The sequence below is a fragment of the Halorussus vallis genome, assembly GCF_024138165.1.
Taxonomy (GTDB): domain Archaea; phylum Halobacteriota; class Halobacteria; order Halobacteriales; family Haladaptataceae; genus Halorussus; species Halorussus vallis.
The window spans coordinates 56,297-168,230 of the sequence record NZ_CP100001.1 but is presented as its reverse complement, the minus strand read 5'-3'; the positions used below and the strand labels follow the sequence as shown (position 1 = coordinate 168,230).

110 protein-coding genes (2 of these 110 cut by a window edge) are annotated in these 111,934 nt (G+C 68.3%); 62 read left to right on the top strand and 48 right to left on the bottom strand.

From position 1 onward, the window contains the following. Positions 1–344: the 5' portion of an FAD-dependent oxidoreductase gene (locus NGM07_RS20955; RefSeq protein ID WP_253520992.1), read on the bottom strand. Its footprint begins 208 nt before the window's first position; 344 of the gene's 552 nt are visible here — the first part of the coding sequence; its start codon is at positions 342–344; the stop codon falls past the left edge of the window. Between the two features lie 169 nt (positions 345–513). Here NGM07_RS20955 and NGM07_RS20950 point away from each other — a divergent pair, with 169 nt between their 5' ends. Beyond that, entirely contained in the window at positions 514–2,493 is a 1,980-nt protein-coding gene (locus tag NGM07_RS20950) for an ABC transporter ATP-binding protein (protein ID WP_253520991.1), read from the top strand. A gap of 3 nt (positions 2,494–2,496) precedes the next feature. Here the strand turns inward: NGM07_RS20950 and NGM07_RS20945 are convergent, their stop codons facing one another. The 3 genes from NGM07_RS20945 to NGM07_RS20935 all read right to left on the bottom strand — a co-directional run bounded on the left by NGM07_RS20945 (position 2,497) and on the right by NGM07_RS20935 (position 4,429). After that, a complete protein-coding gene (locus NGM07_RS20945; protein ID WP_253520989.1) occupies positions 2,497–2,712 on the bottom strand; it encodes a hypothetical protein in 216 nt (71 codons plus the stop codon). Positions 2,713–2,786: 74 nt separating this feature from the next. Beyond that, entirely contained in the window at positions 2,787–3,299 is a 513-nt protein-coding gene (locus NGM07_RS20940) for a hypothetical protein (protein WP_253520988.1), read from the bottom strand. Positions 3,300–3,412: 113 nt separating this feature from the next. Further along, positions 3,413–4,429: an MBL fold metallo-hydrolase gene (locus NGM07_RS20935; RefSeq protein ID WP_253520986.1), complete on the bottom strand. Its 1,017-nt coding sequence runs from the start codon at positions 4,427–4,429 to the stop codon at positions 3,413–3,415. A gap of 598 nt (positions 4,430–5,027) precedes the next feature. On the opposite strand from NGM07_RS20935, the gene NGM07_RS20930 reads away from it, so the two are divergent. Next, the gene (locus NGM07_RS20930) at positions 5,028–6,512 is read left to right on the top strand and encodes a hypothetical protein (protein WP_253520985.1); all 1,485 of its coding nucleotides are present in this window, start codon (positions 5,028–5,030) and stop codon (positions 6,510–6,512) included. 51 nt (positions 6,513–6,563) lie between these two features. Here the strand turns inward: NGM07_RS20930 and NGM07_RS20925 are convergent, their stop codons facing one another. Beyond that, positions 6,564–7,628, bottom strand: a complete 1,065-nt coding sequence (locus tag NGM07_RS20925) for a DUF7972 family membrane protein (RefSeq protein WP_253520983.1) — start codon at positions 7,626–7,628, stop codon at positions 6,564–6,566. Between the two features lie 153 nt (positions 7,629–7,781). On the opposite strand from NGM07_RS20925, the gene NGM07_RS20920 reads away from it, so the two are divergent. The 9 genes from NGM07_RS20920 (at position 7,782) to NGM07_RS20880 (ending at position 14,463) form a co-directional block, all read left to right on the top strand. Continuing rightward, entirely contained in the window at positions 7,782–8,243 is a 462-nt protein-coding gene (locus NGM07_RS20920; RefSeq protein ID WP_253520981.1) for a cytidine/deoxycytidylate deaminase family protein, read from the top strand. Positions 8,244–8,282: 39 nt separating this feature from the next. Then, on the top strand, positions 8,283–8,636 hold the full coding sequence (locus NGM07_RS20915; RefSeq protein ID WP_253520979.1) for a DUF7471 family protein: 354 nt from the start codon (positions 8,283–8,285) through the stop codon (positions 8,634–8,636). Then, the gene (locus NGM07_RS20910; RefSeq protein ID WP_253520977.1) at positions 8,633–9,145 is read left to right on the top strand and encodes a winged helix-turn-helix transcriptional regulator; all 513 of its coding nucleotides are present in this window, start codon (positions 8,633–8,635) and stop codon (positions 9,143–9,145) included. Before NGM07_RS20915 ends, NGM07_RS20910 begins: the two co-directional genes overlap by 4 nt. A 169-nt stretch (positions 9,146–9,314) precedes the next feature. Continuing rightward, entirely contained in the window at positions 9,315–9,953 is a 639-nt protein-coding gene (locus NGM07_RS20905) for an ester cyclase (RefSeq protein ID WP_253520975.1), read from the top strand. Positions 9,954–10,056: 103 nt separating this feature from the next. Further along, entirely contained in the window at positions 10,057–10,746 is a 690-nt protein-coding gene (locus NGM07_RS20900; protein ID WP_253520974.1) for a TIGR00266 family protein, read from the top strand. Positions 10,747–10,989: 243 nt separating this feature from the next. Beyond that, positions 10,990–11,586, top strand: coding sequence for an HdeD family acid-resistance protein (locus NGM07_RS20895; RefSeq protein ID WP_253520972.1), 597 nt, complete (start codon positions 10,990–10,992; stop codon positions 11,584–11,586). A gap of 80 nt (positions 11,587–11,666) precedes the next feature. Then, positions 11,667–12,989, top strand: a complete 1,323-nt coding sequence (locus NGM07_RS20890; protein ID WP_253520970.1) for a DUF7405 family protein — start codon at positions 11,667–11,669, stop codon at positions 12,987–12,989. Positions 12,990–13,152: 163 nt separating this feature from the next. Next, the gene (locus tag NGM07_RS20885; RefSeq protein WP_253520968.1) at positions 13,153–13,521 is read left to right on the top strand and encodes a DUF7522 family protein; all 369 of its coding nucleotides are present in this window, start codon (positions 13,153–13,155) and stop codon (positions 13,519–13,521) included. A 231-nt stretch (positions 13,522–13,752) separates the two neighbouring features. Beyond that, a complete protein-coding gene (locus NGM07_RS20880) occupies positions 13,753–14,463 on the top strand; it encodes a class I SAM-dependent methyltransferase (protein ID WP_253520965.1) in 711 nt (236 codons plus the stop codon). Between the two features lie 198 nt (positions 14,464–14,661). Here the strand turns inward: NGM07_RS20880 and NGM07_RS20875 are convergent, their stop codons facing one another. Then, positions 14,662–15,576, bottom strand: a complete 915-nt coding sequence (locus tag NGM07_RS20875) for an ArsR/SmtB family transcription factor (RefSeq protein WP_253520962.1) — start codon at positions 15,574–15,576, stop codon at positions 14,662–14,664. A 101-nt stretch (positions 15,577–15,677) separates the two neighbouring features. On the opposite strand from NGM07_RS20875, the gene NGM07_RS20870 reads away from it, so the two are divergent. The 4 genes from NGM07_RS20870 (at position 15,678) to NGM07_RS20855 (ending at position 19,583) form a co-directional block, all read left to right on the top strand. Beyond that, on the top strand, positions 15,678–16,319 hold the full coding sequence (locus NGM07_RS20870) for a class I SAM-dependent DNA methyltransferase (protein WP_253520960.1): 642 nt from the start codon (positions 15,678–15,680) through the stop codon (positions 16,317–16,319). A gap of 71 nt (positions 16,320–16,390) precedes the next feature. After that, positions 16,391–17,122, top strand: coding sequence for a fumarylacetoacetate hydrolase family protein (locus NGM07_RS20865; protein ID WP_253520957.1), 732 nt, complete (start codon positions 16,391–16,393; stop codon positions 17,120–17,122). An 81-nt stretch (positions 17,123–17,203) separates the two neighbouring features. Then, positions 17,204–18,277: an iron transporter gene (locus NGM07_RS20860; protein ID WP_253520953.1), complete on the top strand. Its 1,074-nt coding sequence runs from the start codon at positions 17,204–17,206 to the stop codon at positions 18,275–18,277. Between the two features lie 178 nt (positions 18,278–18,455). Further along, positions 18,456–19,583: a DUF7350 domain-containing protein gene (locus tag NGM07_RS20855; protein WP_253520950.1), complete on the top strand. Its 1,128-nt coding sequence runs from the start codon at positions 18,456–18,458 to the stop codon at positions 19,581–19,583. A gap of 13 nt (positions 19,584–19,596) precedes the next feature. On the opposite strand, the gene NGM07_RS20850 is transcribed toward NGM07_RS20855, so the two are convergent. Then, on the bottom strand, positions 19,597–20,673 hold the full coding sequence (locus tag NGM07_RS20850) for a complex I subunit 1/NuoH family protein (RefSeq protein ID WP_253520947.1): 1,077 nt from the start codon (positions 20,671–20,673) through the stop codon (positions 19,597–19,599). 85 nt (positions 20,674–20,758) lie between these two features. Here NGM07_RS20850 and NGM07_RS20845 point away from each other — a divergent pair, with 85 nt between their 5' ends. The 3 genes from NGM07_RS20845 (at position 20,759) to NGM07_RS20835 (ending at position 23,312) form a co-directional block, all read left to right on the top strand. After that, on the top strand, positions 20,759–21,412 hold the full coding sequence (locus NGM07_RS20845) for a helix-turn-helix domain-containing protein (RefSeq protein ID WP_253520944.1): 654 nt from the start codon (positions 20,759–20,761) through the stop codon (positions 21,410–21,412). 52 nt (positions 21,413–21,464) lie between these two features. Beyond that, positions 21,465–22,799, top strand: coding sequence for an MFS transporter (locus NGM07_RS20840; protein ID WP_253520941.1), 1,335 nt, complete (start codon positions 21,465–21,467; stop codon positions 22,797–22,799). A 63-nt stretch (positions 22,800–22,862) separates the two neighbouring features. Then, on the top strand, positions 22,863–23,312 hold the full coding sequence (locus NGM07_RS20835) for a universal stress protein (protein WP_253520937.1): 450 nt from the start codon (positions 22,863–22,865) through the stop codon (positions 23,310–23,312). Between the two features lie 288 nt (positions 23,313–23,600). Here NGM07_RS20835 and NGM07_RS20830 read toward each other — a convergent pair whose 3' ends face one another. Next, complete coding sequence (locus NGM07_RS20830) at positions 23,601–23,996, bottom strand: DUF2267 domain-containing protein (protein ID WP_253520934.1); 396 nt, start codon at positions 23,994–23,996, stop codon at positions 23,601–23,603. Positions 23,997–24,154: 158 nt separating this feature from the next. On the opposite strand from NGM07_RS20830, the gene NGM07_RS20825 reads away from it, so the two are divergent. Then, positions 24,155–25,207, top strand: coding sequence for a phosphotransferase family protein (locus NGM07_RS20825; RefSeq protein WP_253520932.1), 1,053 nt, complete (start codon positions 24,155–24,157; stop codon positions 25,205–25,207). A 71-nt stretch (positions 25,208–25,278) separates the two neighbouring features. After that, positions 25,279–25,998, top strand: a complete 720-nt coding sequence (locus NGM07_RS20820; protein WP_253520930.1) for a metallophosphoesterase family protein — start codon at positions 25,279–25,281, stop codon at positions 25,996–25,998. A gap of 34 nt (positions 25,999–26,032) precedes the next feature. On the opposite strand, the gene NGM07_RS20815 is transcribed toward NGM07_RS20820, so the two are convergent. The 3 genes from NGM07_RS20815 to NGM07_RS20805 form a co-directional block, all read right to left on the bottom strand. Then, the gene (locus tag NGM07_RS20815; protein WP_253520927.1) at positions 26,033–26,644 is read right to left on the bottom strand and encodes a DJ-1/PfpI family protein; all 612 of its coding nucleotides are present in this window, start codon (positions 26,642–26,644) and stop codon (positions 26,033–26,035) included. Positions 26,645–26,903: 259 nt separating this feature from the next. Continuing rightward, positions 26,904–27,902, bottom strand: a complete 999-nt coding sequence (locus NGM07_RS20810) for a transcription initiation factor IIB (protein ID WP_253520925.1) — start codon at positions 27,900–27,902, stop codon at positions 26,904–26,906. A 353-nt stretch (positions 27,903–28,255) separates the two neighbouring features. Beyond that, on the bottom strand, positions 28,256–28,879 hold the full coding sequence (locus tag NGM07_RS20805) for a phosphoribosyltransferase (RefSeq protein WP_253520922.1): 624 nt from the start codon (positions 28,877–28,879) through the stop codon (positions 28,256–28,258). Between the two features lie 207 nt (positions 28,880–29,086). On the opposite strand from NGM07_RS20805, the gene NGM07_RS20800 reads away from it, so the two are divergent. Next, positions 29,087–30,505, top strand: coding sequence for an arylsulfotransferase family protein (locus NGM07_RS20800; RefSeq protein ID WP_253520919.1), 1,419 nt, complete (start codon positions 29,087–29,089; stop codon positions 30,503–30,505). A gap of 58 nt (positions 30,506–30,563) precedes the next feature. On the opposite strand, the gene NGM07_RS20795 is transcribed toward NGM07_RS20800, so the two are convergent. After that, the gene (locus NGM07_RS20795; protein ID WP_253520917.1) at positions 30,564–30,779 is read right to left on the bottom strand and encodes a DUF7576 family protein; all 216 of its coding nucleotides are present in this window, start codon (positions 30,777–30,779) and stop codon (positions 30,564–30,566) included. 397 nt (positions 30,780–31,176) lie between these two features. On the opposite strand from NGM07_RS20795, the gene NGM07_RS20790 reads away from it, so the two are divergent. From NGM07_RS20790 to NGM07_RS20755, 8 genes are all read left to right on the top strand, one after another. Next, complete coding sequence (locus NGM07_RS20790; protein ID WP_253520915.1) at positions 31,177–32,538, top strand: diaminobutyrate--2-oxoglutarate transaminase; 1,362 nt, start codon at positions 31,177–31,179, stop codon at positions 32,536–32,538. After that, positions 32,535–34,028 carry a pyridoxal phosphate-dependent decarboxylase family protein gene (locus NGM07_RS20785; RefSeq protein ID WP_253520912.1) on the top strand — a complete coding sequence of 498 codons (1,494 nt, stop codon included), beginning with the start codon at positions 32,535–32,537 and terminating at the stop codon, positions 34,026–34,028. Before NGM07_RS20790 ends, NGM07_RS20785 begins: the two co-directional genes overlap by 4 nt. Next, positions 34,025–35,854: an IucA/IucC family protein gene (locus NGM07_RS20780; protein WP_253520910.1), complete on the top strand. Its 1,830-nt coding sequence runs from the start codon at positions 34,025–34,027 to the stop codon at positions 35,852–35,854. Before NGM07_RS20785 ends, NGM07_RS20780 begins: the two co-directional genes overlap by 4 nt. Next, complete coding sequence (locus NGM07_RS20775) at positions 35,851–36,438, top strand: GNAT family N-acetyltransferase (protein WP_253520907.1); 588 nt, start codon at positions 35,851–35,853, stop codon at positions 36,436–36,438. The genes NGM07_RS20780 and NGM07_RS20775 overlap by 4 nt, the downstream gene beginning before the upstream one ends. Positions 36,439–36,509: 71 nt before the next feature. Continuing rightward, positions 36,510–37,931: a lysine N(6)-hydroxylase/L-ornithine N(5)-oxygenase family protein gene (locus NGM07_RS20770; protein WP_253521191.1), complete on the top strand. Its 1,422-nt coding sequence runs from the start codon at positions 36,510–36,512 to the stop codon at positions 37,929–37,931. Then, complete coding sequence (locus tag NGM07_RS20765; RefSeq protein ID WP_253520905.1) at positions 37,928–39,775, top strand: IucA/IucC family protein; 1,848 nt, start codon at positions 37,928–37,930, stop codon at positions 39,773–39,775. The genes NGM07_RS20770 and NGM07_RS20765 overlap by 4 nt, the downstream gene beginning before the upstream one ends. Positions 39,776–39,973: 198 nt before the next feature. Continuing rightward, positions 39,974–41,179: an ABC transporter substrate-binding protein gene (locus tag NGM07_RS20760; protein WP_253520903.1), complete on the top strand. Its 1,206-nt coding sequence runs from the start codon at positions 39,974–39,976 to the stop codon at positions 41,177–41,179. Positions 41,180–41,183: 4 nt separating this feature from the next. Next, positions 41,184–42,284 carry a FecCD family ABC transporter permease gene (locus NGM07_RS20755; protein ID WP_253520900.1) on the top strand — a complete coding sequence of 367 codons (1,101 nt, stop codon included), beginning with the start codon at positions 41,184–41,186 and terminating at the stop codon, positions 42,282–42,284. Positions 42,285–42,469: 185 nt separating this feature from the next. Here the strand turns inward: NGM07_RS20755 and NGM07_RS20750 are convergent, their stop codons facing one another. The 3 genes from NGM07_RS20750 to NGM07_RS20740 all read right to left on the bottom strand — a co-directional run bounded on the left by NGM07_RS20750 (position 42,470) and on the right by NGM07_RS20740 (position 44,792). After that, positions 42,470–42,679: a hypothetical protein gene (locus NGM07_RS20750; protein WP_253520897.1), complete on the bottom strand. Its 210-nt coding sequence runs from the start codon at positions 42,677–42,679 to the stop codon at positions 42,470–42,472. 138 nt (positions 42,680–42,817) lie between these two features. After that, positions 42,818–43,639, bottom strand: a complete 822-nt coding sequence (locus NGM07_RS20745; protein ID WP_253521190.1) for an ABC transporter ATP-binding protein — start codon at positions 43,637–43,639, stop codon at positions 42,818–42,820. Between the two features lie 208 nt (positions 43,640–43,847). Next, positions 43,848–44,792 (bottom strand): M48 family metallopeptidase, encoded by a 945-nt coding sequence (locus NGM07_RS20740; protein WP_253520894.1) that lies wholly within the window; start codon positions 44,790–44,792, stop codon positions 43,848–43,850. A 137-nt stretch (positions 44,793–44,929) separates the two neighbouring features. On the opposite strand from NGM07_RS20740, the gene NGM07_RS20735 reads away from it, so the two are divergent. Both NGM07_RS20735 and NGM07_RS20730 read left to right on the top strand, forming a co-directional pair. Next, positions 44,930–45,274, top strand: coding sequence for a KTSC domain-containing protein (locus NGM07_RS20735; RefSeq protein ID WP_253520892.1), 345 nt, complete (start codon positions 44,930–44,932; stop codon positions 45,272–45,274). 127 nt (positions 45,275–45,401) lie between these two features. Then, entirely contained in the window at positions 45,402–45,902 is a 501-nt protein-coding gene (locus NGM07_RS20730) for a hypothetical protein (protein ID WP_253520890.1), read from the top strand. Positions 45,903–45,914: 12 nt separating this feature from the next. Here NGM07_RS20730 and NGM07_RS20725 read toward each other — a convergent pair whose 3' ends face one another. The 4 genes from NGM07_RS20725 to NGM07_RS20710 all read right to left on the bottom strand — a co-directional run bounded on the left by NGM07_RS20725 (position 45,915) and on the right by NGM07_RS20710 (position 48,449). Continuing rightward, positions 45,915–46,538, bottom strand: coding sequence for a plastocyanin/azurin family copper-binding protein (locus NGM07_RS20725; RefSeq protein ID WP_253520887.1), 624 nt, complete (start codon positions 46,536–46,538; stop codon positions 45,915–45,917). A gap of 61 nt (positions 46,539–46,599) precedes the next feature. Next, entirely contained in the window at positions 46,600–46,839 is a 240-nt protein-coding gene (locus tag NGM07_RS20720) for a HalOD1 output domain-containing protein (protein ID WP_253520884.1), read from the bottom strand. A 129-nt stretch (positions 46,840–46,968) separates the two neighbouring features. Beyond that, positions 46,969–48,015: an RNA 3'-terminal phosphate cyclase gene (rtcA, locus tag NGM07_RS20715; protein WP_253520882.1), complete on the bottom strand. Its 1,047-nt coding sequence runs from the start codon at positions 48,013–48,015 to the stop codon at positions 46,969–46,971. Between the two features lie 2 nt (positions 48,016–48,017). Beyond that, complete coding sequence (locus tag NGM07_RS20710) at positions 48,018–48,449, bottom strand: thiamine-binding protein (RefSeq protein WP_382195496.1); 432 nt, start codon at positions 48,447–48,449, stop codon at positions 48,018–48,020. A gap of 176 nt (positions 48,450–48,625) precedes the next feature. Here NGM07_RS20710 and NGM07_RS20705 point away from each other — a divergent pair, with 176 nt between their 5' ends. Together NGM07_RS20705 and NGM07_RS20700 are read left to right on the top strand one after the other, a co-directional pair. Then, positions 48,626–48,868 carry a hypothetical protein gene (locus NGM07_RS20705; protein WP_253520879.1) on the top strand — a complete coding sequence of 81 codons (243 nt, stop codon included), beginning with the start codon at positions 48,626–48,628 and terminating at the stop codon, positions 48,866–48,868. Between the two features lie 88 nt (positions 48,869–48,956). After that, complete coding sequence (locus NGM07_RS20700) at positions 48,957–50,339, top strand: glycerate kinase type-2 family protein (protein ID WP_253520877.1); 1,383 nt, start codon at positions 48,957–48,959, stop codon at positions 50,337–50,339. 40 nt (positions 50,340–50,379) lie between these two features. Here the strand turns inward: NGM07_RS20700 and hflX are convergent, their stop codons facing one another. Continuing rightward, positions 50,380–51,666, bottom strand: coding sequence for a GTPase HflX (gene hflX / locus NGM07_RS20695; RefSeq protein WP_253520875.1), 1,287 nt, complete (start codon positions 51,664–51,666; stop codon positions 50,380–50,382). A gap of 523 nt (positions 51,667–52,189) precedes the next feature. Here hflX and NGM07_RS20690 point away from each other — a divergent pair. Then, positions 52,190–53,014 carry a phosphosulfolactate synthase gene (locus NGM07_RS20690; protein WP_253520872.1) on the top strand — a complete coding sequence of 275 codons (825 nt, stop codon included), beginning with the start codon at positions 52,190–52,192 and terminating at the stop codon, positions 53,012–53,014. Positions 53,015–53,240: 226 nt separating this feature from the next. After that, entirely contained in the window at positions 53,241–54,989 is a 1,749-nt protein-coding gene (locus NGM07_RS20685) for an MBL fold metallo-hydrolase (RefSeq protein ID WP_253520870.1), read from the top strand. Between the two features lie 208 nt (positions 54,990–55,197). On the opposite strand, the gene NGM07_RS20680 is transcribed toward NGM07_RS20685, so the two are convergent. Next, a complete protein-coding gene (locus tag NGM07_RS20680) occupies positions 55,198–55,491 on the bottom strand; it encodes a PadR family transcriptional regulator (protein ID WP_253520867.1) in 294 nt (97 codons plus the stop codon). A 281-nt stretch (positions 55,492–55,772) separates the two neighbouring features. Between NGM07_RS20680 and NGM07_RS20675 the strand changes: the two genes are divergently transcribed. From NGM07_RS20675 to NGM07_RS20655, 5 genes are all read left to right on the top strand, one after another. After that, positions 55,773–56,909, top strand: a complete 1,137-nt coding sequence (locus NGM07_RS20675) for a DUF354 domain-containing protein (RefSeq protein WP_253521188.1) — start codon at positions 55,773–55,775, stop codon at positions 56,907–56,909. A 2-nt stretch (positions 56,910–56,911) separates the two neighbouring features. Further along, positions 56,912–57,835 carry a glycosyltransferase gene (locus tag NGM07_RS20670; RefSeq protein ID WP_253521186.1) on the top strand — a complete coding sequence of 308 codons (924 nt, stop codon included), beginning with the start codon at positions 56,912–56,914 and terminating at the stop codon, positions 57,833–57,835. A 776-nt stretch (positions 57,836–58,611) separates the two neighbouring features. After that, positions 58,612–59,382, top strand: a complete 771-nt coding sequence (locus NGM07_RS20665) for a glycosyltransferase family 2 protein (protein WP_253520865.1) — start codon at positions 58,612–58,614, stop codon at positions 59,380–59,382. Position 59,383: 1 nt separating this feature from the next. Continuing rightward, a complete protein-coding gene (locus NGM07_RS20660) occupies positions 59,384–59,614 on the top strand; it encodes a hypothetical protein (RefSeq protein ID WP_253520862.1) in 231 nt (76 codons plus the stop codon). Beyond that, positions 59,611–61,272 (top strand): alkaline phosphatase family protein, encoded by a 1,662-nt coding sequence (locus NGM07_RS20655; RefSeq protein WP_253520859.1) that lies wholly within the window; start codon positions 59,611–59,613, stop codon positions 61,270–61,272. Before NGM07_RS20660 ends, NGM07_RS20655 begins: the two co-directional genes overlap by 4 nt. 332 nt (positions 61,273–61,604) lie before the next feature. On the opposite strand, the gene NGM07_RS20650 is transcribed toward NGM07_RS20655, so the two are convergent. Further along, positions 61,605–62,006, bottom strand: a complete 402-nt coding sequence (locus NGM07_RS20650; protein ID WP_253520857.1) for a CBS domain-containing protein — start codon at positions 62,004–62,006, stop codon at positions 61,605–61,607. 124 nt (positions 62,007–62,130) lie between these two features. Beyond that, the gene (locus NGM07_RS20645) at positions 62,131–63,141 is read right to left on the bottom strand and encodes a Gfo/Idh/MocA family protein (RefSeq protein WP_253520854.1); all 1,011 of its coding nucleotides are present in this window, start codon (positions 63,139–63,141) and stop codon (positions 62,131–62,133) included. Between the two features lie 147 nt (positions 63,142–63,288). On the opposite strand from NGM07_RS20645, the gene NGM07_RS20640 reads away from it, so the two are divergent. Continuing rightward, positions 63,289–63,594, top strand: a complete 306-nt coding sequence (locus NGM07_RS20640; protein ID WP_253520851.1) for a hypothetical protein — start codon at positions 63,289–63,291, stop codon at positions 63,592–63,594. Between the two features lie 89 nt (positions 63,595–63,683). Beyond that, positions 63,684–64,013 carry a YbjQ family protein gene (locus tag NGM07_RS20635; RefSeq protein ID WP_253520849.1) on the top strand — a complete coding sequence of 110 codons (330 nt, stop codon included), beginning with the start codon at positions 63,684–63,686 and terminating at the stop codon, positions 64,011–64,013. 106 nt (positions 64,014–64,119) lie between these two features. Here the strand turns inward: NGM07_RS20635 and NGM07_RS20630 are convergent, their stop codons facing one another. After that, a complete protein-coding gene (locus tag NGM07_RS20630) occupies positions 64,120–65,373 on the bottom strand; it encodes an outer membrane protein assembly factor BamB family protein (RefSeq protein ID WP_253520846.1) in 1,254 nt (417 codons plus the stop codon). A 457-nt stretch (positions 65,374–65,830) separates the two neighbouring features. Here NGM07_RS20630 and NGM07_RS20625 point away from each other — a divergent pair, with 457 nt between their 5' ends. Further along, complete coding sequence (locus tag NGM07_RS20625; RefSeq protein ID WP_253520844.1) at positions 65,831–66,862, top strand: PepSY domain-containing protein; 1,032 nt, start codon at positions 65,831–65,833, stop codon at positions 66,860–66,862. 568 nt (positions 66,863–67,430) lie between these two features. Here the strand turns inward: NGM07_RS20625 and NGM07_RS20620 are convergent. From NGM07_RS20620 to NGM07_RS20610, 3 genes are all read right to left on the bottom strand, one after another. Beyond that, on the bottom strand, positions 67,431–68,123 hold the full coding sequence (locus tag NGM07_RS20620; RefSeq protein ID WP_253520841.1) for a twin-arginine translocation signal domain-containing protein: 693 nt from the start codon (positions 68,121–68,123) through the stop codon (positions 67,431–67,433). Between the two features lie 58 nt (positions 68,124–68,181). Further along, the gene (locus NGM07_RS20615; protein ID WP_253520839.1) at positions 68,182–68,583 is read right to left on the bottom strand and encodes a hypothetical protein; all 402 of its coding nucleotides are present in this window, start codon (positions 68,581–68,583) and stop codon (positions 68,182–68,184) included. Positions 68,584–68,817: 234 nt separating this feature from the next. Next, entirely contained in the window at positions 68,818–69,357 is a 540-nt protein-coding gene (locus tag NGM07_RS20610; RefSeq protein WP_253520837.1) for a metal-dependent hydrolase, read from the bottom strand. A 119-nt stretch (positions 69,358–69,476) separates the two neighbouring features. Between NGM07_RS20610 and NGM07_RS20605 the strand changes: the two genes are divergently transcribed. The 5 genes from NGM07_RS20605 to NGM07_RS20585 all read left to right on the top strand — a co-directional run bounded on the left by NGM07_RS20605 (position 69,477) and on the right by NGM07_RS20585 (position 73,274). Continuing rightward, the gene (locus NGM07_RS20605; RefSeq protein WP_253520836.1) at positions 69,477–69,728 is read left to right on the top strand and encodes a hypothetical protein; all 252 of its coding nucleotides are present in this window, start codon (positions 69,477–69,479) and stop codon (positions 69,726–69,728) included. A gap of 205 nt (positions 69,729–69,933) precedes the next feature. Beyond that, the gene (locus tag NGM07_RS20600; RefSeq protein ID WP_253520834.1) at positions 69,934–70,476 is read left to right on the top strand and encodes an Ntn hydrolase family protein; all 543 of its coding nucleotides are present in this window, start codon (positions 69,934–69,936) and stop codon (positions 70,474–70,476) included. Positions 70,477–70,647: 171 nt separating this feature from the next. Next, positions 70,648–71,028: a DUF1428 domain-containing protein gene (locus NGM07_RS20595; protein WP_253520832.1), complete on the top strand. Its 381-nt coding sequence runs from the start codon at positions 70,648–70,650 to the stop codon at positions 71,026–71,028. Positions 71,029–71,404: 376 nt separating this feature from the next. Further along, a complete protein-coding gene (locus tag NGM07_RS20590; protein ID WP_253520830.1) occupies positions 71,405–71,689 on the top strand; it encodes a hypothetical protein in 285 nt (94 codons plus the stop codon). A gap of 418 nt (positions 71,690–72,107) precedes the next feature. Beyond that, complete coding sequence (locus NGM07_RS20585) at positions 72,108–73,274, top strand: tubulin/FtsZ family protein (protein WP_253521184.1); 1,167 nt, start codon at positions 72,108–72,110, stop codon at positions 73,272–73,274. A 376-nt stretch (positions 73,275–73,650) separates the two neighbouring features. Here NGM07_RS20585 and NGM07_RS20580 read toward each other — a convergent pair whose 3' ends face one another. Both NGM07_RS20580 and NGM07_RS20575 read right to left on the bottom strand, forming a co-directional pair. Beyond that, a complete protein-coding gene (locus NGM07_RS20580) occupies positions 73,651–75,327 on the bottom strand; it encodes a putative glycosyltransferase family protein (RefSeq protein ID WP_253520827.1) in 1,677 nt (558 codons plus the stop codon). A 196-nt stretch (positions 75,328–75,523) separates the two neighbouring features. Next, positions 75,524–76,783: an ABC transporter permease gene (locus NGM07_RS20575; protein ID WP_253520825.1), complete on the bottom strand. Its 1,260-nt coding sequence runs from the start codon at positions 76,781–76,783 to the stop codon at positions 75,524–75,526. A gap of 336 nt (positions 76,784–77,119) precedes the next feature. Here NGM07_RS20575 and NGM07_RS20570 point away from each other — a divergent pair, with 336 nt between their 5' ends. Further along, on the top strand, positions 77,120–78,523 hold the full coding sequence (locus NGM07_RS20570; protein ID WP_253520822.1) for an NAD-dependent succinate-semialdehyde dehydrogenase: 1,404 nt from the start codon (positions 77,120–77,122) through the stop codon (positions 78,521–78,523). Between the two features lie 248 nt (positions 78,524–78,771). Then, entirely contained in the window at positions 78,772–79,926 is a 1,155-nt protein-coding gene (locus tag NGM07_RS20565) for a hypothetical protein (protein ID WP_253520820.1), read from the top strand. Between the two features lie 44 nt (positions 79,927–79,970). Here NGM07_RS20565 and NGM07_RS20560 read toward each other — a convergent pair whose 3' ends face one another. The 7 genes from NGM07_RS20560 to NGM07_RS20530 all read right to left on the bottom strand — a co-directional run bounded on the left by NGM07_RS20560 (position 79,971) and on the right by NGM07_RS20530 (position 92,103). Then, on the bottom strand, positions 79,971–83,093 hold the full coding sequence (locus NGM07_RS20560; protein ID WP_253520818.1) for a PAS domain S-box protein: 3,123 nt from the start codon (positions 83,091–83,093) through the stop codon (positions 79,971–79,973). Between the two features lie 87 nt (positions 83,094–83,180). After that, positions 83,181–84,773, bottom strand: a complete 1,593-nt coding sequence (locus NGM07_RS20555) for an acetolactate synthase large subunit (RefSeq protein WP_253520816.1) — start codon at positions 84,771–84,773, stop codon at positions 83,181–83,183. Between the two features lie 52 nt (positions 84,774–84,825). After that, entirely contained in the window at positions 84,826–86,154 is a 1,329-nt protein-coding gene (locus tag NGM07_RS20550) for a carboxylate--amine ligase (RefSeq protein ID WP_253520813.1), read from the bottom strand. A gap of 246 nt (positions 86,155–86,400) precedes the next feature. Beyond that, positions 86,401–86,583, bottom strand: coding sequence for a DUF8147 domain-containing protein (locus NGM07_RS20545; protein WP_253520810.1), 183 nt, complete (start codon positions 86,581–86,583; stop codon positions 86,401–86,403). A 141-nt stretch (positions 86,584–86,724) separates the two neighbouring features. After that, positions 86,725–88,068, bottom strand: coding sequence for an MmgE/PrpD family protein (locus tag NGM07_RS20540; protein WP_253520807.1), 1,344 nt, complete (start codon positions 88,066–88,068; stop codon positions 86,725–86,727). A gap of 186 nt (positions 88,069–88,254) precedes the next feature. Next, positions 88,255–90,291, bottom strand: a complete 2,037-nt coding sequence (locus NGM07_RS20535) for a DUF7827 domain-containing protein (RefSeq protein WP_253520805.1) — start codon at positions 90,289–90,291, stop codon at positions 88,255–88,257. 180 nt (positions 90,292–90,471) lie between these two features. Continuing rightward, entirely contained in the window at positions 90,472–92,103 is a 1,632-nt protein-coding gene (locus tag NGM07_RS20530) for a potassium channel family protein (protein ID WP_253520803.1), read from the bottom strand. Positions 92,104–92,572: 469 nt separating this feature from the next. Here NGM07_RS20530 and thiC point away from each other — a divergent pair, with 469 nt between their 5' ends. Then, a complete protein-coding gene (thiC, locus tag NGM07_RS20525) occupies positions 92,573–94,012 on the top strand; it encodes a phosphomethylpyrimidine synthase ThiC (RefSeq protein ID WP_253520801.1) in 1,440 nt (479 codons plus the stop codon). Positions 94,013–94,116: 104 nt separating this feature from the next. Here the strand turns inward: thiC and NGM07_RS20520 are convergent, their stop codons facing one another. The 3 genes from NGM07_RS20520 to NGM07_RS20510 form a co-directional block, all read right to left on the bottom strand. After that, complete coding sequence (locus NGM07_RS20520; RefSeq protein WP_253520799.1) at positions 94,117–94,782, bottom strand: HD domain-containing protein; 666 nt, start codon at positions 94,780–94,782, stop codon at positions 94,117–94,119. Positions 94,783–94,873: 91 nt separating this feature from the next. Then, complete coding sequence (locus NGM07_RS20515; protein WP_253520797.1) at positions 94,874–95,188, bottom strand: nucleoside triphosphate pyrophosphohydrolase; 315 nt, start codon at positions 95,186–95,188, stop codon at positions 94,874–94,876. A gap of 84 nt (positions 95,189–95,272) precedes the next feature. After that, complete coding sequence (locus NGM07_RS20510) at positions 95,273–95,551, bottom strand: winged helix-turn-helix domain-containing protein (RefSeq protein WP_253520795.1); 279 nt, start codon at positions 95,549–95,551, stop codon at positions 95,273–95,275. A gap of 195 nt (positions 95,552–95,746) precedes the next feature. Here NGM07_RS20510 and NGM07_RS20505 point away from each other — a divergent pair, with 195 nt between their 5' ends. The 4 genes from NGM07_RS20505 (at position 95,747) to NGM07_RS20490 (ending at position 98,277) form a co-directional block, all read left to right on the top strand. Then, positions 95,747–96,541 (top strand): creatininase family protein, encoded by a 795-nt coding sequence (locus tag NGM07_RS20505; RefSeq protein WP_253520792.1) that lies wholly within the window; start codon positions 95,747–95,749, stop codon positions 96,539–96,541. Positions 96,542–96,652: 111 nt separating this feature from the next. Then, complete coding sequence (locus NGM07_RS20500; protein WP_253520789.1) at positions 96,653–96,916, top strand: hypothetical protein; 264 nt, start codon at positions 96,653–96,655, stop codon at positions 96,914–96,916. A 51-nt stretch (positions 96,917–96,967) separates the two neighbouring features. Next, positions 96,968–97,387: a hypothetical protein gene (locus NGM07_RS20495; RefSeq protein ID WP_253520786.1), complete on the top strand. Its 420-nt coding sequence runs from the start codon at positions 96,968–96,970 to the stop codon at positions 97,385–97,387. 107 nt (positions 97,388–97,494) lie between these two features. Next, the gene (locus NGM07_RS20490) at positions 97,495–98,277 is read left to right on the top strand and encodes an SDR family NAD(P)-dependent oxidoreductase (protein ID WP_253520783.1); all 783 of its coding nucleotides are present in this window, start codon (positions 97,495–97,497) and stop codon (positions 98,275–98,277) included. A 42-nt stretch (positions 98,278–98,319) separates the two neighbouring features. Here NGM07_RS20490 and NGM07_RS20485 read toward each other — a convergent pair whose 3' ends face one another. After that, positions 98,320–99,099: a phytanoyl-CoA dioxygenase family protein gene (locus NGM07_RS20485; protein WP_253520780.1), complete on the bottom strand. Its 780-nt coding sequence runs from the start codon at positions 99,097–99,099 to the stop codon at positions 98,320–98,322. Between the two features lie 443 nt (positions 99,100–99,542). Here NGM07_RS20485 and NGM07_RS20480 point away from each other — a divergent pair, with 443 nt between their 5' ends. The 3 genes from NGM07_RS20480 (at position 99,543) to NGM07_RS20470 (ending at position 102,074) form a co-directional block, all read left to right on the top strand. Beyond that, positions 99,543–99,953 (top strand): hypothetical protein, encoded by a 411-nt coding sequence (locus NGM07_RS20480; protein ID WP_253520777.1) that lies wholly within the window; start codon positions 99,543–99,545, stop codon positions 99,951–99,953. Positions 99,954–100,150: 197 nt separating this feature from the next. Then, positions 100,151–101,140: a DMT family transporter gene (locus tag NGM07_RS20475; RefSeq protein WP_253520774.1), complete on the top strand. Its 990-nt coding sequence runs from the start codon at positions 100,151–100,153 to the stop codon at positions 101,138–101,140. 109 nt (positions 101,141–101,249) lie between these two features. After that, positions 101,250–102,074 (top strand): HFX_2341 family transcriptional regulator domain-containing protein, encoded by an 825-nt coding sequence (locus tag NGM07_RS20470; RefSeq protein WP_253520771.1) that lies wholly within the window; start codon positions 101,250–101,252, stop codon positions 102,072–102,074. A 7-nt stretch (positions 102,075–102,081) separates the two neighbouring features. On the opposite strand, the gene NGM07_RS20465 is transcribed toward NGM07_RS20470, so the two are convergent. Together NGM07_RS20465 and NGM07_RS20460 are read right to left on the bottom strand one after the other, a co-directional pair. Beyond that, positions 102,082–102,747, bottom strand: coding sequence for an O-methyltransferase (locus NGM07_RS20465; protein WP_253520768.1), 666 nt, complete (start codon positions 102,745–102,747; stop codon positions 102,082–102,084). Between the two features lie 181 nt (positions 102,748–102,928). Beyond that, on the bottom strand, positions 102,929–103,528 hold the full coding sequence (locus NGM07_RS20460; protein ID WP_253520766.1) for a DUF7282 domain-containing protein: 600 nt from the start codon (positions 103,526–103,528) through the stop codon (positions 102,929–102,931). A 228-nt stretch (positions 103,529–103,756) separates the two neighbouring features. Between NGM07_RS20460 and NGM07_RS20455 the strand changes: the two genes are divergently transcribed. After that, complete coding sequence (locus NGM07_RS20455) at positions 103,757–104,899, top strand: hypothetical protein (RefSeq protein ID WP_253520763.1); 1,143 nt, start codon at positions 103,757–103,759, stop codon at positions 104,897–104,899. Between the two features lie 181 nt (positions 104,900–105,080). Here the strand turns inward: NGM07_RS20455 and NGM07_RS20450 are convergent, their stop codons facing one another. The 4 genes from NGM07_RS20450 to NGM07_RS20435 all read right to left on the bottom strand — a co-directional run bounded on the left by NGM07_RS20450 (position 105,081) and on the right by NGM07_RS20435 (position 108,130). Continuing rightward, on the bottom strand, positions 105,081–105,389 hold the full coding sequence (locus NGM07_RS20450) for a HalOD1 output domain-containing protein (protein WP_253520760.1): 309 nt from the start codon (positions 105,387–105,389) through the stop codon (positions 105,081–105,083). A gap of 335 nt (positions 105,390–105,724) precedes the next feature. Beyond that, entirely contained in the window at positions 105,725–106,486 is a 762-nt protein-coding gene (locus tag NGM07_RS20445; protein ID WP_253520759.1) for a helix-turn-helix transcriptional regulator, read from the bottom strand. Position 106,487: 1 nt separating this feature from the next. Beyond that, the gene (locus NGM07_RS20440) at positions 106,488–107,504 is read right to left on the bottom strand and encodes a hypothetical protein (RefSeq protein ID WP_253520757.1); all 1,017 of its coding nucleotides are present in this window, start codon (positions 107,502–107,504) and stop codon (positions 106,488–106,490) included. Between the two features lie 182 nt (positions 107,505–107,686). Then, positions 107,687–108,130: a DUF7344 domain-containing protein gene (locus tag NGM07_RS20435; RefSeq protein WP_253520755.1), complete on the bottom strand. Its 444-nt coding sequence runs from the start codon at positions 108,128–108,130 to the stop codon at positions 107,687–107,689. A gap of 192 nt (positions 108,131–108,322) precedes the next feature. Here NGM07_RS20435 and NGM07_RS20430 point away from each other — a divergent pair, with 192 nt between their 5' ends. Further along, positions 108,323–109,681: a tryptophanase gene (locus tag NGM07_RS20430; protein ID WP_253520753.1), complete on the top strand. Its 1,359-nt coding sequence runs from the start codon at positions 108,323–108,325 to the stop codon at positions 109,679–109,681. A gap of 67 nt (positions 109,682–109,748) precedes the next feature. Here NGM07_RS20430 and NGM07_RS20425 read toward each other — a convergent pair whose 3' ends face one another. After that, a complete protein-coding gene (locus NGM07_RS20425; protein ID WP_253520752.1) occupies positions 109,749–110,042 on the bottom strand; it encodes a DUF7553 family protein in 294 nt (97 codons plus the stop codon). 94 nt (positions 110,043–110,136) lie between these two features. Next, on the bottom strand, positions 110,137–110,679 hold the full coding sequence (locus tag NGM07_RS20420; RefSeq protein ID WP_253520750.1) for a hypothetical protein: 543 nt from the start codon (positions 110,677–110,679) through the stop codon (positions 110,137–110,139). Positions 110,680–110,910: 231 nt separating this feature from the next. On the opposite strand from NGM07_RS20420, the gene NGM07_RS20415 reads away from it, so the two are divergent. Both NGM07_RS20415 and NGM07_RS20410 read left to right on the top strand, forming a co-directional pair. Next, positions 110,911–111,312 (top strand): DUF8048 family protein, encoded by a 402-nt coding sequence (locus NGM07_RS20415; RefSeq protein ID WP_253520749.1) that lies wholly within the window; start codon positions 110,911–110,913, stop codon positions 111,310–111,312. Positions 111,313–111,472: 160 nt separating this feature from the next. Continuing rightward, positions 111,473–111,934 carry the beginning of an O-acetylhomoserine aminocarboxypropyltransferase/cysteine synthase family protein gene (locus NGM07_RS20410; protein ID WP_253520747.1) on the top strand. It continues 834 nt past the right edge of the window, so only the first 462 of its 1,296 coding nucleotides appear in the window; it begins with the start codon at positions 111,473–111,475; its stop codon lies beyond the right edge, outside the window.

Here is a 111,934-nt window from a genome sequence, read left to right as displayed (position 1 = left end):
AGTTGCTCGGGGAGTTCGGTGTCGGTCCCGGTGGCGAAGATGACGTACTCGGCGTCGTACTCGTCGTCCTCGGTGGTGACGGTGAAGCCCTCGCCCGACTCCTCGACGTCGGTGACCTCCTCGCCGACCCGGAGGTCGGCGTCGAAGTTCTCGACCTGCTCGCGGGCCCGCTCCATGAACTCGCTGCCGCCGATCTCGTCGATGCCGAGGTAGTTGTAGACGTGCGCCTTGTGCATCCACGTCTCGTCGGTGTCGAAGACGACCGTGTCGAGGTCGTTCTTCGCCGTGAAGAGTCCTGCGCTCAGTCCGGCGGGACCGCCGCCGACGATTGCGACTTTCGTCATGGACGTTGGGTGTTCCGCCAGGGTTGTAAAGTTTCATGCCGCGGTGGGTTCTGCTGGAACTATCGTTCGTTCGAGTCTGCGTGATCCGTCCTGATTCGCCCGGCCCACGGCCGAAATCGGCCGCGGGCCGGGCGAGCGACACATAACCTCCGGCCCCCTATCACTACCGATGGAGAGAGACGACGACCGCGGCGCCGACTCGATGCGTCGGCTCTACGCGGAGTTCGGCCGGCCGAACGCCCGATACGGGGCGGTCGGCGTCGCCGGAACGACCCTCGCGCGGGTGCTCGGCCTGCTGCCGGCGCTCGTGGTGGGGCTGACCATCGACGCGGTGTTCCTCGGTGCGCGCCCCTACCGACTGCCGCTCGTACCAGCCGGGTGGCTCCCGAGCGACGCGACCGGCCAACTCGTGCTGTCGATAGCGATTCTCGTCGGCGCCACCGCGCTCGGCGCGGCGGCGACGTGGGTCCAGAACTGGGGGTGGAACGCGTTCGCCCAGAACGTCCAGCACGCCCTGCGGGTCGCGACCTACGAGCGCGTCCAGTCGCTCGACTTGCCGTTCTTCGAGTCGCGGCCGACCGGCGAACTCATGAGCGTGCTGAGCAACGACGTCAACCAGCTCGAATCGTTCCTGAACGACGGCGTGAGCGCGGCGCTCCGCATCGGCGTCATCGTCGTCGGCATCGGCGGCGTGATGGTCGCGCTCAACCCCCAACTCGCGCTGGTGGCGCTCCTGCCCGTCCCGGTGCTAGCGCTCTTTACCGCCCGGTTCTCCACGCGCATCCAGCCGAAGTACGGTCGGATGCGCGCGAGCGTCGGCGCGCTCAACGCCCGCCTGGAGAACAACCTCGGCGGGATGGAAACCATCCTGACCGAGAGCGCGGAAGCATACGAGATAGACCGCGTGGCTGAGGCTTCCCGGGAGTACTTCGACGCCAACTGGGACGCGATTCGGACCCGCATCACGTTCTTCCCGACCCTCTCTATCATCTCGGGGCTCGGGTTCGCGCTGACGTTCGCGGTCGGCGGCTACTGGGTGCTCGCGGGGCCGCCGCCGCTGTTCTCGGGGTCGCTGACCCCCGGCGCGTTCGTCACGTTCGTCATCTACACCCAGCAGTTCGTCTGGCCCATCGCCCAGTTCGGCCAGATCGTCAACGGCTACCAGCGGGCGACGGCGTCGAGCGAGCGGGTCTACGCCTTGCTCAACGAGCGACCGAACCTCGCCGACTCGGCCGACGCCCGCCCGCTCGACGTGACGGAGGGCGCGGTCGAGTTCGACGGCGTGACGTTCAGCTACCCGGACTTGGGCGAGGGGGAGGAAGGCGAAAAATACGAGACGGAAACCGAAGACGGCAGCGACGCCGACCCCACGCTCTCGGACGTCACCGTCCGGGCGGCGGGCGGCGAGACGGTGGGCGTGGTCGGCCCGACCGGCGCGGGTAAGTCGACCCTGCTCAAACTCCTGCTCCGGCTCTACGACCCCGACGAAGGTGCGGTTCGGGTCGACGGCACCGACGTTCGAGAGGCGACTCCGCAGAGCCTCCGGCGCGCGGTGGGCTACGTCTCCCAGGAGCCGTTCCTCTTCGACGGGATGATTCGGGAGAACATCGCCTATGGCACCTTCGAGACGACCGACGATGAGATAGAAGCGGCCGCCAGGGCGGCCGAGGCCCACGACTTCGTCCGGAATCTGCCTGAGGGATACGACACCGAGGTCGGCGAGCGCGGCGTGCGACTCTTCGGCGGCCAGCGCCAGCGCATCGCCATCGCCCGGGCGGTGCTCAAGGACCCGGCCATCCTGGTGTTCGACGAGGCGACCAGCCACGTCGACGCCGAAACCGAGGCGCTCATCCAGCGGAGCCTCGGTGCGGTGGCGGCCGACCGCACGACGTTCGTCATCGCCCACCGCCTCTCGACGGTCCGGGACGCCGACCTCATCGTGGTGTTGGACGACGGCCGCGTCGTCGAGCGGGGTACCCACGAGGAGCTACTGGCCGAGGACGGCCTCTACGCCAACCTCTGGCGGGTCCACGTCGGCGAGATGGACGCGCTCCCGCCGGCGTTTCTCGACCGGGCCGCCGACCGCGGCGCGGAGGTCGATACCGACGCGGCCGCCGACGACGCCGGCGAGTTCGAGTTCGCGCCGTGACGGCTACGCCGTACACCCGACGCGTTCGAGTGCCCGGCCGAATCCTCCGAGCGCGTTCAGCGACGTCCCTTCCGAGGCGTCGGTCGAGATTCGCAGCGCGTCGTTGGGGTTCTCGCCCGGGCACGGTCCGTACGTGGTCGAGTCTGTCGTAGCGACCGCCGTTCCGCTCACGATTGCGAGTACCACGAGCATCGCGATTCCCAGTCGAAGTACAGGCATAGGTACCATACCACATCAGGAGCGATAACTGCACGGGTCGGTCGACACCGGGGAGACAGTTCGGTTCCGACTCCTCAGAGCGAGACGCCGGGGACCGACCGACTCGCCAGCGCGTACACCGGGCCGAGGACCGCGCCGTAGACGAGGTGGGCGAATCCCATCACCAGCGTGGCGCCGAACGCGTCGACTCCGGTCGCCGGGACGAACGGCAACGGCAGGCCCGCGTCGATGCCCGCGTTCAGCCACAGCGGAAAGAGGACGCCGCCGGTCACGATGCCCAGGAACGCGCCGTACCCGACGCCGATACCGACGTAGGTCGACAGCGCGAACGACTCGCGCCGGACGACGGGACGCGAGAGAATCGCGGCGAAGAGGAGCGCGAACACGACGCTGTTCGCCAGGTGCGCGACCCACCCGCCGAGGTACGACTCCATCCCGTAGAGAGCGCCGACGAGCGGTAGCAGGTTCGTCCCGACCGAGAGCACCGCGCCCATCGCCGCCCCGGCGGCGAGTCCGGCGACGACCGCGGCCACCCACGGGTGATAGCCCGCTTCGCGAGTTTCGCCGTGGCGCACCCCCGTCGCCATAACGCCGAGGAGATACGCCGTTCGGTATCATTAGAATATCTGAAGATTTCGGACTGTGGCGGCCGCGAGACATGCCTTTTCTTCGCCACTACTTCCCCGGCGGCCTGCGGCCTCTAGAAGTCGCCCAGCGTCGTCTGGTCGCCCAGCAGCGGCCGGGCGTCCCGGTCGAAGGTGGTCCGGAGGAAGTCGGCGAACTCGGCGTCGAAGCCGTGGTGGGTGTAGACCACCTCGGGGTCGACCGCCTCGACGACCGCGGCGAGTTCGTCGAAGTCGCAGTGGTCGGTCAGCGGGAACGTCGCGTCGTAGCCCCCGCGGTAGCGGAACGACCGGTCGACCGCCCACCCCGAGAACCCCGCCTTCAGGCCGCCGTGTTTCGCGACGAGGCTCTGGACCCAATCGTGGCGGGCGAGGTGCGTGGGGAGAACCACGATCTCGTCGCCGGCGAGTTCGTCGACCTCGTCGTAGGGCGTCGCCGGAAAGGAGAGGTCGGTGGCGGACTCGATGGCGTCGTTGACGGTCCGAACCGCGCCGTGGACCACCAGCGGTCGGTTCGTCGCCTCGCGGGCGAGCGCCTGGAGCTTCTGGGCTCTGCCGAGCGAGTAGCCGAACAGGAACAGCGGCCGGTCGGGGTGGTCGGCCAGCCAGTCGCGAATCTCGGCCTGTAGCTCCGCCTCGGGCGGAAACCGGTAGGTCGGCTTGCCGTACGTCGTCTCCATCACGAGCACGTCGGCGTCTACGGGGTCGAACCCCTCTAGGTAGAGTCTGTCGCGGACCGAGAAGTCGCCGGTGTAGAGCACCCGCCGGCCCGGCGTTTCCGAATCCGGGCCGTGTTCGACCAGCGCGGCCCGCGACCCGACGACGTGGCCCGCCGGGAGGAGGGAAATCTCGTCGGTGGATTCGACGTGGTCGGGGACGCTCGTCCCGGTCCGGGCCTCGACGAGCGCGGCCGTCTCGGCCGAGCAGACGACCGTCCCGGGCGTCCGCCGGAAGGTGTGGTCGGCGTGGGCGTGGCTCAGGACGTTGACGTCGCCGACCGCGCTCCGCGCGTCGGCGACGACCCGTCGGCCGTCCCCCGCCTCGATGTGGATGCCGTCGTCGTGGTGGACCTCTCTGCTCCGTCTCTCGCCCATCCTACCGGTGTTCGGGGCCGCGAGCGTATGAGTGTCGCGCTCCGGCCCCCTGTCGGTCGCCGTCGCGCGAGCGCTTGCTCACTTCGACGTCTCGTTCCGCCGTCACGCCGACGTCTCGGCTTCACCGTCACACCGGCGTTTCCGCTGTTTCGTCCCCGCGCCGTCGCCGAACTTCACACCGGAGTTTCCGCTGTTTCCCCTCCGGGATTTCCGCTGTCTTTCGCCGGCGGGCGCGGCGGTTTCGCCGCGCCGCCGATCGGTCCGTCGTCTTCGGCGGCGGAGACGACGAACCGAATCGTCGCCGACCCGCTTTTGCTCGTTCGACCCCTACCTCCGTCGAATGCTCCGACTCCCGATTCGGCGGTGTCCGAACTGCTGGTACGTAGGGCCGACCCGGAAGTTCGCCGAGAACCGCGAAGGGGCGAACGGGGGGGACCGTGCGCGCTATCGGTGTCCGCGGTGCGGTCACGAGGTCGCCGCGCCCGACCCGAGGCTGAACTGAGTCGCTCCTGGGGGTGTGACCCGACACCGGCGTTTCCGCTGTTTTCCGGCGGCGCCGACCGACGCGCCTTTCTCCGCCGAGTCCGGACTCACGGCCATGGCGTCGCTCCGGCGGTTCCTCGTCGCGCTCGGTGTCCTCTCGCTCGCGGGCGTCGCGAGCGCCCACGACGTGACCGCGACCCGGTTCGAAGCGCCGATTCCGCTCCCGTTGCTGTTCGGCGGCGCGGGCGCGACGGTGGCGCTGACCGCGCTCTTCCTCGCGCGCTCCGAATCGGAGGGTGCGACCGACGCTCGCTCGACCGGCGCGGACGACACCCGGCGCGTTTCCGTCCCCGAATCGGCTGCGACGGTCGGCCGGACGCTCCTCCGAGTCGGGTTCCTGGCCGCGTTCGCGGGGGCGCTGTTCGTCGGCCTGACCGGTACTCGGACCTACACCGAGAACGCCGCAATCGTCTTCGTCTGGGCGCTCTGGCTGAAGGGCCTGGCCGTGCTGGCGGTGCTGGTCGGCGACCCTTGGTCGACGCTCTCGCCGTGGCGGACCCTCTACGACGCTCTCGCCCGACTCGAAGGCGAGGCGATTCGACTGCGAGCCTATCCCGACTGGCTCGGGGAGTGGCCCGCTCTGGTCGGCTTTCTCGCGGTCGTCGGCGTGCTCGAGAACCTCACGTGGGTGCCCCGGTCACCGCGCTGGACCGCGATACTGCTGGCGGGCTACGCCGCCGCGATGGTCGTGGGCGCGGTCGTGTTCGGCCGCGAGTGGCTCCGCCGGGCCGACTTCTTCGCGGTGCTCTACCGACTGTTCGGCCGGGTCGCGCCGGTGACGTGGGAGCGAACCGCTCCCGCCGGACCCGACCGCGAGGCCGCCGGAAGCGGTACTTCCATCCGCCTCACGGTCGAACTGCGACCGCCGTGGCGGGCGTGTCGCCGCCCGGTGAGCCTCCCGGTCGCGGCGTTCGTCGTCGCGGCGGTGTACACCGTCAGCTTCGACGGCTTCGCCAACACGCCCGAGTACCAGTCGCTTCTCTTCGGCGTCCGGGACGCGACCGGCCTCGGGCCGGCGGTTTCGCTGGCGCTCTACCTCGTCGGCTACGTCGGCTTTCTCGCGGCGTTCGCCGGCGTCGCCGGCGTCACTGCCCGCACCGCCGGCGGTCACGTACGGTTCGGGGACGTTGACGACCCGAACGTGGTCGAGCGCGCCGCCGACTGGCGCGGGGCGGCCCGCAACCTCGCGCCGACGCTGCTGCCCATCGCCGTCGCCTACGAACTCGCGCACAACGCCGCGTTCGTCCTGACGCGGTTCGGCGCGCTGGTCGGCCTGCTCGGCGGGCCGGAACTCGCGCCGCTATCGTGGCTCTCGCTGCCTGCGTTCTGGGCGACGCAGGTGGCGCTCATCGTCGCAGGCCACGTCGTCGCGGTCGTCGCGGCCCACGGCGTCGTGGCGGGCGAACCGGTCGAAACCGGCCGGGCGACCCTCCCGGCGATGGAACCCGGCGCGGGCGTCCGGCATGCGCCGCTGACCGTCCTGATGGTCGGCTACACCGTCCTCTCGCTGTGGATAATCTCCCGGCCGGTCGTGGCCTGAGCAGGTCGGGCGCGGCGGAATCGCCGCGCCCGACCGGCCGTTCGACGGACCTCACTGCGAATGGTCGCTGTTCGACGCGAACGGGGTGACGGTCGCCGTCTTCTGTGCGACCCAGGCGAGTCGGAGCACGAACGCGAACAGTATCGCCAGCGGGGCGAACCCGAGCGTGAACGCGACGGCGGTGACCGATGCGAGCAGCGGGTCCGAGACGCCGGTCGAGGTCGCGGCGTTGTAGATTACCAGCGCACCGCCGCTCGCGACCACGGCAGGCACGCCGACGTACAGCAGAAGCCGCGAGAGGAACGCCAGTTCCTTCTGGACGTACACCGTCTTGAAGTAGTTGCGCGCGACGTCTATCTGGAGCAGGTAGCTTTCGAGTCGGTCCAGGGTTTCGTCGACCGCGTCGTCGTCCGGCGACTCGCCGCCGGCCCGAATCGCACCGATTTCGTGGAGTTGCTCGGCGTGGTTGGTCCGGATGGTCGCGGCCACGACGGCGAATACTCCCTCTTCCGCCTCACGGTCGAGCGTGCCGTTGACGATCCGGACGTCGTCGCGGAGCGCGTCGGCGAGCGAGCGGAGGCGACTCCGCGACCCACCGTCGACGTCGTCGATTCGCTCGTCCAACCGGTCGGCCTGCTCGCCCACTTGCTCGTGGAGGAACCGGAGGAACTGGGTGGGAGCGGTCGGGCTGACGGCGGTTTCGACGGTTTCCTCCACGTCTTCGCGGTACTCGACCGACCCCTCGATTCGGTTCTGGAGGGTCCCGGGCGCTCCGAGTTCGCGCGACAGTACCAGCTGGTTTATCGAGAGCACGACGGTTATCAGCGTCAGGTCGCCGGTCAACAGCGAACTGAAGAGGAAGTAGACCGGACTCGACGGCCTCGTCGACCCGTATCCGTATCGCCAGAGGACGAGGAGGAACGCGAGGAGGACGCCTCCGACGACGACGCTCGCCACCGCCAGGCGGTCCCCTTCGAGGAGCAACCAGGACGTCGCCCCTCCGCCGGGTGCCGACGACCCGTCGGTCCCCTCGGAGTCGTCCTCCTTCTTGGAAGCGGCGTCCCTCCGGGAGTCGGCGTCCTCTGTCGGACTACCGTCTCCGGCGGTTTCGCTCATCGCTGGAGAACCGTTAGGGTACCGACGCGGAAAAGACGAACGGGCGCGGCGGTTTCGTCCGGTTCAGAGTACTTCGTCGTCGCGCCGCGATGTCGTCTCCGTCTCGTCGTCCGAAGCGGGGAAGCTATGGCCCTCCGAGCCGTATGGTAACGAATGTCTTCCTTCACCGACGCCGACCGCGAACTCGTCGAGGCGGCGACCCGAGCGATAGAGGATCGAGACGAGCGCGACCGCCACCGCGTCGGCGCGGCGGTCCGAACGGAGACGGGCGACGTGTTCGCCGGCGTCGACCTGCGGACGCCCGACGAGTCGGTCGGAGTATGCGCCGAATCCGTCGCGCTCGGGACGGCCAGACTCGCCGGCAGTGGAGCGGTCGTGGCCGTCGCGGCGGTGTCGTACCCGCGGCCGAACGAGCGACGGGAGCCCGAAATCCTCGTACCGTGCGACTCGTGTCGCGACTTACTCGTGGCGTACGGCGACAGACCCCGGGCCGTCGTCGCCGGCGACGACGGCCCGGAGGCGACGCCGATAGCCGACCTCTCGGACTCGCCGGCCGAGCGGGCCGACGGGACGGACGGCCCCGAATCCCCGGGGCGCTCGGTCGAGAACGGCTGAATCCGAACGGGTAAACCGCTCGGGCGTCTACCCGGCGGTATGCAATCGCCGGTGGAAGCGGTCGTCCTCCTCGGCGCCGGCCACGGCGCGGGCTGGGGGCCGACGATGGCGGTCCTGCTGGCGCTGGCGGGCCTGGGCTCCGCGCTCGTCCTCGCGGTGGCGCTCGCGGCGCTCCTGCGGCGGCGCTCGCGGTCGTACCTGCTGGTCACGCTCGCGCTGGCGACGCTGCTCGCCCGCACCGCCGTCGCCGCGCTCTCGTTCACCGGGACGGTCGAGGCGGGTTCGCACCACCTGTTCGAACACGGACTCGACGTGGTGATGGCTGCGCTGGTCATCGCGGCCGTCTACGACGCTCGCACGGTGCGAGCCACCGCGCGGGGTGAGCGCCCGTGAACGAGACGCGTCGCGCCATCGCCGACCACGTCAGGGAGCGCCCGGGCGTCCACTTCAGCGCGGTCGTCCGCGAAACGGACTTCGCGCCGGGTCAGGTCCAGTACCACCTCCGGCGGCTCTGCTCGGACGGCCGACTCGTCCCCGAGGAACTGTACGGCCGCACCCACTACTACCCGCCGGAGTACGACGAGTGGGAGCGCGCCGCGCTCGCGATGTTCCGCCGCGAAACCGCCCGCGACCTGCTGGCCTTCCTGCTCGACGAGGGGGAGACGGGGCCGGCGACGCTGGCCGACGAACTCGACCTCGCCCGGAGCACCGTCGAGTGGCACCTCGACAACCTCGAAGCCCAGGACCTCGTAGAGCGGCGCCGCGAGGGCAACCGCGTCCGGGTGGCACTCGCCCGACCCGAGGCCACGGCCGAACTCCTCGCGGCGGTGACGCCCTCGATGCCGGAACGGCTGGTCGACCGGTTCACGCGGCTGGTCGACGGCCTGCTGGACGAGGGCTGAACCGCGACTCGCTGGCAGAGGACGGGACCGAAGCGCACTGACGGAGGACTGAACTGCGACTCGCCTGCGCATAGTCGCCCCACGCCGGCCCGCGGTCGCGGGCCGGCGTGGGGTCGGCCGTGCGCGGGGACAAGACATTCGAGGGACCGCGCCGAACCGTCTTCCCGGAATGGGGGACCGCGAGCGACGCGACGACGGGGAGCGACGGGAGTATCGTCCGGCGGAGCCACCCTGCGACGACACAGAGCGCCGCCGGTGCGACAGGCGGACCGTCTTGGCCTCGCTGGCCGGGGCGGCGGGTGCGCTGACGTTCGGGAGTTCGTCGTCGGCGACCGCCCGCGAGTCGGCCGTGCGGCCGACTCGCGGGCAGGTGACCGCCGGACGGGCGACCGGTTCGCCGGCCTCCGACAAGCGGGTGGTCCGGCGGTTCTTCGCCGCGCTCGACGCGGGCGACTTCGACACGCTCCGCCGACTGCTCGCGCCCGACTTCGAGGCTCACTTCGTCCGCCCGCGGTTCACACTCGGGCGAGTTCGGTTCCTCCTCACGCTTTACGCGCTCCAGGAGGCCTTTCCGGACGCCCGATTCGAACTTCTTGACGTCGACGCCAGCGACGAGACGGTCGAAACCCGGTGGGTCGCGACCGGGACGTTCGAGAAACCGTTCGCCGGCCTCGACCCGACCGGCGACGTCGTGACCCTGCCCGGACGCGCCGCCTTCCGGGTCGTCGACGGGCGAATCGAGGAACTCCGGATTCGGCCGGACCTGCTCACGCTAATCGCAGAGGTCGGCCTCGGCGTGCTGACTTGACGCCTACGGACTTCGGTTCGCGCCGATTCCGGCGCCGTCGGAATCGGCGCGAGGGCGGGGGCGTCCGCGCAACCGTTTTCCGCCTCCCCGTGGTCGTCCCGGCATGCGACACGAGATCGAGTCCGGCCCCGCATACTCGCTGTTGAACGTCACGCTCGACGACGGGGAGAGCCTCCAGGCGGAGGGCGGCGCGATGGTCAGCCACGGCGAGAACGTCTCGATGGACACCAACGCCACCGGCGGTTTCCTCAAATCGCTTCGCCGGAGCGTCCTCGGCGGCGAGAGCTTCTTCCAGAACACCTTCGCGGCGTCGGGCGGCGAGGGTGAGGTGACGCTCGCGCCCGCGCTGCCCGGCGACGTGGTCCACGAGGAGCTGAGCGACGAGACGCTGTACGTCCAGTCGGGGTCGTACGTCGCTGGCGACGCCGACCTCGACGTCGACACCGAGTTCGGCGGCGCGAAGACGTTCTTCGGCAACGAAGGGCTGTTCCTCCTGCGTGTCTCGGGGAGCGGACCCCTCTTCATGTCTAGCTACGGCGCCATCAAGCCCGTCGAACTCGACGACGGCGAGCAGTACACCGTCGACACCGGCCACGTCGTCGCGTTCGAGGAGACGGCCGACTTCGCTGTGCGGCGGGTCGCCGGCCTGAAGTCGACGGTGTTCTCGGGGGAGGGCCTGGTCTGTCGGTTCACCGGCCCGGGGAAGGTCTGGCTCCAGACCCGGAGTCCGGACGCCTTCCTGGCGTGGCTCCTGCCGAAGATTCCCCGGCCGACGTACGCGAACAGTCCCTGACGAGCGTCGAACCCTCGGCCGTGTCGTAACGAATCTTCGTTTCGGGGCGGCCCGACTCGGGTCGCCCCGGCGGGTGCGTTGCGGTCGCCGTAACGAACGTTTCTGCGTCCCTCCGAACTCTGCAGTACGGTTCCGGCCGACCGCCGACGGGACGAACGGTCGATACCGCGTGAACTCGCGTGAACGACCGCGCACCGCTAAATCGCGCCGAGCGGTAGCGACCGACGAAAGAGGAGAGCAGACGTGAGCACTCAGACAGCAGACCCGACGGAGACGCGGGCGGCGTCCGTATTGGCTCGAAACTGGTGGATGCTAGCTGTTCGGGGCGTCCTCGCCATCGCGTTCGGCGCGCTGGCGTTCGTCTGGCCGGGCATCACGCTGGCGGCGCTGGTGTTGCTGTTCGGCGCGTACGCCGCGGCCGACGGCGTGTTCGCGCTCGCTGGCGCCGTCCGGGCCGCCGGGAATCGGCGGCGGTGGTGGCCGCTGTTGCTCGAGGGCCTCGCGGGCGTCGGCGCGGGCATCGTCGCGTTCGTCTGGCCCGGCATCACCGCGCTCGCGCTCCTGTACCTGGTCGCGGCGTGGGCCATCATCACCGGCGCGTTCGAACTCTACGCGGCCGTGAAGCTCCGGCGGAGCGTGAGTAACGAGTGGTTGCTCGCGCTCTCGGGCGTCGCCTCCGTCGTCTTCGGCGTGCTACTCGTGGCGCTCCCCGGCCCCGGCATCCTGACGCTCTTGTGGCTCGTGGGCGCCTACGCTATCGTGTTCGGCGTCCTGCTCGTCGCGCTCGCGTTCCGGATGCGCGGCGTCGAGTCGCCGAAGGCGACCCGAGCGCCGACGTGAGTCCGCCCGCCCGTCGTCGCGTCGACGTTTCGACGCGCGTACCAGAACCGCCTTTCACCTCCGGTCCCTAGGGTCGCGCGATGGACGACACCGGACCCAGTCGCGGCCCCGACGGACCGACCCGCGGCCGCGACCGCGGACTCACCCGGCGACAGTTCGCCAAGGCGGCGGTCGCTATCGGCGGTTCCTCGGCGCTGTCGGCGTGTCTCGACCGCACCGGCCGACCGGACGTTCCCCGCGGCCCCGAGGACCTCTCGTCGCTGCCCTCCCGCCAGCACGGCTGGAACGCCGTGCTGGCGACCGACGACCACGGCAACCACGTCGCGCCGCGCCACCACGTCCTGCTGTTGCTGAACTACGCGGGTGAGGGGACGCCGACCCGGAGCGACCGCCGGACCGCCGAGTCGGCGTTCCGGAGCCTTGAACGCGCCTACGAGCGAAGCAACGATGGCCTGCTGTTCACGGTGGGCTACTCGCCGTCGTACTTCGAGCGCTTCGACGCCGCGCTGCCCGACTCGGTCGACCTGCCGCAACCCAAGGCGCTGGCGCCGTTCGAGGACCCGAAGTTCGACCGTCAGGACGCCCTGGTTCGGCTCTCCAGCGACCACCCGTCGGTCGTGTTGGCGGCCGAGGAGGCGCTGCTGGGCAACCGGTCGAAGCTCAACGGCGTCGGGGTGGACGCCGACCTCTCGGGCGTCTTCGAGAAGGTCGGTCGCCGGACGGGGTTCGTCGGCGACGGTCTGCCGGCCGACCACCAGGGCGTGCAGGGCATCCCCGACGACAAGCCGGTTTCCGAGGAGGCGCCGCTCTACATGGGGTTCAAGTCGGGTTTCCGGAAGAACCAGGCCAGCGAGGACCGCGTGACGATTCGGGACGGGCCGTTCGCGGGTGGGACCACCCAGCACGTTTCGCGGATTCGCCTCCAACTGGAGCAGTGGTACGAACAGGACAGCAGGAGCCAGCGGGTCGGCAAGATGTTCTGTCCGGCCCACGCCGAGCAGGACCTCGTCGAGGGCGCTGGCGACAACCTCGGCGATTCGGCGAAGATGGAGGAGGAAGGCTGTATCGAAAAAGCCGAGGAGCACGCCCGGACGAGGGGAGTGGTCGGCCACTCCCAGAAGTCGGCCCGCGCCCGGAAGGACGGGTCCCCGGTCATCCTGCGCCGGGACTTCGACTCGACCGACGGTGGCGAGGCGGGCCTGCACTTCGTGGCGCTCCAGCGCGGAATCTCGGACTTCGTCGACACCCGCGAGCGGATGAACGGGACCGACCTCGCCGAGCGGTCGGCGGTCGGGCAGAAGAACAACAACGGCATCCTCCAGTACATGGACGTGCTCCGGCGGGGAAACTACCTGGTGCCGCCCCGCGAACTCCGGGCACTCCCCTCTCCGAACCCGACCTGAGCAGGTCGATTACGGACAGTGGGTCCGAATCCCGCGACCGGACCGGCGCGTGCCGGCCCGGTCGCGGGAACGGTACGGCGGCGCACCGATTTCGCTCTCCGCTCGACTAAATGCTACGTTTTCGGCGATTAGTATTTCCGTTCGCAACGAGAACGTCGGACCGATGGTTTCCGCGCCCGACGAATTGGTCGAGTTCCTTCGAGAGCGCGCCGACGAGTCGTTACGGGCGGTGCGAATCTACTCCCTCGACTCCCACCGGTCGCTGTACGCGCGGGAGGACGCCGAGCGATGGCAGTCCGAGGCCGATGTCGAATACGTCGTCTCACGGGCACGGGAGGACCTCCGGGAGCGGGCCGACGACCGGCGGTGGTTCACGGCCGGCGAACTGGAGGCGTCGGTCCGGGTGTTCCACGAGGCGGTGCTCGTCAACGTCGTGCTCGACGACGACCGGGGGGTGCTCGTCTCGCTCGACGCCGACACCGCGTCGTACCTCCACGGGTTCGTCCACGACTGCAAGGAGTGGCTGGAGTGAGCTACCGGGAGTCGGGATTACGATTTCCCGACTCCGTTGAAATCCGCCGCCGCTAACGGGATACGGAGTCGTCTGTCGGGTCCGGAACGTACGCTGAACGTACAGAAGTACAGAGTAATGACAGTCGGTAAACTTTTTCCGATAGCGACGGCTATCCTGAATTTCCACCTGGAATCCCAATCTTCCGATTCCTGATTCGTGCCGTGACCGAACGATCGAGAGTCCAAAACGATGTCCGAAGAGACGTACACTGACACCATCGACTGGGACGAGCACTGGGATGGAGCGGACGAGGACGAACGTGCGGATACGAGTCCGAGTGCGAACCTCGTACTCGAACCGTTCACCGAGTTCCTCGCCACGAAGTTACCCGACGGGCCGGACGGGGTCGCCGATGTCGGCTGTGGTTCCGGCGACCTGGTGTTCGAGATCGCCAAGCGCTACCCCGACGCGACGGCGGTCGGGTACGACGCTGCCGAGGCGGTCCTCGTGGAGAACCGTCGACGGGCACGCGAGGCCGGTGTAGACGTCACCTTCGAGCGAGCGGTCCTTCCGGAGTTCGACCCGGGTCGCCGGTTCGATATCGTCTCCTGTTTGTTCACGCTCTGCTACGTCCCGGACGTCGAGCGCGCGCTGGTGCACCTCTACGATGCGGTGAAACCCGGCGGTTACCTCGTCGTCCATTACCACAATCGGCTCGCGCAATCCCACTACAGCGCCATCGCGGAATCGCCCCACGAGTTCCTCGATGAGGACTCCGTGTGGAACCCCGAGACGTTCGCCGACCGGTTCGAACTCACAATCGAGGGCGAGAGTCTGTTGTCGTACGAACGCATCCACGCGGTGCTGGGGACCTGGCCGCAAAGCGTTTTTTCGGTGGCCGACAGAGCCGACCAGTACCGCGCCCACCGGCACGAGCCACTCGTTTATGTCCCGAAGTGAAGCCCGACCTGCTCGTCCAGTGGAGGACCCGTGAGAAACGCGGCCGAGTCGCCGCCCTGCGAGATACCTATTCCCTGTTCAGCGTGCTACTCCTGGCAACTGGCTGTCCGATTGTCGGTGACCGTAATCGGTAGACGCACCGCATTGCGAGCCGACTAGACCGGCGGTCCCCAGCGAAGAACCCGCGCTACCGTACTGCTACCGCCGGGTCACCTCGACCGCTTCCAGGTTCTCGTCGATAAGGAGTTCGAGCACCGCACCGCCCGCACCGCCTGCTCCTCCCGTCTTGGTGTCTTCCACACCCGCCTCGTCGCCGAGTTCGACCACAAGACGGACGCGGAGCGGGTCCTCGGACTCGACGGTCGCGTGGTCGTCGGTCAGCCACGCGAGGGTCCACGACGGGACGTGCCGGAGGTCCACGCCGTGTTCCCAGTGGAACGCGACGATCTCGGGGTGGTCGAGCAGCGCCGACCCGAACGAGGCCGAGACGACCTCCGGGCAGCGCCGACACCGGTAGACGACGCCGGGAATCGACTCGACGTCGACGCCGATTTCGGGGTCGGGGTCGGTCAGCACCTCGGCGTCCATCCGACCGCTGCAACTGACGCAGACGCCGAGCCGCGCCTGCGCCACGAGGCCGCGCATGAACCGGTCGAAGCGGTCGACCAACTCCTCGCGCTCGAACCCGTCGAGCACGCCGGGCGGCACGCCCGCCGACGAGTACTGCTCGTCGCAGTCGGTGCACCGGATGGTCATCCGCTCGTCCTCGTAGGTCGCGACGACGACGCCCCCGCATCGTCTGCAGGGGTGGTCGGCCTCGACCGGTTCGACGTTGCCCGACTCGGTGTAGGTCCCCGAGAGGATGGCGCCGAGGACCTGCCACCCGGCGAGACGGAGTTCGTACCCTTCCTCGGTTTTGCGGACGAACTGGCCGACCAGCTTGTTGAGGTGGTAGTTGAACTGCCCCGAGTCGGCCATCCCCACCGCCTCGCGGAGTTCCGAGAACGTCATCGGTTCGTATGGGCGCTCGAACAGGCTCCGGAGGATGGCGATGCGGGTTTCGTCGCCGAGCACGGCGAACGCCTCGTCGGGCGAGAGCGAGTCGTCGGTCATGTCGCTCCGTATGACGGTCGGCGACTTAACGACCGCGAGGCGGGCCGACGTCACGACTGTCGGGAGATGGTTTAAGGGCGGTCGCGCCGAATCGCCGACGGATGACCGACCCCGAAACCGTCGGGACCTACGAGTCCATCGCCGCGGAGTACCGCGAGCGCCACGCCGACCGCTCGCGGGTCGCCGACCTGGTCGAGCGGTTCTGCGCGGCGGTCGACGACGCGACTGCGGGAAACGACGCCCGCGTCGACGGGCCGACCGCCGGCCCGCGGGCCGGCGGTCGGCCCCGCGTCCTCGACGCCGGTTGCGGCCCCGGGTGGGAGTCGGCGACGTTCGCCGACCGCGGCTACGACCCGGTCGGCATCGACCTCACGCCGGCGTTCCTCCGAATCGCCCGCGAGGAGGCGCCCGAGGCCGCCCTCGCCCGGATGGACATGCGAACGCTGGGCTTCGCCTCCGACGCCTTCGACGGCGTCTGGGCCTGCGCGTCGTTTCTCCACGTCGCCCGCGAAGACGCTCCCGGAACCCTGGCGGAGTTTCGCCGCGTGCTTCGACCAGGCGGGGTCTGTTTCTTCTCGGTCAAGCGCGGCGAGGGCGAGATGCGGAGCGACGCTTACGAGGGTGACGAGCGGCGGTTCACGCTCTACGAACCCGACGAACTCCGCGCGCTGGTCGAGGACGCCGGGTTCGCCGTCGAGTCGACGACCGCCGACGACTGGGTGACCCTGCTCGCGCGGGTCTGAGTGAACTGGCGAAACCCGAAACGTTCGCCGGACCGCGAACCTCTTTGTACCCGACCCGCCAGCGCTTTACCATGCACCGAGTCCGATTCCGCGACCCGGCCGGGAGCGTCCGAACCGGCGCGTGGACCGACGACGGCATCGAGTTCGGCGGCGAGACGTACGACGAAGGTGAGGTGGAGGTCCTCCCGCCGGCCGACCCCTCGAAGATCGTCTGCGTGGGGCTGAACTACGCCGACCACGCCGCCGAGCGCGGCAAGGAACCGCCCGAACGACCTCTGCTGTTCCTCAAACCCCCGAACGCGCTCTCGAGCCACGGCGACACCGTGACCCTGCCCGCCGGCAAGGAGCGCGTCGACCACGAGGCCGAACTCGCGGTCGTGATGGGCGAACAGTGCCGGAACGTCGACGCCGCCGACGCGATGGACTACGTCGCGGGGTTCACCTGCATGGACGACGTCTCGAACCGCGACGACCAGGACCGCGAGCAGAACTGGGTGCGTGGGAAGGCCTTCGACAACTCCGCGCCGCTGGGTCCGGTCCTCGCCACGCCCGACGAGGTGCCCGACGACGCGTCGGTCGAACTCCGGGTGAACGGCGAAACCCGCCAGTCCTCTTCGCGCGACGAGTTCATCTGGTCGGTGCCGGAACTGATCGAGGAGATCACGACCTACATGACCCTCGAACCGGGCGACGTGATCTCGACCGGGACGCCCGCCGGGGTCGCGCCCCTCGAAGACGGCGACGAGGTCGAGGTCGAAGTCGAGGGCGTCGGCGTGCTGCGCCACGACGTTCGAGCGCCCTGAGCGCGCCGGAGACGCTTTTTCGGGCGGTTTTCGACGCCCGTACCAGACGCCTTATTCGAACGGAGTGGCTACGTTCGGCCGATGGACAGACGGACCTTCCTCCGCGCGGGCGCGGCGACGGTCGCGGCCGGGTCGCTGGCCGGGTGCACCGGCCTCTTCGAGACCACCTCCGCGACCTCTCCCCCGCCGCTCGTGGAGAACCGGCCGGACGCGGTCTACGTCCCGACTCACGTAGAAGGGATGGAGATGGCCGGGATGGCCGGGTTCGGCGAGTCGGGCCGGTACAAGGCGGGCGTGATGTACAGCTACCCCCACCGCTTCTGGACGATCACCGGCCGGGACACGAACCTGGTGAAGATCGGTCAGGACGACGACGCCCACCTGATGGCCAGTATCTGGGACGCGAAGACGAAGACGGTCGTGCCCGCCGCGAACGTCGCGGTCGACGTTCGCAAGGGCGGGAAGTCGGTCGACTCGCGGAATCTCTGGCCGATGCTCTCGCAGAACATGGGGTATCACTTCGGCGATAACGTCTCGCTCGACGGCGACGGCACCTACACCGCGAAACTGGAGATCGGCGCGATGCAGGCCCGGGGCGTGAGCGCGCTGAAGGGGGCGCTCGGCGAGCGCACGACCGTCGACGTGGAGTTCGACTACAGCGCGTCGAAGAAGAACCAACTCAAGTTCGAGCAACTCCCCAACAGACAGGGGAAGACAGGCGCGGTCGACCCGATGAAGATGAAGATGATGCCGCTCTCCCGGACCCCGAAGCGGTCGGCGTTTCCAGGGACGGTCCTCGGCGAGGCGACCACCGGCGACGCGAAACTCCTGGCCGCCACCGCCCGGACGTCTCCGCACTTCGTCGCCGACGGGAAGACCTACCTCGTCGTCTCCCCCCGCACCCCGTACAACCGCTACCCGCTACCGCTGATGGAACTTTCCGCGACCCTGAAACGCGGGAGTCAGACTGTCTTCGACGGTCGCCTCGAACCGGCGCTCGGCCCGGACCTCGGCTACCACTACGGCGCGGCCGTGGACGACACGAAGTCGGGTGATAAACTGACCGTCACCGTCGACGCGCCGCCGCAGGTCGCGCGCCACGAGGGCTACGAAACAGCGTTCGTGAAGATGGGCGAGGCGACGTTCACCGTCTGAGCGACTCGGCGATTCGACGATTCGGAAACTCGACGATTCGTTATTCGACGACTCTGCGACTCGGCGGCGCTCGCGCCGCCGAGTCGCGCACGGACGGGTCGCCCGCCGTCGGGCACACCTTCGGTTTTCGACGCGCGTACCAGAACCCGTATCTTTCCCAGTCCGGTACCGTCCCACGATGGAGCGACGGGACCTCCTCCGGGCGACCGGTGCGGCCGGTTTCGCGGGGCTGGCGGGGTGTATCGGGATGTTCGAAGCCGAGTCGAACGAGACGTCCGGGTCGTCCGACGGGGAGACCACCGCGAGCGACGGCGAGACGACCGCCGAACCGACGATCGCCCGGAACACCACGGTCGCCGACCGCGCCCAGGGCGTCTACTACCCCACTCACATCGACGGGACGAAGATGGTCGGCACCGGCGGGAGCGGCCGCTACCGGGTCGGACTGATGTACACCGTCCCGCACGCGTTCTGGACCGTCACGGGTCGAGACACCAACCGCGTCCGGTTCGGCGAGGACGCCGTCGCCCACCTGATGGCGACTATCTGGGACGCCAAGACGAGAACGGTCCTGCCCACCGCGAACGTCTCGGTGGAACTCCGGAAGGGCGGAAAGACGGTCGACTCCCGTGACCTCTGGCCGATGCTCTCGCAGAACATGGGCTATCACTTCGGCGACAACGTCCCGCTACCCGACTACGGCACCTACACCGCGAAACTCGACGTCGGCGCGATGCAGGCCCGCCGGATGGGCGACCTGCGGGGCGCGTTCGGCGGGCGGACCGCGCTCGAAGTGGAGTTCGAGCACACCCGCGAGAAGATCGCGAACATCTCCTACGAGCGACTCCCCGACAAGAAGGGCACGGCCGGCGCGATAGCGCCGATGGAGTCGAAGATGCCGCTCTCGCGGGTGCCGAAGCCGGCCGACCTCCCCGGGAGGACGCTCGGGCGGGGCGAAACCGGCGACGCGACGTTCGTCGCGTTCGTTCCGGAGAAGACGCCCCGCTTCGTCGCCGGCGGGAAGACCTACCTCGCGGTTTCTCCCCGGACGCCGTACAACCGCTACCCGCTCCCGTTCATGAGCCTCTCCGCCGCGCTTCAGCGCGGCGGAGAGTCCGTCTACGACGACATCCTCCGCCCCGCGCTCGACCCAAATCTCGGCTACCACTACGGCGCGGCGGTCGACGGGGTGAAATCGGGCGACGCGCTGACGGTGACCGTGGACGCACCCCCGCAGGTCGCGCGCCACGAGGGCTACGAAACCGCGTTCTTGGAGATGTCGAAGGTGGAGTTGACCGTCGCCTGAGTCGCGGCGCCGTTCACGCGGACGCCATCGCGCCCACCACCACCGCCGTCACCAGTAGGTTGAGGAACGACAGTACGAGCATTCCCTTCCAGCCGATTTCGATGAGTTGGTCGATGCGGACGCGCGGTATCGCCGAGCGCGCCCACTGGGTGAACAGGAAGAAGGCCCACATCTTGACGGTGAACCAGACGAAACCGGGGAGCACCGGCCCCGCCGGCCCGCCCAGGAACAGCGTCGTCGCGATGGCGCCGCCGAGGAAGATGTGGACGAACTCGCCGACGTACATCAGCACGAAGTACACCGACGAGTACTCGGTCAAGTAGCCCGCGACGATTTCGGTCGGCGCCTCCGGCACGTCGAAGGGGTTGCGGCCAACCTCCGCGAGGTTCGCCACCACGAACAGCGCGAACGCCAGCGGGTTGACGAAGGCGTACCACGACGGAATCGAGACGCCGAGGACCGTCACCAGGGCGTCCTGCTGGGCGGCGACCACCTCGCTCGTCCGAAGCGACCCCTCCAGCAGGACGACCGACGCCGCCGTCACGACCAGCGGAATCTCGTAGGCGATGTTCTGAGCGACGGCGCGCAGACCGCCCAGGAGCGAGTACTTGTTGTTCGACGCGTAGCCGGCCATCGTCAGCGCGAGCGTCGCCAGCGAGGAAACCGCGAAGACGTAGGCGACGCCGGTCGCCGGGTCGGCGAGTTGGAGGTTCACGCCGAAGAGTCGGCCCATCGGAATCACGGCGAATCCCGCTATCGCTGAGAAGGGAAGCAGAATCGGCGGCAGGTCGAAGGCGGGCCTGTCGGCCCGGCGCGGGACGATGAGTTCCTTCGAGAGGAACCGGACCGCGTCGGCGACGATGATGAGGATGCCGGCGGGACCGACTCGGTTCGGGCCGATCTTGTCCCAGAACGCGGCGGCGATCTTCCGCTTGGCCCACGGGCCGGCGACGGCGGCGTTCGTCATGAGGTAGACGCCGACGAACGCCGCGCTCAGCATCGAGGCGACCGCCTGCTCGACGACACCCATCTGGGTCCACCCGAAGGCGCGACCGACCGTCTCCGGGAGTGTGGCGAGGACAGTGTTCATGGTCGACCCTCCGGCCGCGCGGTCGGTAGCGTTACTGCCGCGTATCCGAGGTTTCTTTAAGTCGTGCTCGCTCGACGCCTTTCGTATGCGCTACGTGACAGTGGTCGCCCGGCCGCGAGACGGGGCGCTCCACCCCCTGGACCGGACTCTGGGCGACGACCCGGCGGTCGCTCGCGAGGCGATCCACCGCGTCGAACTGCTCGACGACGGCTCCGTGGTGATGTTCGCCGAGGCGAGCGGCGACGCCGACCGCCTCCGGGAGATCCTGGCCGACAGCGACTTCGTCTACGACTTCACGGTCACCGACGACGGCGACGGACGAATGTTCTCCTACAGCCACTACGAACCCAACGAGGCGATTCGGGAACTCATGACCCGGCGCCGCGAGCAGGAACTGCTGGTCAAGATGCCCGTCGAGTACACCGCCGACGGCGGGATGCGGGCGACCTACGTCGGCCGCGCCGAGGACTTCCGCGGGGCCATGGCCGACCAACCCGAGAGCGTCGACGTCGAGGTCCTCTCGACCGGCGAGTACCGCCCCGACGCCGAGGACCTCTACGCCCGACTGACCGCCCGCCAGCGCGAGATTCTCGACGCGGCGGTCGAACTGGGCTACTACGACAACCCCCGGCGAGCGACCCAGGAGGAGGTCGCCGAGCGCGTCGGCGCGTCGGCCAGCACGGTGGGCGAACACCTCCGGAAGGTGGAGGCGTCGGTGTTCGCCGAACTGGTCCGGTGACCGAGGACGCCCGACCCAACCGTTAGGAGTCTGGCCGCCGTCCTCGGGGAAAATGTCGGCTCCCCGCGCCGCCACCGCGTCCGATGCCCCTCCCGCGACGCTCGCGCACCCCCGCCGCGCGCTGGCGACCGTCGTCGCGGTCGTGTTCCTCGACCTGCTGGATTTCGGCATCATCATCCCGATTCTGCCGTTCTACGTCCGGAGCTTTGGCGTCAGCGACGTGTACATCGGCCTGCTGGCGGCGTCGTACTCGGCGATGCAGTTCCTGTTCGCGCCCTACCTGGGGGCGCTGTCCGACCGCCGCGGACGCCGGCCGGTCCTCCTGCTGTCGGTCGCGGGCAGCGCGGTGGCGTGGACCCTCTTCGGCCTCGCCGGGAGCGTCGCCGTCCTGTTCGTCTCCCGGATGCTGGCGGGCGCGATGGGCGGTAACCTCGCCGCGGCCCAGGCGTACATCGCCGACGTGACACCCCCGGAACGCCGCGCGGGCGCGTTCGGCCTCGTCGGGGCGGCGTTCGGACTGGGGTTCATCTTCGGCCCGGCGATGGGCGGATTCTTCGCCAGCGACCCGGTGGTCGCGGCCGCCCGCGACCTGCTCCCGGCCGCGGTTCCGGTCACGCGGTTCTCGCTGCCGAGTTTCGCGGCGGCGGCGCTGAGTCTGGTCAACCTCGTGTTCGCGGCGGCCTTCCTGGAGGAGTCCGGCCGGCGGACGAGCGCCCGCCGCCAGTCGTGGGTCGCCTCGTTCCGGTCGGCGCTGGCCGACGACTCTCTCCGGGGCCTCGTGGCGTCGTTCTTCCTGCTGTCGGTCGCGTTCTCGGGCGTGCAGGTGATGTTCGTCCCCTTCGCGGCCGACGTGTACGGCTACGACGCCAGCGGAACCGCCTTCCTGCTGAGTTACGTCGGCGTCCTCGGCGCGGTGTTCCAGGGCGTGCTGGTGGGTCGGCTCTCTCGGCGCTACCCGAACTCGCTTCTCGCGGTCGCGGGTGCCCTCGTCCTGGTCGCGGCGCTGGCGGCGCTCCCGTTCTCGCCCGCGCTCGGCCGGACGTTCCTGCCGCGAATCGGCGGGCCGGCGATTCTCACCCGCGAACTCCTCGCGCTCCTGGCGGTGCTCCCGCTGCTGTCGTTCGGGAACGCCCTGCTGTCGGTGTCGCTGACGACGCTCGTCTCGGCGGCCGCCGGGGCCGACGTCCAGGGGAGCGCCTTCGGCGTCGCGCAGGGCGCGGGGAGTCTCGGCCGGACGGTCGGCCCGCCGGTGATGGCGTCGCTGTACGCGCTGGCGGCGATCTGGTCCCCGTTCGTCCTCGGCGCGCTGTTGCTCGTCGCGGTGTTCGCGGTCCTCGCGCGTCGTGTCGTCGCAGTCGAGGGCGGCCAACCCGCGCCGGACGACTGAGCGAACGATGTCCCGGACGGGTCTACCCTCACGGCTTTGTCTCCGCGCGTCGCAGGCCCGTCCATGTACGACCGCATCCTCGTACCCACCGACGGCAGTCCGCAGGCGGCCCGCGCGCTCGAACACGCCCTCGACCTCGCGCGAACCTACGACGCCCAACTACACGTCCTGTTCGTGGTGGACGCCACGGCGTTCGCCTCCGAGGTCGACGCCTCGCTGGTCACCGACGAACTCGAATCGTACGGCGAACGCGCGGTCGAATCCGCCGCCGAGCGCGCGTCCGAGGCGGGCATCGAGTCGGTTTCGACCGCCGTCCTCCGGGGGACGCCCCACCGCGAGATTCTCGACTACGCGGAGGGCCACGACGTCGACCTCGTCGTCCTGGGCACGCACGGCCGGCGGGGACTCGACCGCTACTTGCTGGGGAGCGTCACGGAGCGAATCGTCAGGACCGCCGACGTCCCCGTGCTGGTGGTCCGGTCGGGCGACGAAACGGCGGAGACGACCGACTGACGGGTCAACGCGTCTCGGAACTGGTCGCGCGGACCATGTAGTAGACCGCGACGCCGAGAAAGCCGAAGAACTCCCTCGGGGACGTCCGGCGAGGCGTCCCTGACGTTCTCCATCCCGTCGGCGTACGTCAGTTCGAGGTGTCGGGCGTCGATTGCGCTCACGTCACCGTCAAGAATCCTGAGACACGTACCGCTATCGAACGAACGTTCAGTCACCGGCGCGACGCCGACACGCGCTCAACCGCGCGGCGGTCAGGGTCCGACGGAATCCGACCGCCGTCCCGACGGGTTACTCCTCGACCTCCTCGGCGTCCACCAGCGCGAACAGGTCGTCGTAGTCGGGCGGCAGTAGCGAGCGGACCTCCTCGATTTCGGCCCGCGAGATGAGTTCGCTCACCAGTCCGACCACGATCTTCCCGTAGTAGTCGGCGTCGCTGCGCTTGACCTCGGCGCGCTCCTGGACCCGTTCGACGAACTCGTCGTAGTCGAAGCGCTGGCCCGACTCGGCCGATTCGAGGTAGTAGTCGACCTCCATCGGAAGCGGGCCGGCGAGGTCCGCGGCCTCGCCCTCCTGGAGTCGCTCGCCGAGCGTGGTCAACACGGCCCGCGTGGCCCGGACCGCCCTGCCGAGGTCGGACAGTTCGAGTCGGTGCTGTACCTCTCCGACGAAATCTTTGAATTGCATCGTCTCGCGTTACAGCGGTCGGAGGAAAATACGTACCGATAGCCGTGCGGCGGGGTGACATCCAGCGGGGGACGGCGTCCGGGTCCTGCCTCGGGACCGCGTCCAGGTCCGGCGGGCCGGCCGAAACGCTCACACGCGACAGTCTCTTTCTACGGTGCGTGACGGGGACAGTCGAGCGAACGGGCGCGGAGCGAACCGACCTCGAACGAGCGACCGTCGAACGGATGGTCGACGCCGTCGAACCCGAGTGGTCGGTGGAAAACGTTCGCCCGAGCGAGGAGGGGTCCGAGTCCGTCTTCTTCCTGACGGTCGAGACGTCGGCGGGCCGCCGCGAGGCGGTCCTGAAGGCCGCGGCCGCCGGGGTCGTTCCGGACTCGGTCGCGCGCTCGGAGCCCCGCATCCTCGAACTGCTGGCGGACGAAACAGAGATTCCGGTGCCCGGTGTGGTCGGCTTCGTCGACGACCACCCCGACCTCCCCGCGCCGTTCTTCCTCGCCGAGCGACTGCCGGGTCGGAACGGCTCCGGTCGATTTTCGGACCTCTCGACCGACGCGCTCGAACGCGTGTTCGCGGCGGCGGGCGACTACCTCGGCCAACTCCACGCGGTCGAGTCGTTCGACCGGTTCGGCCGCGTCGGCGTCGCCGACGGCGAACTCGCGGTGGTCGACGACGAGTCGAGCGCCCGCGACCGCTGGGCGGAGTGGTTGCTGGCCGACGCCCAGAAGACCCTCGACGGACTGGAAGGCGGCCGGTTCGACGACCTGGTGCCCGAACTCCGGCGGTACGTCCGGGAGGCGGTCCTCGCGCTCGACGGACCGGAGACGGCCTCGCTGGTCCACTGGGACTACCGCCTGGGGAACCTCCTGGTCGACACCGACACCGGCGAGACGACCGGGGTGCTCGACTGGGCCGACCTGCTGGCGGGCGACCCGGTCTACAACCTCGCGACGGTCGAGGACCACAACGTCAACTGGCAGACCCGCGACGTGGTACTCCGCGACCGTCTCCGAGGGCGGTTCCGCGACGCCTACGACGCGCGGCGCTCGGGCGACCTACCCGACGACTCCCGGCAGCGAAAGCGGGTCTACCACCTCTGCAACCGACTGAACGCGATGGCGTGTCTCCCCGAGTGGTACGCCGGGGCCGACGAGGCGGTCCGCGACGAGCGGGCCGCCGAACACCGGATGTTCGTCCGGGAGTACATCGAGTGACGGGGTGATGGGGTGACGGGAGTGACGGAAGGACAGGAGATTCTTTACTCGCGGGCACGAACGAACCGGGCGTGCCACGAGTACTCGTCGTCGCCGACGTTCACGCGAACGGTCCCGCGCTCGAAGCGGTCCTCGCGGCCGAACCCGAGCGCGACGCGGTGCTGTTCCTGGGTGACGCCGTCGACGCGGGACCCCACCCCGAGGTCGCCTGCGAACGCCTCCGCGACCTCGACGCGCTCACCGGCGTCCGCGGCAACCACGACCGGACCGTCCTCGACGCCGCCGACCCGGACGCGCTGGACGACACGCCCCACGCCGACTGGCAGCGGTGGACCTACGACCGACTCTCCGCGGAGAGTCGGTCGTTCCTCGAATCGCTGGACCTGACGACGACCGTCTCGGTCGGAGGCGAGACGTTCCGCTTGCACCACGGCGACTTTCCGGCGCCCGACGACTACGACGGCGAGTGGCGAACTCGGACCACGCCCGACGACGACCTCGCGGTGTTCGAGGCGCTCGCCGACCGGTACGACGAGGACGTGGTCCTCCACGGCCACTCCCACTACCCGTTCGAGGCCACCGTCGACGGGACGACGTTCCTCAACCCCGGGAGCGTCGGCCTCCAGCGCGCGGGGTGGCCGCTGGACCGCGCCCGCTACGCCGTCTGGGAGGACGGAGAGTTCGACCTGCGGTCGGTCACGTACGACACGAGTTCGGTTTCGGCCGACTCGAGGACGCTGGCGAGTCCCTACCGGGACCTCTGGGGTCGCCCCGAACCGACCGGAGAGTAGGGTTGCTGCGAACAAAGAAGACGAGCGGCCTGTGTCACTCCTCGGCTGGTTCCTCCGTCATCGACTCGACCGCCTCGTCGTGCTCGATTTCGGTTCCCAGCACGTCGAGGAACTGCGAGAGCCACTCGACGTGGTCGCTCCAGTCGCGACCCGTCACGAGGTTCCCGTCGGTGGTCACCCCGTCGTAGTACTCGCCGCCGGCTTCCTCCACGTCGTGTTCGAGCGCGGAGTAGGCCGAGCAGGTCCGGCCCTCGACGACGCCGGCGGCCGCGAGAATCTGGGCCGCGTGGCAGATGGCCGCGACCGGCTTGTCCTCCTCGAAGAAGTGCCGGACCGCGTCCAACACCTCGTCGTAGCTCCGGAGGTACTCCGGGGCGCGCCCGCCGGGCAGGACGAGGCCGTCGTACTCCGTGGGATCTATCTCGTCCATCGTCGCGTTCAGCGCGAAGTTGTGGCCGCGGGACTCCACGTACGTCTGGTCGCCCCGGAAGTCGTGGACCGCGGTCTTGACGGTGTCGCCGGCCTCCTTGTCGGGACAGACGGCGTCGACCTCGTGGCCGACCGCCTGGAGCGCCTGGTACGGTACCATTATCTCGTAGTCCTCGCCGAAATCGCCGACGATCATCAGTAGCTGTTTGCCGGGCATGGTTTCCCCCGGACGGGGTACGCCGAGCGTCGGAAAATAGATGTCGCCGAAGGAGGTCGACGCCGAAAGGGACGTCGCCGAAAACGATGTCGACAGCCTCGCGGGCGGCCACGGCCGCCCGCGAGGCCGGGTCGGTACGCGAAACGGGTTCCTGCGGAACCGGCGTCGCCACTCGAAGGTACGAAAAACCGAAAAACGACGGTCACGTTCACCACCCGTCGCACGTCCAGAGTCGTCGCGAGACGGCTCGGTACCCGATTTAGGCCGGGGCGACCGCGTCGTCCTCGGCTTCGAGCAGTTCGTGGTAGCGGTTGCGGATGGTGACTTCGCTGACCTGGGCGACCTCGCTGACCTCGGCCTGCGTGACCTTCTCGTTGGTCAGGAGCGGGCCGGCGTACACCGCGGCGGCCGCCAGACCGACCGGCGACTTCCCGCTGTGGAGGCCCTTACGCTTGGCGTTGCGGAGCAGTTCGCGGGCGCGGCGCTCGGACTCGTCGGAGATGCCGAGGTCGCTGGCGAACCGCGCGACGTACTGCTCGGGGTCGGCGGGCTGGATTTCGAGGTGCAGTTCGCGGACGATGTAGCGGTAGGTCCGCTTGAACTCCATCTCGTCGATTCGGCTGACGTTGGCCACCTCGTCGATGGACCGGGGCGTCCCGGTCTGTCGGGCCGCGGCGTAGAGCGCCGCGGTCGCGACGCCCTCGATGGACCGTCCCGGCAGGAGGTCCTCGTCGAGCGCGCGGCGGTAGATGACCGACGCTGTCTCCCGGACGTCCTCCGGGAGGCCGAGCGCCGAGGCCATGCGGTCGATTTCGCCGAGCGCCTGCTTGAGGTTGCGCTCCTTGCTGTCGCGGGTGCGGAAGCGCTCGTTCCACGTGCGGAGGCGCTGCATCTTCTCGCGCTGGCGGCTGCCGAGCGACTTGCCGTAGGCGTCCTTGTTCTGCCAGCCGATGTTGGTCGACAGCCCCTTGTCGTGCATCATCTTCGTCGTGGGTGCGCCGACACGGGATTTACTGTCCTTCTCCGCGGAGTCGAACGCGCGCCACTCGGGGCCACGGTCGACCGAACCTTCCTCGACGACGAGGCCACACTCCGCACAGACGGTTTCGCCGTGCTCCTCGTCGTTGGTGAGGCGTCCGCCGCACTCGGGGCAGATATCCTCGCGCTCGTCGGCTTCGGTTCGTTCGGTTTCGTCGGTCCGTTCTCGTTCGGTTACGTTCTCCTGCTCGCTGTAGCTCTGGATTCGTGTGCTTGTCATGGTTGATGGGTGGGTGGGTCGAGACTCGCGGGAGGGGAGAAAACCTAAAGAATCCCGGAAGCCTCGCTTCCTAACCAACAGTAAGGCCGATAGGTACTTAAAGGTTTCGTTGCTGTGTGGCGGATGCGCACTCCCTCTCGCCCGAATTCGGGCACTTCAGGACTGCCAAATAGGCGCCTTCCAGGCTCATTTCGGCTGTTTCGAGCATCGAGTGTGTGTCCCAGGACGGCCCCTGTATCGAGGTGTCTACGTCCGGTGTTGTGCAAAACTGGAAATATCGGTGTGCCGAGCGGAGCGTTCTCGAATCCCGGGGCGGCCGCCCAGCGATCTGGAGATTTTTGGACGCCCTCCGATTACCGGTCGAGGTACGCCATCGCTTCCTCGTCGGATACCTGGTCGAACCGGTCGTAGAACTGCCCGACCGCGGAGAAGTTCGGTGGCGTCTCCGCGCAGATTACCTCGTCGGCCTCGGCACGCACGCGTTCGACCGAGTCGGGCGACCCGACCGGTACCGCCAGCAGGACGTGGTCGGCCCCGGCGGCCCGAACCTGCCGGAGCGCCGCGACGGTCGTCGCGCCGGTGGCCAGACCGTCGTCGACGACCACGACCCGCTTTCCGTCCAGGTCGGGCGGTTCGCGCTCGCCGCGGTAGCGTTCGAGTTTCTCGCGGGCCGCCTCGCTCTCGCGCTCGCGCTCGCGCGAGATGTACGCCTCGTCCACCCCGAGTCGGTCGACGAGGGCGTCGTTGCGCCAGAGACTCCCGTCGCTCGCCACCGCGCCGACGGCGAGTTCGGGGTTGTGCGGCGCGCCGATCTTCGACGCGACCACCACGTCCAGCGGCGCGTCGAGCGCGTCGGCGACCGGCCGCGCGACCGGGAGTCCGCCCCGCGGAATCCCGAGCACCACGTCGGCCTCGACGCCTCGTTCGACCAGCAGTTCGGCGAGTCGTCGTCCGGCGTCGGTTCTGTCTCGAAACATCGCTCCCCCGTCCGAACTCCGGGGTCGGCGCGCATAAAACTCGTCCCCGTGCCGACGGCCCGCGTCCGAGACGGACGGTCGCCGGCCGAATTCGGCCGGCGACCGTCGAGCACGGTAACTGTCACCGTTCCTCATTACTAATTTGTCCCGACGCCCTCGGGGAAAGAGGACAAAACCCATATGTTCGGGGTCGCTGTAACGGAGTGTATGCCGAAAGAGTGGAACACGCGCCTCACGCGGCCTTGGGTGGTCCGCGGCGTGGTGCTGTTGGTCATCGTCTCGCTGCTCGCGCCCTCCGCCGTCTCCGCGCTCACGTACGAACCCACGAACCTCCAGAAAGGAACGATAGAACAGCCGGCCGACGGAACGACGGTCATCTCGATTCAGGGATTCAAGTTCCGCGGGAAGGCCAACGGGAAGAAGCCCGCCCGCCTCGTCGGGGTCGGTCCCCGCGGCAACGTCGAGTGGGTGTACAACGGAACCCAGGACGACGTGACCTGGTTCTACGACGTCGACCCGCTACCGAGCAGGAACCTGCTGGTCACCGCGACCCAGCGCGGCAAGACCGTGGTCTACTCGCTGAACCCGAAGACCCAGGAGAAGGCCTGGACCGAGACGTTCGAGGGCGTCCACGACACCCACGACGTCGACCTCATCAACGGCGACCAGTTGCTCGTGGCGAACATGCGCAACTACAACGCCGAGAAGAAGGTCAACGAGGACCGCATCTTCATCTACGACCGGAGCGAGAACGAGACCGTCTGGGAGTGGCAGTTCCGCAAGCACACCAACTTCACTCGCCAGCAGGGTCACAAGTACGCCGGCGACCACGACGACTGGACCCACGTCAATGACGTCGACAAGATCGCCGAGGGCCAGTACCTCATCTCGCCGCGCAACATGGACCAGGTGATGGTCATCAACCGCTCGACCAAGAACGTCGACATGCGCCTGGGGAGCGACAACAACTACGAGGTGATGAACGAACAGCACAACCCCCAGTACATGGAGAGCCAGAACGGCACGCCCACCATCCTGGTCGCCGACAGCCACAACGACCGCGTCGTCGAGTACGCCAAGCGGAACGGCGACTGGAAACGGACCTGGCAACTCGGCTCCCAGCAGAGCCTCAACTGGCCCCGGGACGCCGACCGCCTGCCGAACGGTAACACGCTCGTCGTGGACTCGAACAACCACCGCGTGTTCGAGGTCACCCCGAAGGGCGAGATCGTCTGGGAGTTCTACGCGCCCTGGGCGCCCTACGACGTCGAGCGCATGAACCTCGCCGACGAGGCCAACGGCACCGGCCCGACCATCGCCGACCAGAACGCCGAGGGCACCTACAAGATTACGGGGAGCGCGGGCATCACGCCCGGCACCGGCCAGCGACTGACGTTCTCCCAGTGGCTCTCGGCCGCGTTCGCCGGCACGCCCCTCGACGGCCCGGCCAGCGAACTCGCCGCCCAGTGGTCGAAGATCGCGCCGTGGGTCCGTCCGGTGTGGATGGGTCCGTGGGACTTCGTGGCCGCCATCGGTGCCGGCCTACTGCTGGTCGGCTGGGTGCTCGGCGAGGGCATCTACAACCGCAGACGAATCAAGAACGGCGTCCGTCGGCGACTCGCCTGACGGTCGCCCGCGAACGCCCCTTCCCGCCCGCAAACGCTTTTCTCTCTTCGCGAACCAGCTACTCACCCGTCTCTCGCTGGCGCTTCCACCGCTGTAAGCAGTCGTCGCTGCTGAAGTGATAGACGGTCGTCGCGGCGTCCCCGACGACGTTCTCGCCGCGCTCGACGAACATCGGGTGCGGTTCGTTCAGATCGATGACGTCGCCGCAGACGATGCAGGCGACGTACTGGGTTTCGGCGTCGGCGTCGTCGTAGGTCCCGTACTCTTCGGGCATGTCGGTTCGCTACGCCCGCTGTCGGTGTATGTTCTTCGCCCGGCGGCGTCGGCGTCCGGGCCGCTGCGCCGAGTCGGCGCAAGCGCGTGGGGCTGGCCGATTTGCCGAGGCGCCTGACGCGCCGCTCCGGAGCGGCGCGTCAGGCGCCCGTGGTCCGTCTCCCGCCGGCCCGAAGTTATTTAGGCTGGCCTAAATTACACTCCACGTATCTGCTTGGAGAACTCATGCCGACCCGTGGCGTTCGCGCCCGTTTTAGGCTAGCCTAAATTACACTTCTCAGACCGTATAGAAATACTTTTCAATTTTTAGGTCGGCCTAAAACTCGTGCTCCGACGAACATCATATCACCGCGCATCGCCCGAATATCGCTCTCGAACGGTCGCGGAGGCCGATTGAGATGGCGTACTCGGACGCCTCGAACCGCCGACTGCTAGACGCGCAGGCCGCCCGCGAATCGAGCGCGCGTAGCTATCCGCGCCACCTCCCGATGGCGATTCGGGAGGCCCGCGGGGTCGAGGTCGTCGACGCCGACGGGAACACCTACTACGACTGCCTCTCGGGCGCGGGAACGCTCGCGCTCGGACACAACCACCCCGTCGTGACCGAGGCCGTCGAAGAGGTGATGGCGGCCGACCGGCCGATGCACGCGCTCGACATCACGACGCCGACCAAGGAGGCGTTCGTCGACGCGCTGTTCGACAGCCTCCCCGACGAGTTCGCCGAGTCGGCGAGAATCCAGTTCTGTAGCCCGGCTGGCACCGACGCGGTCGAGGCGGCGCTGAAACTCACCAAGACCGTGACCGGCCGCCGCTCGGTCCTGTCGTTCCGCGGGGGCTACCACGGGATGACCCATGGCGCGCTCGGACTGATGGGCGACACCGACCCGAAGGCCGACATCCCGGGCGTCGGAGGGAACGTCCGCCACCTGCCGTACCCCTACCCCTACCGCTGTCCGTTCGGCGTCGGCGAGGCGAGCCACGAGGCTTCGAGTCGGTACGTCGAGCGACTCCTGGCCGACCCCGAGCGCGGGTTCACCGACCCCGCGGCGATGGTCCTCGAACCCGTCCAGGGCGAAGGCGGCGCGGTGCCCGCGCCAGACGAGTGGCTCCGCGAGATGCGCCGCATCACCCGCGAACACGAGATTCCCCTGGTCGTCGACGAGATTCAGACCGGCCTCGGCCGCACGGGCGACCTCTACGCCTTCGAGCGCGCGGGTATCACGCCCGACGTGGTGACGCTCTCGAAGGCCGTCGGCGGCGGACTGCCGCTGGCGGTGACCCTCTACGACGAGGAACTGGACGACTGGGAGGCGGGCGCGCACGCCGGCACGTTCCGGGGCAACCAGTTGGCGATGGCCGCCGGCCGAGCGACCATCGAGTACGTGGTCGAAAACGACCTGGCGAGCCACGCCGACCGGATGGGCGAACGCCTGCGCGGCCACCTCGACGCCGCGGCCGACCGGTTCCCCGAAATCGGCGACGTGCGTGGCCGAGGGCTGATGCTCGGCGCGGAGGCGGTCGACGCCGCCGCCGATTCCGACGAACTCGGTGCGTACCCGCCCGACTCCGACCTCGCGGCGGCGATACAGACCGAGTGCTTCGAGCGCGGACTCGTCGTCGAGCGCGGCGGCCGCGAGGGCGCGACGGTTCGGTTCCTCCCGCCGCTGGTCGTCTCGAAGGACGAAATCGGGGATATCGGCCGCATCTTCCGCGAGTCGGTCGCGGCGGCGGTCGAGGCCGCGACCACGGAGGCGCGATGAGCGTCGACGAACTCTTCCTCGGCACCGAGGCGGGCACCGACGCCTACCGGCGGGCGCTCGAACGCGCCGGCGAGACGGTCGCGGCGGCGGTCGCCGACCGCGACGGGCCGTACTCGGGGGCCGACCCCGCCACCCTCGCCGAGCGGTTCGCCGAAACCGAAGTGCTCCCCGAGGAGGGCGAGGGTCTCGACGCGATCCTCGCCGACGTCGGCGAGTCGGTGCTGTCGAACTCGGTCGGCGTCTCGGACCCCCGGTGTGTCGCCCACCTCCACTGCCCGCCGACGGTGCCCGGGATAGCGGCCGAGGCGCTGATAGCCGCGACGAACCAGTCGCTCGACTCCTGGGACCAGAGCCCTGCGGCGACCCACGTCGAACGCCGACTCGTCGACCTGCTCTGCGACCTGTTCGGGTACGGTCCCGAGGGTGACGGCGTGTTCACCAGCGGCGGCACCCAGTCGAACTTCGCGGCGCTCCTGCTGGCGCGCGACCGGTTCGTCCGCGACCGCTTCGGCCGCGACGCCAAGGCGCGCGGCCTGCCGCCGGAGGCCGAGTCGATGCGACTCCTCTGCTCGACGGATGCCCACTTCACCGCCGAGCAGGCCGCCGCCCACCTCGGACTCGGCGAGAACGCGGTCGTGACGGTCCCGACCGACGACGACCAGCGACTGGACCTCGACGCACTCGACGAGACGGTCGCCGACCTCCGCGAGCGCGGCCGCCGGCCGTTCGCCGTCGTCGGAACCGCCGGGACCACCGACTTCGGGCGCATCGACCCCCTGGAGGGACTCGCCGACCGCGCCGACGAACACGGCCTGTGGTTCCACGTCGACGCGGCCTACGGCGGCGCGCTCGCTCTCAGCGAGCGCCACCGCGAGAAGCTCGCAGGCATCGAGCGCGCCGACTCGCTGTCGGTGGACTTCCACAAGTTGTTCTACCAGCCGATCAGTTGCGGTGCGTTCCTCCTGCGGGACGGCGACGACTTCGAACTGATGGCGCGGTCGGCGAAGTATCTCAACCCCGAGGACGCCGACGGTCTCGGGCCGAACCTCGTCTCGAAGTCGGTCCAGACGACCCGGCGGTTCGACGCGCTGAAACCCTACGTCACCTTCCGGGCGCTCGGCCGCGAGCGGTTGGCCGAACTGGTCGAGTCGACGCTCGACCTCGCCGACGACGTGGCCGACCTGCTGTCGGCCGCGCCGGACTTCGAACTGCTCGCCGACCCGACGCTGAACGCGGTCGTCTTCCGGTACCGCCCCGCGGGCGTCGAATCGGACGCCCGGGTCGGCCGGCTCAACGCCGCGGTCCGCGAGGCCCTGCTCCTGAACGGCGACGCGGTCGTCGGCCGGACCGAGGTCGACGGCACGACCTGCCTGAAGTTCACCCTGCTGAACCCCCGGACGACGCTCGAAGACGTCGCCGCGGTGCTCGACCGAATCCGGAATCGCGCGAAAACCGTCTCCGCGACCCAGCGATTACCCAGTAACCGATGACAGTCCACGACCCAGAATCCGACGACCGAACTCCGGCGACTCCCGCGACCGTCGCGGAGTCCGCCACGTTGCACAGCTTCCTGAACTGCTACCTCCGCGAAACCGGCGACTACGAGGTCGTCGACGCGAGCGCGGTGCCGACGCCGACGCACGGCCGCGACCGGGCGATTCGCGCGCCGCTCCCCGACCAGGACGCGACGCTGTTCGTCCCGCTCCGGTATCGCTCGCCGACCGACCGCCACCTGTTCGCGCTTCCGGGCCACTACCGGGTCGGCGAGCGGACACTCGAACTCGACTCGGCGACGCTGGTGGCGCTCATCACCGCGGAACTGGCGGCCGCCCGCGACCGACCCTGCGACCGCGGGCGACTGCTCTCGCGGGTCGTCGATAGCCGCCGGAACGTCGCGCGGTTCGTCGCGGCCCGCCGAGACGACGCCGAACGACTGTACGGCTTCGATTCGACGTTCCGCGAGGCCGAGCAGTCGCTGGTGTTCGGCCACCTGCTCCACCCGACGCCGAAGAGCCGACAGGGAATCTCGCCCCGTCGTTCGCCGACGTACGCGCCCGAACTGGAGGGGTCGTTCGCGCTCCACTACTTCCGTGCCGACCCCGAACTCGTCTGGCAGGCCTCCGCGCGCGATGCGTCGGCGGTCGAGTGGGTGAAGGATACGCTCCGCGAGGACCCCGCGGTGTCCGAGTCGTTCGTCGCCGCCCACGTCGACGGCGACGACGCGCTCGTGCCGGTCCACCCCTGGCAGGCCGAGCACCTGCTCGCCCAGCCTCGCGTCCAGGAACTGCTGGGCGACGGCCTCGAACACCTCGGCGCGGTCGGCCGCGAGTTCCACCCGACTAGCTCGGTCCGAACGCTCTACGCGGCCGACGCGCCGTTCATGGTCAAGGGGTCGCTGAACGTCGAGATTACCAACTCCGAGCGGACCAACAAGCGCCCGGAACTCGAACGCGGCGTCGCCGTCGCGGAACTCCTGGAGACCGACCTCGGCGCGGAACTCCGGTCGAAGTTCCCCGACTTCGACGTAATCCGGGACCCGGCGGCGCTCACCCTCGACCTCGGGGACGGGGCAGCCGAATCCGGCTTCGAGGTGGTCCTGCGTGAGAACGTCTTCCGAGGGCCGGACGCCGAGAACGCCGCGCCGGTCGTCGCGCTCTGCCAGGACCGCATCGACGACGACGGCTCTCGACTCGGCGAGATCGTCGAGACGCTCGCCGAGCGGGAAGGACGCTCGACCGACGCCGTCAGCGAGGACTGGTTCCGGCGCTACCTCGACATTGCAGTGCGCCCGGTGCTCTGGCTCTACCTCGCGCGCGGCCTCGGCCTCGAAGCCCACCAGCAGAACGGCGTCCTCTCGCTCTCGGAGGGCTACCCCGACCGGTTCTACTACCGGGACAACCAGGGCTACTACTTCCCCGAATCGAAGTACGAGGAGCACGACGAGCGCCTCCCGGGCGTCGGCGAGCGCGCCGACACCGTCTGCCCGGACGCGGTGGCCGACGAGCGGATTCGCTACTACGTCGTGCTCAACAACTGCTTCGGGGTGATCAACGCCTTCGGGACCGCCGGCGTCGCCGACGAGCGCCGCCTGCTTTCGATGCTCCGGGACGAACTGGAGTCGCTCCGGCGGTTCGACCGCGAGTCGTCGTCGCTGCTGGACGACCTGCTCGAAGCCGAGACGCTCCCGTGCAAGGCCAACCTCCTCACGCGGCTCCACGACATGGACGAACTGGACGGGTCGCTCGAAACCCAGTCGGTGTACGCCGACGTCGACAACCCGCTCGTGACCGAACTCCCCGCGGAGGTGGCCCGATGACCGGCCCCGGCGGCGTTGTGGCCGCGCCGTACGAGTTCCAGCGCTACGACCCCGACATCGAGAAGACCGTCTCGCTCCGGCCGGCAGAGATGGCCGACCTCGGCCGCCTCCACGCCTGGTTGAACGAAGAGCACGTCCTGCCGTACTGGCGACTCGACGACCCGCTGCCGGTCTTCCGGGACGCACTCGCCGAGAAGCTCGCGGACGACCACATGACTCCCTACGTCGGCCACCTCGACCACGTGCCGATGAGCTACTGGGAGTGCTACTGGGCGGCCGACGACTCCGTCGCCGACCACTACGACGCCGACCCCGCGGACCAGGGCGTCCACCTACTCATCGGCCCGCCGGAGTACCTCGGCGAGGGCTACGCCGCGCCGCTCCTCCGGTCGGTCGCAGAGATGCAGTTCCGCCACGGCGAGACGGACCGCATCGTCGCGGAACCCGACGTCCGCAACGACGTCGTCCACCGCGTCTTCGAGCGCTGCGGCTTCGAGCACCGTCGCGAGATAGCGATGGACGAGAAGGATGCTCTGCTGATGGTCTGCGAGCGCGAGCGGTTCGAACGGGAGGTGGTGGCGTGAGCCGACCCGACGAGGCGAGTCGCGGGGACGCCGAGAACGCGAACGCCCGAGACGCCGAGCAGGTCGTAGACCTGCTCGGCGTCGGACTCGGTCCGTTCAACCTCGGACTCGCGGCGCTGCTCGACGGCGTCGACGAGACGGCCGTCGACGGAACGGGAGGTGACGGAGCGGCAGGCGACGGAATAGCGGTCGAGGGCGACGCCGACGGGTCGGTCGACGCCCTCTTCCTCGAACAGGACGCCGAGTTCGCGTGGCACGAAGGGATGCTCATCGAGGGGACGACGCTCGAAGTGCCGTTCCTCGCCGACCTCGTCACGCTCGCCGACCCGACGAACCCCCACAGTTTCCTCAACTACCTCCGCGAGCGCGGGCGAATCTACGAGTTCTACTTCTACGAGACGTTCCAGATTCCCCGCCAGGAGTACGACGACTACCTCCGGTGGGTCGCCGAGCGGCTCGAAAGCTGTCGGTTCGGCCGGCGCGTCGAGGACGTGCGCTGGGACGGTGACGCCGACCACTTCGTCGTCACCGCGTGCGACCCCGAGACGGGCGCCGAGTACGTCCACCGCGCTCGGAACCTCGCGCTCGGCGTCGGCAGTCGTCCCCAGATTCCGGAGGCCCTCCGGGGCCACCCCGAGGAGGACGTGTTCCACACCGCCGAGTACCGGTTCCGCCGCGACCGGTGTCTCGACGCCGACTCGGTCGCCGTGGTCGGGTCGGGCCAGAGCGCCGCCGAGGTGTTCCTCGACCTGCTGGACCGCCAACCGGAGGCCGGCTACCGCCTCGACTGGCTGACCCGCTCGCCGGGGTTCTTCCCGATGGAGTACTCGAAACTCGGCCTCCAGCACTTCGCGCCCGAGTACACCCGGTACTTCTACGACCTGCCCCGCGAGCGCAAGGACGAGATTCGGGCGGGCCAGGACCTGCTCTACAAGGGCATCGACCCCGATACCAGCGCGGCGATATACGACATGCTGTACGAACGGTCCGTCGGCGACCGCGACCCCGATGTGGGTCTTTTCGCCATGACGGAAGTCGGCGACATCGAGGCGATAGCGGGACGCTACCGCCTCGACTGCGAGCAGTGGCAGACCCGCGAGTCGTTCTCGCTCGACGCCGACGCGGTCGTCCTCGGCACGGGCTACGGTCGCCCGACGCCGGCGTTCCTCTCGCCCGTCGAGGACCGCATCTCCTGGGACGAGCGGGGGCGCTACCGCGTGACCGAGGACTACCGCCTCGTGACCGACCTGGCGGGCGACGTCTTCGTCCAGAACGGCGACCTCCACAGCCACGGCGTGGGCGCGCCCGACCTCGGCCTGGGCTGTTTCCGGAACGCCCGCATCGTCAACCGCCTGCTGGGCCGCGAGGTCTACCCCGCCGACGAGGACACCGTGTTCCAGGACTTCTCGGTCGAACAGTACGTCGAGCGCGCGCCCGGGGCCTCCCGGCGCGGCGTCGACGAACCGAACTCGCTCTCCCCCGACGACCCATGAACCCGAACGACCCAGACCTGCAGGACGCACTGACACCGGACGTGTGGACCACCGTGAGCCGACGGCTGCTGACGAAGATGCTCGCGGAGTTCGCCTACGAGGAGATACTCGACCCCGTTCCCGTCGCCAGTGGCGACGGCGACGAAGACGACGAAGACGGGGACGGAAACGGAAACCGGGACCGCACCCGCTACCGCGTCGAACTCGACGGCGCGACCTACCGGTTCGAGGCGACCGAGCGACTGATGGACAGCTATCGGGTCCACGGCGAAACCGTCGAGCGCCGGCCGGCCGGCGGCGAGTGGGCGGCCGCGACCGACCCGATTCTGCTCCTCCGGGACCTCGAGCGGTCGACCGACCTCGACGGCCTGACCGCGGGCAACCTCGTCCGGGAGTACAACAAGACGTTGCTCGCCGACGCCCAGATGGAGGCGCGCTCGCGGCGCCGCGAGGACTTCGACCCGACCGACCTCGACTACGCCCACCTGGAGGGCGAGATGACCGGTCACCCGTGGCTCACCTACAACAAGGGCCGCCTCGGGTGGGGTTACGAGGACGCGAAGGCGTACGCGCCCGAGCAGAAGGAACCCGTGACGCTCTCGTGGGTCGCCGTCAGCCGCGAGCAGGCGACGTTCGTCTCCGTCGACGGACTCTCGCACGACTCGCTGATCGAAGACGAACTCGGCGAGCACTACGGGACGTTCCGCGACCGACTCGCCTCGCGGGGGCTGGACCCCGACAACTACTACCTCGTGCCGGTTCACGACTGGCAGTGGGACAACAGCGTCGTCCCGCTGTTCCCGCGCGACGTCGCCAACGACGATATCGTCCCGCTCGGCGAGGGACCCGACGAGTACCTCCCCCAACAGTCGGTCCGGACGTTCGTGAACGTCGACCACGACCGCAAGCGCCACGTCAAACTGCCGATGCGCATCCTCAACACGCTCGTCTGGCGGGGGCTCCCCGGCGAGCGGACCGAACTCGCGCCGACCGTCACCGAGTACGTCAAGGGCATCTACGAGGACGACGAGTTCCTCCAGGAGCAGGGGCTGATTCTGCCCGGAGAGGTCGCGGGCGTCAACTACGACCACGAGGACTTCGCCGCCATCGACGGCGCGCCGTACCAGTACCTCGAACTGCTCGGGGCGGTCTGGCGCGAGAGCGTCTACACCTTCCTCGAAGACGACGAGCGCGTCGTCACTCTCGCGGCGCTGACCCACGTCGACGGCGACGGCGTGGCGTACCTCACGCGACTGGTCGAGCAGTCCGGACTGACCGTCGAGGAGTGGCTCGAGGAGTTCTTCGACGTCGTGCTCCCGCCGCTGCTGCACTTCCTCTACAAGTACGGGACGGTGTTCTCCCCGCACGGCCAGAACGCGATGCTCGTCCTCGACGACGACGGCGCGCCTCGTCGCCTCGCGGTCAAGGACTTCGTCGACGACGTGAACGTCAGTGACCGGCCGCTGCCCGAACTGGAGGCGCTCCCGGACGAGGTCCACGACGTGCTCCGGAAGGAGCCGCCGGAGGGGCTGTGTCAGTTCATCTTCTCGGGGCTGTTCGTCTGCGTCCTCCGGTACGTCGCCGACGTGCTGGAAGTCCACCACGGCTACGACGAGGAGCGGTTCTGGACGCAGGCCCGCGAGACGATACTCGCCTACCAGGCGCGGTTCCCCGAACTGGAGGACCGCTTCGAACTGTTCGACCTGCTCCGGCCGGAGTTCACGAAGCTCGCGCTCAACCGGAACCGCCTGTTCGACTACGGTTACGACGACGCCGAGGGTCGGCCCCACGCGTCGGAACACGGCACCGTCCGGAACGCACTCCACGAGGTGGCAGACGAGTAGGCGCACGCTGTGGGCGCGACGGCGCGGGCACGCCCGCGCCGTCGCGTCCGTATCGGTCCGTCGTCCGTGTATTACCGTCGTCGGTCCGGCGTCCGTCGTCCGTGCGATTTATGTGCGCCGACCCCCGAGATTCGACCGCGACGATTTTGGCCGGCCTAAACCGAACCCATTATATGCTTTTAGGCTGCCCTAAACCATATGAGCAGAAAATCCGACGATAGTTCGACGCGGCGACGATTCCTCGTGGGCGGCGCTGCGGTCGGCAGCGCGCTGCTGGCTGGCTGTACCGGCGGGGAAGGGAACCAGGGGACCACCGAGTCCACCACCCAGGACTCCACGACCACCGCGAACGCGACGACCCAGGCCACGACCGAGGGGAGCGAGACGACCCAGAGCGGCGGGTCGTACTCCGTCTCGATGCCGCCGGTCGGGAAGGTCACCTTCGACTCGGTGCCGAAGAAGTGGGTGGCGAACAACGGGAGTTGGGCCGACATGGGCGTGGCGCTCGGCGTCGAACCGCCGAAGGGCGTCTGGCTCACCTCGCGGTACCACACCAAGTACTACGACGAGATTCCCGGCGTCTCCGTCGACAAGAGCAAGATGACCGACCTCTACAGCGACGGGGTGAGCAAGGAGGTGTTCTACCAACTCGACGCCGACGTCCACGTCATCGACCCCAACTTCCTGATGAACCGGTTCAAGGGCTGGGAGCAGAAAGACATCGACGAGATATCGAACAAGGTCGGCCCCTTCTTCGGCAACAGCATCTTCTCGACCGGCTACAAGTGGCACGAGGGCTACCCCTACCTCTCGCTGTATGAGGCCTTCGAGAAGCTCTCGAAGGTGTTCCAGCGCACCGACCGCTACGAGAAGTTCGCCTCGCTCCACGACGAGTTCCAGTCGAAGGTGTCCAAACTGCCCCCGAAGGCCAAGAAGGACCGGCCGCGGGTCGCCATCGTCTGGGCCTCGGGCAACCAGCCCGAGTCGTTCTCGCCGTACCTCATCGGCGAGGGTACCAGCTTCAAGCAGTGGCGCGACCTGAAGGTCCGGGACGCGTTCGCCGAAACTGACGTGAAGGACTTCCACTCCAGCCGCGGGAAGATCGACTACGAGACGCTGCTGCAGATCGACCCCGACGTGCTGCTCTGCCGGGGCCACGAGTCCCAGACCGCCAAGGAGTTCCAGAACACGGTCGTCTCGTTCATGAAGGACCACCCGACCGCGAGCGCGCTCACCGCAGTGAAGAACGGCGACGTCTACCGCGGCGGTCCGCTCTACCAAGGCCCCATCACGAACCTCGTGGTGACCGAGCGCGCGGCCAAGCAGGTCTACCCCGACGCCGCGAGCGGAAAGAAGCTCTACGACCGCAAGCGTGTCGCCGACATCGTGTCGGGCGACGCGTAGAGCCGTGTCCGAAGAAACCGCGACCGCGGCGCGACGTGAGGGTCGACTCGGCTGGCTCGACGGCTCGCTGGTCACCGTGGCGCTCGCCAGCGTTGCCATCACCGTGGTCGCCGGCCTGGTGCAGGTCAGCTTCGGCACGTACACGATGAGCCTCGCGACCGCCTGGCACGCGGTGTTCGACCCGCAGGTCGTCTTCGACCCACAGGCGTGGCGGGCGTTCCTCTTCGGCGCGGAGGTGCCCGAGATGAGCCGCGAGAGCCTGGTCGTCTGGACGATTCGGCTCCCGCGGGTGTTCGTGGCGGCGTTCGTCGGCGCGAACCTCGCGGTGTCGGGCGCGATATTCCAGGCGGTCACCCGGAACGAACTGGCGAGTCCGTACGTCCTCGGCGTGAGTTCCGGGGCGGGACTGGCCATCCTGCTCGCGCTCGTCGTGTTCACCGGGCTGACGTCGTACATCCCGCTACTGGCTGCGCTGGGCGGGACGGCGGCGTTCCTGCTCGTCTACGCCATCGCGTGGCAGGGCGGCACCAGTCCGGTGCGACTCGTGCTCGCGGGCGTCATCGTCAGCACGGTGTTCAACTCGCTCCAGACCGGCGTGTTCTACTTCGCCGAGGACCTCGGCGCGGTCCAGAGCGCCATCGCGTGGACGACCGGGTCGCTCACGGGCGTCGACTGGGAGCAGGTCCGGGTCGTCGCGCCGTGGACGGCGCTGACCATCCCCATCGCGCTGTTCTCCTCGCGGCAGTTGAACGTCCTGCTGCTCGGCGAGCGCACCGCCCAGAGCCTCGGCATGTCGGTCGAATACGTGCGATTCGGCGTCTCGGCGGTCGCCATCGTCCTCGCGGCCGCGAGCGTCGCCGTCGCAGGACTGGTCGGCTTCGTCGGCCTCGTCGTCCCCCACATGGTCCGGACCGTCGTCGGGAGCGACTACCGGCGCGTGCTCGTCGGGTGCGTGTTCGCGGGGCCGGCGCTCGTCGTCCTCGCCGACGTGGGCGCGCGACTCGCGCTCAGCACCCAGATTCCGGTCGGCATCGTCACCGGCGTCATCGGCGGGCCGTACTTCCTCTACCTGATGCGCAAGAAGGGCGCGGTCGGCAACCTCTGAGGGCGAACGAGCGCGTCGAAGACGTCGACGGGACGGCCCCGTCAACGCGAATCTTTTCGAGGCCCGAATCGAGAATTGAACGCGAGCGGAGCCTGGAGGACGAGAGCGGTCGCTTCGCGAGACGCTGTTCGAGGAGTAGCGCGGGCGTCGATTTCTGGAAAATGTGCGGCGGGTCGACTCGGTCGCTACTTCGGGAACTCGCCCTCGTGGCACTCGTGGTGGTGTTCGTTCACCGTGCTCTCGGCCGCTGTTCCGTCGGTTCGCTGGTCGGCTTCGTGGAGGCCGCCGCAATCGACGTCGGGGGTGCCCCCGTCGGCGACTGCGACTCCCCCAGTCGCACTTCCCAGGAGCGCCAGGACGACCGTCGCGGCGACGAGTACGCGTACCGTTTTCATCTAAATTTCCTCGTTCGAACGGTCTCGCCCTGACGGAAAGGCGATTCTGGTACGATTATCGAAGAACGTGTCCGAAGCGATTCTCGTTCGTGCGCCGGGAACGGATACCGAAAAACGACGGTCGCGGCGACCGCCGGCCTACAGCGAGCGCCGCGGGACGATTTCCGGGTCGGGCGTGTACTCGACCGCCGCGTCGACCGCGAACACGTCGGCGAGCAGTTCCTCGGTGACGACCTCCCGGGGCGGCCCCCAGTCGTACACCTCGCCGTCGTCGAGCGCGACGAGGTAGTCGGCGAACCGCGCGGCCTGGGCGATGTCGTGGAGGACGACCCCGACCGTGACGCCCTCGCGCTCGTTGAGCGACCGGACGACCTCCATCACGCGGAGTTGGTGGTGGAGGTCGAGGAACGTCGTCGGTTCGTCGAGCAGGAGTACGTCCGTCTCCTGGGCGAACACCATCGCGATCCAAGCGAGCTGTTTTTGCCCGCCGCTCAGTTCGCCGAGTTCGGCGTCCCGGATGTCGTCGACGCCGGCGAGTTCGATGGCGCGCTCGACCGCCTCGCGGTCGGCGTCGGTCACCGACTCGAAGAAACCGCGGTGGGGGTAGCGGCCGTGGTAGATCAGGTCCTCGACGGTGATGCTCTCCGGCGCGTCGTTCTCCTGGGACAGCAGGCCGAGCCGTCGGGCGAGTTCCTTCTCGCCGAACTCCCGAATCTCGCGTCCGTCGAGCACGACAGACCCGTCGTCGGGTTCGAGGTGGTTCGACAGCGCCTTCAGCAGGGTCGACTTGCCCGAGCCGTTCGGCCCGACCAGCGCCGTGATCTCTCCCTCGGGGAGGTCGATTCGCCCGCACTCGACCACCGGTTCGGCCGCTTCGCCGTACGAGAGCGCCAGCGACTCGCCGTGGAGCGCGGTTTCGCCGCCGTCGGCCCCGATGTCGGTCGCGCCGTGTCCGAGCACCGCCCTCTCGGTCTTGGCCTCGGCCTCGGTCTCGTGGTCGGCGTCAGTCGACACGGGACGGGAACCTCCGGTCCCGGTCGCAGTCGGTCGGTCGTTCTCCCGGCCACTCGCTCATACTCCACGGTTTAGGCAGACCTAATCTTAAGCCTTGGTGTCTTCGGTCGGTCGCGTTTATAAAGGCTCGGCGGAAGTGGGCGCGTTTCGCGTTTCACCGAATGTCTATCTTCGTCGCGTTCCGCTCCGCGCGGGCCTCCAGTCGTCGCACGCGCTCGTCGGTCGCGGGGTGCGAGGAGAGCAGTTCGGTGAGCCAGCCCTCCTCGTCGCCCCGGACGTACAGCGGCGAGAGCGGGCCGAGTCGGGGCTGGGACGCGCGTTCTATCTTCCTGAGCGCCGAAACCAGCGCACGCGGCTTGCCCGTCACCGCCGCCGCGCGGTCGTCGGCCGCGAACTCCCGGCGCCGCGAGTGGGCGAGCAACAGCAGGGTGAACGCCGACAGGCCGAGCACGACGACCTGCCCGACGCGCCGGTGGAACTCCGCCAGCGGCGCGGTCGCCCGGTCGGCCGGGCGACCGCCGAGCCACGCTCGCGCGCGGGCGACTCCGACTCCGAGCAGGACCGCCGGGAGCGAAATCAGTACCAGCGGCCAGACCAGCGACTGACCCAGGCTGTACGCCAGCGTCTGAACCAGACTGTCGTTGCTCTCGAGGTGCGAGAGTTCGTGGGCGAGGATGGTTTCGAGTTCGTCGGCGGTCAGCAGTCGGAACAGCGCCCGGTCGAGCACCACGAACCCCCGGTTCGTGCTCCCGAGCGCCATCGCGTTCGGGACCGGCATCCGGGCGACGGCGAGCGTCGGCGGCGAGACGCCCATCGACTCGCTGAGCCGGTCGAGCCGCCGGTAGACCTCCGGTGCGCGACCCCGCGGCAGTTCGGTCGCGCCGAGTCGCGCCAGCAGTTGGCCGGTCCCGAACCGGTAGCTCACGTAACTGAACGCCATCGTCAACGCGACGGTCAGGACGGCGACGGTGACCAGGTCCCGGCGGGCGCGCCAGAGCGACGCGAGAAACTCGGCGGCGAGGAGCGCGGCGACGCCGTACAGCACCAGCGACGCCGCTCCGACCACGACCATCAGGGCGCGCGCTCCGACACTGCACATGCGCTCACGTTCGGTCCCGAACCAAGAAACGGCTTCGGGTCGGTCGTTCGCGACCGACCCGAAGCCGTTTCCCGGTCGGTTTCGGCGACGCGATTCGGCCGATGGATTGAGTGGCCGGTACGTCGTCTCCGGTCGGCATGGAAGCTGTCACGGCCGACGGCGAGCGAATCGAGTGCGACGAAGTCGAAGAGGGCGGCGAGGGTCTGGTCTGCTTCTACGACGACCGAATCGTGGGCTACGTTCCCTACGACGAACTCCGGTACGTAGCCGAGACGCGCGTGCCGGTCACCTCCAGTAGCGTCCGGAGCATCGGGTACGACCGCGACGACGAGACGCTCGAAATCGAGTTCCAGAGCGGCGGCGTCTACCGCTACTTCGACGTCGCCCAGGAGACGTACGAGGAGTTCGTCGGCGCGCGCTCCCACGGCGGGTACTTCCACGAAAACCTCCGCGGGAAGTACGACTACCGTCGAGTTCGGTGACGGTGGGCGTTCCGGGGACCGTCACGGTCAGGTTAGGTCACGGTGACTACCCGAACTCCGCCGCGACGCCGGTCGGAGGGACGAGCGATTCGGAAACGCTATCGGGACCGGCCATCACGCCGGGAGTATGCTTCGCCGCCCTCCCCTCTCGCGCCGAGGTTTCGCCGGTATCGCCGTCGTCGCGTGTCTCCTCGTCGCCGGTTGCGCCGCGCCCACCGCGTCGCGACCGCCGGCGTCCGAGACGACGTACGTCGCGAACGAGACGGTCGCGCAGTACACGTCGCTCGACAATCTCGAACCGAACGAGCGCCCGCACGGACTCCGGATTCGCAACGACGAATCCGAGTCGGTCGTCGTGACGGTGCGCGTCGAGCGCGAGGGCGCGGTCGTCATCGAGCGCGCGTACGAACTCGCCCCGGGCGCGGTGGTCGCGGGACGGCTCACCTACGAGGCGAACTACACGGTGACGGTCGCGCACGCCAACCGACTGGAGATGGTCGAACTGTCGCGGTCGACGTTCGACTGTAACCACTCGGGCACCGAGGTCGCGGTTTCCGAGTGGGGCATCGACTCCGGAACGGGTTCGACGCTGGCGTACTGCCCTGAAGACCCGCCGGGCGACGACTGACGCGGCGTCGGCCTACCCGCTGAACTCCGAGTAGGAGACGGCTCCCTGCTGGACGATGGTCTGCTCCGACGGGACGTTCCCGTCGGGCGGGTTCCCCTCGACGCCGCCGGGTTCGCCGCAGACGATGCGGCCGACCATCCCCAGCGTCTTGTGCGGGATGCAGAAGTAGTCGTAGGTGCCGGTCGTCTGGAAGGTGTGGTCGAACGACGACCCCTTCCCGGTGAGAGTGCCGCTGTCCCACGGTTCGGCGCCGTCGGGAATCCGGGTCACCGACGCCGAGTCGATGCTCTGGTGGTACGCCGTCGAGGAGTGGGCTCCGCTCTCGATGACGAACGAGACGGTGGTCCCCGGTTCCACGAACAGGCCGATAGGGTCGAAGTAGTAGTTGCTCCCCTGCGAAACCATCCTGACGGTGTTCGTCGTGCCGCCTCCGCCGCCACCACCCTGAGTCGTCTGCGTCCCCGTCGCGGTTCCCGTCTCCGTTCCCCCCACGGTTTCGTTCCCGTCAGCGGTCGCGGTCGTTCCGGTTTCACCGGTCGTTCCGGTTTCGCCGGGCGACTGTCCCGGAGCGGTACAACCCGCGAGCGCCCCCACCGTCGCTACGCCGGTCGCTTCGAGAAACGTGCGTCGCTTCATACCGTCCGCTAGCGGCGGCGGCGGAATAACGGCTTTGCCCGCGTCGGGAGTTACGGTCGGCTTACGAGTCGCGAGGCGTGACGCTAACGCTCCCGTCGGCCGCCACGGCCACCTCGTATCCGGCGTAGTCGAAGGTGACCGCCGGGTCGGTCGAGTCGGGAAGCGACGCGACGAGTTCGTCCAGCGCCTCCGGGTCGAGGACGGTTCCGAGCGGCGGGGTCAGCTCTGTCGGCTCGACGCCTTCGGCCGCCGCGACGCGCTCGACGACGGTCCAACTCGCGCCTTCCAAGTAGGTTTCCATACGTGACACGACACCGCTCACGTCGGCTACTCTGCACCCGTCGACAATAAACGTTCCACGAGACACGTTCACGTAGGACTCGGGAGGCACGGCCCGATGCGCTCGAAGCAGTCGAAGCAGTCGGAGACGCTATCGCTCCCGTCGGAGTCGGGATGGGTCGCCGTCGTCCAGCGTCACCGGTCGGTCGAACGCCGCCACGAGGTCGAGGCTCGTCTCGACGTGGTCGGTGACCCGCGGAATCGTCGCGAGCCCGCCGGCCAGCGCAAGCAGGACCACGAGTTGGTCGGCCAAGTGGGCGTCGACCGCCGCCTCGGTTTCGTCCAGAAACGCCAGCGCGGCGTCGGCGGCCTCCCGGCCGACCGCCGCGGCGGGCCTTCCCCGCTCGCCGAGCGCGTCGAACCCCGCGGTCGTCTCCGCGAAGTCGAGCGCGACCGTCACGCCCGCGCCGGGCGACGCCGTCTCGACGGCTGCGGTCGTTCGCTCGCCGACTGATAGCTCCGACGACGACTCGGCTTCGAGTCGCTCGACGGCGGCGTCGGCCAGTCGGTCCGCGACGCCCCGGTCGGCGAGATCGGCCGAGGCCTTCGCGTGGACTCGCGCCCCGTCGAGCGACCCGCGCTCGGTCAGTTCGAGCGGAGGCGGCGACGACGGTGCGAGCCAGAGCGTCGCCTCGCCTCCGCCCGCGGGATAGTAGCCCGTCTCCGCCAGGTCGACCGCGGCGTGGAGGCCCCACTGCCGGAGTAGCGGGAGTTTCACCCGGCGGTAGTACGGCATCGGCGGCGACCACTTCACGTCGGTGCCCCCGCGCGCGGTCAGTCCGACCGGCGCGTCGAGGGCGAGCGCCAGCGGCACCACCGCGTCGAACACCAGCGACACGCTTCCGGCGGTGCCGACCTCGATCTCGTGGCGCCCGCCGGCGAGGCGATCCGGCCGGAACGTCAGCGTCTCGGAGCCGAGTTCGGCGCCGTCGACGGTCGCCCCGCAGACGCTCGCGACCGCGCGAACCGCCGCGAGGTGCTGGTGTCGGAGGCCGGGGTTCGGCCGCGCACCCCGAATCCCGATCATCCGGAACGGCGTGTTGGTCGCCGCCGAGAGCGTGAGTGCCGTCCGCACGAGCTGGCCGCCGCCGGCCGACCCGTCGAGTTCGAGCAGGGATTCGGTCTCGCCGTCGTCCATCCTCAGCGGTTCGACCGGCCGACCGCTTGAAGGTACCGGGACCCGCTGGTCGCGTTCGGAGCGTCGTCCGCGACCCACCGCTCGCCGCCGGTCGCCTCCCGTTGGCGCGCCGTGACGTGCGCTTCGCGCTCGCGGCGCGCGGGTCGACCGAGGCGGCGTTCGACCGCTTCGACCCGGTCGTCGCTCCGCCGTCGTCGGCTCCGGTCGTCGTCGATCTCCAGCGAGGTGACGACGCGCCGGTCGTCGACCGCCCGGTGGGCGGCCTCGGCGGCGGCGAACACTTCGCTCGCGTCGTCGGCCTCGATGACGGTGTCGGTCGCCGTGGTCTCGTAGGTCACGTCGAAGCGGTCGAGCGCCTCGACCGCTCGGGCGACGGCGTCGGACATCCCCCGCTCGCGGGTCGGAATCACTTCGAGTCGTGCGATGGCGGTCATGGTCCCTCTCCGGAAGCCGTACGCCGACGGTCGGTAAAGGGCTTTTTTCGGGGGCGCGACAGAGAGTCGGACTGACAGGCCGTCCCCCGGCCGCGAAGGTCGCGCGACCCTCTCAGCCTGGACTCCGGAGCAACGGTTACTACGACCGGACGCGTACCCCGTCCGGGGAAACCACGATGAGCAGACGGAGGGTAATCCGAAACCGCGAGGAGCGCCGCGAGAGCTACCTCCGGGAACTGGAGTCGCGAGTCGACCGCCTGGAGTCGGAGGTGGCGTGGCTCCGGCGGGCCGTCCAGATCGACGGCGAGCGGAACGACCACCTCGTGATGGGGCCGTGTCCGAGGTGCGCGGTGGGCGTGCTCGCCCGGCAGAACGATAGACTCGAGTGCAGCGACTGCGGTTACAGTCGCTTCCTGTAGCCGCGCCGACGCCGGACCGCCGCCGTGGCGGGTTCGCGGCGCCGGTCCGGCACGAGACTTTTTCGTCGCTCCGTCCGAACCGTCGACCGTGATACGAAACCGCGAGGACCTCGCGACGACGCCGGCCCGCGACCTCGCGCTGGCGTGCGTCGAGGCGGGCGTCGCCGCGGCCCGGCCCCGAACGGTCGTCGCCGCGAGCGTCTCGCTCGCGGATGAGACGCTGACCGTCGCGGGCGAGGCGTACGACCTCGGCGACTACGAGTCGGTCGTCGTTCTCGGCGGCGGCAAGGCCGCCGCCGGCGTGGCGGCCGAACTCGAAGCGCTCCTCGGCGACCGCGTCGACCGCGGCGCGGTCGCGGTCGACGACGCCGACTCGGCCGACGCTCGCGACTGCAACCGAATCGAGGTGCTGGAAGGCGACCACCCGATTCCGAGCGAGCGCGGCGTCGCGAGCGCGCGCCGCGTCCTCGAACTCGCCGACGACGCCGACGAGGAGACGCTGGTGCTGGCCGCCATCACGGGCGGCGGGAGCGCGCTGTTGCCCGCGCCCGCCGAGGGCGTCTCGCTGGCCGACCTGCGGGCGACCACCGCCGACCTGCTGGAGAGCGGTGCGACCATCGACGAGGTCAACGCGGTCCGAAAGCACCTCTCGGCACTGAAGGGCGGCCGACTCGCCGCGCGCGCCGCGCCGGCGACGGTCGTCGGTGTCGCGCTGAGCGACGTGGTGGGGAACGACCTCGGGACCATCGCCAGCGGGCCGCTCTCGCCCGACGAGACGACCTTCGCCGACGCGCTGGACGTGCTCGACCGCTACGACGTCGACGCACCCGCCGCCGCGCGCGACCGACTTCGCCGCGGGCACCGCGGCGAAGTCGCGGAAACGCCGAAGCCGGACGACCGAGCGTTCGAGCGCGTCGCGGTCCACGTTCTCGCCGACGGGAAGACGGCGCTCGACGCCGCGGCCGACGTCGCCAGCGAGCGCAGTTACGCGTCCCTAATACTCTCCTCGCGGATTCGCGGGGAGGCCCGCGAGGCCGCGAAGACCCACGTCGCCGTGGCCGAGGAGTCGCTGGCCACCGGCGACCCGGTCGAACCGCCCGCGGTCGTCCTCTCGGGCGGCGAAACCACGGTGACGGTCCGTGGCGACGGGGAGGGCGGCCCCAACCTGGAGTTCGCACTCTCTGCCGCGCTCGAACTCGGCGTCGGCGAGGTCGTCCTCGCCAGCGTCGACACCGACGGACGGGACGGCGGAACCGACGTCGCGGGCGCGATAGTCGACGCCGGAACGGTCGGCGGGCGAATCGACTCGGACGGCATGTCGTTGTCGGCGGGCGCCGCGCGCGCGGCGCTCGCCGACAACGACGCGCTCTCGGCGCTGGCCGACGCGGGGTGTCCGATTCGGACCGGCCCGACCGGGACGAACGTCGACGACCTGCGGGTGCTGGTGGTCGAGGCCGAGCACGACGGGTGACGAGCGGCACGTCCCCCGAAAGGTCGGCCGGGCGCGAGCGTCAGCGGGCCGAGGAACGGAGTCCCGCGGCTTTCGCCTCCGCTCGCTCGACCACCGACGCCTCGCCCGCGAACTCGATTCGCACGACGTCGTCGGCGTAGGTCACGTCCTCGACGTCGGCGCGGTCGTAGAGCCACGACACGAGACTCATCGCCTCGCCGTCGTTCGGCAGTTCGAGGGTCGCCTCCCGGAGGTCGGGGAGCACTGTCGCGATTCGGTCCCGGAGGGCGTCGAGTCCGTCGCCCTCGGTCGCGCTGACCGCCACGGGGTCGGGCGCGAGGTCGGCGACGGCGTCGGCCCTGGCCCGGAGTTCGTCGGCGTCGAGCAGGTCGACCTTGTTGAAGACCGTGAGGGCGTTCTCCGGAGCCGCTCCCTCGTCGCCGAGGAGGTCGAGGCAGGTTTCGAGCTTTCGGCGGAGTTCGGCCGGCGGGTCGGCGGCGTCGACGACCAGCGCGACGCAGTCGGCGTCGTGGGTCGCCGAGAGCGTCCCGTGGAACGACTCGACCAGTTCGGTGGGCACGTCGTCGACGAACCCCACGGTGTCGGTCGCCAGCGTCCGGTGGCCGCCGACGGTCGCCCGCCGGGTCGTGGTTTCGAGCGTCTTGAACAGTCGGTCCTCGATTTCGGCGGTGGCCGAGAAGTCGGCGTGGTCGGCCTCGCGTTCGGCGAAGTCGAGGTCGTCGGCGAGGCGGTGCAACAGCGTCGACTTTCCGGCGTTGGTGTAGCCGACCAGCGCGACGAACTCGAAGCCTTCCTCCCGCCTGCGCTCGCGACGGGCCGCGGCGTCGTCGGCGAGGTCGTCCAGTTTGCGGGTGAGTTCGTCGATGCGGTCCCGAACGTCGTAGTAGCGCGTCCCCGACTCGGTGAAGCGGTTCATCGCCTGCTCGTCGTCGGACTCCCGGATGCGCGGGAGGTCCCACGCCAGTTTGGCGCGCTCTGCCTGGAGCGTCGCCCGTTTGCTCCCGGCTTGCTCCTCGAAGATGTCGAGGACGAGGCGGTAGCGGTCGACGACCGCAGTGCCGTCGGGACACCGCGCGGCGAGTTCGCACGTCTGGGTCGGCGTGAGTTCGTTGTCGAACACGACCGTCGTGGCACCGGTCGCGGCGACGGTCGCCGCCAGTTCGTCGGCCTTTCCGGGTCCGAACTGGAGACCGGGGTGTTCGGCGCGGGTCTGGGTCACTTCGCCGACGACCGAGTAGCCCGCCGCCTCGGCGAGCGCCCGGATTTCGTCGGTGTCCGCCGGGCCGTCGTCGGCCCGCTTTGCGAGTACTGCGTCTGTTGATTGCATCGTGATGTGTGAGTGGTGGCGTCTGCTCGTCGCTGCCCCGACCGAATCCAAACGAAGCGAACGCGCCGTCCGCCGCGAGGTCGACGACCTCGCGGCGGACGGCGCGTTCGCGCGACCGAAACGACGACCGGACCGGATTGCGCCCGCGGGCGAGTCGTCCGAGGTGAGCGAGTCGTCGCTCGCGGGCGGGGTGCCCGCGAGCGAACGCGGCGCTTCGCCGAGTGTAGAACGCCGGCGCTGCGCGAAATACGCTCTATCGGCGGCACGGTACCGACCGACTCACGGCCGACTCGTCGCCGCGGACGCGAACCCGGTCAACGGAAGCAGAAAACGGTCTCCATACGACCTGACCCTGAATTGTTCGGTATTCATCATAAACGTTGGGGTCGTTCGGAACCGCGCTCGTCGGTCGGCGTGCGGTCCCGGGAACCCTCGACGGCCGGCTCGACTTCCGGCCGTCGAGGGTTCCCGGGACCGCCAAACGCCTTTGTACCAGTTCGTCGTAGCCCGGTCGAGGGTTTCCATGGCAGACAGAGCATTCGACTTCCTGCACCACAACGACCGACCCGAGAAACCGAGAGAGAAGGGAATCACCGAGATTCGCGGGCCGTACTACGACCCGATGGGGCCGAGGGAACTGCGCGACATCCTCGAAACGATGGGCCGGTACGTCGACATCTACAAGTTCAGCGGCGGATCGTTCGCGCTGATGCCCGAGGACGCCGTCCGCGAACTCATCGACGTCTGCCACGAACACGACGTGCGCGTGTCGACCGGCGGGTTCATCGAGAACGTCCTCGTCCGCGACCACGACAAGGTCGAGCGGTACGTCGAGGAGGCGGAGAACCTCGGTTTCGATATCGTCGAGATCTCCAGCGGGTTCCTCGCGACCGGCACCGACGACATGGTGGCGCTGACCGAGATGGTCCAGGAGTACGACGTCAAACCCAAACCCGAAATCAACGTCCAGTTCGGCGCGGGCGGCGCCTCCGACCCCGAGGAACTGGAGCGCGGCGGCCAGCAGAGCCCCGAGCAGGCCATCGAAGAGGGCAGGCGCCACCTGGAGGCGGGCGCCGACCTGCTGATGGTCGAAGCCGAGGGTATCACCGAGGAGGTCAAGGAGTGGCGCACCGACGTCGCCTACCAGATTGCAAACGAACTGGGCATCGAGAACCTGGTGTTCGAGGCGCCCGGCCCGGAGATGTTCGAGTGGTACATCAAGAACTTCGGGCCGAACGTCAACCTGTTCGTCGACAACTCCCAGATCGTCGAACTCGAGTGCATGCGCTCGGGCCTCTGGGGCAAGATCAGCAGTTGGGGCCGGACCGTCACGTACAGTCGGGAGTGACGCCGGAGGACGCCAGAGGACGCCGGCGAAGACGCCGAACCACCGACTGGTCGACCTCTCCGGCGAAGCGTTCGTCGGTCCAAATTTCGCCGTCTGACCCCGACTAGTCGGCCGCTCTGGAATATCTTTTGACAAATACTGCCAGTAATCCTTTATTCCGGAGACGCGAATCGTACGTCATGTATCATCGTCGCCGAACCGGGAGGGCGGAGGGAAGTCCCCCCCGATGAGGGTCAGCTATCAGGTGGCGAACCCGAAACACGGAAGCGAGTCCTACCTCCTCCGGTTCGAGGACGACGGCGTCGGCGGACAGACCGCGTGCGTCCTGTTCGACTCGGGAACCGGCGTCGACGTGGAGGCGCTGCTCGGCGACGACGAGTATCTCACCGCGGTCTTTCTCACCCACGCTCACCTCGACCACTACGCGACGCTGACCGAGACGCTCCGGGACGGCGCGCCGGTGTACGCCTCGCGCCCGACCGCGGAGATGCTCGGAAACGTCTTCTCGGAGGGCGAGAAGCACTACGACGTCGGCGACCACGACGACGTCCTCGACGCCCTGACGCCGCTCGACGACTGGGAGTCGTTCGCGCCGAACCTCGAAGCCCGACCCGTTCCGGCGGGCCACGCGCCCGGCGCCGCCGGGTTCGTCGTCTGCTTCGTCGACGGCGGCCAGCGCAACCACGTGCTGGTGACCGGCGACTTCACGAAGCGGGGCATCGCCGGGTACCCCGGACTGCCGACGACCTACCCCGAGGACGTCGACGTGCTGGTCGTCAACGGTTCGACGACCGACGGGTACGGCGAGACGCTGACCGACGCGCTCGCGACCACCCTCCAGCGCGCCGAATCGGGGTCGTCGGTGCTGGTCACCGCGAGCGGCCTCACCGGCGCCGCCTTCGGCTACCAGTTCGCCCACCTCTGCGACCACCTCGACGCCCGCGTCCCCGTCACGCTGGCCGGCCAGGTCGCCAAACTCTACGACGACCTCGACTACGCCGCGCCGACCGTCGAGGCGGTCCCGGTGTTCGACGACCCCGCGGCCCTCCTCGAACGCGGGGGCGTCACGGTCGCGGGACCCGAAATCCCGGTCGAGGGAAGCGCCAGACACCTCTTCGACGAAATCGAGGGCGACGCCGCCGCCACGCTGGTCCAGTTGGTCGGCGGCGCGACCGACCCGGTCGAGTCGGCGGGGTGTACGGTCTACGACTACGAACTGGTCAACCACCCCGGCGTCTCGGTCGTCGACGACCTCGTGGCCGACCTGGACCCGATTCACGTCGTGGTCGGCCACGGCACTCGGCGGTCGCTCGAACGGTACCGGGGCCGGTACGACGACGGCTTCGTCTGGTTGAGCGAGGGCACGGACGAACACGTCCTCTACGACGACGGACGGTGGACCGCCCCGCCGTGGCTCAACCAGTCGGCGGTGAAGGCCATCCGCGCCCAGGACTGGCGGCACAACGGCGCGCGCGGAAGCGCCGGCGGCGACTGGGGGTCGGTCCCGTCGGTCGAACGCCGCGATGCCCCCGACCTCGCGGCCGAGGGCGTCGCGCTCGACCGACTCGAAGAGCGGTTTCTGCGTTCCCGGGAGTCCGGTCGCGGGTCGGCGTCGGCCGGCGACGCGTCGCCGGTCGACGCTTCGGGTGCGGCCGACGACCCTGGGACTGCGAATGCGGAGACGGCGAACGCGGGGAACGCCGCCGACGCGGAGTCCGGACCCGACGGGACGACGGCCAAAGCGGACGGCGGCGCGCGCGGCGGGTCGGGCGCACCGGGAGCGCGAACCCCGGACGACGAGGAGTTCCGCGAGGAAGTGCTCGACCGCCTCGACGCCGTCGAGACGCGATTGGCGGGCGAGCGGGTCCGGGCCCGCGTCGTCGACGCGGGCCCGGACGTGACGATGCTCCGACTCCTGGATGAGTCGGACCTCGCCCACGACGAGGAGGTCGCCGTCGTCGTGCTGGACGAGTGACCGTCACCCGCCGACGGTCGACGATTCCGGCCGGTGGTCATGGTCTGCGATTACGGTTCGCGATTACAATCTACGGTCGGCGAGCGGTCGCCCGCGGCGACCGCTCGCTCGGCGATTGCGGTTCGACGGCGTCGCTCGCTGGCAAACGGTGTCACGAGAGCGAAGCCGTCGAGAAGGGCGGTGTCCCCCGACACCCGATTCGGAGAACTCAGACCGAAACCGAGGATTCCTCGTGGAGGTGACCGCTCTCCCAGTCGCGGCGGGCCTGAATCTCGCGGGTGCCGCGGTCGGTCAGCACGTAGAAGTTGGTCCGGCGGTCGCGCTGGCCCTTCTCGACCAGGCCCTTCTCGACCAACGTGTCGAGGTTCGGATACAGACGGCCGTGATGAATTTCCTTCTCGTAGTAGTTTTCGAGTTCCTCCTTGATCGCGAGTCCGTGAGGCTCGTCCCTGCCGGCGATGACGTACAGGAGATCCCGCTGGAAACCAGTCAGGTCGTGCATGGAATACGTGAGATGATAGTTACCGTCTAGTTATAAACTTGTTGGCCGTTAAGAACGGTTCCCCGATTCGACACTATCGTTAGCTACGTATTCGGGAGAAATATTCCAATTGGATGTACTTTTTGTAGGCAGAGCGGGTCGGACGGTTCGGTTCCCGGACAGTTTCGGACACCGATACGGGATTCAGGCGGCGTATAACAATGGCCGCTCGGCGGGTCGTCACCCGTAATGGCCGCCCGAGCAACGTCGAAGAGCGGACGGTCGACCACGAGGGAAAGAGCATGAAGTACCTGTTCTTCACCAACACTCCCGCGCAGGTCCACCAGTATCGACACGCCGTCGCGGCACTCGAAGAGCGGGGCCACGAGGTCCTCGTTCTCGCCCGCGATTACGGCTGCACGAAGGCGCTTCTGGACTACCACGAACTCCCCTACGAACTGTACGGCCGGGTCGAAACCAAGAAATCCTCGCTCGCCCGCGAACTCCCCAAGCACTACCTCACCATCTTCGCCAAGACGCTCCGGTTCTCGCCCGACTACATCTTCGGCATCGGGTCGTTCGCGGCGCTGGCAGGCGCGGTGTCCCGGACCCCGGTCGTCCTCGTCGACGACACGGCGCTCACCCGCCTCGACCACACCGTCTCGCTGCCGTTCATCAACCTCATCGTCACCCCGCACACGTTCGGCCGCGACCTGGGCGAGAAACACTGGGAGTTCCGGGGGTTCAAGGAGTGCGCCTACCTCCACCCCGACGCCTACGAATCCGCGACCGACATCCGCGAGAAACTCGGCGTGGCCGACGACGAGCAGTACGCCATCCTCCGGTTCAACGCCTTCGGCTCCCACCACGACGTGGGCCAGGGCGGATTCTCGCCCGCGAAGCGCCGCGAACTGGTCGAAACCCTCTCGGAGCACGCCACGGTCTTCGTCTCCGACGAGGGCGGTGACATGGTGGTCGAGGAGACGTCGGCCAGGGAGTTCGACCTCCACCCCGCGCTGTTGCACGACGCGCTGGCGGAGGCCGACCTGCTGGTCGCCGACACCCAGACGATGGTGACGGAGGCCGCGCTGCTGGGGACGCCCGCGATTCGCTCGAACTCGTTCGTCGGCGACGACGACATGGGCAACTTCGTCGACCTGGAGCAGGCCGGACTGGTACACAACCTCGCCGAGTTCGACGAGGTGCTCGAAACCGCCGACGAGGTGCTGGCCGACCCCGAGGCGGCCGACCGCTGGGCGGAGCGCCGCGAAGAGTACCTCGCCGACAAGGTGAACCTCACCGAGGTCATCCTCGACGTGGCCGAGAACGTAGAGCACCCCGAGCGCGTCGAGTCGATCACCCGGCGCGGGTCGAAAGGCGGCGGCCGGACGCTCCCGTTCGGCACCGGAACGCTCAGAAGCGACGGCGGGAAACGATGACGGTGAACGTGCTCAACCTCGCGTCGAACGCCGACGCGAGGTTCTTCGAACAGCAGACGAAGACCCTCGAAACGCTCGACGTGGACTGTTCGACCATCGCGCCACCGGGCAATCACGTCGGCTACGAGGATTCGAGTCGGTCGCCGAGCGACTACGCCAAGTTCTTCCCGCAGGTCATGCGGGAGTCGACGAACGGCTACGACCTGGTCCACGCCAACTACGGACTGACCGCGCCGATGGCGCTGGCGCAGGCCCGCCTGCCGGTCGTGCTCTCGCTGTGGGGGACCGACCTGATGGGCGAGTACGGCTGGCTCAGCAAGCTCTGCGCCAAGCAGTGCGACGCGGTCATCGTGATGTCCGACGAGATGGCCCGGGAACTCGGCGAACCCTGCCACGTCATCCCCCACGGCATCGACATGGATCGGTTCGCGCCCCGGCCCAAGGACGAGGCCCGCGCCGAGGTGGAGTGGGACCCCGACAAACGCCACGTCCTCTTCCCCTATCCCCCCGAACAGGAGGTCAAGGACCATCCGCGCGCACGGCGGGTGGTCGACCGCGCGAGCGAGCGCGTCGACGCCGACGTCGAACTCCAGACGATCTACGGCGTCCCCCACGCGAAGGTGGCGACCTACATGAACGCCGCCGACGCGCTGCTATTGACCTCCAAGCGCGAGGGGTCGCCCAACTCCGTCAAGGAGGCGATGAGCTGTAACCTCCCGGTGGTTTCGACCGACGTGGGCGACGTCAGCGACCGGCTGACCGACGCCTCGCCCTCCTACGTGGGCCGGACCGACGACGAACTCGTCGAGGGACTGGTCGACATCCTCGAGGAGCCGCGACCCTCGGACGGCCGGGAGGCGATTCAAGACATCAGCCTCGCCCGGATGGGCGAGCGCATCCGCGGGGTCTACGAGACGGTGCTGTAGCACCGCGGCGCGAACGTCTCGACGGGTCGCTGCCGACGTTCTACTTCTGGTTTCGCTTCCGTCTTACCGGTTCTTTCATCGCTTCTGCGTTCACCTCCTCCTTCATTCTCTCGTCCTCTCAGCTCCGACGTTTCCGTTGCTCTCTCCGCGCTTCCTCGTTCTTACCGCTCTCTGTACGTCCGCGTTCCCTCCGCTCTTCCCGTTCGACGTCCATTCCGCCACTCGGTTCGCCGGGTCGACGCCGCGCGCCAGCGACTCGTTCGTCTGCTGTCTCTCGTTCACCCCCGGTACCGGATAGGCCGGCCGACTTTCATCGGCCGGTCCGGCCGGGATTCCCCCTGCCGAATACCCGGTCGCGCGTCCGGCGGGCGATGCCCGCCGGACGCGCAGGCGATTCACGGCGGACGCCTGCGCGTCCTCCGTGACGCTCGCCCGACAGGTCCCGGCCCTCCGCTGGCGTCCGATACGCCTCGGACGCGGTCACGGTGCTCCCGCACTCGTGCGGGACTGAGACGCACGGTAGACGCCCTCACACCACTGGGTAGTCACCCGCTTCCGGCTGAAAAAACCGTTAGCTGGACTACGTTTTACCGGCGAGCCGAGTTAGTCGGGACGAAACGTTGCGAAACGACAACGGGACGCCGGCCCTGAATCCGGATACGCTGACCCACACGACCGCCGTACTCCCGGCCTATCTCCCGCCAAAGAGACGCTACGGCTCCTATAGGGTCTGGAGAACAAAGGGAGCGGAAACGTTCGACTAAGGTGACGGAATCATGAGCTTACAGGTTGCCGAGGGTGGGACGTCGGCCGACGCAGTCGCCGACGACCACCTCGACGGGCGGGTGGTCGTCGGCATTCCGGCCTACAACGAGGAGAACGGTATCGGAAGCACCGTGCTCGGCGTCAAGAAGTACGCCGACGAGGTCGTGGTGGTCGACGACGGTAGTACCGACCGGACGGCCGCCATCCTCGAGGAGGCCGACGTGACCGTCCTCAGCCACGAACGCAACCGCGGAAAGGGCGCCGCGGTTCGGACCCTCTTCGAGCACGTCCAGGGCGTCGAGTGCGACGCGCTGGTGCTCATCGACGCCGACGGCCAACACGCTCCCGCCGACATCCCGACGCTCGCGCGGCCGGTCGTCGACGGCGACGCCGACATGGTCATCGGGAGTCGGTACCTCGACACCGACGACGGCGACGAGACGCCCATCTACCGACGACTCGGCCAGCAGCTTCTCGACTACGCCACCTCGCAGGTGACCGGCGCCGAACTCACCGACACCCAGAGCGGCTACCGGGCGTTCTCCCCCGACGCGCTCGAACGCATCTCGCTCACGACCGACGGGATGGGCGTCGAGTCCGAGATGATAGATTCGGCCACCACAGAGGGGCTCGAGATCACCGAGCGCGCCATCGAGGCGCGCTACGAAGACCTCGAAGGACAGACGTACAACCCGATAAAGCACGGGCTGACCGTGATGCTGTTTCTGGTACGGCTCGCCAGACGACGCCAACCGCTGACCTCTCAGACCAAGGGACGATAACATGACATCGATAGAACTCCCCGCCGACCTGCGGGACCGCTACGGACGACTCGCGACCGAACTGGACGGCTTCGCCGACGCCGACGAACTGGCGCGGTACGTGCTCGCCGAGACCGCCGCCGAACTCGAACGCGGCGAGGGGAGCGCCGGCGCGACCGGCAGCACCGACGAGAGCGCCGACGACGAAGTCGTCGAGGACCGCCTCGAACAGCTGGGGTACCTCGAAAAATGAGCGAGGGAACGCAGCCGGACGACGGTCGGGTCGTCATCTTCGGTCTCGACGGCGTGCCGCCCCAACTGGTCGACCGCGGCATCGCGACCGGCCGACTCCCGAACTTCGAGCGAATGCGTGCCGAGGGCGCGGACGGCCGGACCCGCTCGACGGTGCCGCCGCTGTCGATGATCGCCTGGAGTTCGTTCGCCACGGGTCGCAACCCCGGCAATCACGGCGTCTACAACTTCATGCTCAAGGAGGAGGGCGAGTACGGCACCAACTTCGTCAACGCCGACACCCTCCGCGAGAAGTCCAAGACCGTCTGGGAATACCTCGACGCCGAGGGCAAGCGCTCGGGCGTGATGAACGTCATGCCGGGCTACCCGCCCTCGCAGACCAGCGGGTTCCACATCTCGGACAACATCACCACGCCCTCGACCGGGTCGTACGCCTTCCCCGACGAACTCCAGGCCGACATCGAGGAGCGGGTGGGCGAGTACGACGTCGACCCCTACGAGAGCTACGACGACGGCACCGACGAGGAGAACCTCGGCGAACTGCTCGACAACTTCTTCGAGATCGAGCGCAAGCGAATCGAGGTCGCGAAGCTCCTCGTCGAGGAGTACCCCTGCGAGTTCTACTCGCTGGTGTTCTCCGGCCCGGACAACGTCCTCCACGTGCTGGGCCACGTGCTCGACGAGCAACACCCCAAGCACGACCCCGAGGTCGCGTCGCGCCACGAGGACAGGCCGATGCAGTTGCTGGAGCTGTACGACGAACTGCTGGGGTGGACGATGGAGCGCCTCGACGAGGAAGAGGACACCCTGCTGGTGCTGTCGGACCACGGCCACGGCCCCGTCTACCAGACCATCAACCTCAACTCCTGGCTCTACAACGCGAACTACCTCGACCTCGAAGACCGGGCGTGGACGAGGCTCAAGCAGTTCGGCTACAACTACGTCTACGACGCGGTCGAGAAGGCGATGAGCGAACTCAACCTCTTCTCGAAGCTCAAGATGGGCGTCGCCCGCACCAGCGGCGACGGCTCCGGGCCGGACCTCGCGGAACTGCTGACCATCTCCCGCAAGGACATCGAGTGGAGCCGAACCGCGGCGTTCACGGTGGCCTCCGGCGGTCAAATCTACATCAACACCGACGACCACGAGGAGGGCGCGGTGTCGCCCGACCAGTACGAGGCCGTCCGGGAGGCCCTGCGCGAGCAACTACTCGCCATCGAGCACCCCGAGCGCGGCGACCGGGTCATCGACTCGGTGCTGTACGGCGAGGACGTCTACGACGACGGCTACGAGGGCACTCGCCCCGACCTCGTCTGCATGCCCGCGCCGGGCTACCAGATTCAGTACCCCCAGACGATGAAGACCGAGCGGGTGTTCGCCGACCCGCCCAAGACCGGGTCGCACACCTCGATGAACGAGATGCACGGCATCTTCTACGGCTGGGGCGGTCCCGTCAAGAACGACTCCGGGATGACGGTCGACCTCACCGACTTCGCGCCGACAGCGCTCTCGCTGCTCGACGTGCCGGTCCCCGAGGAGATGGACGGCGACGTCCGGACCGACGTAATCTCGAAGGACGCGACGTACGACCACTACGACGGGAAGGTCGAGACGAAGCGCGCGGTCCGCGAAGTCGTGAGCGGAATCGGCGCGGACTGACGACAGCCCCGTAAACGACGACCCGTTTCTCCGGAAGCGCTCGGTGACCCAATCCACCGAGAGCGCTCGGCCTAACAACCGACAAGGCGGGACTGAAAGGGGCCGGTCGCTGAACGAACCCCGGCGACGTAAGCACTGCAGGGAACGAGCGAAGCGAGTGACCGAAGCGCGCAGCGAGTCGCGGGAGTTCAGCGCCCGGGGCTTTCGAGCGGTTCGCGTCTGCTGTTGTCGTCAGTTCTGTAGTGGTCCTTCGAGATAGTCACTACCGCATCACTGCTGGCTATCTTCTTCAGAACGAGAAATCGGGCACTGAAACGGCGATACGACCTGTTTTACGACGGACTCGGCGTCTGGACCCGCGAGAGGTACGCCGCCAAATCAGTAGTAGTGATGATTCCGATGACGCCCTCCTCGTCGTCCACGACCGGCATGTGGTGGATACTGTGCTCTATCATCCGGTCGGCCACGTCCCGGATGTCGTCTTGGGCGCTCGCGGTGACGAGGTCGGTCGACATGTACTCCGAAACCGGTGTCTGGTCCTTGGGCTTTCGCTCGGCGACGATGCGGACGAAGTCGGTGGTGGTCAGGATGCCTTCGAGGTGGCCGTCGTCGCCCACGACGACGACCGAGCCGATACCCTCGTCGAGCATCGTACCGGCGGCTTCCTCCACGAGCGTCTCGGGGGTGACGGTTCGGACGTCCGACGACATCAGACGGGCGGCGAAAATGTCCATGTGAGGTAATGACTCTGATAGTACCTAAGCGTTTCGCGGAGACGAGACGACCGCCCGCACGAATCGTCGACGGTGAGGACCGTCGCTCGAAACCGAACGGACCGTCCCCAGGCGACTCCGCGTCCTACTCGTCGAGTCCCACCGGCACCCGCTCTTCCCTCCGGGCCGACTCGTAGGCCGCCTCGGTCAGCGCGGTCACGGCGAGGGCGTCACGGGCGGTCGCCGGCGGTTCCTCGCCGCGCTCGATGCAGTCGACGAACGTCTCGGCCTTGTTGCGCTGGTCGTCGCGGTCGATGAAGGGGATGACCGTGGTGCTGTCGGCCTGTATCTCGCTCATCTCGCGCTCCTCCCACTGGCGGCCTTCGAGGTACACCGCACCCTCCTCGTCCCAGATGTGGATGTGCTCACGCACGCAGGGCGCGTCGCTGTGGACCGAGATGGTCGCGTCGGCGCCGTTCTCGAACTCCACGGTGAGGATGGCGCGCTCGTCGACCCGCGACTCCTCGTCGGCGAACACCATCTCGGCCGACACCGAGGCGGGGGTCAGCCCGGTCGTCCACAGCACGGCGTCGATGAGGTGGCTCCCGGTGTCGTAGAGGTTCCCGCCGCCGGAGAGGTCGGGGTCGGTCCGCCATGTGTCCTCGAACCGGCGAATCCAATCCTGGGTTATCTCGGCGCTGATGAACTGCGGGTTGCCGCCGTCGCGGAACCGCTCGCGGGCCGTCTCGAACGCGGGATTGAGGTGGCGCTGGTAGCCGACCATCAGCACCTCGTCGCCCGACTCGGCGCGTTCCGCGAGGTCCCGGGCCTCTTCGAGGTCGGTCGTCAGCGGTTTGTCGCAGAGGACGTGCAGGCCCCGGTCGAGCGCCGCGGTCACGTGCTCGTGGTGGAACGTGTGGGGCGTGCCGACCAGCACCGCGTCGAGTTCCTCCGTGTCGAGCATCTCCTGGTAGTCGTCGTACCGGGAGCCCTCGCCGACGTACAACTGCTCGCCCGCCGTGTGCTGGACCTCCTCGCTGACGTCGGCCAGCGCGGTCACCGTCGCTCGCGGGTCCTGATTGAATAGCTGTCCGACCGTGGTGCCGATGTAGCCGCCACCGATGACGCCGACCTTGAGTTTGGGTCTTCCTGACATGAATGCTACTCCCAACTACAGTGGTAGTAAACCCGATTTCCACGGACGCGCCCTTAATTCGTCTGGGCGATTCGGCCGCGAACGGACTCGCCCTCGACGCCCGAACTCGACCGAACCGTTATAGGTCCGGAATCAGAAAGTGACAGCATGTCTAACGAAAACGCGGCCGGCGTCGCCCCGCTGGTCGCCGGTCTCGCGTATCTCGGCACCTCGCTCGATTCGACCGCTCGGGCTCTCCGCGGCGGTATCGGGTCGGTGTCCGACGTCGCGGCGCTCGCGGGCGTCGTCGGGTCGCTGGCCGCGATAGCCGTCGGCGTGGGCATCCTCCTCGGGTGGCGCTCGTTCGAACCCGCCGAGAGAGCGGAGAGAGCCGACGGTTCGACCGCGACCGTAGCGCTCGTCAGCATAGCGGTCGTCTCGTTCGTCCTCGGCGCGGTCGTCGCGGTGCTGTAGCCGTCGCACTTCCGATTCCCGACGCGGCGCGTCGATTCCGCGGCTTCGACCACGAACTTTTTGTTCGTTCCTGTCACACGATAAACTGCATGACGGAAGTCACCATCACGACCACGGACGGTCTCGACGGCCGGGAGGTAACGGAGTACCTCGGCGTCGTCTCGGGAGAGGCGGTCGTCGGCGCGAACGTCGTCAGCGACATCGCCGCCGGCATCAGGGACGTGGTCGGCGGTCGAAGCGGATCCTACGAGAAAAAGATCGAGACGGGGCGCACCGAGGCTCTCGAGGACCTCCGGGCGGAGGCCGAGGACCTCGGCGCCGACGCCGTCGTCGGCGCCTCGTTCGACTACGAGGAACTGGCCGAGGGCATGCTCTGGGTCAACATCTCGGGCACCGCGGTCGAGACGAAGCGCCGGTAGTCGCCCGCCGCGCTCTCCCGTGACCGTTCGTCCGCGACCGCTCGCTCGCGACCGCCCCACGTCGTCTCCGCGAGCGCTTTCCTCGTCGCCCCCGCGAACGCCTTTTCTACTCGGCGTAGTCGAGCGCCACCACGCGGCCGTCGCCGTACGTCACGACCGCCTCGTCGTCGCCGTCGTCGTCGAGGTCGGCCGTCACCGGGTACTTGAATATCGGCACGTCGCGCCGGTAGGTCGCCGTCACCTCGCCGGAGGTGGGGTCGACCACCGAAACCTTGCCGTCGTTGGTGGCGGCGACGAGTTCGGGCGACCCGTCGCCGTCGACGTCGCCGAGCGCGGGCGGCGGCGTCATCTGGACGTCCTCGGTCGTCAGCGTCGTCGTCCACTCGACGTCGCCGGTCGCGGCGTCGAGCGCCCGGAGTTTCCCGTCGGCGTCGACGGCGTACACCTCGGCGGTCCCGTCGCCGTCCCCGTCGCCGAAGGCGTGGACCGCGGCCAACCGACCGAAGGTGTGGTTCCAGACGCGAGTCCCGTCGCCCGCGTACGCCACGACGTCGCCGTCGGTGGTCGCGGCGACGATACGGGTTTCGGAGTTCGACGCTCCGCTTCCTACGTCGACCCGTCCGGTCGCCAGCCAACCGACCGACCCGTCGAGGGTCCGCCGCCAGGCGGTCGTCCCGTCGCCTTCGAGGAGCGTGACCGCGCCGCCGCCGGGCGGCGCCGACCCGACCGCGAGTTCGTCCTCGCCGTCGGCGTCGAAGTCGGCCAGCGCCGGGTTGGCCCAGGTGGTCCCGAGCGAGCGGTTCCACGCCTCGGTGCCGTTCGCGTGAATCGCGAACAGTCGGCCCTTCACGTCGGCGACGATGACTTCGCGCCCGCCGCCCGGCGCGAAGTCCTCGACCAGCGGTTGGGTGTAGCCGTAGGAGGTGAGATTGTGCCGGAAGACCGGTTCGCCCGTCTGCGGGTCGGCGGCCACGACGACCTTCTCGGTCGTGGCGGCCAGCACCTCGACCTCGCCGTCGCCGTCGAGGTCGGCGACGGCCGGGTCTGCCACCGCGTGGATGGTGCAGTTGCGCGGCGGAATCGGGTAGGTCCACCGCGTCGTCCCGTTCGCGCCGGAGAGCGCGACCAGTCCGCACTCGTGGGTGTCGCGGTTCCCGCTGATGGGCGCGAACACCCACGACTCCCCGTCGATTTCGGCCACCGCGGGCGCGTGGTGGTTCCCGTTCATGTCGCGGGCCGTGTCGCTGACCCACGCCTCGCGGAGGTGGCCGCCCGACCCCGTCTGGACGAATCCGTAGGCGGCGACCGCGCCCAGCGCGAGGACGACCGCCACGACCGCGAGCAACGTCCGAGTTCGCATTCTCGGGAGGTTGGAACCCACCGAGTAAAAGCGCGTTTATCGGCGGCCGGGATTCGGGCCGCGAACACGCTCGGCCGGTCGCATCGTCCGGGCCGGCCCTGTCCCGGCCGAACCGACGCGGCCGACTCGCCGCGTCTCACCCCTCGGAGCGCGTTCACTCGAACGGTAAATTACGTCACGGAACCCGGCCGAAGCGCCTGCAGTCGGCGGGGTCCGGCGTCCGTCCGCGCTGACCGTTCTCCTGTTCTGCGGAACGGAACTCCCGACGAGCGTGAGGGGAAGATGTCGATCTGGCGAGGGGTAAGTCCCCGTCCCCGGACGAATCGTCGGGGACGACGTTTCGCGCGGACGACGGTTCGGCCGACCGATGGAATTTCGTACAGGTACGGAAAAGGCGAAAATTGTTATCCGAATCACCGTGTTGGACACCTAGTGCGGTTTTGGGGGTTTCGTAGATATGAGCAGAACAACTTACGCGGTCGGAATGGGGCTACTGCTGATCGCCAGCGCGATAGTCGCGGGCGCTGGCTCGGCGGTGGCAGCAGACTCGACCGCTCGTAACGCGGTCGAAGGCGCACAGGACCAGGAAACTACCACCACCACTACGGCTCAGACCCAGGGCAGTCTGAACCTCTCACAGCTCAACGTGACGGCGTACGAGGCCGCCGTGCTCGCCCAGAACGAGACGAACGGCACGGTGCTCGGCGTCAGGCTCAAGACGGTCAACGGCACGCCTGGCTACGAAGTGCTCGTGGCCAACGAAACCGGGAACGTCACCGGCGTGGTCGTCAACGCCGAGCAGGCCGAGGTCATCGAGACTCAGCAGAACATCGCCCGGCTTAACCAGACCATCTTCCAGCAGCAGGGCGTCGACGTGAGCAACCTCACCGGCGCCGTCGAGACGATTCAGACGGCCCAGCAGGAAGTCGGCGACCAGTTCGTGCCGATAGAGGTCTCCATCGAGGCCCAACCCGGCTTCCTCGGCCAGCAGATCACGTTCGTCTCGCCGAACGCCACCAAGAGCGTCGTGGTCGACCTGAGCAACAACACGGTCGTCGCGGTGAGCGAGGAAGTCCCCACGCGGGGTGCGGACGGTGCGAACGCGACCACCGAAACCGCGATCGGCGAGACCACCGCCGCGGGTGAAACCCAGACCACCACCGAGATGGCGATGGTCGACGCGTCCGCCGCGAACGCGGCCCAGGACGACGGCAACCAGGGCTGCTGCGTCGGCGACGACGAACTCACCCGCGAGTTCGGCGAGGCCAGCAACTACGTCGCCACGACGGCCGACGACTACGGCGACGCGTTCGCTGACCAGGACGACGGCTTCTTCGCGTCGGACGACGAGTTCGACACGGCCGACAACTACGGCGCCTTCGCCGGCAACGAGAACGAGGAGGACGACGGCCTCTTCGGCGGCGGTGAAGAAGAGGAGGAAGCCGAAGGCGGCTTCCTCGGCGAAGAGGACGAGGACGGCTGGTTCTAACCGCCGGCCCTCGCTTCGACGCCGTCACGTTCCGCTAACGCGCGCTCTTTTTGTCCGGTATCGACGACCCGTCCCTGCGAATGCCGCGACTGCGAGACTTCTCGAGGCGGTTCCCGTGGTTTCGATAGGAGGTCCGCGAACTGCTTCTGCGACTCGCTTCGACCGTGGATGCGGAGCCGACTGTTTCACGTGGGTCACGGGTCACGGTCGAGAGTCGGACGCGAGGTGCGGCGAGAGTCGGTGAGAGCGTCTGGACGTCCGGTCACCGTGACCCGTCGGGTGGTCAGTCGACGCGAACTGGACCGGAACTCGGCCGGCTGACGCCGCCGTGAATCACGGTCGACCGGCTCTCGATTCGGACAGCGGTCGCTCGGAGACGTCCGTCGTCACGGAAGCGGTGCAGACGGACGACACGGTGGCCACGGTCGGCGCGACCGCGACAGGTGTGGGTCGACTCCCTCCGGACCCGGAGGGGTCGACCCACACAGTCCTGTCGCTGTGGCAAGCGGTCGATGGTACACGATACTGCGAAGAAAAGAGCGACAGGTGCGACGAAGTCGCGAGGCGGCTATGCGCTCTGGTTGCCGCCGGACTGGTTACCGTCGCCAGTCTGGTTGCCGTCGCCGCCACCGCCGGTGGTCTGGGTGCCGCCGCCACCGCCGCCACCGCCTCCGCCGCCGCTGACGGGCTGGAACTGGACGGTGATGAGGCCGAGTTCGTTCGTCCCCGCGTCGAGTCCCGCGCCCTCGTCCGCGCCGACGAATCGGTCGTCGGTGACGCCCGGGTCGATACCGTACTCCTCGAAGTCCTCGGTGCCGAACGTGCCGAACACCGGGCTGGTCCGGTAGGTCTGGCCCTGCTCGACGTTCACGGCGTTGGGCACGAACAGGAAGCCCCAGTTCTGGCCGGCGAACTGCCACTCGATGACGTGGGCGTTCATGTTCTGGAAGACCGCCGGGTTACTGAACAGCAGGTTCTGGTTCTCCTCGTTCAGGAAGTCGTCCTCGTTGTTGTTGTACACCGGCGCCCACGGGAGCGGCTTGGACCGGACGGTGAACTGCGCCCGCGGGTAGTAGTTCGTCTGGAACATCAGCCCGCGCATCTGCTCGCCGCCCTGGCCGCCGTCCTGCTGTGCGGCGACGGTGCCCGCGCCGGAGGCCCCCAGCGCGAGGCCGCCCGATGCGAGTGCGCTGGACTTCATGAACGTTCTGCGCGACGATTCGCCCGTGAGTTGGTCGATGATGGAGTCGTCTTCGGTCATTGTGTCTCGAATTGTGTCTCTCGATGGTGTCGAAGTCGATTGGCTCGCTGTTCGCTCCTCAGAAGTCCTCGGATGCGCCGACCTGCTGGAACGTCACGTTGACGATGTTCGACCGCGGCGTCTCGCCGCCCTCGCCGCCGCCGTTTTCGTTCCCGATGTCCGACCAGTCGCCGCCGAGGCGGTAGAGGACGCCCTGCTCGACCTCCGCACCCTTGTACGGGAAGAAGTACGCGAAGGTGTTCTGAGCGTTCGTGTACTGGATGATGCGCGTGTTGAAGCTACTCAGCAGGCCGCCCTCCCCGACGCCCGCGGGGTTCGGGACCGCCTCGAGTTCACCGGAGACGACGTGGAACTCCCCGTTGGGGAAGAACTGGTTCTGGAACATGTACGCCTCCATCTGCTCGCCATCATCCTGCACCGCGTCTTGGTTCGCCGTGATCTCGTCGTTCTCGGTTCCCATCATAGTGGAGAAGTCCCGTCTCGGGACGTTCGTATCAAGCCCGCCCACGCCGTTAACGGCGTCGGCCTTTCATCGACATAAGCCGGTCTTAGGCCGGCGAAACGCGTCTTACTGGCTCATTACGCCGAGGGAGTATCGCATCATTGATGCCGGAGGTCGCCCCCGCCCACCGCGACTTCCGACCGAGACGTTGGCGAGAAGAGAAGTTCGGCGATTTCTTCGGGCGGCGTCGCTTCAGGCGTCGGCGAGCGTCGTGCCGCCGTTGAAGGACGTCCGCCAACTGATGACCGCGTGGAGCGCGAGTCCGACCGCGATCAGGATGGCGTTCTGGACCGGCGCGCCCAGGCGGACGACGCCGAACTGGTAGGTCCGTTCGCTGATCGGCCAGAACGGACTCACCGGCTGGGTCCCGGGCAGGAGGACCAGGAAGTCCCCGACGACGTGGCTGAGGACGCCCACGAACAGTCCGAGCGCGACGAATTCGAACACCCGGACCGGGTCGAACTGGTCGAAGAATCCGCCGCGGGTCGGTCCCTTCAGGACGACCACCGTCCCGGCCGCGAGCGCTCCGCCGACGAGGCCCGCGATTACGGCGAACGTGACCGTGTGCGTTACGCCGTGGTGGGCGACGCCGGGCACGTAGAGGTCGAGGTCCGGCAGCCACGCCGCGATTATGACGTACAGCGTGAACCCCGTCTGCGTCCGCGGGTGGAGGAACGCCGCGATCGGTGCCGCGAACAACATCGCGATTCCGAAGTGGCCGATTGGATACATGGTGTGTCGATTGGAATACCGCGCGAGCGCTTCGGGAACGCCACGAAAAAGCGTGTCGGCCGGCGAAATCTCGCCGCAAGACCTACCCGGCGCGACGCCGGAGTGTAGGCGGGTTGGGGATGACAACGAAACACGCGGTGAATCACTTGGCGTCGCTCGTAGGTATCACGCTACTGACGTACGCCGTCTGGTCGATGCTCTTGGACCCCGCCAGAGGACCGCTCGGCGGGAGGACGCTCGCGCTGGTTGCAGGAATCGTTCTGGCGGCGACCGGAGGCGCCCTGCTGGCCTGGGGGACGTATCGAATCTACGGCTACGGACGACCGACAGGCGAAGCGACTCCCGAACCGTCGGACTCGGGCGTGCCGTAGCGCGGCCGGGACGTGGACGAGCGAGACGACGGGCAGGTCCGAGCGCACCGACCGACGGCGAGGACGACGGAACCGACGAACGGTCCCGACCAGCCGACCACGACCGTTCTCAGAACGTACGCGAGCACGATTATCCCGAGGGTGAATTCGCCCGCCGACCGCGCCGGCAATAACGCACTTGCCGCGCGCTCACGAGTATGGCGACATGGCTACCATCGTGGGAATCGAGGCCGACGGCGGCGCCGTGCTCGCGGGAGACCGGCGCGTAACCGAGGGCGAGACGGTTCGAAGCGACAACAAGCGACACGTCTTCGACTTCGGCGAGGTCGGCGCGGCCGCGACCGGCCCGGCTAGCGGGGTGGACGACTTCCGCCAGCGACTCGAAGCCGAGGCGCGCTCGCACGACACCGAGCAGGGTGAGCCGATGAGCCTCACCCGCCTGGCAAACGTCGCGTCGGACATCGCCGCCGACGCGGGCGTCGACGCCATCGTGGCGGCCCACGAGGACGGCCGGGCCGGAATCCGCGGCGTCGCCAGCGACGGGAGCGTACTCACCGACGCCACCGCCGCCTTCGGGTCGGGTGCCCAGCTAGCCGTGGGGGTGCTGGAGGGCGCTCCGGACGGTCAGAGCGTCGACGCGGCCGCGGACCTTGCGCGCGACGCACTCGACTCGGCGGCCGACCGCGACACCGCAACCGGCGAGGAGTACGACACCTTCCGACTCGACGACGACAAGGACATGGTCTAATCGCGGTCGTGTACGCACCCTGTCTCTCGCACGTCCTGTGATGACCTGCCGAAAAAGTAGCACGAGCGCGAGAGAAGGAGACGCGTGTAGCGAAGCGGTATCTACAGGTGAGAGATATCTCGGTCGGTGAGAAAAAAGTTCATCTCCTGTTGGGTCCTATACACGTGAGTCATGGAACAATACGTCGATGGCTTCGTCTTCCCGGTCCCGAACGAGAATCTCGATGCGTACCGCGAAATGGCCGACGAGGCCGGAAAGCTCTGGATCGAACACGGCGCGCTCGAGTACTTCGAAGGGGTCGGAGACGACATGGAGCCCGACATGGGTGGCATGCCGGTGCGGACCTTCCCAGAGCTCGCAGAAGCAGGGGACGACGAATCGGTCGTGTTCTCGTTCATCGTGTTCGAGTCCCGGGAACACCGCGACGAGGTGAACGCGAAGGTGATGGACGACCCCGCGATGGACCCCGAACAGTTCGCCGACGACATGCCGTTCGACACGGAACGCATGGCCTACGGCGGCTTCCGCTCCATCGTCAGTTACGAGGATTGACGGAGGAAACCGGTTTCGGGGTAGGTTGGCCCGTGGCGCGATACAATACTACGGCCCCTGCAGGATGCTGAACAGGGCACGGGACCTCCAGCACGCGCTGCTCAGCGAGTACGGCGAGCAACTGGACGCCGCGTCGGGGTTCGGTGCGCGGTGTCGTTCGGTCGGCCCTCCGTAGCGTTGAATAGCTATCAAGTCGACTCGCAGTCATGGGAATCGGGAGCGCGCTTCGCACACTCGGAGCGTTCGTACTCTCCTACTTTGCGGTGACGTTCGGCTTAGTGCCAGCGGTAGTGACGCTCGTCGGGGTCACGCGCTTCGCTCAGGGCGTCTACCAGTATCCGGGGACTTGTCCCCGGCGGCAAGGGTCGTCTCCCTGGTGTCCGTCTTGCTCGCAGTCGTGCTCCTGACAGAGGATGCCTCTCTCCCCCATCTCTGCGTGTTCGCGTCGGTCGCGTTCGTCTCGTTTCTACTGCAGTTGTTCTCGCTTCCGCTGGTCCTCGGCGTCTTTCCCGAGTCCGCCTTCGCCGCGTTCCCCGGTCCAACGCTCCGGATTTTCGGACCCGTCCTCCTCCTGGTCGTCTGCACGCTCTCGTATCTCGCCGCAACCTATCTCGCCTATCGCGACGAGTTCCGGCGATTCAGACGAGGCTTTCTCGCGTAGCGCGAAGTCGGTCGAAACCGGCCACGCCGAAGCTAGCGTGATTCTTCCGGGCGTCGAATCGGACGTGCGGCGACCGTCGCCGCACGTCGGACGAACGAACAGGCGCACTGTGCCGACGAGCGCGTACTCCAGGACGTAGAGTTTCCTCGCCGACACACCGACTCGGTACAGCGACCGGACTGCCCGCGTCGACGCGCCACGGCCCGAAGGTCGCGCTCGTGCGTCGGTTACGCACCCCTTGACGCGACCGACAGGTCCCTGACTCGACAAAACCGTCTGTTGGGTTTATACCGTCGGCCGTGGTGTCGAACTTCGGGGGCTACGGAATGCATACCAGACAGCACGGGGTGCCTGTGGCGGTTACAGGCAGTATCGAAGCGGACGTTTGGCATCGACTACGGCGACCGGAGGGTCGGCGATGAAACTGGCGATGGTCGGCTTCGGGCAGGCCGGCGGCAAGATCGTCGACAAGTTCCTGGAGTACGACCGGCGGACCGGCAGTCAGACGGTGCGGTCGGCGGTTGCGGTCAACACCGCGAAGGCCGACCTGATGGGCCTGGAGCACGTCCCCGAGGAGAATCAGGTGCTCATCGGTCAGTCGCGGGTCAAAGGTCACGGCGTCGGAGCCGACAACGAACTCGGCGCGGAAATCGCCGAGGAGGACATCGACGAGATCCAGGGCGCCGTCGACAACGTCCCGGTCCACGACATCGACGCGTTCCTCATCGTGGCCGGCATGGGCGGCGGAACCGGGTCGGGCGGCGCGCCGGTGATAGCGAAGTACTTGAAGCGCATCTACACCGAACCGGTGTACGGACTGGGCGTCCTGCCGGGTCGCGACGAGGGCGGCATCTACACGCTGAACGCCGCGCGGTCGTTCCAGACGTTCGTTCGCGAGGTTGACAACCTGCTGGTGTTCGACAACGACGCCTGGCGGAAGTCCAACGAGTCGGTCGAACACGGCTACGACCGCATCAACGAGGAGATCGTCCGGCGGTTCGGTCTGCTGTTCGGCGCCGGCGAGGTGAGCCCCGGCGACGCCGTGGGCGAGAGCGTCGTCGACTCCAGCGAGATCATCAACACGCTGGGTACCGGCGGCGTCTCGACCATCGGCTACGCCGCCGAAGAGGTCGAGAACAGCGGCGCGGGCCTGCTCTCGCGGTTTAAGAGCGACGACGAGGTCGACGCGACTCACGCGACAAACCGCATCACCAGCCTGGTCCGGAAGGCGGCGCTCGGCCGTCTCACCCTCCCTTGCGACATCGAGAGCGCCGACCGCTCGCTGTTCGTCGCCAGCGGACCGCCGAAGTACCTCGACCGCAAGGGCGTCGAGCGCGGGCGGAAGTGGCTCGAACGGGAGACGGGGAGCATGGAGGTCCGGGGCGGCGACTACCCCATCGGCGACGCTCAGCAGGTTTCGGGCGTCGTCCTGTTGTCGGGCGTCTCCAGCGTCCCCCGCGTCCAGGAACTCCAGGAGGTTGCGGTCGAAACCCAGGACAACATCACCGGCATCCGCGAGGAGAGCCAACAGCAGACCACGGAACTGATTCAGGACGATGACGGCGAACTCGACCCGCTGTTCTGAGTCGCCGACGCTCCGTTTCCTTCTCCGCCTCTCCGTTTTTCGCTTCTCCGTTCTCGGCGTTCGTCTAGTCACTTCCTCGTCGCTCTCGGCGTCCTCCTTCGCGGCTCATGCCACGTCGTCGCCGTCGAGCCACGCTGTCTCGGCGATGGCAGGGGTCGCAGGGGTAGTGATGCTCCACGACCATTCGACGCGACTCTTGCGGCGCTCGGCGGCTAAGGCCGAATGGACGACGCGACGAATCGGACACCCGCAACCCGCGAATGACCGAGGGCGACGCTCGTCGAGCGTCGCCCTCGGTCGAGAACGGTTATACGACGCCTCGCCGACCCGGTCGCCGGGCTGCACACGCCGCGAAGTCGGTTACGGTGGTGAGGTCCTAACTGCCGGCGGACGACCCGCTACCCGACGAACCGCCGCCGTTCCCGCCCGACGAACCCTCGGCGCCTCCGGACGACCCCGTCTTCTGGCCCTCGTCGCCCACGACTTCGAAGATAATGACGCCGTCGTTCTCGTAGACGGTCTGGTAGCGCGGCGATAGGTGCATCGACATCGCCAGTTTGCTCGTCCGCTGGTAGCCCATCCCGCGGACCGTAAACCGACCCTTCGGCAGGTAGATGTAGTCCGGTTGGACGCCCGCCTGCGAGAGCGTCCGACTCATGCAGTGGGCGCTGTTGCACGAGGACATCGCCTGGAACGTGTTCAACTGCTTCCGGTAGGGCTGGTGGCCCTCCCACTCGACGCCCCACGGACCGATCAGAATCGTGCGGTGGGTCTGCTGGGGGAACCACTCGGCGGCGTCGCCCTGGACGACGAAGGTCGCGCTCGGCTTGGTGTTGGTCTGAGCCCACTCCATCGCCTCCACGTCGTCGTGGTCGATGAACTGGGGTAGCGACTCGCTGCCGGCGTGGGCGTCGACCTGCCCGCTCGCGTACATCGCCGCGCCCGACAGGCCCACCATCGCGATCAGCACGACCGCGACCGTCACGATACCCTGGCGGCTCACCGTCACGTCGAACCGGCGTTTCACCCACGTCGCGCCCTCCATCACGAACACCGCCGAGATGAGCGCGCCGACGAGCAGGTTGAACCGCGCCTTCCCGATGACGACGACGACGGCGGCGAACCACGCCGGCAGGAAGTACCGCCGCCGCCGGATGAAGTAGACGGCGCCGATTACCGGAATGAGCGCCCACATCGTCCCGATGAAGGCGCTGTCGGGGCTGATGTGGAGGATCGCGGAGACGCTCGGGATGCCCCCGCCGATGCCGCCGTGGGTGCCCGCGGCGGCCGTAAACACGTCGGGGCCGTGCATCGACAGCACCTTGAGCCACCACGGCGCGGCCAGCAGGATGCCGCCGAAGCCGACGACCATCCCGCGGACGAGTCCCCGGAGCGTCCGGTCGAACCGGAGGTACAGCAGGAAGTACGACAGCGCGAAGAACACCGTGTACACCGGGTGGGTCAGCACCGTCATCGTGAACAGCACGAGCGACGGGACGATCCACCGCGAGTCGCCGTACTTGTACAGTCGCAGGCCGGCGTAGATGCCGGTGAGCGCGAACAGGAACGCGGGCGCCCTGACGATGCCGCCCGCCGAGATGTGCCACTGGAGTACCGGCGGACTCACCGCGACGATGAGGCTGGCGAGCGCCGCCTTCGGCCGGGACTCCAGCAGGTCCCGCGACAGCAGGTACAGCGGCACGAGATACAGTATCGTCACCAGTCCCGGGAGCCACCGCGAGATGGTGATGGGGTCGAGTCCCGTCACGTCGCGGATGACCGCCACCGTGTAGAACATCAGCGGCGGGTAGGAGAACGGCACGCCGCTCTTGGTGTAGTGGGGAATCGTCTTCGGCAGGGCGTAGCCCAGGTCGCTGATTCGCTCGGCGATGAGCAGGTACAACCCCGCCCCGAACGAGGGGTAGGGGTGCGAGCGGAGGTAGAAAAAGAGCACGCAGACGGCAGACAGCAGTGCGGGTGCGAGCCAGAGCGCTTCTCGTTTGAGTCCCAGCTCACGTACGGTCGTCTTCTGTGTGATATTCTGTTCCGACATCGTTCACTCCTCGCTCCGAACCCGGAGCGCGTTCACTCGGCGTGTCCTTTATCGAGCAGGCCCTTTGTTATCCACCGGCTATTCGAATCGCGTCTGAGAGGCTGTGACAGTCCTATTTCCGTTACGTGGGAGGGTTACCGTTCAATGCGTTGTTTCGGACGCGAACTGACTAAAACGATTCGAAACGGTGGCTCGGCTACTCGTACCGGAGCGCGTCGATGGGGTCGGTGTGCGCGGCGTCCCACGCGGGGTAGATACCGGCGAGGACGCCGACGAGGACGCCGATGACTACCGACGCGGCGAACCAGATAGGTTCGAAGGCCAGCGGCAGGCCGATGGCCTCCGCGCCGGCGTAGCCGCCGGCCAGACCGACAATCGCACCCAGCACCGACCCGAAGACCCCGAGCAGCACCGCCTCGAAGAGGAACAACTGGAGTACGTCGCGGCTCTGGGCGCCGACGGCTTTCATGATGCCTATCTCGCGGGTGCGCTCGGTCACCGACACCAGCATGATGTTGGCGATGCCGATGGAGCCGACGATGAGCGAGATGACCGCGATGCCGGTGATGTAGGCGGTGAAGGTGCTGGTCAACTGCTTTATCTGGCCGATTATCTGTTCCTGGGTGGTCACGCGGAACTTGTAGGACTGGGACTTGAGCAGGCGGGCGTCCGACTGCTCGCCGAGGTAGTTGTACACCCGGCCCTGGACCGCGTCGACCTGCCCGGGCGATTGGGCCTTGACGAGGACGCGGCCGTAGACCTTCTGGCGGGCGTGGAGGTTCGGGCTCTGGACCGTCCGCTCGTAGTAGGGTTCGGTCGGCGCGTAGATTCGCGGCTGTGGTCCCTGGCTCACCCCGAGGACGCTCCCGCCGCCGGTCGTCTCGACGATGCCGACGACCGTCGCGTTCAACCGCTCGCCGTTGGCCGCCCGCGTTATCGTGATGTTCTCGCCGACCGAGACGTTGTCGCCGAACATCCGGGCCGCCGGCCGGTTCAACACCACCTCGCGCTGTCCCATCTGATACGGTTGCCCGGAGAGGAACTTGATGTTCCGCACCTTGAAGTAACTCGGCGAGGAGACCGTCACCCACTGTCTGCCGACGGTCGAGTTGTTGTGACTCACCGACGACGCCGCGATGCCGCTCTCGGGCGCGACCACGTCGACGCCCTCTAACTGTCGCAGTTGTTCGACGTCGTACTGGGTGAACACCACCGACCCGCCGCTCGCGAGCGACGGTATCCTGCTGTCGCTGGGCGACTGAGCGGTCACGTACATCGTCGCGGCGTTGCCTCCAGCCACCGTGCTGATGATGTCGGCCTGGAGGCTCGCGCCGAGCGTGACGAACGTGATGACCGCCGCGACGCCGATGATGACCCCCAGCGTGGTCAGCGTCGAGCGGAGTTTGTGTTCGCGGATGTTGCGCCAACTGATGCGTAGACTCTCTACGAAGTTCATCGAGCACCCCCGTTCCGTCCCCAGGTCCGAAACCCCCGTCCCGGGGCGTTTCCGTACAGCCCGTTACGGAGGCCAGCGGCAAAAACCCCCGAGCCGAAATCCGGCGTTACGGCCGTGACGACCCCCGGGCGCGGCCGGTTACGGAGTGGCAAATCGTTTCGCGAAACGATTTGCCGCCGGTTAAGCGGTGAAACGGTCGGCACTGCCGGCGACGGTCGGAGCGACGGACGGTCAGACGCGATGAACGACGGCCGATTTCCGCCGATGCCGGCGGAAATCGGCCGTCGTCCGGTCGGCCCGAAACTACACCCCGCTCGACCGCGTAGGCCCTTCGTCATGGACCGAACGAATCCGGCGACCGGCGAGTCGCTCGAACCGATCGAAGACGACTCCGCCGAAGCGGTCGACGACGCGCTCTCGCGCGCCCAGGAAACCTTCGAGGAGTGGAAGGACGTCCCCATCCAGAAGCGCCAGCAGTTGCTCTCGAACGCCGGCGAGGTGTTGCGCGAGAACCAGCGCGAGTACGCCGAACTGATGACCCGCGAGATGGGTAAACCCGTCGAGGCCGGCGAGTCGGAGGTCGAGAAGTGCGCGTGGGTCTGCGACTACTACGCCGAGCGGGCCGCGGAACACCTCCAGGACGAGCACATCGGCTCCGAGGACCACGCCGAAACCTACGTCTCCTACGAACCGCTCGGACCCATCCTGGCGGTGATGCCGTGGAACTTCCCGTTCTGGCAGGTGTTCCGGTTCGCCGCGCCCCACCTCACCGCGGGCAACGTCGGCCTGCTCAAGCACGCCTCGAACGTCCCCGGGTGCGCCGAGGCCATCCAGGACGTGTTCGAAGAAGCCGGCTACCCTGAGGGCGTCTTCCAGTCGCTCATCATCCACTCCGACCAGGCCGAGGACGTCATCCGCGACGACCGCGTGCAGGCGGTGACGCTCACCGGGAGCGCCCGCGCGGGCCGGTCGGTCGCGTCGTCGGCGGGCGAGGAACTCAAGAAGACCGTCCTCGAACTCGGCGGGTCGGACCCCTTCGTGGTGCTTGACGACGCCGACGTCGACTCCGCGGCGAAGACGGGCGCGACCGCCCGGACCATCAACGCCGGCCAGTCGTGTATCGCCGCCAAGCGGTTCGTGGTCCACACCGACGTCTACGACGAGTTCGTCGAGAAGTTCACCGCCGAGATGGAGTCGCTGACGGTCGGCGACCCGATGGACGAGGACACCGACCTCGGCCCGCAGGCCCGCGAGGACCTGCTGGAGGACCTCCACGAGCAGGTCCAGCAGACCGTCGAGGAGGGCGCGACCCTCGAACTCGGCGGCGAACCGCTCGACCGCGAGGGGTTCTACTACCCGCCGACGGTGCTCACCGACGTCCCCCGCGACGCGACCGCCGCCTGCGAGGAGGTGTTCGGTCCGGCCGCGGCAGTCTTCGAGGTCGATGACGAGGACGAGGCCGTCGAGGTCGCCAACGACACCCACCTCGGTCTGGGGGCGTCGATCTGGACCGACGACCTCGAACGCGGCGACCGCCTGGCCCACCGCGTCGACGCCGGAATGACGATGGTCAACCAACTGGTGAAGTCCGACCCGCGCCTGCCGTTCGGCGGCGTGAAGGACTCGGGATACGGCCGGGAACTCGCCGAAATCGGCATCCAGGAGTTCGTTAACAAGAAGACGGTGTGGGTCCAGGAGGCCGAAGCCAGCGAGACGGACGTCGACATCGCCAACGAGTAGTCGCGGCCGAAGCGGCGAACGACCGCTGCGGTTCCGCTTCTCGGTGGCGTATTCGGTCATGGCGGGACGGACGACGGTGAACGGTCGGTCGAACCGCCGTTTCCGGCCCCGTATCGGGGAATATTTCCACCGCTATCAGTCTCGATTCGGAGTATGATAGCCTTGCTCGCGCCGTTTCGTGATAACGGTATCCGGTGTTGAAGTCGGTGGACCGCAACCAGACCGTCGAAATGAGAACGACGATTCCGATGACCGTCCTGCTCCTGGTCGCCTGCGTCTGTGCGAGTTGCGTGACGGCCGGCGTCGGCGTCGACGCGCAGTCCGGCGTCGCGTCGTCGAGCGAACGCGTCGAAGCAGATGGGAGACACACGGCGGTCGACGGGACCGCCACGCAAGGAGCGGGGGTGCGCAACGAGAGCGAACCGAACGACGACCTCCAGAACGCGAACGCGCTTCGACCGGACTCGCCGGTCGCGGGGACGGTGAGTTCGGCGAGCGACATCGATGTGTACGCGCTGAACCTCGAGGAAGGCGAGACGGTCCGAGCGAACCTCTCGCGCCTGACGGGGTCCGGACTGCTCGCCGTCGGCGTCTACGGACCCAGCGGATTCGTCTCCAGCACCGTCGCCGAACCCGGCCAGACGACTCGCTACGCCGAGCAGGCGAACCAGTCCGGGCAGTACTTCGTCATCGTCGCGCCGGCCTCCCGGTTCGGCGTCGAAGCGCCCAACGCGAGCGGCACCGGACTGTACGTGTTGCAGGCGACGAGGAAGTCGACGCCGCAACCGACGCCTCCGGGGACCACGACCGGACGAACGACAGCCCCGCAGACTGCGACACAGACCACGACGACGCAGACCCAGACGACGGAGGAGCCGACGACGCAGGCTGAGACTCCCTCTCCAACTCGGACGACCGTACCTGCGGAAACCACGACCGCCGGCGGAACGAACGTCGAGTCGGAGCCCAACGACGAGTTCACCCGACCCGACTCGCTCGCGGTCGGCGAGTCGGTCCGCGGAGCGATTTCGAGCACCACCGACCGGGACGTGTACGCGGTGCAGTTGGACGCGGGCGAGTCGATTACCGTGGACCTCGCGCGGTCGGGCGGCACCGGGCGGTTCGTCTACGGGGCCTTCCACCCCAACGGTGCCGTAATCGCCGCTGGGGGTGTCAACCCGGGCGAGACGACGACCGTCACCGTCGAAGCGAACCAGTCCGGCACCTACCTGCTTCCGGTGATCGCTTCCCCGGACGAACCCGGAACCGGACGGTATCGGCTGTCGGTGGCGCAGACGCGGGTCGGCGGCCCGTTCGGACAGCAAGTAGCGAGTGAATCCAACGGAACGACATTCGCGGTATCTCGACCAGCGACGCCCGGTCACTGGGTGCGGTCCCTCTGAGGGCCGAACTCGGCACCACGAGACGGGGCGTCGACGGGTGACCGCTACTCCGACGGCGCCTCTTCGGCGGCCGGGCTCACGTTCCGGAACTCGAAGCGCGCGCCGCCGTCGGTCCCCTCGGTGAGGCGGCGGTCCCAACCGTAGAGTTCGGCGAGTTGCGAGATGAACGTCAGCCCCAGACCGATGCCCTCCGCGCCGGTGGTGTAGCCCGCCTCGAACACGCGCTCTCTGTCCTCCGCCGGAACGCCCGGTCCGTCGTCCTCGACGTAGAAACCGCCGGGAAGGTCGCCGACGCGGACCGTCACGTCGCCGTCGACGTGCTCGACGGCGTTCCGGAACAGGTTCTCAAGCAGGTGCCGGACGTGGTGGGGTTCGGCTTCCAGCACGCGGTCCGTCTCGACTTCGAGGTCGCCGGTCGCTGAAACCTTCGACCACGCCTCGGCCGCCCGCTCTGCCAGCGACACCGGTTCTGGGTCTATCGTCGCGTCGTCGCCGCGGGTCATCACCAGCAGGACGTCGACCATCTCTTCGATGCGGCCGAGCGCGGTTTCGATCTCGTCGAACGCGTCGTCGTCGCCGGTTCTGGCTGTCTGGAGGTATATCTGGGCGATGGCGAGCGGATTGCGAACCTCGTGAGCGAGCATGCTGGCGAACGATTCGAGGCGCTCGTTCTGCTGTCTGAGCTGTTGTTCCCTGTGCTTGCGCTCGGTCACGTCCCGGAAGTACACCGACAGCCCCGACTCGGAGGGGTAGGCGTGGAACTCGAACCACGCGCCGAACGCGTCGAGGTACGCCTCGCGCGAAACCGGCTTCTGGCGGTCGACGGCCCGGCGGAACGCCTCGCTCGCGCCGGACTCGGCCACCTCGGGCAGGGTGTCCCAGAGGACCTCGCCGTACAGTTCGGTTTCGGCCGCGCCCAGGAGGCGCTCGGCGCGTTCGTTGACGTAGGTGAACCGCCACTCGTCGTCGAGCGCGAGGAAGCCGTCGTCGATGCGCTCGAACACCTCTTCGAGTTCCGCCTGCAACTGGTCGCGCTGGCGCTCGATGGTCTGTTCGCGGTCGGCGCGGTCGAGCGCCGACTCGGCGTTGGCCGCCAGAATCTTCGCGAGGTTGCGCTTGGACTCGGTAAACGTCTCGCTCCGGGTCGACCCCGAGGTGAGCACCCCGTGGTCGCCCAGCGGGAGGATCATCTCGGTCTGGATCGCCGTCTCGCGGTTGTAGGCCCCCTTCTCGTCGCGAACCGAGTCGTAGAGCCTCGCGGTCCCCGACGAGTACACCTCCCAGGCGAGCGACTCGCCGGCCTCGAACGTCGGGACGCCGTCGAACAGCGCTTCTGCCTCCGAGGTGGTCGCGGCGGGCCAGAGCACGGCCTCGGCGTCGTCGTACAGGTGGATGCCCGAGATGGGGAGGTCGAGGATGTCGCGGGCGGTCGAGACGGCGACCTCGCAGATGTCGCGCTTGGACTCGGCCGACATCAACTCCCGCGTGGCCTCCCGCAACTTCGCCAGCGTCTCCTCGCGCTGTTTGCGTTCGGAGATGTCCCGGAACACCGCCTGGTTCAGCGTCCGGTCGCCGACCTCGGTGACGCCGGCGTTGATCTCGACGGGAACCTCGGTGCCGTCGTTCCGGACGACGTAGTAATCGTCGTCGTCGCGGCGGGCGCCGCCGTCCTCGACGTGGGACTCGAAGACGCCGCGATAGCGGTCGGCCTCCTCGCTCGGGTGGAGTTCCGACTGGTGCATCCCGACGACCTCCTCGCGGGGTCTGTCGAGCAGGTCGGCCGCCGCCTCGTTCGTGTCGATTATCGTCCCGGTTTCGGCGTCGACGATGAAGATGGCGTTCGGAGCCGTCTCGACCAGTCGCTGGTACCTCTCCCGGGAGGCCTGCAGTTCGGCCTCGCGGCGCTTGCGGTCGGTCACGTCCCGGCCGATTCCCGTGATTCCCCGCGGGTTTCCGTCGTCGTCTTCGAGCAGCGCGCCGGTGAACTCGTAGGGAATCTCGCGACCGTCGGCGGTCCGGAGCGGCGCCTGCACCCGCGCCACCCCCTGGTCGAACACCCGGGCGATGGCGTCGTTGATGCGGTCGGCGTACTCGTCGGCGAACAGGTCGGTCGCCGGGCGCGACCGCAGGTCGGCGTCGTCGTAGCCCGTCACCGCGTTCGCCCTGTCGTTCCACCTGACCAGCCGACCCGACGCGTCGAGGCTGAAGAAGACGTCCGGCAGGGCGTCGAGCGCCCCATCCACGAACTCCTTCTCGCGCTCGAGTCGTCGGCGTTCGTCCGCGACCGCCCTGCGGTCGGTCGCGTCCCGCACTACGGCCGAGAAACGCCTTCGCCCGTCGCAGGAGACCTCCCGGATCGACAGCGACAGCGGCACCTCGTGGCCGTCGGCGTGACGACCGGGGAGTTCGACGCGGTCCCAGTCCATCGTCCGGGCGCCGGTTTCGACGTACCGGTCGAACGCCGCGAGGTGGGACTCGCGGAGGCGCTCGGGGACGAGCGTCGTCAGCGGTTCGCCGACGAGTTCCGCAGGGTCGTAGCCGAACACCGACTCGACCGCCTGGTTGGCGAAGGCGATTCGGCCGTCGGTGTCGATGGTGAGGACCGCGTCCGGCGCCCGGGAAACCAGCGCGTCGAAGTACGCCTCGGTCCGCTCCGCGGCGCGCTCGGCCCGGTAGCGCGCGACGGCGGCCTCGATGCGCCGGGCCGCCTGTCTGGGCTGGTGGCTCTCGCCTCGCCAGTCGACGAAGTCGGTCGCCTCGTGGTCGAGGACCGCCGACGCGAGGTCGGGGTCGGCGGTTTCGTCCACTACGACGACGGGGAGGGTCGGAAACAGCTCTCGGACGCCCTCGACGAGCGTCGGGGCGTCGACGTCCGGGAGTCGCCCGGCGCTGACGACGCACGAGACGTCGGTTCGGGAGAGGAAGTCGAGGGCCTCGGTCGCGGTTTCGACGGACGCGGCGTCGAGGGTATCGCTCCGTCCCGTTTCGCCGGCGCCGCCAGTCCCGTCGCTCGAGTCTCCGTCGGCCTCGGCGTGGGCTTCGCCCGCGTCACGTTCCGCGTCGCCGAATCCGGGGAGGCCCCACGAGGCGAACCGCTCGCGGTCTCCGACGTAGAGGACGCGCGCCGGCGCCGAAGCGCCCGTTCCTCCCGCCCCCTCTGATTGCACGGTGTCGAACGTGGATGCGGCGATACGTGAAAAACGCATTGGAACGTGGAAGTGACAGCGAGAACGGGACGAGCGGTTAATCCGCCTCTACTCCTCCTCCAAGACGACCTCGACCAGCGACATCTGGTCGCTCGGAACTGCGTCTTCGAGCGCCGACTCCAGTTCGTCCCACCCCTCGGGTCGGTAGGACTCGATACCGAAGCTCTCGGCGAAGGTCTGGAAGTCGGGGTTCGAGAAGCCGGTCCCGAAGTGCTCGTCGCGGTGTTGCTCCTGCTCTTCGGTGATCAACTGGTACTCGTCGTCGCGGAACAGCAGGACGGTGTAGCCACAGCCAATTCTGGTCGCGGTTTCTATCTCCGCGGCGTTCATCATGAAGCCGCCGTCGCCGGTGGCGGCGACCACGTTCGCGTCGGTCGAGAGGTCGGCGGCCAGTCCGCCGGGCACCGAGATGCCCATCGAGGCCAGGCCGTTCGAGACGATGCAGGTGTTGGGTTCGTAGGTCGGGAAGTTCTGGGCGATGGCCATCTTGTGGCTCCCGACGTCCGAGAGCAGCACGTCGTCGCGGGCCATCGCGTCCCGGAGGACCGGAATCACGGTTTCGAGCGTGAACGGGTCGCCCTCGTCGTGGCTCGGACTCACGTCGGCGACGATGTGCTCGCGGAGGTCGTCGTACCAGTCGGTCTCGAAGTCGGCGTCTATCTCCTCGCAGGTGGCGTCGAGTTCCCTGACCGCGGCGGCGATGTCGCTGACGACCTCCACGTCGGGGTTGTAGTGTTCGTACACCTCCGCGGGCTGACTGTCGATGTGGACGACGGTCGTCTCGGCGTTCGGGTTCCAGCCTGCGGGGTCGTGCTCGGCGATGTCGTAGCCGACCGTCACCACGAGGTCGGCCGTCTCGATGGCGTCGGAGGCCTCCTGGTGGTCGCCCGAGTCCAGCGTCATCAGCGAGTGGGGGTCGTCGTCCGACACCGCACCCTTACCCATGTAGGTCGCGGCCACCGGGAGGTCGTAGGCGTCGACGAACGACCGGAGGTCGGCGGCGGCGTCGGTCCGGACCGCGCCGTTGCCCGCGATGACGAGCGGTCGGTCGGCCGCCGCGAGGAGTTCGCGCACCCGGTCTAAGGACTCGCGGTCGGGTTCGGGTCGCCGGACCCGGTCGCGCCGCTCCATCGGTCGAACGTCGCTCTCCTCGTAGGCGACGTCCTCGGGCAGTTCGAGGTGGGTCGCGCCGGGCTTCTCGAACTCGGCGACCTTGAACGCCTTCCGGACCGACTCGTGGACGATGCCGGGGTCAGAGATCTGGGCGTTCCACTTGGTCACCGGTTCGAACATGTCCACGACGTCGAGCGTCTGGTGGCTCTCCTTGTGGAGTCGTTCGAGGCCGCCCTGGCCGGTCACCGCCACCAGCGGCGCCTTGTCGAGGTTGGCGTCGGCCACGCCGGTCAACAAGTTCGTCGCCCCCGGCCCGAGCGTGGAGAGACACACCCCCGCGTGGCCGGTCAGTCGCCCCTGGACGTCGGCCATGAAGGCCGCGCCCTGCTCGTGGCGCACCGGGACGAACGTCACGTCGGAGTCCCGGAGCGCGAACAACAGCGCCTCGGTCTCCTCGCCCGGAATCCCGAAGACGTACTCGACCCCCTCCCGTTCCATGCTCTCGACCAGTACCTCCGCGGTGTTCATGGGCCGACCTTCCACCTCGTCGTACAAAGGTGCGGTTGCCGAACCGGCCGACTCACTTTCGGGACTGCGCGGAAGCGACGCCGTCCCGAGAACGCGCGGCCGAGATGCCGTCGCTCTCTCGGGACCGGACGGCCGGGTTCGCCTCCTCGGAACTGTCGGTCGACAGGCGACCCCTCACCTGCCGGGACAGGTAGCCGGCGGCAACGCTCCGAGCGTCCGAGAGAGCGCCCACGAACGGAAGCGGGTCTTCGAGGGACATGAACTCCTCGCGGGTCGTCGCGAACGACCGGACGAACTCCGGGACGGCGTCGTACTCGCCGCGGCCGAGTTTCTGCTGGAGCCAGGCGAGGTCGTTGTAGAAGAGGCGGCGCTGGTAGAGGTCGGTCCGGTAGGTGTCCGGCGGCCGGACGTCGAGGCCCTTCAACTGGAGGTAGTGGAGCCAGGGGATGTCGACGCCGCTGTTGACGGTCAGCGCGAGCGACCCCCAGTAGCGACCGTTCACCTCGATGAGGTAGAACTCGCCGTCGGGGCGCTCGATGAATTCGACGTGGAGCGGGCCGGTCCAGCCGAGTCGGTCGACGATGCGCTCGGCGTAGGCCAGCATTCGGGGCTCGCGGATTCCGTGGCGCACCGCGCCTCGGCCGCCGTCTATCGGATAGGTACGCTCAAACTCGTGCTGGAAGTGGGCCTTCACCTCGCCGTCGTCGGCGAGCGCGACCGTCGCCTTCGACTCGCCGGGAATCACCTCCTGGACGACCGGCGGTTGGCGCTCGAACACCGGACTGTCCGCGAGCAGGTCGCGGTAGGCTTCCCGGAGCTCCGCGGGCGAATCGGCGTAGTTGGTGCTCGTGATGCGGTTGTTGTGGTACTGGCCCGACTCGTCCCACGCGCTGGTCATCCGGGGCTTGATGACCACCGGGTACGGCATGTCGTCGGCGACGGCGTCGACCTCCGACAGCGACTCGGGGACGCGGGTTTCGGGCGTCGGCACGTCGGCGTCGCCGACGGTGTCGAACAGCAGTCCGTCGTCGTTCGCGCGCCGGAACCGCTCCCAGTCCTCGACGCCGACCAGGGTGTCGGTTCGCTCCAGTCGCTCCTTGTTGCGCGACATGAGGCTGTGGTTCCGGTCGGTCAGCGGCAGGACCGCGAAGTAGTCGTTCGCGTCGAGGTGTGCGGCGAGCGCGTCGACGAACCGCTCGGGGCGCTCGTTCGGGTTCGGATGCACGAACGAGTCCGCGGCGTACTTCGAGCGCATCCCCGGAAGCCCGGACGCGTGTCCCCCCGCGACGACGGTGAGGCCCTTCCGACCGAGCGACCGCACGGTCGCCAGGCCCGGCTGCCCCTGGGCGTCGAGGACGAGGATTCGGTCACGGTCTTTCATCTAGGGGTGCTACCGGAACGACGCACTTAGTCGTAGTCCCGGAAACGGATACTGGAAGCCGAGTAATCCGTCGATAGAGCCAGAAACAGCTGCTGAATCCGTCGAAAGACGCGAACTACAAAGTGATTCATCGTCGTTCCTGGGCGCCCACGACGAGTCCGCTCGGGGTCGAAATCGAAATTCGACGGTAAATCCGGGGCGACGCGCTCCGGCGTCGCCCCGACCTCGTCGCCCGATAGCGGACGGTCACCGCTGTCGGAGGCGGTACGTCGTGACGAACGCCACGGCGGCGCCGACGAGTCCGGCCGGTATCCCGACGAACAGCGACGGCCAGACGGCCTCGCGGAGGAGTTCCGCGACGAGCGCGGTCACGACCGCGAACGAGACGACGGCGGCGGCCAGCGGGACGACTGCCTCGCGGAGGTTCATGCCGGCCGGTTTCGGCGGCGGGACGTAAGCGTGTCGAGAGCGGGCGGCCGGCGGTCGGGTTCCGCGAGAAGAGAGTCGACGCCGCGGCGGCCCGAAACGAGGCGGCCCGGCGAATCCGACGGATTCGCCGGGCCGACCGTCTCAGTCGAGGAGCGCGACCAGTTCCGAGACGTCGCGCCGTTCCAACTGGAGCACGGTTTCGAGTATCTCTTCGCGACGCTCCTCGTCGTAGCGCGTTCCGGCGGTTTCGTGGAACTTCGCCTCAACCTGCTCCCACGACATCGAGTTGTTGGGGTGACCTTCGAAGTCGTCCTTCTCGACGGTGTAGACGGTGCCGTCGTCGAGTTCCACCTCGATTCGGGCGGGCATCTCGCCGGCCTCGAACCGCTCGGTGAACTCGGGGTCCTCCTCGACGGTGACCGTCCGGAGGAGTCGCTGGACGTCGTCTCGGCGGATGCGCTCGGGTTCGTACTGGGCGTTGCCCATCTCGCGGTCGACCAGCGCGGCCGCGAGCATGTAGGGGAGCGAGTGGTCGGCCTGGGCCTTGGTCTCGACCTCGTAGCGACTCCCCTCGCCGCCGCCGATGATGAGTTTCGCGCCCGCGAAGGTGTCGAGGCGGATTTCGGCGACCTCTTCGGGGTCGACGTCCTCGCGCTCTGCGAGTTCGATGATTCCCTCGACCGCCGACTGGGCGTAGGTTTCGGCGACGTACTTCTTGGTCATCACGTCGTGGACCCGCTCGGCCGGCGTGTACTCGGCCTCGAAGTCGCCCGAGACGACCTGCCGCCAGCCCTTCTGGCCCTCGAAGAGGTTCACGGGGCCGACCATCCCGTTCTTCGCGAGGAACGCCGAGTAGACCGCGTTCCGGGCGGCGTTCGCCGACGCGATACCCTTCCACTCGGAGATGCCGCCGGTCCGGGTGACCCGCAGGGCGTTGTGGGCGGTGCCCGCGATGCCGACCGCCGACCGGAACGGTTCGCGGTCGAGGCCCAGAATCGTGCTCGCACCGGCGGCCGCCGAGATGACCGTGTGGGTCACGTGGTCCCACCCGCGCTCTCGCACCGGCGCGTTCCACGCCAGCGCGGCCTGGACCTCGTAGGCGACGCCCACCGCGGTCAGCAGGTCCTCGCCCGAGGCGTCCGCGTACTCCCCGCAGGCGACGAGGGCCGCGATGTTGTCGCTCGGGTGGGGCGTCTCACCCGGCGCGAGAAACGAGTCCATGTAATCGAGGTACCTGACGAGGGTGGTGTTGTACATCGTCGCGTCCGGCGGCGAGGCGGTCCCGCCGCCCCACAGCGAACAGCCCGAACTTCCGAACTCCTCGACGGTGTCCCGGACCACGCCCACCGGTTCCCCCTCCATCGCGGCCACCGCGATGCCCAGCGAGTCGAGCACCCGCTTTTTGAGTTCGTCGACGGTGTCGTCCGAGAGGTCCTCAAAGTCGAGTCCGAGCGCGAAGTCGGCTATCTCGCCGGTCGTCGTCATGGCTCAGAGTGCGTCGGGGCCGCGCAAAAAACGGGTCGTGCGTTCACCCGGAAACGAGGAGTGCGACCGCGGAAACCTCCGGTTACTCACGTCTCGTTCGCGCTCCGGGCGCGTCGTCGACGCGCCCGGAGCGCGAACGAGACGTGAACCGAGCGTGGGTAAGACGTAAACGGAACGTTCGCCCGGTCAGCGCCGCCGCGTGGCGAACGCCGCGCCGGCGAGCAGGGTCGCTATCGCCAGCAGGTGCGAGACGCTGAGGCCCGTCCCGGCAAGGCTCGAAAGCGCCGCGACGGTCGTCTCAGTCGTGCCGGCCGCCGTGGTCGTTGCGGCGGTAGTCGTCTCGGCGGCGGTCGTGCCTGCCGCCGTGGTCGTCGCCTGCGTCGTGCCGGCCGCGGTCGTCGTCTGCTGGGCGCCGCCCTGGCCACCGCCGACTGCACCGATCTCCGACGCGTTGGCCTCCTCTACGCGGACGGTGAAGTTCGTGCCCTGGGGCACGTCCGAGAGGTCGAAGGTCGCCTGCCACGAGCCGTTCTGGCCGACCTCGGTGGTCGTCCGCTGGAAGAACGGCGTGCCGCCGGTGCTCTCTGCGACGAGCGTCAGTTCGGTGCCGGGCGCGAGCGTGCTCGACCCCGAAACCGTCGCGTTCGCCGTCGCGGGCGGCGTCGCGTCGTCGATGGTGACGTTCCGCGGCACGACGGTGAAGTTCGTCGAGAGCGTGGTCGAGTTACCCCGTGCGACGTAGGGGTTCTCCTCGGACACCGTGAAGTTAGCACGGTAGGTGGCGTTTGGCTCCAGGGTGTTCGAGTCGACGACCAGGAAGAACTGGTTGCCCGACTCGTCGACGATCAGGTTCGCCTGGTCGAGGGGCACCTCCTGGTCGGGGACGTTGATCTCCCCGACCCGGGTGAGGTTCATCGACAGGCCCGTCGTCTCGTTGTTCAGGTCCGAGACGTTCTGTACGTAGCCGTAGAGGCCCGACGCCTGCACCTGCACGATGGCCCAGTCCTGGTAGGCCACGGTGTCGGACTGGCTCGCGACCTCGGTGATCTGACCGACGTTACCGACGCTCTCCTGATCGGGCGCGGTCCAGACCTGGATGCTGTCGGACGAGCGGTTCTGGAGTTGGAGCACGCCGACCCCGGTGGTCTGGGCGCCGACCGACAGCTGAATCGGGTAGTTGACGGCGTCGAGCCGACCCGGAATCGGGTCGGTCAGCATTCGGAAGTTCGACAGGCCGTCCTCGCCGGCCACCGAGATGCCCGAGGCGTTCGCGTCCTGGCCCGCGGTGTAGGTGTTCACCAGGACCGTGGCGGTGCCGTCGCCGTCCTGGTCGGTGACGGTGAACTGCGAGAGGTAGTTCACCTGCCGGGAGCCGAGCTTGACGGTCGCGCGGTCGGTGCCGTTGAACGTGACGTTGAACCGCGCGACGTCGCCGCGCTGTTCGACGACGGTCTGGTTCTGGAGCGACGCCGAACCTTCCGCCGGTTCCCTGACCGATATCGCGGCGGTGTCCTGGGCGGTTCCGTCGGCCGTCGCCACCGTCACCTCGTAGTCGCCCGGCGAGATGCCGGTGAAGTTTGCGTCGAACACCGCGTCGGAACTGGCGTTGCGCGTGACGACCGCCCGACCGTCCCGCACCTCGACGTCGGAGAAGACGCTCTGCAACTGCGACGGGCTCAGCTGGTCCGACGAGAGGACGACCTGGTAGCCCGCGCGGTTCGACTGGAGTCGGAGGTCGGTCCGGGCGTCCTGGCTATCGTCGTTGGTCACCGTCGAGTCGGCGAACGAGGCGTTGAGCGTCTGGGTCGCCACCTCGAAACTCGCCTCCGAAACCGAACCGGCCGTCTGGGCGGTCCCGTTCTGGAAGACCACCGGCTCGTTGTTCTGGTTCACGACGACGTACTGGCCGTCGAGGTTGGTGGTGCCGACGACCGCCGACCCCGACCCGTCGAGGAGCACCTCGGTCGCCAACTGACCGACGTTTCCGTCCTGCACCCGGCGAATCGCCCACACCTGGCCGGCGTTGTCCTGCCCGGCCGAGAACTGCAGGTACTGGCCCTGCCAGTAGACTTCGCCGGACGAGAGCGGGGCGGTTTGGACCTCGCCCTGCGCTTGGTCTTGCGCGTTCGTTCGTTGACTCTGTACCGCGCCGGTGAACCCGGCGGTAACCGTCGCGACGACGAGGAGCGTCGTCAGCAGTAGACTCGTACGTATTCGTGCCATGGATTCCCCATCCCCCAATGGGTCGGTTTCTCCATCCGTCGAACCCTCGGAGGTCCGAACGGACTCTCGTGGGTACAATCGGCGAATCTCGGTAAGTATCTTTTGACGGTAGGTGTTGCTTACGTTCGGATAGTTCGGGCCTACCGGGGGTGACGCCCCACGGCCGCACCCCGACCGGCCTCAGTTCGCCATGATCGTGAACTCGTTGACACCGTCGTCGGTTCCCGCGACTACGACCGCGTCTTCGCGCCAGAGGCGGAAATCCGGGCCGAGGTCGGTGATTACCTCGCCGTCGCGCTCGACCGCGATGACGGTGCACCCCGTCCGGGAGCGGATGTCGGCCTCCGCGAGGGTCTGGCCGGCGAGTTCGGGGGCGGTCGTCCGGACGAGTTCGACCTGCTTGTCCATCGAGATGACCTCCTCCTCTTCGAGGATGGTCGAGGCGAGCATCCGGCCGGAGACGGTCGCGAGCGCGAGCACGTAGTCGGCGCCCGCCCGGTAGATCTTCTGGACGTTCTCGGTCTCCTCCGCCCGGGCGATGACCTCGACCTCGGGGTTCAGGTCCCGGGCGACGAGCGTGCCGAACCCCGTGAGCGTGTCGTCGGCGACGGTGAACACGACCGTCCGGGCCGTCTCGATGCCGGCCTCTCGCAGGGTTTCGGGGTCGGTGGTGTCGCCGACCACGTCCACGCCGGACTTCTCCCGGAGGTCGACGACCGTGTAGGGCACGCCCGCCGACGCGAGTTCGTCGGTGACGGTCGCGCCGACCTCGCCGTACCCGACCACGACGACCTCGCCGCCGCGGGGACTCCGCACCGGCGAGCGGGTCAGTTCCTTCAGGCGTTCGAGTTGCGCCTGACGGCCCGCGACCAGCAGGACGGCCCCGGGGTCGAGTTCGGCGTCGGGCGACAGCGGCGTCTCGAACTCCCCGCGGAACCACGCCCCGATGACGTTCGCGCCCGACCGCTCGCGGATGCCGCTCTGGGCGAGCGTCCGGCCCACGAGTTCGCTTCCGCGCTGGACGGGGAGTTCGGCCACCTCGAAGTCCTCGCCGATCTCGACCGCCTCGCCGAGTTCGGTGGTGACGGCGGTCGTCACCTTCTCCGCGAGGCTCTCGCCGACGAGTTTCCGGGGCGACAGCACCCGGTCGACGCCCGCGAGTTCGTGGTAGGTGGCGAGTTCGGGTTCCTCGACCACGCTGACGACCGGCACGTCGCTGGCGGCCTCGCGGGCGGTGAGCACGATGCTCACGTCGACCTCGTCGGAGGCGTCGGCGACCAGCGCGGTCGCCGCCGGGAGGTTGGCGTCCTTCAGGGTTTCGACCGACTCGGGGTCGCCGTGGACGACCGAGTAGCCCGCCTCGTACAGTTCGGTGGCGCGCTCGCGGTCGGGTTCGACGACGACGTACTCCTTGTCCCACGAGTCGAGTTCGGCGATGAGCGACTCCGCCCGCGGCGAGTAGGTGCAGATGACGACGTGGTCAGTCATCTCCTCGACCGCGGTCGGGACCGCCGTCGAGAGCGCCTCCTCGAACAGTGGGACGACGAAGACCGGCAGCGCCATGAAGATGAGGACGACGCCGGTCACGTCCATCACCATCACCAGCACGTTCATCTGGAGGCTCTGCCACGGCGCGTCCGACCCGTACCCGGTGGTGGTGAACGTTTCGACGACGACTTGCATCGAGTGGTAGAACGGCTGAGTCTGGCCCTCGAAGGTCGTCATTCCGTAGTCGTACGCCAGCGCGTAGCCGAAGATAACCGCCAGCAGAGTACCGAGATACGCGACGGTCCGGCGCTGCCACGTGTCCATCGCGTGGTGATTTCGGGGAGAGCCGTATATCTGTTCGGGACTCTCGGGGGACGAGACAGCAGCGACGGGTGACGTGGTTCCGACATTTCCTCAGGGTTCCGATCGCTATCGCGAAACCGCGACGATTGGCGGGATGGTGTCCACTGCAAAAGCCCCCGGTCGCTGGCGGTCGTTCCGCGGGATATTCGGCGCTCGCTGTTGGCGAGCGCCGAATAGTGGCGCGTCGGAAACGACCAGGGGCCTGCGGCCCGCCAGCGACCGGCCCCTTTCAGTTCCGCCTCGTCGGTCGATTCATCGAGCGCTTCTGGTCGAAGGTGACGTCTGCCGTTTTCGGCTGAAGGTGTCACCGAGCGCTCGCAGTTCTCGCCAGTCCGGCGGTGACCGCCGGACTGGCGAGGGTGTCACTTTCGACGAAGCGATTTCCGAGAGCGACAGGATTTATTATCCCGTGGTATAACCTAGTGGTCGCATGGCGCAGTTACAGGAGGCCGAGCGCGGAACCGTCACGGACGCGATGGAGCGGGTGGCAGAGCGCGAGCGAGTGGACCCCGAGTTCGTCCGCGAACAGGTCGCGGCGGGTCGGGCGGTGATTCCTGCCAACGTCGAACACGACGCGCTGGACCCGATGATCATCGGCGAAGCGTTCGCCACGAAGGTCAACGCCAACATCGGCAACAGCGAAACCGACAGCGGCGTCGAGGAGGAGGCGGAGAAGTTGCACACCGCGGTCCACTACGGCGCGGACACGGTGATGGACCTGAGCACCGGCGGGGACCTGGACCGCATCCGGGAGGCCAACGTCGAGCGGTCGCCGGTGCCGGTCGGCACGGTCCCCATCTACGAGGCCAGAAAGCGCGTCGACGACGTGGCCGACATCACCCACGAACTCCTGTTAGAGGTCATCGAGAAGCAGGCCCGGCAGGGCGTCGACTACCAGACGATACACGCCGGCGTGCTGGCCGAACACCTCCCGCTGACCGAGGGCCGCAAGACCGGCATCGTCTCGCGCGGCGGGTCCATCCTCGCACGGTGGATGGAGGAGACGGGGATGCAGAATCCGCTGTACGCGAAGTTCGAGGAGATATGCGACGTGTTCGCCGAGTACGACGTGACGTTCAGCCTGGGCGACGGCCTCCGACCTGGGTGCCTGGCCGACGCGAGCGACGACGCCCAGTTCGCCGAACTGGAGACGCTCGGCGAACTCACCGAGGTCGCCCGAAACCGCGGCGTGCAGGTGATGGTCGAGGGACCGGGCCACGTCCCGATGGACGCAATCGCCGACAACGTCGAGCGCCAGCGGGAGGTCTGCGACGGCGCGCCCTTCTACGTGCTCGGTCCGCTGGTCACCGACATAGCGCCGGGCTACGACCACGTCACCAGCGCCATCGGCGCGACCGAGGCCGCCCGCGCCGGGGCCGCCATGCTCTGTTACGTCACCCCGAAGGAGCACCTCGGACTCCCGGAGGCCGAGGACGTCCGGGAAGGACTGGCGGCCTACCGCATCGCGGCCCACGCCGCCGACGTCGCCAACCGTCGGGAGGGCGCGCGCGACTGGGACGACGCCCTCTCGGAGGCCCGCTACGCCTTCGACTGGGAGCGCCAGTTCGAACTGGCCCTCGACCCCGAGCGCGCCCAGTCGTACCACGACCGGACGCTCCCGGGGGACAACTACAAAGACGCGCGGTTCTGCTCGATGTGCGGCGCGGAGTTCTGCTCGATGCGCATCGACCAGGACGCCCGAGCGACGGACGGAGAGATGGGCGAGATAGACGGCGAAACCGACGTCGAGGGGTCGCCGGCCGCCGAGGTCAACCGGCCGCCGGTCGGCACCCACGAGGTGGGCGACGGCCCCTCGCTCGAAGACGTAGATGTGGACCTCGCGCGCGAGTATCCGACCACGGACGACTAGGCGCGGAGATTAATCACAGACGACCGAGCGCGACCGAACAATCGCGAGCGAGGGCGCCGGAGACGGTTCGTGGCTCGGGGTGGCCGCGACCCGACGAAAACGGGCTATCTCTCGGCCTCGACGCCTATTTCGGCCTCAAATTGCGCGAAGAAGTCGTCCATGAAACGCCACCGGGACTTCCCTAGCCGTCGTCCCGGAGCCGTGTACAGTCCGTCGAGACGCTCCCTCGCCCAGTCTCGAAGCAACGTGATATCCGGCAGGTCCGACGTACCCACTTCGGAAGCCGACGAGTCGTCGATCACCGCGTACTTTTCGCCCGCCCTCCCCGACCGTTCGCCGACGATACAGGCCATCCGAACGATACCGCGTGCGCCGGCGGCTTCCAGTTTGTCGGCGTCGAAGAGGAGTTTCGCCTCGGGCGTCTCCGGTTCCGGGGAACTGGACCGAATGCTGTGGGTTCGGATGCAACGCTCGACCGCCTCGATTCGGTCGTGGGCCACCTCCTCGGCCCGGAGAAGTTCCTTCGCTTTGTCCGCGGCCCACCTGTCGTGATGTTCTATCTCCCCCGTTCTCTCCAGCGGACGGCCGATGTCGTGTAACCAGGCCGCCGCGGAGAGCACGTCTCTATCGACCCTCTCGTCCCACTGGTTCGCCAAGCGAATCGACAGATCGCGGACTCGCTCGGCGTGGAAACGGTCGTGTGCCGGGAGGGCGTCTTCGTAATACGGCACCGATAGCGTCCGAGCGAGGGGGCCCAATCGCTGCGTCATGGAGATGCGAAACGTGTCCCTCCGGACGGGATAGAGGTTGCGGAACTGTCATTCGGCGGTGCGAAACGACCGCGCCGCGCCGGTCGGCACGCTACTTCTCGACGCGTTCCAGCACGACACCCCGCTCGAAGCGCCCGCGCTCGTCGGCCTTCGTCTCGCGCAGTCGCTCGACTTCGCCCTCCTCGAACGTCTCGGCGGCGCGAATCGCGTCGAGCACCTCCAGCACGTCGGCGAACTCTTCGGGGTCGCCGTCGGACTCCAGAAATTCCGCGGCCTCCTCGCAGAGTTTCTCGCGGAGTCGACGCCGGTACGCCTCGCCCTCGACGACGCGAGTGACGGGCGTCTCGCCGTTATCCCTAACGACGCGCGGAATCTCGTCCCTGACGAGTTTGTCGTACTTTGGCACATCCGAGCGGTCGGACCCGCCGCTCGAAACGGTTACGGTGCGCCGTTGTGAGTGCTCCGGCCGAAAACCCCGTGCAGTTCTTCCCTACGCGGCCTCTTCGGCCACGTCGACCTCGTCGCCCACCGTACACTGGACCGCCTCCTCGGTGAGGACGTACAGTTGCTTGCGCGCGTCGGGGATGTAGACGCGCTCCTCGACGACGTCGCGCTCCTTGAGGCGCTTGATGGAGCTACGGACCGTCCGGGGCGACAGCCTGGTCCGGTCGCTGATCTCGCGCTGGGTGAGCGGGTCGTCGGCGTACTCCAGGACCTTGACTACCAGTTTCGCGCTCGGGGGCGCGTCGGCGACGAGCCATTCGGTCATCACCTCCGAGTTGGGAAGCCACGCGAATATACGTTCGCTAACCCCGACGCAACGAGGTTACCGCAAGGTAACCGCGGTGGGGCGGCGGCGACCGGCGGCCGTGCACGGCCGCCGGTCGCCCGAAATTCACCCCGCTCGCCGGTCGCCCGCGCCGCTCCGGGGAAGAACTATGCCGACTCGTCCCGACCTCCCGACATGTACCTCGCCGACAGGACCTGGCCGGAGTTGAGCGACTACGTCGCCGAAGAGTCGCTGGCGGTCGTCCCGCTCGGGTCGACCGAACAGCACGGCCCGCACCTGCCGCTGTCGACCGACCACCGCATCGCGGAGGCGCTCGCTCGCGACGCGAGCGAGCGCACGGGCTACCTCTGTACGCCCACGGTCGACGTCGGCGTCAGCGTCCACCACAAGCAGTTCCACGGGACGATGTGGGCCGACGCCCCCGCGTTCCGCGACTACGTCGAGAGCTTCTCGCGGAACCTCGCGTACCACGGCGTCGACCGCATCGTCTACGTCAACGCCCACGGCGGCAACCAGACCCACCTCCGGGAGGTGGGACGACGCCTCCGCGAGGACGAGGTGGCCTACGCCGTCGAGTGGATGTGGGACGAGTCCATCCCGGAGGTCGTGAACGACATCTTCGAGCGCAACGGTCCCCACGGCGGCCCGAAGGAGACGGCGATGATGATGCACATCGACCCTGACCTCGTGCGCGAGGAGAAGTTGGAGGCGGCCCGCGACGGCGGACGGGTCGAGTGGCCCGACGACGACGCCTACGTCCGCGGCGCGCGGAACTTCTACGACTCCATCGACAACACCGACAACGGCGTGCTCGGCGACCAGACCGACGCCACGCCGGAGAAGGGCGAACTGCTGTTCGAGAAGGCCAGCGACCAGCTGGTGCGGTTGCTCGAGTGGCTCGACGACCGGCGGTTCGAAGACCTGATGGCGAAACCCCACGTCGACCCCCAGCCCGGCAGTCGCCGGTAGCGTCGGCGGTCGCGCGGGGTCGCGTTGGCGCGACGTCGGCGCTCTCCCGGGCCCCGGGGGAGCGCCGACCTGGCCCGAACCCCTAACCGCGTCGCGGCCCTCCTTCCGAGCGTGCGCGACTCCGACCACGACCCCGACGCCCTCGACGCCGAATCGGACCTCGACTCCACGAGGGACGCCGCGGACGACGCCATCGAGAACACCAACGACGCACCGGTCGAACCCGACGAAGGGCTCTGGGGCCTGGGGTTCGGCGCGACGCTCGTCGTCGTCGGTATCGGACTGGTCGTCTTCCCCGAACCCGCCACGACGGCGGTCGGAATCGTCCTCGTCGGCGCGGGACTCGGAATCGCGATCCTCGAAGCGCTGGGGTGAGCACCGTCCTCGGCCACAGGTCATAACCGGCTCCCGGCCGTGTTTCCCAACATGGCGAAGGACCCGTACACCGACGACGAGTACGACGACACGTACAGGGAGGTCCACGGGGACGAACCGGTCCGCGACCGGTACGCCGAGGACGCGACCGACGACACCTTCTTCCCGTCGGGCGGCGGGGGATGGGCGGGCAGATTCGCCCCGTCGGGATGGGGCATCTGGCCGGTCGGGAGCACCGCCGACACCGACCGCCCGGAGTACGACGACACCGTCGAGTCCGACGAGTACGCGTCCAACGAGTACGCGGCCGACGAGGACGACGAGGGTAGCTGGTGGGACGAGGGCCTCATCGGGACGATAATCGTCGCCGGGTTCGTGCTGTTCATCATCCCCGAACCCGCGACGTCGGCGCTCGGCATCTTCCTGATGGGCCTCGGCGTCGTGCTGTGGATCGTCGACTGGCTGCTGTAATCGACGGTCGCCGTCACAACGCCAAACGAGCGGCGGGCGGCCGCTTGACGTCCGGACCGTTCTTTTCGCCCGGCGATTGAAGTCCGAGGCGGCCGTCCGGGCGGACGATGGCAACGCTGAACCCCGACTTCTCCGAGGAAACCGTCGTCGTTACCGGCGGTAGCTCCGGCATCGGTCGCGCTATCGCGCTTGCGTTCGGCGAGGCGGGCGCGACCGTGCTTGTCGCTGACGTGCGCGAGGAACCGAAAGACCCCGACGCCGACGCGCCGACCCACGAGGAAATCGAAGACGCCGGCGGACGGGCCGAGTTCGTCGAAACCGACGTCTCGGACCCCGACCAGATTCAGACCGCGGTTGAGGCCGCCCGCGAGTTCGGCGGCGTGGACGCGATGGTGAACAACGCCGGCGTCTACACCAAGCGGCGGTTCCTCGACGTGACGCCCGAGGAGTTCGAGGAGGTCCACGCCGTCAACGCCCGAGGGACGTTCTTCGGCACGCAAATCGCCGCCGAGGACATGATCGACCGGGGCGAACCCGGCGTGGTCGTCAACACCTCCTCGGACACCCAGGGACGGGCGGCGTGGGACCACTCCCACTACGCCGCGACCAAGGGCGCGATTCGGATGATAACCCGAAGTGCGGCGCTCGAACTCGCCCCCGAGGGCGTACGGGTCAACGCCGTCGCACCCGGCCCGGTCGCCACCGAGATACGCGAAGGGTGGGCCGAGGAGGCCGAGTCGATGGCTCCCGAAGGAGAGACGCCCGACCTGCCCCTGCGCGCGGCCGACCCCGAGGAACTCGCGGGCGCCTACCTCTTCCTGGCCAGCGACGCCGCGTCCTACGTCACGGGCGAGACGGTGTGGGTCGACGGCGGCGGCCACGTCTGCTGAACGCCGGTCCGTCGTCGCACACAACGAGAGAGGTGCGAAGCCCTAGCCGCGAACGTCCTCCCGCGGGTCGACCCCGTCCAGAAATTCGAACGGCGCCGCGAGCGCGTCGTACTTCGTCTCCTCGACGTCCTGTCGGACGAACCGGGTGAACGCCGCCACGCGGGGGCGGCGTCCGAGGTGGACGCCGCCCGTGTGGACGAGCAGGCTGTGCCACAGGACGACGGTTCCCGCCCGACCGGTCACCTCGAACGGCTCTGCGTCGCCGACCAGCGAACTGGCCTCGTCGTTCGAGAAGTCCTCCGCGTCGTTCTCGGCGAAGAACTCGGCGACTCGCCAGTGGGACCCCGGCCAGACCGTGAGGCCGCCGCCCTGGGGGGCGACGTCGTCGAGGTACGTCGTCGCGCCGAGGGAGAAGGGCCGAAACGTGCCGTCGGATTCGAACCCGTCGACGTGGGGGTTCCCCTCGCCGGCCGTCGTCGGGCGGTTCGGGTCGCTCGCGAACTCGCCTTCCGGATACCGGACCGCGGCCTGAACGAACTCCCCCGGCGGCTCTAACGTCCCCTCGCCGACCAGCGATTCGGCGAACTCGGACAGTCGGCGGTTGAGTCGCCCGAACGGTTCCATCTCCTCGAGGTCGCCCCAGTAGTTGCGGCGTTCGGGACTGGCCGCTAGCGCCTCGAAGTCCGAGAAGTCCTCGGGAACCGTCTCGGCGACCGAGGCCCCAGCGTCGGCGATGATTTCGTCATCAACCGCGCCTCGGAGGACGACGAATCCGTTTCTGGCGAATCTGTCTCGCTGGGCGCGAGTGAGGTCGTGTGACATCGCACGCTTCCCGACGATTCGGGGGGAAGAAGGTCTGTGCGTAGCGTCCAATAGAACCGGAAAACTGAAGGAGTTATAAGCGAAATCACATGGTAGGTTTTTGTCTCGGGGACGATGTGGGGTCTTCTCTCGACGGTCCACGCGCCGCGAGCGACCGCTCCCGGCGGCGGTTCGACTCCGAACGCGCCGGCGGTCGCCCCGACGGTGCCAGCAGTTGCTAACACGGGTTCCCCGTTCAGGACGGCACCCGAAACTGGGCTGGGACTCGGCTAGATAGTCCGTCCACTCGTGTCACTCATCCTGTCGCGCGCGGGTCAGCTCGCGGATGGCCGCGGTGAAGACGGAGCGGAGTCCAGAACCCACCGAAGTCGAACGCCGTTCGGGGTTCCGCCGAGACCGCGACCCGAACAGTCTTTTGAACGACAGAGAGAGTCGTAGTTAGCATGACAGACGGGGAATCTGCGTCGGGCGACGGAACCGGGTCCGGAACGGTCGAACGCTTCGATGTACTTCGGTACGACGACGTTCACCGGGTCGTCCCGGCGGGTGACGGTCGCCGGGTCGTCGTCGCGCACGAGTCCGAAGCCCGACAGCGCAGACTACTGGGGTCGCTCACGGTCGGTGTCCTGCCGGCGGTTACGGGGGCGGTCTTCGGCGTCTGGTACTCCTACCGTCTCTGGCTCCTCGTCGGTGCCGGACTCGCAATCGGGGGCGTTGCCGGAGCGGTTCGCTACCTGCATCAAAATCACCGCCATCGAGTTCCGGAGGTCGTCGCGTCCGGGGCATCGACACGAGTCGTCCGGGTCTACGTCGACGGCTTCGAACCCGACGAGGTTTCTCCGCCGTTCGAGTGACGGACGCGTCCCGTTCAGCGGGACGGTTCTACCAGATTCGGGGTCGGTCGAAATCGGGCGTAATCCGTTCGCGCGCTGTAGTTAACGTGTGCTTCCGACCCGGTTCTGAACGAAGAACCAGTGTCGCGGTCTACCGGTAGCGATAGTAACGACGGTAACGTCGGTGCCTACACCGTCGGCCGACCTCCACCGAGCGCATGGTCGATATGCGGACCTCCCTTCCGGCGATTCCCTCGGGTTCGGCCCGCACCCGGGCCGTCCGCGAGGCGCTGTTCGTCACGCTACTGTGGTCGTCGTCGTACGTCCTCGTCACGGTCGGTCTCGAAGATATCCCCGCGCTCACGTTCGCCGGACTTCGGTACGGACTCGCGTCGCTGGTGTTGCTCCCGTTCTTCGTCGGCGACGGCCACCACCGGCGAGTCCGTCGGGCGGGTCCCGCCGCGTGGGCGCGACTACTCGCGCTCGGGGTCGTCCTGTACGCCGTGACCCAAGGCGCGCAGTTCGTCGCGCTCGGCCACCTCCGGGCCGCGACGGTCAGCCTCGTGTTGACGTTCACGCCGGTCGCGGTGGCGCTGTTCGGCGCCGCGCGGTTCGCGCCGCGGGCGCGGCGCGAACCGCGAGAAGGCGAGCGAGGCGAGCGACAACCCCGGCGAGTGGCGGAGCAGCCGACGGCGCGCCAGTGGGTCGGCCTGGTCGCGCTGGTCGGCGGCGCGCTGGCGTACTTCCGGCCGTGGGCCGGCCCGCTCGGGTCGGCGTTCGGCCTCGGGGTGATGGCCGTCGGTCTGCTGGGCAACGCCGGCGGGTCGGTGCTCGGGCGGCGGGTCAACCGCGATTCGGACCTCGGCCCGCTCGCGGTGACGACCGTCAGCATGGGAGTCGGGGCGGCGGTCCTGCTCGCGGCCGGCGTCGCCTCCCAGGGGTTCCCGACGCTCTCGCTCGAAAACTGGGCCGTCGTGGCGTGGCTCGCGGTGGTCAACACCGCGGGCGCGTTCACACTGTGGAACCGGACGCTGGAGACGCTGACGGCGGTCGAGTCGAGCGTCGTCAACAACACGATGCTCGTCCAGGTGGCCGCGCTCGGGTGGCTGTTCCTCGGTGAGGCGATACGGCCCCACGAACTGCTCGGCGTCCTCGCGGTCGGCGGCGGCGGCGTCCTGCTGGTCCAACTGGGCCGGGCGAAGCGGTAATCGCGGGCGTCGGAGCGAGTCGAAGTCGTCGAGGAACGCGGTCGCGGGAAACTGTCGACGGTAACGACGTTCCCGTACCGTTTTTACCGTCTCCGTTCGACCCGCCGGTATGCAGTCGCCCCCGCCGGTGGCAGAGCGCGTGCAGGTCGTCCCGCTCGGCTTCGAGTACGCCCGCTTGCGCGACCCCGTCATGGAGTGGAAGGCCGACAAGGTCGTCGCCGTTGAGTACGCCGAGAGCGACGCCGACCCGTCGTATCTGGCGGCGTTCCTCGCCGAACTCGAAGCGAACGAGCGCATCGAACTCGAACGCCGGGCCTGCGACATCTTCGACCTCTACGACACCCTGGGCACGGTGGCGGGGGCCATCCACGACCACGCCGACGACGACGTGTACGTCAACCTCTCGGGAGGGAGCAAGATAACCGCCGTCGCGGGGATGATCGCCTGCATGGCGACGGGCGCGACGCCCATCTACGCCAAACCCGACTACGGCCCGGACGCCGAGCGAATCCCCCCGGAACCGCTCCACGACGCCGTCGAGGAGACGTTCGCCCTGCCGACGTACCCCGTCGAGCGGCCGTCGGCGACCCACGTCGCGTTCCTCCGGTTCGTCGGCGAGCGGACCTGCAGGGCCGACGAGGCCGACGGAACTGGCGGGAACGACGGAACCGGCGGGACCGCCGAACCGCACGGCCGGTATCGGGGCGCGAGCAAGAAGGAACTCATCGAGTTCGCCCGCGAGGAGGGGTTCCCGTTCGTAGTCGAGTCGTCGGCCGAGACCGAGAAGGGCTACTACCGCCTGCTCGACACGCACGTGGTCGACCCGCTCACCGCGAAGGGGTACGTCGAGACGGAGAAGGTCGGCCGGCGCAAGTACCTCACGCTGACCGAGGCGGGCGAGAACGCGCTCCGGGCGTTCCGCCACCTAATCTGAGACGGACTCAGCGCTTGTAACTCACCGCGATACCCTCGCCCAGCGGAATCACGCTCGTCTCGAACTCGTCGCTATCTCGCACTTCGAGCAGGTACTCGGCGATGCCGCGGGTGTTCTCGTCGACCTCCGTCGGGTCGCCGCCCTCCACGATGTCCAGGAGTGCCTCGAAGTCCTGCGCGCCGCTCACCATCGCGTTGTCGGCGACGACCACGCCGCCGTCGGCGACCTTCCCCCGGACCGCGTCGAGGGCGTCGGGGTAGCCGCTCTTGTGGCAGTCGACGAGCACCACGTCGAAGGGACCGTCGTAGCGCTCGACCGTCTCCATGGCGTCGCCGTCCTCGAACCGCGCGCGGTCGGCGTAGCCGCCGCGTTCGAGGTAGTCGCGGGCGTCTTCGAGTTCCTCGGGGTCGTGTTCGGTCAGCACGATCTCGCCGTCCTCCGGCAGTGCCTCGGCGAACCAGTAGGCCGAGTAGCCGAACCCCGACCCGAACTCGAAGATGCGCTCGGCGTCGACCATCCGGGCGGCGAGTCGGAGGAAGCCGCCGACCTCCGGCCCCACGGTCGGAAAGTCGATCTCGTCGCCGTGGTCCTCCATCTCGCGCAGGACCTCGTCGCGTTCGGGCACCATCGCGTCGACGAACCGCCCGACTTCCGCGGACAGGAGTTCGCTCATGGGGACACCCTCGGGCGTCGGGAAGGTAAGTGTTCCCGGAACTTCCCGACGAAACCGCTCGTTCACCCGAGAAGCGAAATCGAACGCGAGAGCGAGCGCGGGAGTCATCGCTTCGGGAACCCCCTGCTCGCGGTCAGTTCAACTGGCCGGAAAAACGGCCGGCAGAAAAGGCGGTTGGCGGTTACGCCGGTCGCGCGACTCGAGCGCTCGAATTGCCGGTTCCGGTCTGGTTACCGCCGCCGGAAACCGTCACGAACGCCACCGAACTGATGGGCATGCCGCCCTGGGTGTAGGGGATGTCCTCGACGGAGACGTTCGAGGCGTTCGGCGTGGTGGTCGACCGGGCGATCTGGCGGGCCTTCGTCGTGTTGAAGTCGAACTGCCGGTTGTCGTTCGTGTCCTGGTGGGGTACTGCGACCAGGACCTGCGGGCGGTTCAACGTCTCGTTCAACCGGACCGTGACGTTCTCGCTCGTCCCGGACTGGAGGTACGAGGAGTTCCCGAGCAGGGTTCCGTCCTGGGCGTATATCGCGACGAAACCGCCCTGCGAGAGCGAGGCTCGGTCGACCACGACCGCCGACCCGTTCGACGACTGGTCGCCGAACGTCACCGAGGTCCCGTTTCCGGACTGGTTTCCGGTCATCGTCTGCTGGGCGAGCGGCGCGGGCGAGACGTCGCTCGCCGGGGCGCTCGTCGGCGTCGCCGCGCCGACGCCGGCGAACGCGCTCGTAACCGTCAACAGTGCGAAAGCGAGGGCACAGAACGTCGCGTTTCGTGTCATTCTCCGCCGGACCGACGACCCACCGACGAATAAACGAGCGCGACCGTTTTTGCGCGTTCACCGTCGAAACGCGTCGATACGACGGCGACGAACCCCGAGTAGCCGGGGCGAGTCGGCGAGAGTCCGGATAAGTCCGGCTTACCGGACGCGAAACGAGGCCGGCGACCGGTCGAGAGGCGGGTCGGGAGCGACCGAGGACACTTATCATCGCCCTGTGAGCGTAGTGATATGAATCGTGCCGCCCTGCTAGTTCTCCTCCTGTCGCTCGCATCCGGTCCCGCGGGCGCCGGTGCGCCGCCCGAGCCGCTCTGCTCGGTCTGCGACACCGGATTCGAGGAGGCCGCGTCCGAACGAGGCGTTCCGGCGACGGTGACGAACAGCACGGTCGAGGTCGTCCTCGCGTCCGACGGCACCGCGCGCTGGACGGTGCGTAACCGCCTCGCGAACCGGTCGACCGCCGAGGAACTCCGCTCGAACACTCGACTCCTCGACGCGATCGTCGGCGAGTCGTTCGGCGAGTTCACTCGACCGAAGCCCGTCCACGTCTCGAACGTCTCGGCGCGAGTCGTCGACCGGACGGTCGCAGTGACGTTCGACCACTCGTCGTTCGCCGACCGCGAGGGAGGCGTTCTCGTCGCCGACTACCTCCACAGCGGGCGGGTCCGCGGAAGCTACGGAATCGACGCCGACCGCTTCGCCGTCGTCGGCCCCGCGGGAACTGCGGTGACGAACGACCCTGCTATCGGGCAGGTCCGGGGCAATCGCGTGACGGTGGTCAATCGCGGCGAAGAAGGCTACCACTTCGACGACAGCGTCCCCGACGCGTACCTCGTCTTCGCGTCCGACGACGGCGCGACCGCTCGCGCGGCGACCCACCTCGCGCTGGCCGCGCGGGCGGCCCCGGCGGTCCTCACGAATCTGGCGTTCCTCCTCCCCGCGGCGGTCGTCTTCGCCGGCGGGATGGCCGCGCTCGGCAGAACCGGACCGCTCCGGCGATTCGCGTGGCACCCGTCCGGGCGGACGTTCGCCGGCGGCGTGACCGCCGTCGGTCTGCTCGCGGTCGTCCACCCCGTCTACACTGGGAGCGCGCCGCTGGTCGCCGGGCGAGTACACGTCCTGTCCGGGGTCGGCGTCGTCGCCGCGTCGGCCGGCGGACTCGCGCTGTGGGCGACGGTGCGCGGCCGGCCAGTTCCGCGGTGGTCGCCGTTCCTTCCCGTGCTCGCGGCGCCGGCGTTCGCCGCGGCGGCGGCGGTGGCGGGGCTGGGCTCTCCGTACGGACTGGACGTGCTGGCAGGGAGCGTCGCCGGGCCGGTCGTGCTCGCGTCGCAGTCGGCTACCCGATGTACGCGCTGGGACGTTCGCTCGCCGTAGTCGCGAGACGCGGCGACGGAACCGGTGGCGACTGACGGGACTGCGAGCGACGATAGGAACTCACAGCGAATCGACTACTGACAGAAGACGACTCCGGCGAACGACCGGGGCTCGTGGACTGACCGCTTCGTTTACGAAAGCGCAAACGACGGAGGCACTCGCCGCCGGGGGAACTCGACGATTACGCGTCAGACCGGACGAGGTCCACCAGGCCGCTGGCTTCGACCGTCACCTCGTACCCCTCGAAGGCGAAGGTGACCGACCCGTCGAACCCCGCGGAGCCGCCGCGGTCGACGAAGTCGTTGACCGTCTCCGGGTCAACGGCGTCGTAGAGCGGGTCCATGTCGAGCGGGTCGGTGTCGCTGGCGTCGGCTACGGCCATCACGATGAGTTCGCTGAGTTCGAGTTCGCCGTCGGGGTCGTAGCGGACGCGGTACGTCTCTGCTCCGGAGTGACGTCGCGTTCCGTCGGTGGGTTCGGTAACGTCCATCGTGTAACCACTGTCCGTGTTGTGAGACCGTACTCCGGCGCGCCGCGAAGCGCTCGGCGGTGCGGTCGCGCTCACGGGAAGCGTGACGGGCGAACAGTAGCGTACACAACCTCTTATAATCACCGGCGTCGCCCGTCGAAGATTGGGATTCCGGTCAGACGGAGAACCTCCGTCGTCGGTGAACGACCGTTCACGGCTGGGAGAGATTCCGCCGACGAACGCTCGGCGGACGGCTCCCGGTCGACGCGCTCGCCGGTCGCTCGCGGCGTTGACGATGTCGCTCGCGCAGAAAACGCCCGGCGGGACTCGACTTCGGAAGGAACTCGCGCCGATTCTCAGAAGGAACTCACGTCGATTCGCTCGGCGCTCTCCCGGTAGCGGTCGTAGGTCTCCTCGGCCCACTCGACGGCCTCCGGAGCGTCGGCTTCGACGAACACGCGGGCGATGCCGTCGTCGTCGTGGGCCGCCATCCCCATCCTGTCGTCGAACACGAACAGTTCGAACGGCAGGCTCTCGCGCACCCGAACGTCGAACAGGCCGGTCGCGGCGGCTTCGACCGCCTTGTCCGCGTACTCGGTCGCGATGATCTCGACAACCTCGTGGTCGAAGATGACCTCGATGTCGGTGCCCTCCATCATCTCCCGGTAGGCCACGTCGACGTAGAACGGCGAGATGATGCTGGAGAAGATTCGGACCGACTCGGACTGTTCGATGAGTTCGATGATGCGCTTGACCGCGAAGTGTGGCTGGCGCGGCTTGGGGTGGATGGCGGTCGCGTCGGCGAACACGTCGAGCGGAACGTCGACCTCGGTCGGGTCGGCGGTGTTCAGGAACGACCCGAGTTCGGCCGCCGCCTCCGCCCGAGTCTGGAAGTCGGCGACGGCCTCGCCGACGTACCGACCGAGTCCCGTGAGTTCGAGGCCGTCGTCGGTCTCCCGGAGCAGGTCCTTCTCCAGGAACGACTGGACGGAGCGGTGGACCGTCGAACGGGACATCTCCAGGTCGTCGACCAGTTCCGGAACGTCGTACGGTCCGTCGGCCAACTGCTCGAACAGCGAGGCGCGCTTGACAGCCTCGACGAGGAACGAGTCGGCCATCTCACTTCAACCCCCGACTGGCGAGTTGGTACGAGAGCACCTTCTCCATCCCCGACCGGAACGAACGCACGTCGACCGAGTCGAGGTCGCCCTCGAACGCCTCCACCGCCTCGTAGCGCCGGTGCCACTCGTCGAGGAAGTGCTCCTCGACGCCGCGGGTCCGGATTCGCTCGACGAGGTCGTCGCATCCGGCCTCGAACCGGCCGGCGCTGAGCTTGTAGAGTTCCTCCCTGTCGACGATGTCGTTTTCGAGCGCGTAGACGACGACGCCCGAGCTGTAGTCGCCCTCGCGCAGTTCGCGCTCCCACGTCGTGACCCAGTTGCCGATTCGGGCCATCTCCTGGGCTTCGAACAGCATTCGCCGGAGCGCCGAGAGGTCGTCGCGGTCGAACGACGGCGCGTGCATCAGGTCGACGGTCGCGTACGTGAACAACATCATGTTGTTGGGGTCGTAGGCGTCGGTCTCGGCGAGGTTCGCCATCTCCAGTCGCTGATTGACCGTGTAGGAGTAGTCGACCGCGTTGACGTTCTGTTTGACGTCGAACTCGAACAGCGAGCGGAACTCCTCGGCCCGCGGCGCCGTCTCGAGGTCGGTTTCGAGCGCCGACCAGACCCGCTCGCCGAACCCGACGACGTCGGCGTCGACCCCCTCGCGGTCGGGGCGGGGCGTCCGGTGGTCGAACGGCACCTTCCCGAGTTCCTCGAACGTCGCCCGGTCCATCCGGCGCTCGGCAACGTCGTCGAGCAGGACGACGTACAGCGAGGCCAGCAATTTCCGGTCGCGGACCCGCTCCTCGTCGGTCGAGTCGACGCACGAGAGCGTCACCGCCGGGAAGACGAAGTAGAGCCACCGCCAGAGAAACCGGTCGCGCTCGCCGACCGTCTTCTCGTAGGCGTCGACCAGAGCCGCAACGCCGCCCGGGAGTTCACACCGGCGGACGCGTTCGATGCGTCGTTCGGGCGCTTCGGCGTCGCCGACGGCGTCGTCCAGCGAATCCGGTCGCTCGTCGAACGTCACGTGTCGCCCAAGAGGCATCGAATTCGCTTAGTTATATCGGCTGGCAACCGATAGCCTTCCGGACGCCGTTCGAGACGCGTCGTTGAAACTCCGTTCGAGACGGTGACCGGTCGACGCGCGACCGCGCGTCGACCGGCGGCGAAGACGCCGACCCCGGGCCGCGCCGACGCCGACATCCGGCGTCACCGACGGTCGAGCGAAACGCTCAGGCGGAGATACGGGGTCAGGTCGTCGGAACCGTAGTACCGAATCGTCTTCGAGCGCGGGTCGTACTCCACCGCGCCGAAGTCGACCAGTCTCGGCAGACAGTCGTGGTGGAGCGCCACCGCGACGGCTTGGCGGTGGTTCCCGTCGGTCTTCGCCTCGGCGTCCGCGGCGTCGGTTTCACCCCGCTCGACGTCGGCCGCGTCGGTTTCCCGCTCCCAGGCCGCGACGGCGTCGACGAGTTCCTCGAAGTCGAACACGTCGACCGACGCCGAGTCGAAGTGGTAGAGCGCGTACCGACAGCGGCGGTTCGACATGAGTTCGAACGTCTCGTCGAGTCGGTCGTGGACGACGTCGCCCGATGCGTCCGAACCGGCGGGCGAGGCGTCTCGGTCGTCGGAACCGGAGGCGTCGTCGGGCATGACACTTGGTGACAGAGCCACCGCGACAATAATCCTGACGGCTCCGTCCCTCGGGTCCGACCCGGACGCCGACTCCGACCGCGCCGAACCAGTTCGGTGACGACCAGAGTCGGCGACCGGACCGCGGTGTGGGTCACTGATGGACGGAAGTATCGCGCCACTAATATATCGCAGGTCGTCGTGGCCCGCCACATGAGAGCGTACAAGTCGAAGGTGGTCACGCCGATTCGGCTCCCCGACCGCGAGGAGCGCGAGGCGAATCTGTCGGGTGCGGGATACAACGTCTTCAATCTCGACTCCGGCGACGTGTTCGTCGACCTACTCACCGACAGCGGGACCGGGACGATGAGCGACGAGCAGTGGGCGGCCCTGATGCGCGGCGACGAGGCCTATGCGGGGAGCCAGAGCTTCGAGCGTCTGGAGTCGGCGGTCTCGGACGTGATGGGCTTCGAGCGGATTGTCCCCGCCCACCAGGGCCGCGGCGCAGAGAACGTCCTCTACGGCGCGCTGGTCGAGGATGGCGACTACGTGCCGAACAACACCCACTTCGACACCACCCGGGCACACATCGCCAACAACGGCGCGACGGCGGTCGACTGCCCCGTCGAGGGCGCGCTGTCGAGCGACCGTGAGTTCGCCGGCGACCTCGACGTCGAGAAGGTCCGCGACCTGGCCGAGGAAGTCGGCGCCGAGAAGATTCCGGCGGTGCTCGTCACCGTCACCAACAACTCGCTGGCCGGCCAACCGGTCAGCGTCGAGAACGTCCGGGCGGCCCGCGAGGTCGCCGACGAACTGGACGCCCTGCTGGTCATCGACGCCTGCCGGTTCGCCGAGAACGCCTACTTCGTCCGGGAGCGCGAGGCCGAGTTCGCCGACGCCTCGGTCGCCGAGGTGGCCCGCGAGCAACTGTCCTACGCCGACGCGGTGGTCATGAGCGGCAAGAAGGACGGTCTGGTCAACGTCGGCGGTTTCGTCGGCGTCGGCGACGACCCCGAACTCGACGGCCTCTACGAGCGCGCCAGGGAACGGGGTATCCTCTACGAGGGCTTTACGACCTACGGGGGGATGGCGGGCCGCGACCTCGAAGCGTTCGCGGTGGGCCTCCGGGAGGCCGTGACCGAGGAGTACGTCGCCGACCGTGTCGAGCAGGTCCGGCGACTCGGCGACCTGCTGGCCGACCGGGACGTGCCGGTCCACCGACCGACCGGCGGCCACGCCGTCTACGTCGACGCCGCCCGGTTCTTCCCCGAGATTCCGGCCGAGGAGTTCCCCGGCCAGGCGCTGGTCTGCGAGCTCTACCGCGAAGGCGGGGTGCGCGGGGTCGAACTCGGGAGTTTCGCGTTCCCCGACACCGACCGGCCGGAACTGGTGCGACTCGCGGTCCCACGCCGAACGTACGGCGCCGACCACCTCGAGCACGTCGCCGACACGTTCGAGGCGGTGGCCGAGCGACGGGACGCGGGCGAGGTTTCGGGCCTCGAAATCGTCGACGAACCGGGGATGGCCGAACTCCGCCACTTCAGCGCGGAGCTCCGGCCGATAACGGAGTAGCGACGCTCGGCGAGCGGCGACGAGGTTTCTCGAAAATACGCAGCCGTTCTAGAACTGCGACGCGCGTTCAGACGCCCTGGACGGTTTCGCGGTAGCTCACGACGTGTTCGAGCGCCGCGTCGAGGTCGTCGCCCGCCGCGTCGGGGTCGGAGTCGGCGAGGTCGTCCTCGATGTCGTCGATGGTGTGCTGGATTCGGGCGAGTCGGCCGTGGTCCGGTCCGCGGTCGCCGTCGGCCATCTTGCGGAGTTGGCCGGACAGCGAGTCGAGGCGCTCGGCGGCCTCGTCGTCGGACGCGCGCTCTCGAACGTCGTCGAGTCGGTCGGCCGCCTGGCGAAGCTCAGCTCTGCTGTTCTCGCTCATGCGAGCGACTACCGCATCGGGCGTCAAGGAAGTTCCGAAGCGGCGGCGTCGCGCGGTCCGGACCGCGCGACGCCGCCGTGGACCCGGATTCGGCTCACTCCTCGGCGTCCGGCGTCGATTCGAGCACCACGTCGGCGGCAGTGCTGTCGTCCGGTCCGATCTCCTCGCGGGCGAACGCCGCGATGCGCTCTCGGGCGTCGCCGACCGACGTCTCGCCCGACTCTAGCTCCGGCAGGAGTCGCTTGTAGAGGTCGAGTTCGTCCCCCAGCGAGCGCAACAGCTCCGAGCGCGCCTCGCCGTAGGAACTCTCCTCGTCGAGGTAGACGAACAGTTTGGTACTGTACTCCCGAAGCCGGCGCTTGGTCTGGTCGTCGACCGCCGGGTGGTCCAGCAGGTCCTCGGCCGGGAGGTCCTCCGCGCTCTCGCCCGTCGCCTCTCGAATCTCGTCGCGCGCGAGGGTCTTCGCCGCCTCGTACTGCGAGGCCAACTCGGTGCGGGTCGTCCGACTCGCCTCGGTCCACTCCTCCAGCAGGTCGAGCGCCTCGCCGATGGTCTCGATGCGCTCGGTCAGCCGGCGGGTCAGCGCGGCCGCGTCACCGTCCGGTATCGCACGGACGTCCTCGACGAAGGTCGTCATGTGGCGTTCCGGAGGACGCCGTCGTTCGGTCGGGTCCCGGTCGTTCGGGTGTCCATGCGTCGACTACGCACGCCGAGGCCCTTGTACTGTCGGACTCGGCGCGCCGAGTCCGACCGACGCGCCGACGGGTCCGACAGACGCGAGGGCGGGCGACTCCGTCGCCCGCTCGGACCGACCGGGGCGAATCCGCCGTTAGTTTGCTATGTGTCGGGCCGGTAGTTGCCGGGGACGATGACCACCGCATCCCATCCCTTCTCGCGCGACCGGGTTTCGACGGTCGCCGAGGAGTACGGCGTCGACGTCGACGACGCGAACGACGCGCTCGACCGCATCCAGGACGCGATAGCCAGGGGCGACGGCGAGTACGAGTACTCCTCGGAGCACAACTACGGTTGGCGCGACGAGGAGGCCTACTACCTCTACGGCGACGGCATCTGGGAGACGCTCGGGCACGAACTCGACCTCTCGGGCGACCGCCTCGACGCCGCGCGCGAGGTCCACCGGCAGGCGATGCTCGACTCCGCGGAAGCGCGCGGCGAGCGCGAGACCGTCGCGGAGATGTTCGAGGACAGCGAACCGCTCGTAGTGACCGACACCGCCGACGAACCGCCGCTGTACGGTCAGGACGTCTGAACTCCCGCAGGGCGAATATTCTCGCGGAGCGAACGCGAGGTTTCGCGAACCGGTTCTCGCGGGGCGACCGCGAGGTCCCGCGACGCCCTTCGCGTCACCGACCGCGGCAACGTTCACCAGTCACCGGTCCTCTATTACCAGTGAGAGTATTGGAGTCCGTATGAGCGACGACAACGACGAACGCTCGTTCGCCACCGACTCGCTACACGCCGGCCAGGAACCGGACCCCGCGACCGGGGCCCGCGCGCCGCCGCTGTACCAGACCACGTCCTACGTCTTCGACGACGCCGAGGACGCCGCCGCGCAGTTCGCGCTCGAAGAGCCGGGGTACATCTACTCCCGGCTAATGAACCCGACGCTCGAAACGCTCCAGGAGCGCCTAGCGGCGCTCGAAGGCGGCGTCGGGGCGGCCGTCACGTCCTCGGGGATGGCCGCGCTCGACCTGACCACCTTCCTGCTAGCGGAGGCCGGCGACAACGTCGTCACCGCCTCGTCGCTGTACGGCGGCACCTACACCTACTTCACCCACACCGTCGAGCGCCGGGGCATCTCCACCCGGTTCGTCGACACGCTCGACTACGACGCCTACGAGGAGGCCATCGACGGCGACACCGCCTACGTC

Bases quoted from the DNA above. Each gene is read 5' to 3' on its own strand.
- NGM07_RS20950 (WP_253520991.1), top strand. From the start codon at position 514: ATGGAGAGAGACGACGACCGCGGCGCCGACTCGATGCGTCGGCTCTAC.
- NGM07_RS20945 (WP_253520989.1), bottom strand. From the start codon at position 2,712: ATGCCTGTACTTCGACTGGGAATCGCGATGCTCGTGGTACTCGCAATC.
- NGM07_RS20940 (WP_253520988.1), bottom strand. From the start codon at position 3,299: ATGGCGACGGGGGTGCGCCACGGCGAAACTCGCGAAGCGGGCTATCAC.
- NGM07_RS20935 (WP_253520986.1), bottom strand. From the start codon at position 4,429: ATGGGCGAGAGACGGAGCAGAGAGGTCCACCACGACGACGGCATCCAC.
- NGM07_RS20930 (WP_253520985.1), top strand. From the start codon at position 5,028: ATGGCGTCGCTCCGGCGGTTCCTCGTCGCGCTCGGTGTCCTCTCGCTC.
- NGM07_RS20925 (WP_253520983.1), bottom strand. From the start codon at position 7,628: ATGAGCGAAACCGCCGGAGACGGTAGTCCGACAGAGGACGCCGACTCC.
- NGM07_RS20920 (WP_253520981.1), top strand. From the start codon at position 7,782: ATGTCTTCCTTCACCGACGCCGACCGCGAACTCGTCGAGGCGGCGACC.
- NGM07_RS20915 (WP_253520979.1), top strand. From the start codon at position 8,283: ATGCAATCGCCGGTGGAAGCGGTCGTCCTCCTCGGCGCCGGCCACGGC.
- NGM07_RS20905 (WP_253520975.1), top strand. From the start codon at position 9,315: ATGGGGGACCGCGAGCGACGCGACGACGGGGAGCGACGGGAGTATCGT.
- NGM07_RS20900 (WP_253520974.1), top strand. From the start codon at position 10,057: ATGCGACACGAGATCGAGTCCGGCCCCGCATACTCGCTGTTGAACGTC.
- NGM07_RS20890 (WP_253520970.1), top strand. From the start codon at position 11,667: ATGGACGACACCGGACCCAGTCGCGGCCCCGACGGACCGACCCGCGGC.
- NGM07_RS20885 (WP_253520968.1), top strand. From the start codon at position 13,153: ATGGTTTCCGCGCCCGACGAATTGGTCGAGTTCCTTCGAGAGCGCGCC.
- NGM07_RS20880 (WP_253520965.1), top strand. From the start codon at position 13,753: ATGTCCGAAGAGACGTACACTGACACCATCGACTGGGACGAGCACTGG.
- NGM07_RS20875 (WP_253520962.1), bottom strand. From the start codon at position 15,576: ATGACCGACGACTCGCTCTCGCCCGACGAGGCGTTCGCCGTGCTCGGC.
- NGM07_RS20870 (WP_253520960.1), top strand. From the start codon at position 15,678: ATGACCGACCCCGAAACCGTCGGGACCTACGAGTCCATCGCCGCGGAG.
- NGM07_RS20865 (WP_253520957.1), top strand. From the start codon at position 16,391: ATGCACCGAGTCCGATTCCGCGACCCGGCCGGGAGCGTCCGAACCGGC.
- NGM07_RS20860 (WP_253520953.1), top strand. From the start codon at position 17,204: ATGGACAGACGGACCTTCCTCCGCGCGGGCGCGGCGACGGTCGCGGCC.
- NGM07_RS20855 (WP_253520950.1), top strand. From the start codon at position 18,456: ATGGAGCGACGGGACCTCCTCCGGGCGACCGGTGCGGCCGGTTTCGCG.
- NGM07_RS20850 (WP_253520947.1), bottom strand. From the start codon at position 20,673: ATGAACACTGTCCTCGCCACACTCCCGGAGACGGTCGGTCGCGCCTTC.
- NGM07_RS20845 (WP_253520944.1), top strand. From the start codon at position 20,759: ATGCGCTACGTGACAGTGGTCGCCCGGCCGCGAGACGGGGCGCTCCAC.
- NGM07_RS20840 (WP_253520941.1), top strand. From the start codon at position 21,465: ATGTCGGCTCCCCGCGCCGCCACCGCGTCCGATGCCCCTCCCGCGACG.
- NGM07_RS20835 (WP_253520937.1), top strand. From the start codon at position 22,863: ATGTACGACCGCATCCTCGTACCCACCGACGGCAGTCCGCAGGCGGCC.
- NGM07_RS20830 (WP_253520934.1), bottom strand. From the start codon at position 23,996: ATGCAATTCAAAGATTTCGTCGGAGAGGTACAGCACCGACTCGAACTG.
- NGM07_RS20815 (WP_253520927.1), bottom strand. From the start codon at position 26,644: ATGCCCGGCAAACAGCTACTGATGATCGTCGGCGATTTCGGCGAGGAC.
- NGM07_RS20810 (WP_253520925.1), bottom strand. From the start codon at position 27,902: ATGACAAGCACACGAATCCAGAGCTACAGCGAGCAGGAGAACGTAACC.
- NGM07_RS20805 (WP_253520922.1), bottom strand. From the start codon at position 28,879: ATGTTTCGAGACAGAACCGACGCCGGACGACGACTCGCCGAACTGCTG.
- NGM07_RS20800 (WP_253520919.1), top strand. From the start codon at position 29,087: ATGCCGAAAGAGTGGAACACGCGCCTCACGCGGCCTTGGGTGGTCCGC.
- NGM07_RS20795 (WP_253520917.1), bottom strand. From the start codon at position 30,779: ATGCCCGAAGAGTACGGGACCTACGACGACGCCGACGCCGAAACCCAG.
- NGM07_RS20790 (WP_253520915.1), top strand. From the start codon at position 31,177: ATGGCGTACTCGGACGCCTCGAACCGCCGACTGCTAGACGCGCAGGCC.
- NGM07_RS20785 (WP_253520912.1), top strand. From the start codon at position 32,535: ATGAGCGTCGACGAACTCTTCCTCGGCACCGAGGCGGGCACCGACGCC.
- NGM07_RS20780 (WP_253520910.1), top strand. From the start codon at position 34,025: ATGACAGTCCACGACCCAGAATCCGACGACCGAACTCCGGCGACTCCC.
- NGM07_RS20775 (WP_253520907.1), top strand. From the start codon at position 35,851: ATGACCGGCCCCGGCGGCGTTGTGGCCGCGCCGTACGAGTTCCAGCGC.
- NGM07_RS20765 (WP_253520905.1), top strand. From the start codon at position 37,928: ATGAACCCGAACGACCCAGACCTGCAGGACGCACTGACACCGGACGTG.
- NGM07_RS20760 (WP_253520903.1), top strand. From the start codon at position 39,974: ATGAGCAGAAAATCCGACGATAGTTCGACGCGGCGACGATTCCTCGTG.
- NGM07_RS20750 (WP_253520897.1), bottom strand. From the start codon at position 42,679: ATGAAAACGGTACGCGTACTCGTCGCCGCGACGGTCGTCCTGGCGCTC.
- NGM07_RS20740 (WP_253520894.1), bottom strand. From the start codon at position 44,792: ATGTGCAGTGTCGGAGCGCGCGCCCTGATGGTCGTGGTCGGAGCGGCG.
- NGM07_RS20735 (WP_253520892.1), top strand. From the start codon at position 44,930: ATGGAAGCTGTCACGGCCGACGGCGAGCGAATCGAGTGCGACGAAGTC.
- NGM07_RS20730 (WP_253520890.1), top strand. From the start codon at position 45,402: ATGCTTCGCCGCCCTCCCCTCTCGCGCCGAGGTTTCGCCGGTATCGCC.
- NGM07_RS20725 (WP_253520887.1), bottom strand. From the start codon at position 46,538: ATGAAGCGACGCACGTTTCTCGAAGCGACCGGCGTAGCGACGGTGGGG.
- NGM07_RS20720 (WP_253520884.1), bottom strand. From the start codon at position 46,839: ATGGAAACCTACTTGGAAGGCGCGAGTTGGACCGTCGTCGAGCGCGTC.
- rtcA (WP_253520882.1), bottom strand. From the start codon at position 48,015: ATGGACGACGGCGAGACCGAATCCCTGCTCGAACTCGACGGGTCGGCC.
- NGM07_RS20710 (WP_382195496.1), bottom strand. From the start codon at position 48,449: ATGACCGCCATCGCACGACTCGAAGTGATTCCGACCCGCGAGCGGGGG.
- NGM07_RS20705 (WP_253520879.1), top strand. From the start codon at position 48,626: ATGAGCAGACGGAGGGTAATCCGAAACCGCGAGGAGCGCCGCGAGAGC.
- hflX (WP_253520875.1), bottom strand. From the start codon at position 51,666: ATGCAATCAACAGACGCAGTACTCGCAAAGCGGGCCGACGACGGCCCG.
- NGM07_RS20690 (WP_253520872.1), top strand. From the start codon at position 52,190: ATGGCAGACAGAGCATTCGACTTCCTGCACCACAACGACCGACCCGAG.
- NGM07_RS20685 (WP_253520870.1), top strand. From the start codon at position 53,241: ATGAGGGTCAGCTATCAGGTGGCGAACCCGAAACACGGAAGCGAGTCC.
- NGM07_RS20680 (WP_253520867.1), bottom strand. From the start codon at position 55,491: ATGCACGACCTGACTGGTTTCCAGCGGGATCTCCTGTACGTCATCGCC.
- NGM07_RS20675 (WP_253521188.1), top strand. From the start codon at position 55,773: ATGAAGTACCTGTTCTTCACCAACACTCCCGCGCAGGTCCACCAGTAT.
- NGM07_RS20665 (WP_253520865.1), top strand. From the start codon at position 58,612: ATGAGCTTACAGGTTGCCGAGGGTGGGACGTCGGCCGACGCAGTCGCC.
- NGM07_RS20660 (WP_253520862.1), top strand. From the start codon at position 59,384: ATGACATCGATAGAACTCCCCGCCGACCTGCGGGACCGCTACGGACGA.
- NGM07_RS20655 (WP_253520859.1), top strand. From the start codon at position 59,611: ATGAGCGAGGGAACGCAGCCGGACGACGGTCGGGTCGTCATCTTCGGT.
- NGM07_RS20650 (WP_253520857.1), bottom strand. From the start codon at position 62,006: ATGGACATTTTCGCCGCCCGTCTGATGTCGTCGGACGTCCGAACCGTC.
- NGM07_RS20645 (WP_253520854.1), bottom strand. From the start codon at position 63,141: ATGTCAGGAAGACCCAAACTCAAGGTCGGCGTCATCGGTGGCGGCTAC.
- NGM07_RS20640 (WP_253520851.1), top strand. From the start codon at position 63,289: ATGTCTAACGAAAACGCGGCCGGCGTCGCCCCGCTGGTCGCCGGTCTC.
- NGM07_RS20635 (WP_253520849.1), top strand. From the start codon at position 63,684: ATGACGGAAGTCACCATCACGACCACGGACGGTCTCGACGGCCGGGAG.
- NGM07_RS20630 (WP_253520846.1), bottom strand. From the start codon at position 65,373: ATGCGAACTCGGACGTTGCTCGCGGTCGTGGCGGTCGTCCTCGCGCTG.
- NGM07_RS20625 (WP_253520844.1), top strand. From the start codon at position 65,831: ATGAGCAGAACAACTTACGCGGTCGGAATGGGGCTACTGCTGATCGCC.
- NGM07_RS20620 (WP_253520841.1), bottom strand. From the start codon at position 68,123: ATGACCGAAGACGACTCCATCATCGACCAACTCACGGGCGAATCGTCG.
- NGM07_RS20615 (WP_253520839.1), bottom strand. From the start codon at position 68,583: ATGGGAACCGAGAACGACGAGATCACGGCGAACCAAGACGCGGTGCAG.
- NGM07_RS20610 (WP_253520837.1), bottom strand. From the start codon at position 69,357: ATGTATCCAATCGGCCACTTCGGAATCGCGATGTTGTTCGCGGCACCG.
- NGM07_RS20605 (WP_253520836.1), top strand. From the start codon at position 69,477: ATGACAACGAAACACGCGGTGAATCACTTGGCGTCGCTCGTAGGTATC.
- NGM07_RS20600 (WP_253520834.1), top strand. From the start codon at position 69,934: ATGGCTACCATCGTGGGAATCGAGGCCGACGGCGGCGCCGTGCTCGCG.
- NGM07_RS20595 (WP_253520832.1), top strand. From the start codon at position 70,648: ATGGAACAATACGTCGATGGCTTCGTCTTCCCGGTCCCGAACGAGAAT.
- NGM07_RS20585 (WP_253521184.1), top strand. From the start codon at position 72,108: ATGAAACTGGCGATGGTCGGCTTCGGGCAGGCCGGCGGCAAGATCGTC.
- NGM07_RS20580 (WP_253520827.1), bottom strand. From the start codon at position 75,327: ATGTCGGAACAGAATATCACACAGAAGACGACCGTACGTGAGCTGGGA.
- NGM07_RS20575 (WP_253520825.1), bottom strand. From the start codon at position 76,783: ATGAACTTCGTAGAGAGTCTACGCATCAGTTGGCGCAACATCCGCGAA.
- NGM07_RS20570 (WP_253520822.1), top strand. From the start codon at position 77,120: ATGGACCGAACGAATCCGGCGACCGGCGAGTCGCTCGAACCGATCGAA.
- NGM07_RS20565 (WP_253520820.1), top strand. From the start codon at position 78,772: ATGACCGTCCTGCTCCTGGTCGCCTGCGTCTGTGCGAGTTGCGTGACG.
- NGM07_RS20555 (WP_253520816.1), bottom strand. From the start codon at position 84,773: ATGAACACCGCGGAGGTACTGGTCGAGAGCATGGAACGGGAGGGGGTC.
- NGM07_RS20550 (WP_253520813.1), bottom strand. From the start codon at position 86,154: ATGAAAGACCGTGACCGAATCCTCGTCCTCGACGCCCAGGGGCAGCCG.
- NGM07_RS20545 (WP_253520810.1), bottom strand. From the start codon at position 86,583: ATGAACCTCCGCGAGGCAGTCGTCCCGCTGGCCGCCGCCGTCGTCTCG.
- NGM07_RS20540 (WP_253520807.1), bottom strand. From the start codon at position 88,068: ATGACGACGACCGGCGAGATAGCCGACTTCGCGCTCGGACTCGACTTT.
- NGM07_RS20535 (WP_253520805.1), bottom strand. From the start codon at position 90,291: ATGGCACGAATACGTACGAGTCTACTGCTGACGACGCTCCTCGTCGTC.
- NGM07_RS20530 (WP_253520803.1), bottom strand. From the start codon at position 92,103: ATGGACACGTGGCAGCGCCGGACCGTCGCGTATCTCGGTACTCTGCTG.
- thiC (WP_253520801.1), top strand. From the start codon at position 92,573: ATGGCGCAGTTACAGGAGGCCGAGCGCGGAACCGTCACGGACGCGATG.
- NGM07_RS20520 (WP_253520799.1), bottom strand. From the start codon at position 94,782: ATGACGCAGCGATTGGGCCCCCTCGCTCGGACGCTATCGGTGCCGTAT.
- NGM07_RS20510 (WP_253520795.1), bottom strand. From the start codon at position 95,551: ATGACCGAATGGCTCGTCGCCGACGCGCCCCCGAGCGCGAAACTGGTA.
- NGM07_RS20505 (WP_253520792.1), top strand. From the start codon at position 95,747: ATGTACCTCGCCGACAGGACCTGGCCGGAGTTGAGCGACTACGTCGCC.
- NGM07_RS20495 (WP_253520786.1), top strand. From the start codon at position 96,968: ATGGCGAAGGACCCGTACACCGACGACGAGTACGACGACACGTACAGG.
- NGM07_RS20490 (WP_253520783.1), top strand. From the start codon at position 97,495: ATGGCAACGCTGAACCCCGACTTCTCCGAGGAAACCGTCGTCGTTACC.
- NGM07_RS20485 (WP_253520780.1), bottom strand. From the start codon at position 99,099: ATGTCACACGACCTCACTCGCGCCCAGCGAGACAGATTCGCCAGAAAC.
- NGM07_RS20480 (WP_253520777.1), top strand. From the start codon at position 99,543: ATGACAGACGGGGAATCTGCGTCGGGCGACGGAACCGGGTCCGGAACG.
- NGM07_RS20475 (WP_253520774.1), top strand. From the start codon at position 100,151: ATGGTCGATATGCGGACCTCCCTTCCGGCGATTCCCTCGGGTTCGGCC.
- NGM07_RS20470 (WP_253520771.1), top strand. From the start codon at position 101,250: ATGCAGTCGCCCCCGCCGGTGGCAGAGCGCGTGCAGGTCGTCCCGCTC.
- NGM07_RS20465 (WP_253520768.1), bottom strand. From the start codon at position 102,747: ATGAGCGAACTCCTGTCCGCGGAAGTCGGGCGGTTCGTCGACGCGATG.
- NGM07_RS20460 (WP_253520766.1), bottom strand. From the start codon at position 103,528: ATGACACGAAACGCGACGTTCTGTGCCCTCGCTTTCGCACTGTTGACG.
- NGM07_RS20455 (WP_253520763.1), top strand. From the start codon at position 103,757: ATGAATCGTGCCGCCCTGCTAGTTCTCCTCCTGTCGCTCGCATCCGGT.
- NGM07_RS20450 (WP_253520760.1), bottom strand. From the start codon at position 105,389: ATGGACGTTACCGAACCCACCGACGGAACGCGACGTCACTCCGGAGCA.
- NGM07_RS20445 (WP_253520759.1), bottom strand. From the start codon at position 106,486: ATGGCCGACTCGTTCCTCGTCGAGGCTGTCAAGCGCGCCTCGCTGTTC.
- NGM07_RS20435 (WP_253520755.1), bottom strand. From the start codon at position 108,130: ATGCCCGACGACGCCTCCGGTTCCGACGACCGAGACGCCTCGCCCGCC.
- NGM07_RS20430 (WP_253520753.1), top strand. From the start codon at position 108,323: ATGAGAGCGTACAAGTCGAAGGTGGTCACGCCGATTCGGCTCCCCGAC.
- NGM07_RS20425 (WP_253520752.1), bottom strand. From the start codon at position 110,042: ATGAGCGAGAACAGCAGAGCTGAGCTTCGCCAGGCGGCCGACCGACTC.
- NGM07_RS20420 (WP_253520750.1), bottom strand. From the start codon at position 110,679: ATGACGACCTTCGTCGAGGACGTCCGTGCGATACCGGACGGTGACGCG.
- NGM07_RS20415 (WP_253520749.1), top strand. From the start codon at position 110,911: ATGACCACCGCATCCCATCCCTTCTCGCGCGACCGGGTTTCGACGGTC.